General features: G+C 30.0%; 116 protein-coding genes, 3 tRNA genes and 1 riboswitch (1 of these 120 running past the window's edge). Of the genes, 60 read left to right on the forward strand and 59 right to left on the reverse strand.

All coding sequences use genetic code 11. The annotated features are described in order from the left end of the window. From UXY25_RS01940 to UXY25_RS02000, 13 genes are all read right to left on the reverse strand, one after another. A partial coding sequence (locus UXY25_RS01940; protein ID WP_320814316.1) for a hypothetical protein occupies positions 1-297 on the reverse strand: 297 nt, incomplete at its 3' end. Between the two features lie 98 nt (positions 298-395). Further along, the gene (locus UXY25_RS01945; RefSeq protein ID WP_320814317.1) at positions 396-1,058 is read right to left on the reverse strand and encodes a response regulator transcription factor; all 663 of its coding nucleotides are present in this window, start codon (positions 1,056-1,058) and stop codon (positions 396-398) included. Then, positions 1,051-1,839 carry a sensor histidine kinase gene (locus UXY25_RS01950; RefSeq protein ID WP_320814318.1) on the reverse strand — a complete coding sequence of 263 codons (789 nt, stop codon included), beginning with the start codon at positions 1,837-1,839 and terminating at the stop codon, positions 1,051-1,053. The genes UXY25_RS01945 and UXY25_RS01950 overlap by 8 nt, the downstream gene beginning before the upstream one ends. Further along, positions 1,832-2,197 carry a hypothetical protein gene (locus tag UXY25_RS01955; RefSeq protein WP_320814319.1) on the reverse strand — a complete coding sequence of 122 codons (366 nt, stop codon included), beginning with the start codon at positions 2,195-2,197 and terminating at the stop codon, positions 1,832-1,834. The genes UXY25_RS01950 and UXY25_RS01955 overlap by 8 nt, the downstream gene beginning before the upstream one ends. Before the next feature lie 946 nt (positions 2,198-3,143). Further along, a complete protein-coding gene (locus tag UXY25_RS01960) occupies positions 3,144-6,179 on the reverse strand; it encodes a LamG-like jellyroll fold domain-containing protein (RefSeq protein ID WP_320814320.1) in 3,036 nt (1,011 codons plus the stop codon). A 96-nt stretch (positions 6,180-6,275) separates the two neighbouring features. Next, positions 6,276-6,929, reverse strand: a complete 654-nt coding sequence (locus UXY25_RS01965) for a response regulator transcription factor (protein ID WP_320814321.1) — start codon at positions 6,927-6,929, stop codon at positions 6,276-6,278. A gap of 10 nt (positions 6,930-6,939) precedes the next feature. Next, the gene (locus UXY25_RS01970) at positions 6,940-8,631 is read right to left on the reverse strand and encodes a sensor histidine kinase (protein ID WP_320814322.1); all 1,692 of its coding nucleotides are present in this window, start codon (positions 8,629-8,631) and stop codon (positions 6,940-6,942) included. A 128-nt stretch (positions 8,632-8,759) separates the two neighbouring features. After that, entirely contained in the window at positions 8,760-9,671 is a 912-nt protein-coding gene (locus UXY25_RS01975) for a glutaminase (RefSeq protein ID WP_320814323.1), read from the reverse strand. An 11-nt stretch (positions 9,672-9,682) separates the two neighbouring features. After that, positions 9,683-10,954, reverse strand: coding sequence for an asparagine synthetase B (locus tag UXY25_RS01980; protein ID WP_320814324.1), 1,272 nt, complete (start codon positions 10,952-10,954; stop codon positions 9,683-9,685). A 282-nt stretch (positions 10,955-11,236) separates the two neighbouring features. Continuing rightward, positions 11,237-11,914, reverse strand: coding sequence for a response regulator transcription factor (locus UXY25_RS01985; protein WP_320814325.1), 678 nt, complete (start codon positions 11,912-11,914; stop codon positions 11,237-11,239). Positions 11,915-11,916: 2 nt separating this feature from the next. Beyond that, entirely contained in the window at positions 11,917-12,708 is a 792-nt protein-coding gene (locus UXY25_RS01990; RefSeq protein ID WP_320814326.1) for a sensor histidine kinase, read from the reverse strand. Beyond that, positions 12,695-13,213 (reverse strand): hypothetical protein, encoded by a 519-nt coding sequence (locus UXY25_RS01995; protein ID WP_320814327.1) that lies wholly within the window; start codon positions 13,211-13,213, stop codon positions 12,695-12,697. The genes UXY25_RS01990 and UXY25_RS01995 overlap by 14 nt, the downstream gene beginning before the upstream one ends. 120 nt (positions 13,214-13,333) lie before the next feature. Next, positions 13,334-13,648, reverse strand: coding sequence for a hypothetical protein (locus tag UXY25_RS02000; protein ID WP_320814328.1), 315 nt, complete (start codon positions 13,646-13,648; stop codon positions 13,334-13,336). 205 nt (positions 13,649-13,853) lie between these two features. Here UXY25_RS02000 and UXY25_RS02005 point away from each other — a divergent pair, with 205 nt between their 5' ends. The 3 genes from UXY25_RS02005 to UXY25_RS02015 all read left to right on the forward strand — a co-directional run bounded on the left by UXY25_RS02005 (position 13,854) and on the right by UXY25_RS02015 (position 16,776). Beyond that, a complete protein-coding gene (locus tag UXY25_RS02005; protein WP_320814329.1) occupies positions 13,854-15,254 on the forward strand; it encodes a hypothetical protein in 1,401 nt (466 codons plus the stop codon). Positions 15,255-15,289: 35 nt separating this feature from the next. Beyond that, the gene (locus tag UXY25_RS02010) at positions 15,290-15,838 is read left to right on the forward strand and encodes a phage tail protein (RefSeq protein ID WP_320814330.1); all 549 of its coding nucleotides are present in this window, start codon (positions 15,290-15,292) and stop codon (positions 15,836-15,838) included. Between the two features lie 104 nt (positions 15,839-15,942). Continuing rightward, the gene (locus UXY25_RS02015) at positions 15,943-16,776 is read left to right on the forward strand and encodes a T9SS type A sorting domain-containing protein (protein ID WP_320814331.1); all 834 of its coding nucleotides are present in this window, start codon (positions 15,943-15,945) and stop codon (positions 16,774-16,776) included. Between the two features lie 67 nt (positions 16,777-16,843). On the opposite strand, the gene dnaB is transcribed toward UXY25_RS02015, so the two are convergent. From dnaB to tgt, 5 genes are all read right to left on the reverse strand, one after another. Then, complete coding sequence (dnaB, locus tag UXY25_RS02020; protein ID WP_320814332.1) at positions 16,844-18,391, reverse strand: replicative DNA helicase; 1,548 nt, start codon at positions 18,389-18,391, stop codon at positions 16,844-16,846. A 151-nt stretch (positions 18,392-18,542) separates the two neighbouring features. Next, complete coding sequence (locus UXY25_RS02025; RefSeq protein ID WP_320814333.1) at positions 18,543-19,496, reverse strand: acetyl-CoA carboxylase carboxyltransferase subunit alpha; 954 nt, start codon at positions 19,494-19,496, stop codon at positions 18,543-18,545. Positions 19,497-19,563: 67 nt separating this feature from the next. After that, positions 19,564-20,457, reverse strand: coding sequence for a DMT family transporter (locus tag UXY25_RS02030; protein WP_320814334.1), 894 nt, complete (start codon positions 20,455-20,457; stop codon positions 19,564-19,566). Next, positions 20,444-21,520, reverse strand: coding sequence for an LptF/LptG family permease (locus UXY25_RS02035; protein WP_320814335.1), 1,077 nt, complete (start codon positions 21,518-21,520; stop codon positions 20,444-20,446). The genes UXY25_RS02030 and UXY25_RS02035 overlap by 14 nt, the downstream gene beginning before the upstream one ends. Positions 21,521-21,535: 15 nt before the next feature. Then, positions 21,536-22,666 (reverse strand): tRNA guanosine(34) transglycosylase Tgt, encoded by a 1,131-nt coding sequence (gene tgt / locus UXY25_RS02040; protein WP_320814336.1) that lies wholly within the window; start codon positions 22,664-22,666, stop codon positions 21,536-21,538. A 187-nt stretch (positions 22,667-22,853) separates the two neighbouring features. Here tgt and UXY25_RS02045 point away from each other — a divergent pair, with 187 nt between their 5' ends. Continuing rightward, positions 22,854-23,702, forward strand: a complete 849-nt coding sequence (locus UXY25_RS02045; RefSeq protein WP_320814337.1) for a transketolase — start codon at positions 22,854-22,856, stop codon at positions 23,700-23,702. A 20-nt stretch (positions 23,703-23,722) separates the two neighbouring features. Further along, entirely contained in the window at positions 23,723-24,676 is a 954-nt protein-coding gene (locus UXY25_RS02050) for a transketolase family protein (protein WP_320814338.1), read from the forward strand. Positions 24,677-24,751: 75 nt separating this feature from the next. Here UXY25_RS02050 and UXY25_RS02055 read toward each other — a convergent pair whose 3' ends face one another. Next, a complete protein-coding gene (locus tag UXY25_RS02055; RefSeq protein ID WP_320814339.1) occupies positions 24,752-25,714 on the reverse strand; it encodes an FKBP-type peptidylprolyl isomerase in 963 nt (320 codons plus the stop codon). Between the two features lie 77 nt (positions 25,715-25,791). On the opposite strand from UXY25_RS02055, the gene UXY25_RS02060 reads away from it, so the two are divergent. From UXY25_RS02060 to UXY25_RS02070, 3 genes are read left to right on the forward strand one after another with little or no spacing between them, the layout of a single operon-like run. Next, positions 25,792-26,181, forward strand: coding sequence for an RNA-binding S4 domain-containing protein (locus UXY25_RS02060; protein ID WP_320814340.1), 390 nt, complete (start codon positions 25,792-25,794; stop codon positions 26,179-26,181). Further along, positions 26,168-26,746 (forward strand): methyltransferase domain-containing protein, encoded by a 579-nt coding sequence (locus UXY25_RS02065; protein WP_320814341.1) that lies wholly within the window; start codon positions 26,168-26,170, stop codon positions 26,744-26,746. The genes UXY25_RS02060 and UXY25_RS02065 overlap by 14 nt, the downstream gene beginning before the upstream one ends. Before the next feature lie 17 nt (positions 26,747-26,763). Beyond that, the gene (locus tag UXY25_RS02070; RefSeq protein ID WP_320814342.1) at positions 26,764-27,258 is read left to right on the forward strand and encodes a phosphoribosyltransferase family protein; all 495 of its coding nucleotides are present in this window, start codon (positions 26,764-26,766) and stop codon (positions 27,256-27,258) included. On the opposite strand, the gene UXY25_RS02075 is transcribed toward UXY25_RS02070, so the two are convergent. Beyond that, complete coding sequence (locus UXY25_RS02075; protein ID WP_320814343.1) at positions 27,250-27,765, reverse strand: shikimate kinase; 516 nt, start codon at positions 27,763-27,765, stop codon at positions 27,250-27,252. The two genes, UXY25_RS02070 and UXY25_RS02075, sit on opposite strands and share 9 nt — an antisense overlap. A gap of 130 nt (positions 27,766-27,895) precedes the next feature. On the opposite strand from UXY25_RS02075, the gene UXY25_RS02080 reads away from it, so the two are divergent. Both UXY25_RS02080 and UXY25_RS02085 read left to right on the forward strand, forming a co-directional pair. Continuing rightward, positions 27,896-27,968, forward strand: a tRNA-Lys gene (locus UXY25_RS02080). Between the two features lie 47 nt (positions 27,969-28,015). Continuing rightward, a tRNA-Leu gene (locus tag UXY25_RS02085) sits at positions 28,016-28,098 on the forward strand. Here the strand turns inward: UXY25_RS02085 and UXY25_RS02090 are convergent. Continuing rightward, on the reverse strand, positions 28,099-29,241 hold the full coding sequence (locus UXY25_RS02090; protein WP_320814344.1) for a lycopene cyclase family protein: 1,143 nt from the start codon (positions 29,239-29,241) through the stop codon (positions 28,099-28,101). Between the two features lie 120 nt (positions 29,242-29,361). On the opposite strand from UXY25_RS02090, the gene UXY25_RS02095 reads away from it, so the two are divergent. Genes UXY25_RS02095 through UXY25_RS02110 form a run of 4 tightly spaced genes read left to right on the forward strand, consistent with a single transcriptional unit; the run spans position 29,362 to position 33,012 of the window. Then, entirely contained in the window at positions 29,362-30,264 is a 903-nt protein-coding gene (locus tag UXY25_RS02095) for a MerR family transcriptional regulator (RefSeq protein ID WP_320814345.1), read from the forward strand. Then, complete coding sequence (locus tag UXY25_RS02100) at positions 30,264-31,724, forward strand: phytoene desaturase family protein (protein WP_320814346.1); 1,461 nt, start codon at positions 30,264-30,266, stop codon at positions 31,722-31,724. The genes UXY25_RS02095 and UXY25_RS02100 overlap by 1 nt, the downstream gene beginning before the upstream one ends. Before the next feature lie 2 nt (positions 31,725-31,726). Beyond that, positions 31,727-32,566 carry a phytoene/squalene synthase family protein gene (locus UXY25_RS02105; protein WP_320814347.1) on the forward strand — a complete coding sequence of 280 codons (840 nt, stop codon included), beginning with the start codon at positions 31,727-31,729 and terminating at the stop codon, positions 32,564-32,566. 2 nt (positions 32,567-32,568) lie between these two features. After that, positions 32,569-33,012, forward strand: a complete 444-nt coding sequence (locus UXY25_RS02110) for a sterol desaturase family protein (RefSeq protein WP_320814348.1) — start codon at positions 32,569-32,571, stop codon at positions 33,010-33,012. 47 nt (positions 33,013-33,059) lie between these two features. Here the strand turns inward: UXY25_RS02110 and UXY25_RS02115 are convergent, their stop codons facing one another. The 5 genes from UXY25_RS02115 to UXY25_RS02135 all read right to left on the reverse strand — a co-directional run bounded on the left by UXY25_RS02115 (position 33,060) and on the right by UXY25_RS02135 (position 37,122). After that, on the reverse strand, positions 33,060-33,590 hold the full coding sequence (locus UXY25_RS02115) for a DUF4252 domain-containing protein (protein ID WP_320814349.1): 531 nt from the start codon (positions 33,588-33,590) through the stop codon (positions 33,060-33,062). Further along, the gene (locus tag UXY25_RS02120; protein ID WP_320814350.1) at positions 33,591-34,118 is read right to left on the reverse strand and encodes a DUF4252 domain-containing protein; all 528 of its coding nucleotides are present in this window, start codon (positions 34,116-34,118) and stop codon (positions 33,591-33,593) included. 6 nt (positions 34,119-34,124) lie between these two features. Further along, positions 34,125-34,565 (reverse strand): hypothetical protein, encoded by a 441-nt coding sequence (locus UXY25_RS02125; RefSeq protein ID WP_320814351.1) that lies wholly within the window; start codon positions 34,563-34,565, stop codon positions 34,125-34,127. Further along, positions 34,531-35,061 carry a sigma-70 family RNA polymerase sigma factor gene (locus UXY25_RS02130; protein ID WP_320814352.1) on the reverse strand — a complete coding sequence of 177 codons (531 nt, stop codon included), beginning with the start codon at positions 35,059-35,061 and terminating at the stop codon, positions 34,531-34,533. The genes UXY25_RS02125 and UXY25_RS02130 overlap by 35 nt, the downstream gene beginning before the upstream one ends. Before the next feature lie 117 nt (positions 35,062-35,178). Then, positions 35,179-37,122 carry a TonB-dependent receptor plug domain-containing protein gene (locus UXY25_RS02135; RefSeq protein WP_320814353.1) on the reverse strand — a complete coding sequence of 648 codons (1,944 nt, stop codon included), beginning with the start codon at positions 37,120-37,122 and terminating at the stop codon, positions 35,179-35,181. A 79-nt stretch (positions 37,123-37,201) separates the two neighbouring features. Further along, positions 37,202-37,404: riboswitch (cobalamin riboswitch) on the reverse strand. A gap of 240 nt (positions 37,405-37,644) precedes the next feature. On the opposite strand from UXY25_RS02135, the gene UXY25_RS02140 reads away from it, so the two are divergent. The 4 genes from UXY25_RS02140 to UXY25_RS02155 all read left to right on the forward strand — a co-directional run bounded on the left by UXY25_RS02140 (position 37,645) and on the right by UXY25_RS02155 (position 41,446). Next, entirely contained in the window at positions 37,645-38,784 is a 1,140-nt protein-coding gene (locus UXY25_RS02140; protein ID WP_320814354.1) for an ABC transporter substrate-binding protein, read from the forward strand. A gap of 24 nt (positions 38,785-38,808) precedes the next feature. Continuing rightward, positions 38,809-39,837: an iron ABC transporter permease gene (locus UXY25_RS02145; RefSeq protein WP_320814355.1), complete on the forward strand. Its 1,029-nt coding sequence runs from the start codon at positions 38,809-38,811 to the stop codon at positions 39,835-39,837. A gap of 5 nt (positions 39,838-39,842) precedes the next feature. Beyond that, entirely contained in the window at positions 39,843-40,622 is a 780-nt protein-coding gene (locus UXY25_RS02150) for an ABC transporter ATP-binding protein (RefSeq protein WP_320814356.1), read from the forward strand. A gap of 62 nt (positions 40,623-40,684) precedes the next feature. Beyond that, a complete protein-coding gene (locus UXY25_RS02155) occupies positions 40,685-41,446 on the forward strand; it encodes a dienelactone hydrolase family protein (protein WP_320814357.1) in 762 nt (253 codons plus the stop codon). A 30-nt stretch (positions 41,447-41,476) separates the two neighbouring features. On the opposite strand, the gene UXY25_RS02160 is transcribed toward UXY25_RS02155, so the two are convergent. Together UXY25_RS02160 and UXY25_RS02165 are read right to left on the reverse strand one after the other, a co-directional pair. Then, positions 41,477-41,932: a tRNA (cytidine(34)-2'-O)-methyltransferase gene (locus UXY25_RS02160; RefSeq protein WP_320814358.1), complete on the reverse strand. Its 456-nt coding sequence runs from the start codon at positions 41,930-41,932 to the stop codon at positions 41,477-41,479. Positions 41,933-41,941: 9 nt separating this feature from the next. Further along, a complete protein-coding gene (locus tag UXY25_RS02165) occupies positions 41,942-42,523 on the reverse strand; it encodes a pseudouridine synthase (RefSeq protein WP_320814359.1) in 582 nt (193 codons plus the stop codon). A 99-nt stretch (positions 42,524-42,622) separates the two neighbouring features. On the opposite strand from UXY25_RS02165, the gene rmuC reads away from it, so the two are divergent. Genes rmuC through UXY25_RS02180 form a run of 3 tightly spaced genes read left to right on the forward strand, consistent with a single transcriptional unit; the run spans position 42,623 to position 44,953 of the window. Then, positions 42,623-43,990 (forward strand): DNA recombination protein RmuC, encoded by a 1,368-nt coding sequence (rmuC, locus tag UXY25_RS02170; protein WP_320814360.1) that lies wholly within the window; start codon positions 42,623-42,625, stop codon positions 43,988-43,990. A gap of 37 nt (positions 43,991-44,027) precedes the next feature. After that, complete coding sequence (locus UXY25_RS02175) at positions 44,028-44,402, forward strand: 6-phosphogluconate dehydrogenase (protein ID WP_414601360.1); 375 nt, start codon at positions 44,028-44,030, stop codon at positions 44,400-44,402. Beyond that, a complete protein-coding gene (locus UXY25_RS02180) occupies positions 44,402-44,953 on the forward strand; it encodes an acyl-CoA thioesterase (protein WP_320814362.1) in 552 nt (183 codons plus the stop codon). The genes UXY25_RS02175 and UXY25_RS02180 overlap by 1 nt, the downstream gene beginning before the upstream one ends. A 151-nt stretch (positions 44,954-45,104) precedes the next feature. Here the strand turns inward: UXY25_RS02180 and UXY25_RS02185 are convergent, their stop codons facing one another. Further along, positions 45,105-45,620 (reverse strand): hypothetical protein, encoded by a 516-nt coding sequence (locus UXY25_RS02185; RefSeq protein ID WP_320814363.1) that lies wholly within the window; start codon positions 45,618-45,620, stop codon positions 45,105-45,107. A 195-nt stretch (positions 45,621-45,815) separates the two neighbouring features. Beyond that, positions 45,816-46,772, reverse strand: a complete 957-nt coding sequence (locus tag UXY25_RS02190; RefSeq protein ID WP_320814364.1) for an ion channel — start codon at positions 46,770-46,772, stop codon at positions 45,816-45,818. Positions 46,773-46,997: 225 nt separating this feature from the next. On the opposite strand from UXY25_RS02190, the gene UXY25_RS02195 reads away from it, so the two are divergent. The 4 genes from UXY25_RS02195 (at position 46,998) to UXY25_RS02210 (ending at position 52,914) form a co-directional block, all read left to right on the forward strand. Next, a complete protein-coding gene (locus UXY25_RS02195) occupies positions 46,998-48,560 on the forward strand; it encodes a GMC oxidoreductase (RefSeq protein ID WP_320814365.1) in 1,563 nt (520 codons plus the stop codon). A gap of 99 nt (positions 48,561-48,659) precedes the next feature. Then, positions 48,660-50,036 (forward strand): aldehyde dehydrogenase, encoded by a 1,377-nt coding sequence (locus UXY25_RS02200; RefSeq protein ID WP_320814366.1) that lies wholly within the window; start codon positions 48,660-48,662, stop codon positions 50,034-50,036. A gap of 61 nt (positions 50,037-50,097) precedes the next feature. Then, positions 50,098-50,931: an alpha/beta hydrolase gene (locus tag UXY25_RS02205; RefSeq protein WP_320814367.1), complete on the forward strand. Its 834-nt coding sequence runs from the start codon at positions 50,098-50,100 to the stop codon at positions 50,929-50,931. A 138-nt stretch (positions 50,932-51,069) separates the two neighbouring features. Further along, positions 51,070-52,914, forward strand: a complete 1,845-nt coding sequence (locus UXY25_RS02210; RefSeq protein ID WP_320814368.1) for a cystathionine beta-synthase — start codon at positions 51,070-51,072, stop codon at positions 52,912-52,914. Between the two features lie 94 nt (positions 52,915-53,008). Here the strand turns inward: UXY25_RS02210 and UXY25_RS02215 are convergent, their stop codons facing one another. Then, positions 53,009-55,723, reverse strand: a complete 2,715-nt coding sequence (locus UXY25_RS02215) for a carboxypeptidase-like regulatory domain-containing protein (RefSeq protein ID WP_320814369.1) — start codon at positions 55,721-55,723, stop codon at positions 53,009-53,011. A gap of 47 nt (positions 55,724-55,770) precedes the next feature. Further along, on the reverse strand, positions 55,771-56,589 hold the full coding sequence (locus UXY25_RS02220) for a GLPGLI family protein (protein WP_320814370.1): 819 nt from the start codon (positions 56,587-56,589) through the stop codon (positions 55,771-55,773). 590 nt (positions 56,590-57,179) lie between these two features. Between UXY25_RS02220 and UXY25_RS02225 the strand changes: the two genes are divergently transcribed. After that, on the forward strand, positions 57,180-57,794 hold the full coding sequence (locus tag UXY25_RS02225; protein ID WP_320814371.1) for a heme-binding protein: 615 nt from the start codon (positions 57,180-57,182) through the stop codon (positions 57,792-57,794). Between the two features lie 196 nt (positions 57,795-57,990). On the opposite strand, the gene UXY25_RS02230 is transcribed toward UXY25_RS02225, so the two are convergent. Then, positions 57,991-58,377 carry a cupin domain-containing protein gene (locus UXY25_RS02230; protein WP_320814372.1) on the reverse strand — a complete coding sequence of 129 codons (387 nt, stop codon included), beginning with the start codon at positions 58,375-58,377 and terminating at the stop codon, positions 57,991-57,993. A gap of 353 nt (positions 58,378-58,730) precedes the next feature. On the opposite strand from UXY25_RS02230, the gene UXY25_RS02235 reads away from it, so the two are divergent. The 7 genes from UXY25_RS02235 (at position 58,731) to UXY25_RS02265 (ending at position 66,845) form a co-directional block, all read left to right on the forward strand. After that, positions 58,731-60,173, forward strand: a complete 1,443-nt coding sequence (locus UXY25_RS02235; RefSeq protein WP_320814373.1) for an SDR family oxidoreductase — start codon at positions 58,731-58,733, stop codon at positions 60,171-60,173. Further along, a complete protein-coding gene (locus UXY25_RS02240) occupies positions 60,166-60,960 on the forward strand; it encodes a cation transporter (RefSeq protein WP_320814374.1) in 795 nt (264 codons plus the stop codon). Before UXY25_RS02235 ends, UXY25_RS02240 begins: the two co-directional genes overlap by 8 nt. Positions 60,961-61,173: 213 nt before the next feature. Further along, the gene (locus UXY25_RS02245) at positions 61,174-62,364 is read left to right on the forward strand and encodes an ATP-binding protein (protein ID WP_320814375.1); all 1,191 of its coding nucleotides are present in this window, start codon (positions 61,174-61,176) and stop codon (positions 62,362-62,364) included. A gap of 13 nt (positions 62,365-62,377) precedes the next feature. Further along, positions 62,378-62,893: a GNAT family N-acetyltransferase gene (locus tag UXY25_RS02250; protein ID WP_320814376.1), complete on the forward strand. Its 516-nt coding sequence runs from the start codon at positions 62,378-62,380 to the stop codon at positions 62,891-62,893. Between the two features lie 39 nt (positions 62,894-62,932). Continuing rightward, a complete protein-coding gene (locus UXY25_RS02255; RefSeq protein WP_320814377.1) occupies positions 62,933-63,661 on the forward strand; it encodes an FISUMP domain-containing protein in 729 nt (242 codons plus the stop codon). Between the two features lie 115 nt (positions 63,662-63,776). Continuing rightward, a complete protein-coding gene (locus UXY25_RS02260; RefSeq protein ID WP_320814378.1) occupies positions 63,777-65,552 on the forward strand; it encodes an ATP-binding protein in 1,776 nt (591 codons plus the stop codon). A gap of 186 nt (positions 65,553-65,738) precedes the next feature. After that, on the forward strand, positions 65,739-66,845 hold the full coding sequence (locus UXY25_RS02265) for a two-component regulator propeller domain-containing protein (RefSeq protein ID WP_320814379.1): 1,107 nt from the start codon (positions 65,739-65,741) through the stop codon (positions 66,843-66,845). A gap of 68 nt (positions 66,846-66,913) precedes the next feature. Here the strand turns inward: UXY25_RS02265 and carB are convergent, their stop codons facing one another. Together carB and rpmH are read right to left on the reverse strand one after the other, a co-directional pair. Further along, on the reverse strand, positions 66,914-69,769 hold the full coding sequence (gene carB, locus UXY25_RS02270; protein WP_320814380.1) for a carbamoyl-phosphate synthase large subunit: 2,856 nt from the start codon (positions 69,767-69,769) through the stop codon (positions 66,914-66,916). Positions 69,770-69,992: 223 nt separating this feature from the next. Continuing rightward, entirely contained in the window at positions 69,993-70,154 is a 162-nt protein-coding gene (rpmH, locus tag UXY25_RS02275; protein ID WP_091315350.1) for a 50S ribosomal protein L34, read from the reverse strand. Positions 70,155-70,320: 166 nt separating this feature from the next. On the opposite strand from rpmH, the gene UXY25_RS02280 reads away from it, so the two are divergent. Beyond that, positions 70,321-70,836, forward strand: a complete 516-nt coding sequence (locus UXY25_RS02280) for a DUF2892 domain-containing protein (RefSeq protein WP_320814381.1) — start codon at positions 70,321-70,323, stop codon at positions 70,834-70,836. Between the two features lie 59 nt (positions 70,837-70,895). On the opposite strand, the gene UXY25_RS02285 is transcribed toward UXY25_RS02280, so the two are convergent. The 3 genes from UXY25_RS02285 to UXY25_RS02295 are packed head-to-tail and all read right to left on the reverse strand — an operon-like array spanning position 70,896 to position 72,832. Next, positions 70,896-71,264, reverse strand: coding sequence for a sulfite exporter TauE/SafE family protein (locus UXY25_RS02285; protein WP_320814382.1), 369 nt, complete (start codon positions 71,262-71,264; stop codon positions 70,896-70,898). Between the two features lie 13 nt (positions 71,265-71,277). Further along, positions 71,278-72,162 (reverse strand): lytic transglycosylase domain-containing protein, encoded by an 885-nt coding sequence (locus tag UXY25_RS02290; protein WP_320814657.1) that lies wholly within the window; start codon positions 72,160-72,162, stop codon positions 71,278-71,280. A 7-nt stretch (positions 72,163-72,169) separates the two neighbouring features. Then, on the reverse strand, positions 72,170-72,832 hold the full coding sequence (locus UXY25_RS02295) for an alpha/beta hydrolase (protein ID WP_320814383.1): 663 nt from the start codon (positions 72,830-72,832) through the stop codon (positions 72,170-72,172). A gap of 267 nt (positions 72,833-73,099) precedes the next feature. Between UXY25_RS02295 and UXY25_RS02300 the strand changes: the two genes are divergently transcribed. The 3 genes from UXY25_RS02300 (at position 73,100) to UXY25_RS02310 (ending at position 74,645) form a co-directional block, all read left to right on the forward strand. Further along, a complete protein-coding gene (locus UXY25_RS02300) occupies positions 73,100-73,396 on the forward strand; it encodes an N-acetyltransferase (RefSeq protein WP_320814384.1) in 297 nt (98 codons plus the stop codon). Between the two features lie 108 nt (positions 73,397-73,504). Further along, positions 73,505-73,981: a sigma-70 family RNA polymerase sigma factor gene (locus tag UXY25_RS02305; RefSeq protein WP_320814385.1), complete on the forward strand. Its 477-nt coding sequence runs from the start codon at positions 73,505-73,507 to the stop codon at positions 73,979-73,981. Positions 73,982-73,988: 7 nt separating this feature from the next. After that, positions 73,989-74,645 carry a hypothetical protein gene (locus UXY25_RS02310; protein WP_320814386.1) on the forward strand — a complete coding sequence of 219 codons (657 nt, stop codon included), beginning with the start codon at positions 73,989-73,991 and terminating at the stop codon, positions 74,643-74,645. A 75-nt stretch (positions 74,646-74,720) separates the two neighbouring features. On the opposite strand, the gene mtaB is transcribed toward UXY25_RS02310, so the two are convergent. Further along, a complete protein-coding gene (mtaB, locus tag UXY25_RS02315) occupies positions 74,721-76,043 on the reverse strand; it encodes a tRNA (N(6)-L-threonylcarbamoyladenosine(37)-C(2))-methylthiotransferase MtaB (RefSeq protein ID WP_320814387.1) in 1,323 nt (440 codons plus the stop codon). 160 nt (positions 76,044-76,203) lie between these two features. Here mtaB and UXY25_RS02320 point away from each other — a divergent pair, with 160 nt between their 5' ends. Next, positions 76,204-76,512, forward strand: coding sequence for a hypothetical protein (locus tag UXY25_RS02320; protein ID WP_320814388.1), 309 nt, complete (start codon positions 76,204-76,206; stop codon positions 76,510-76,512). 10 nt (positions 76,513-76,522) lie between these two features. Here UXY25_RS02320 and UXY25_RS02325 read toward each other — a convergent pair whose 3' ends face one another. Together UXY25_RS02325 and UXY25_RS02330 are read right to left on the reverse strand one after the other, a co-directional pair. Continuing rightward, on the reverse strand, positions 76,523-77,698 hold the full coding sequence (locus UXY25_RS02325; protein WP_320814389.1) for a GlmU family protein: 1,176 nt from the start codon (positions 77,696-77,698) through the stop codon (positions 76,523-76,525). A gap of 114 nt (positions 77,699-77,812) precedes the next feature. Then, entirely contained in the window at positions 77,813-78,067 is a 255-nt protein-coding gene (locus tag UXY25_RS02330; protein WP_320814390.1) for a type B 50S ribosomal protein L31, read from the reverse strand. Between the two features lie 233 nt (positions 78,068-78,300). Between UXY25_RS02330 and UXY25_RS02335 the strand changes: the two genes are divergently transcribed. Genes UXY25_RS02335 through UXY25_RS02355 form a run of 5 tightly spaced genes read left to right on the forward strand, consistent with a single transcriptional unit; the run spans position 78,301 to position 84,078 of the window. Continuing rightward, positions 78,301-78,831 carry a DUF4199 domain-containing protein gene (locus tag UXY25_RS02335; protein WP_320814391.1) on the forward strand — a complete coding sequence of 177 codons (531 nt, stop codon included), beginning with the start codon at positions 78,301-78,303 and terminating at the stop codon, positions 78,829-78,831. Next, a complete protein-coding gene (locus tag UXY25_RS02340; protein WP_320814392.1) occupies positions 78,832-79,782 on the forward strand; it encodes a glycosyltransferase family 2 protein in 951 nt (316 codons plus the stop codon). Positions 79,783-79,802: 20 nt separating this feature from the next. After that, positions 79,803-81,530, forward strand: a complete 1,728-nt coding sequence (locus tag UXY25_RS02345; protein ID WP_320814393.1) for a phospho-sugar mutase — start codon at positions 79,803-79,805, stop codon at positions 81,528-81,530. After that, complete coding sequence (locus tag UXY25_RS02350) at positions 81,530-83,359, forward strand: ABC transporter ATP-binding protein (RefSeq protein ID WP_320814394.1); 1,830 nt, start codon at positions 81,530-81,532, stop codon at positions 83,357-83,359. The genes UXY25_RS02345 and UXY25_RS02350 overlap by 1 nt, the downstream gene beginning before the upstream one ends. 20 nt (positions 83,360-83,379) lie before the next feature. Then, positions 83,380-84,078 (forward strand): hypothetical protein, encoded by a 699-nt coding sequence (locus UXY25_RS02355; RefSeq protein WP_320814395.1) that lies wholly within the window; start codon positions 83,380-83,382, stop codon positions 84,076-84,078. A gap of 3 nt (positions 84,079-84,081) precedes the next feature. Here the strand turns inward: UXY25_RS02355 and UXY25_RS02360 are convergent, their stop codons facing one another. The 4 genes from UXY25_RS02360 to UXY25_RS02375 are packed head-to-tail and all read right to left on the reverse strand — an operon-like array spanning position 84,082 to position 89,915. Next, positions 84,082-84,936 carry a hypothetical protein gene (locus UXY25_RS02360; protein WP_320814396.1) on the reverse strand — a complete coding sequence of 285 codons (855 nt, stop codon included), beginning with the start codon at positions 84,934-84,936 and terminating at the stop codon, positions 84,082-84,084. Positions 84,937-84,990: 54 nt separating this feature from the next. After that, positions 84,991-85,710 (reverse strand): hypothetical protein, encoded by a 720-nt coding sequence (locus UXY25_RS02365; protein ID WP_320814397.1) that lies wholly within the window; start codon positions 85,708-85,710, stop codon positions 84,991-84,993. Between the two features lie 49 nt (positions 85,711-85,759). After that, a complete protein-coding gene (locus UXY25_RS02370) occupies positions 85,760-88,219 on the reverse strand; it encodes a TonB-dependent receptor (protein WP_320814398.1) in 2,460 nt (819 codons plus the stop codon). Positions 88,220-88,229: 10 nt separating this feature from the next. Next, the gene (locus UXY25_RS02375) at positions 88,230-89,915 is read right to left on the reverse strand and encodes a M23 family metallopeptidase (protein ID WP_320814399.1); all 1,686 of its coding nucleotides are present in this window, start codon (positions 89,913-89,915) and stop codon (positions 88,230-88,232) included. A 191-nt stretch (positions 89,916-90,106) separates the two neighbouring features. Here UXY25_RS02375 and UXY25_RS02380 point away from each other — a divergent pair, with 191 nt between their 5' ends. From UXY25_RS02380 to rny, 3 genes are all read left to right on the forward strand, one after another. Next, positions 90,107-90,397 carry a hypothetical protein gene (locus UXY25_RS02380; RefSeq protein ID WP_320814400.1) on the forward strand — a complete coding sequence of 97 codons (291 nt, stop codon included), beginning with the start codon at positions 90,107-90,109 and terminating at the stop codon, positions 90,395-90,397. A 5-nt stretch (positions 90,398-90,402) separates the two neighbouring features. Beyond that, positions 90,403-90,696: a cell division protein ZapA gene (locus UXY25_RS02385; protein ID WP_320814401.1), complete on the forward strand. Its 294-nt coding sequence runs from the start codon at positions 90,403-90,405 to the stop codon at positions 90,694-90,696. A 209-nt stretch (positions 90,697-90,905) separates the two neighbouring features. Then, the gene (gene rny, locus UXY25_RS02390) at positions 90,906-92,468 is read left to right on the forward strand and encodes a ribonuclease Y (RefSeq protein ID WP_320814402.1); all 1,563 of its coding nucleotides are present in this window, start codon (positions 90,906-90,908) and stop codon (positions 92,466-92,468) included. Between the two features lie 102 nt (positions 92,469-92,570). On the opposite strand, the gene xerD is transcribed toward rny, so the two are convergent. The 4 genes from xerD to UXY25_RS02410 form a co-directional block, all read right to left on the reverse strand. Next, a complete protein-coding gene (xerD, locus tag UXY25_RS02395) occupies positions 92,571-93,470 on the reverse strand; it encodes a site-specific tyrosine recombinase XerD (RefSeq protein ID WP_320814403.1) in 900 nt (299 codons plus the stop codon). Between the two features lie 75 nt (positions 93,471-93,545). Further along, complete coding sequence (locus UXY25_RS02400; protein WP_320814404.1) at positions 93,546-94,166, reverse strand: porin family protein; 621 nt, start codon at positions 94,164-94,166, stop codon at positions 93,546-93,548. 160 nt (positions 94,167-94,326) lie between these two features. Next, positions 94,327-94,893, reverse strand: coding sequence for a porin family protein (locus tag UXY25_RS02405; RefSeq protein ID WP_320814405.1), 567 nt, complete (start codon positions 94,891-94,893; stop codon positions 94,327-94,329). 115 nt (positions 94,894-95,008) lie between these two features. Beyond that, positions 95,009-95,605 (reverse strand): outer membrane beta-barrel protein, encoded by a 597-nt coding sequence (locus UXY25_RS02410; RefSeq protein WP_320814406.1) that lies wholly within the window; start codon positions 95,603-95,605, stop codon positions 95,009-95,011. Between the two features lie 309 nt (positions 95,606-95,914). On the opposite strand from UXY25_RS02410, the gene UXY25_RS02415 reads away from it, so the two are divergent. The 4 genes from UXY25_RS02415 (at position 95,915) to UXY25_RS02430 (ending at position 99,948) form a co-directional block, all read left to right on the forward strand. Further along, positions 95,915-96,457, forward strand: a complete 543-nt coding sequence (locus tag UXY25_RS02415; RefSeq protein ID WP_320814407.1) for a porin family protein — start codon at positions 95,915-95,917, stop codon at positions 96,455-96,457. A 72-nt stretch (positions 96,458-96,529) separates the two neighbouring features. Beyond that, the gene (gene aroQ, locus UXY25_RS02420; protein ID WP_320814408.1) at positions 96,530-96,943 is read left to right on the forward strand and encodes a type II 3-dehydroquinate dehydratase; all 414 of its coding nucleotides are present in this window, start codon (positions 96,530-96,532) and stop codon (positions 96,941-96,943) included. A gap of 53 nt (positions 96,944-96,996) precedes the next feature. Next, positions 96,997-99,462: a DUF5686 and carboxypeptidase regulatory-like domain-containing protein gene (locus UXY25_RS02425; RefSeq protein ID WP_320814409.1), complete on the forward strand. Its 2,466-nt coding sequence runs from the start codon at positions 96,997-96,999 to the stop codon at positions 99,460-99,462. Between the two features lie 57 nt (positions 99,463-99,519). Next, on the forward strand, positions 99,520-99,948 hold the full coding sequence (locus tag UXY25_RS02430) for a hypothetical protein (protein WP_320814410.1): 429 nt from the start codon (positions 99,520-99,522) through the stop codon (positions 99,946-99,948). 42 nt (positions 99,949-99,990) lie between these two features. Here UXY25_RS02430 and UXY25_RS02435 read toward each other — a convergent pair whose 3' ends face one another. The 4 genes from UXY25_RS02435 to UXY25_RS02450 all read right to left on the reverse strand — a co-directional run bounded on the left by UXY25_RS02435 (position 99,991) and on the right by UXY25_RS02450 (position 103,199). After that, positions 99,991-100,758: a sulfite exporter TauE/SafE family protein gene (locus tag UXY25_RS02435; RefSeq protein ID WP_320814658.1), complete on the reverse strand. Its 768-nt coding sequence runs from the start codon at positions 100,756-100,758 to the stop codon at positions 99,991-99,993. A gap of 145 nt (positions 100,759-100,903) precedes the next feature. Further along, on the reverse strand, positions 100,904-102,214 hold the full coding sequence (gene murA, locus UXY25_RS02440; protein WP_320814411.1) for a UDP-N-acetylglucosamine 1-carboxyvinyltransferase: 1,311 nt from the start codon (positions 102,212-102,214) through the stop codon (positions 100,904-100,906). 9 nt (positions 102,215-102,223) lie between these two features. Next, positions 102,224-102,910 carry a DUF4290 domain-containing protein gene (locus UXY25_RS02445; protein ID WP_320814412.1) on the reverse strand — a complete coding sequence of 229 codons (687 nt, stop codon included), beginning with the start codon at positions 102,908-102,910 and terminating at the stop codon, positions 102,224-102,226. A gap of 4 nt (positions 102,911-102,914) precedes the next feature. Next, positions 102,915-103,199 carry a DUF493 family protein gene (locus UXY25_RS02450; RefSeq protein ID WP_320814413.1) on the reverse strand — a complete coding sequence of 95 codons (285 nt, stop codon included), beginning with the start codon at positions 103,197-103,199 and terminating at the stop codon, positions 102,915-102,917. Positions 103,200-103,328: 129 nt separating this feature from the next. Between UXY25_RS02450 and UXY25_RS02455 the strand changes: the two genes are divergently transcribed. The 5 genes from UXY25_RS02455 (at position 103,329) to UXY25_RS02475 (ending at position 107,841) form a co-directional block, all read left to right on the forward strand. Then, the gene (locus UXY25_RS02455; RefSeq protein WP_320814414.1) at positions 103,329-103,862 is read left to right on the forward strand and encodes an ATP-binding protein; all 534 of its coding nucleotides are present in this window, start codon (positions 103,329-103,331) and stop codon (positions 103,860-103,862) included. 14 nt (positions 103,863-103,876) lie between these two features. Next, entirely contained in the window at positions 103,877-105,763 is a 1,887-nt protein-coding gene (locus tag UXY25_RS02460; protein ID WP_320814415.1) for an ATP-dependent DNA helicase RecQ, read from the forward strand. Continuing rightward, positions 105,763-106,710 carry a methionyl-tRNA formyltransferase gene (fmt, locus tag UXY25_RS02465; protein WP_320814416.1) on the forward strand — a complete coding sequence of 316 codons (948 nt, stop codon included), beginning with the start codon at positions 105,763-105,765 and terminating at the stop codon, positions 106,708-106,710. The genes UXY25_RS02460 and fmt overlap by 1 nt, the downstream gene beginning before the upstream one ends. Positions 106,711-106,885: 175 nt before the next feature. Next, the gene (locus UXY25_RS02470; protein WP_320814417.1) at positions 106,886-107,164 is read left to right on the forward strand and encodes an HU family DNA-binding protein; all 279 of its coding nucleotides are present in this window, start codon (positions 106,886-106,888) and stop codon (positions 107,162-107,164) included. 116 nt (positions 107,165-107,280) lie between these two features. Next, positions 107,281-107,841 (forward strand): YqgE/AlgH family protein, encoded by a 561-nt coding sequence (locus tag UXY25_RS02475; RefSeq protein ID WP_320814418.1) that lies wholly within the window; start codon positions 107,281-107,283, stop codon positions 107,839-107,841. On the opposite strand, the gene UXY25_RS02480 is transcribed toward UXY25_RS02475, so the two are convergent. Together UXY25_RS02480 and UXY25_RS02485 are read right to left on the reverse strand one after the other, a co-directional pair. Beyond that, positions 107,834-108,676 (reverse strand): aminotransferase class IV, encoded by an 843-nt coding sequence (locus UXY25_RS02480; protein WP_320814419.1) that lies wholly within the window; start codon positions 108,674-108,676, stop codon positions 107,834-107,836. The genes UXY25_RS02475 and UXY25_RS02480 overlap by 8 nt on opposite strands. 53 nt (positions 108,677-108,729) lie before the next feature. Then, positions 108,730-109,122: an START-like domain-containing protein gene (locus tag UXY25_RS02485; RefSeq protein WP_320814420.1), complete on the reverse strand. Its 393-nt coding sequence runs from the start codon at positions 109,120-109,122 to the stop codon at positions 108,730-108,732. Positions 109,123-109,271: 149 nt separating this feature from the next. Here UXY25_RS02485 and UXY25_RS02490 point away from each other — a divergent pair. Both UXY25_RS02490 and UXY25_RS02495 read left to right on the forward strand, forming a co-directional pair. Beyond that, positions 109,272-109,345: transfer RNA gene (locus tag UXY25_RS02490), tRNA-Met, on the forward strand. A 309-nt stretch (positions 109,346-109,654) separates the two neighbouring features. Next, entirely contained in the window at positions 109,655-110,452 is a 798-nt protein-coding gene (locus tag UXY25_RS02495) for a DUF1853 family protein (RefSeq protein ID WP_320814421.1), read from the forward strand. Positions 110,453-110,495: 43 nt separating this feature from the next. Here UXY25_RS02495 and UXY25_RS02500 read toward each other — a convergent pair whose 3' ends face one another. The 3 genes from UXY25_RS02500 to UXY25_RS02510 are packed head-to-tail and all read right to left on the reverse strand — an operon-like array spanning position 110,496 to position 111,520. Then, positions 110,496-110,876, reverse strand: a complete 381-nt coding sequence (locus UXY25_RS02500) for a hypothetical protein (protein WP_320814422.1) — start codon at positions 110,874-110,876, stop codon at positions 110,496-110,498. Next, a complete protein-coding gene (locus tag UXY25_RS02505) occupies positions 110,842-111,231 on the reverse strand; it encodes a hypothetical protein (RefSeq protein ID WP_320814423.1) in 390 nt (129 codons plus the stop codon). The genes UXY25_RS02500 and UXY25_RS02505 overlap by 35 nt, the downstream gene beginning before the upstream one ends. Before the next feature lie 34 nt (positions 111,232-111,265). After that, positions 111,266-111,520, reverse strand: a complete 255-nt coding sequence (locus tag UXY25_RS02510) for a YtxH domain-containing protein (protein WP_320814424.1) — start codon at positions 111,518-111,520, stop codon at positions 111,266-111,268. Between the two features lie 203 nt (positions 111,521-111,723). Here UXY25_RS02510 and UXY25_RS02515 point away from each other — a divergent pair, with 203 nt between their 5' ends. Together UXY25_RS02515 and UXY25_RS02520 are read left to right on the forward strand one after the other, a co-directional pair. Then, a complete protein-coding gene (locus tag UXY25_RS02515; protein WP_320814425.1) occupies positions 111,724-112,095 on the forward strand; it encodes an arsenate reductase family protein in 372 nt (123 codons plus the stop codon). A 174-nt stretch (positions 112,096-112,269) separates the two neighbouring features. Further along, positions 112,270-112,767, forward strand: coding sequence for a PEGA domain-containing protein (locus tag UXY25_RS02520; protein ID WP_320814426.1), 498 nt, complete (start codon positions 112,270-112,272; stop codon positions 112,765-112,767). Between the two features lie 309 nt (positions 112,768-113,076). On the opposite strand, the gene UXY25_RS02525 is transcribed toward UXY25_RS02520, so the two are convergent. Next, positions 113,077-114,420, reverse strand: coding sequence for a DEAD/DEAH box helicase (locus UXY25_RS02525; protein ID WP_320814427.1), 1,344 nt, complete (start codon positions 114,418-114,420; stop codon positions 113,077-113,079). 335 nt (positions 114,421-114,755) lie between these two features. Here UXY25_RS02525 and UXY25_RS02530 point away from each other — a divergent pair, with 335 nt between their 5' ends. Further along, a protein-coding gene (locus UXY25_RS02530) for an ABC transporter permease (protein ID WP_320814659.1) crosses the window boundary here: on the forward strand, positions 114,756-115,343 show its 5' portion. Its footprint extends 186 nt past the window's final position; the window shows 588 of its 774 coding nt (coding positions 1-588); it begins with the start codon at positions 114,756-114,758; the stop codon falls past the right edge of the window.

Raw genomic sequence — 115,343 nt, forward strand, 5'->3', positions numbered from 1 at the left:
AACTGATGTTACTGGCATATATGCAGAAATATCAAATGTTTGACTTCCTACACCAGATCCAATTAATACATTATTTACATAATAATCAAAGTTCCCATTTGACCATGTTCCAGAAAAACCCTGTGCATTAAATGTTGCAGATACTGATGATTGACATGTTGAAAAATTTGTTAATGTTGCTGACAAACCAGAACCAGCTGTCATTGATGCACTTGTACTATAAGGTAAAGTTTCTGTTTGAGCATTTATTGAAATACTCAAAAGAAAAATAAATAGTAAGTAAAGTTTTTGTTTCATAATTAATTTGATTTAAAATTATAAAACAAAAATAGTCATAGAGTTTATTCTCAATACACGCAAATCTACCTGAATTTAACATTTAATTAAATTTTTTTTTAAGATTCAATGTCTGGAATAAATAAACTATTGTGAATAGCAAAAATGACTAGGCCAACAATATTTTTTGATTCTGTTTTAAAGAGTAAATTATTTCTATGTCCATCAACGGTTCTTGGACTAATAAAGAGTACTTCGCCTATTTCTGTGGAACTTTTTTGTTTGCAAATTAATTGCAGTACTTCGCTTTCTCTTTCGGTTAAAAAAGCTGAATCGAAAAAAGATTTATTTTTTGGTGTATTATTAAGTACATAATCCATAATAGAATCATTATAATAAAAACCATTTTCATATACTAAATTAATGTTTTTAACGATTTCGTCTGGAGAAGCACTTTTGGAAATATAACAAACTGCTCCAACTTCTAACATATTGGAAACAAAAACTTCAGAATTGTAATTTGAAAGTGCAATAATTTTTAAATCTGGAAACTGTGCTGTTAAAAATTTTGTTGCTTCTACTCCATTCAATGAAGGCATTTTAACATCCATTAAAACTATATCTGGTAATTCTTTTATTGATTCAATATAATCTACAAATACAGATCCGTTTTCAAATTCTTCTACTATTTCAAAATTATCTTCTTGTTCAAGAATTGCTTTTACTCCCTTTCGAATTAATGCTTCATCATCAACTAAAACGATTTTTATTTGTTTATTCATCTTTAAAAGTGAATTTAATTTGAAATCCTTTCCCTATTTCAGAATTAATAGAGTAATCTCCTTTTATATTTTGTATTCTATTCTCAACATTAGAAAAACCTAAACCTTTAGTTTTATTTAGTTCTTTACAATTAAATCCAACTCCGTTATCGCTATAAATACAAGTATTAATAGTGTTATTCGTTTTAAAATTTAATTCAATTTTAGAAGCTTTACCGTGCTTAATAGAGTTGTTAATTAATTCTTGAATAATTCTAAATATTTGCAGCTGCAGATTTGTGCCAAAATCCTTAAAAAGAACTTCAGTGTAAATAGTTATATGAACTTCTTTTGTTTTGTTATAATCGTTAATCAATTCATCTAAAGCAGCTTTCAATCCGAATTTTTCTAAAACAGGAGGAAACAAATTATGAGCAATTTTACGTGAAGTATCAATTGTTTTTTTGTTAATTTCAGAAATAGAATTAATAATTTCTATTTTATCCTCTTCTTTTGTTTTATCCGATTTTAATAAATGTAAGTTTAAAGAAATAGCAATCAATTTTGAACTGATATCATCGTGTAAATCTTGTGCTATTCTCTTTCTTTCTTCCTCTTGAACTAGTATTGCTCTTTCTAAAATTTCATTTTGAAATTGAATTTGTAAATCTTTTTTTTCAATTTCTTTGTTAAAAATTTTCTTTCTTGATTGAATCACAAATACTACAATACTTACACATACTAATACTAAAAAAATAATAGTAGTTGTAATTGCGAATAAAAACTCATTGTGGTTAGTCATTTTTCTTAAGTAAATTTAAATATCGCCATTCTTTAAAAATTAGAAATTGATATACTATGAAAAATATAGAATTAAAAACCCAAATATCAATATAAGGCTCTTTCATAAAAACAAGTTCTACGTTTCCTAAAAGAAATATAATACTTGTTGAAAGCATGTACATAGAAACTCCTATTGTGAAGTAAAAATAGTTTTTTTCTTCTCCTAAGTTATTGTATAAATGTATTAAAGTATAAACCAAGGTTACAAAAGAGATAGTGACAATTTCAAATAAGTTAAACTTCCAGTACAGTCCTGGATCATCAAAATATAAATATAAGTTTATTGAAATGAAAATAATAAAAATGGCAACAACCATTTTTTTTAAAATTGATTCTTTAAAAAGTAAATAGAAGAATACGCTTAACAATAGAAACTGAACATTAAAAGCGTAATGAGAAACAAAAATATTTGAATTAGGTTTTAAAAACCCAATAATATTACAGAACAATTCAATTAAAAAATAAAACAATAGATATAAAAATAAAACATTGTAAATTTTATTACCGGTAAATTTATTTTTTGTGAACACATAACATATCACATTAAGTAATAATAGAAAAAGTCCAAATGCACTGATCAAAAAGCCTAAAAAAAATGGATCTTTCATATAAAACTGTGTTATTTTAATAATATAAAAAAAGTGGATTAATATTTTCTAAAAATAGAACTTTATAATTTAAAAAAAAATAGACATCACGTTTTTGCGAAATGGTTTATTGCTTTGACACTCTTAGACGAAAACCAACAGAGAAACTGGACAAAAAAAGTAAAGATTAATCTTTTAAGAGTGACTGTTTTTGGATGAAATATCTTTTATTAAAAGCTGACAACCATATAAACTGTTTTTTACAATTATAACATCTAAAAAAATTAAACTTTGGAAAACTATTTTTTTTTTTACTTCTTGAACTACACTTTGGACAACTCATGTCTAAACTAAAGGGGTTAAAAATATAAACATATTACTTTTTAAATAAAAACACAAAATTCAGAATCACAACTATTATTGTTGCTAAAATTATAAATATTTTATATCTATCTAAAGTTTGCATTTTTAAATATATTTTAGACTAAATTAAAGAATTGTAAAGCAGGTTTATAAAAAATGGTGTGAAACGCTAAAGTTTGTATGTAAAACAAAAAAAGCCAGCAAATTGCTGGCTTTTTTTGTTAGCAGAAATAAATAAGTATTCCTACTAAAAATAAGAGGATATAAATTAAAAGCAATAAAATCTCTAATTTTTTATCTTCTGAAAACTTCATTATTGTTTTACAATTTTATAAGTATTTAAACTCCCTTTTTGGTTTGTTACTGTTAACAAATAAATACCGTTAGCATAATTAGATAAATCTAGATTCGACATACCAATTGATACGTTTTTAGAAAGTACTTTTTTACCAATCATATCATAAACCTCAACAGCACTATCTTCTTCTGAAACAATAGTAAAAATTCCGTTTGAAGGATTTGGATAAATTGTCACTTTATTTTCTGTAATAAAATCATCTGTGCCCAATACTGAAGGACAAGTAATCTGTACAAGAACATTTCTATTTGTTGTATCTCCTAATCCTAATTGACCTGCCCAATTATTTCCAGTTGCCCAAATTTCTCCAGCAATATTAAGTGCTGATAAAAAAGCATCTCCTCCAGTAATTGCGTACCAGTTAGTTAAAACTCCTACTTGAGTTGGTATTAATCTATTAGTTGAATCTCCAAAACCAAGTTGTCCAGAATTATTTCTTCCCCAAGTCCATAAGGTTCCATTATCTTTAATAACCATACTATGAGAATTTGCTGTTGCAATTTTGTCCCAATCTGAAGCCGTTCCTACTTGAGTAAATATATTTAATGAACTTGTACTATTTTGGCCTAATTGACCATATGTACCATTTCCAGTAGACCAAAGCGTACCATTTGTTTTAATAGCTAAAGTAAATGCACCTAATCCACCATAAATTTTTTCCCAATTTGTATCTGTTCCAATTTGAACAAAACTCTGTCTGAGAGTATTATCTCCTATTCCTAATTGTCCATCAATATTAGCTCCAGTCCCCCATAATGTACCATTGGTTTTTATAGCAAATGCCCCCTGACCTGTTCCTACAACATAATTCCAATTAGTATCTGTACCAACTTGAGTTGGAACCAATCTTTGAGTAGTGTCCCCTAAACCTAATTGTCCTTCATTATTATAACCCCAAGTCCATAATGTACCGTTTGTTTTAATAGCTAAAGAATTATTTGTACCACAATGTATTTTATTCCAATCTGTACTTGTACCTATTTGAACAGGAGTGTTTCTTGCTGATGTATCCCCTAAACCTAAGTGTCCATTACTATTTCTACCCCATGCCCAAAGGGTACCGTCTTCTTTTAAAGCAATTACATGTCTATCACCACTTGAAAGGTCTTTCCAATTATTTGCTGTACCAACTTGTGTTGGAGTATTTCTATTGGTAGCATCCCCTAAACCCAATTGAGATTCAGCGTTAAAACCCCAAGACCATAACGTACCATTATTAGCAATAGCATACATTTGATTTCCACCTCTAAAAATATTTTTCCAACATCCAGTTATAGTTGCATTTACTGTTACTACAATTGCAACTCTTGCACTTTCACAACCATTTGCGTTTGTACTAGAAACCCAATAAGAAGTGTTTCCAGGGCTTACTGTAGTTGGTGTAGGAGCGGTTGTAGCACCTGTCCCACCAGTAGCAGAAGTATACCACAATAAACCTGAACCATTAGTACCTGTTATAGCTGTTAAAGCAGAAGCCGTGTCTCCTTGATTATATACAACAGGTGTAGTAACTACAGCAGGACTTGGCACAATAGAACCTGTTGCTACAGGAGAACCTGCTAGCCAGTTAGATGTTGTTCCATTTAATGCAAAATTAGTTAAAGTTCCATTATTTGCATTAATAGAAGAATCTGTTAAAGCAGTAAGACCTGAATTATTTTCGGCATCATTACCTTGATTGAATTTATAGTAAGTAACCAAGCCTGGTTCACTTCCCTGTAACTCACAATTTGCTCTATTTTGAATTTCTGATTGTGTTAAAGCAACATTCCATACTCTTAACTCATCTATACTACCATTAAAAAATTGGTCTGTTGTAGCATTTGTATAAGCGCCAATATTTAATGTTTGAGTTGACACTACATGATTTACAGTACCTGTACTAGCAATTGTACCATCTATATATAATGTAACATTATTTGATCCATTTCCATTTCTAACAACGGCAACATGATGCCAATTGTTATCATTTATTGAAATGATTGATTCTACTTTTAAAAACGAACCAAGTGATTGATTCCATTCTCCATAAGTAAGTTTGTTTTGGTCTAATTTAAATTCTGCTGTAAAAGCATTAGTTGGATGAGCCCATCCGATTATTTGCTCTTGTCCAAATGATGAAGTTTTCACCATAGCTTCTATTGACATGGTTTCTGGTCTTTCATAATGTGTTAATGCTACATAATCATCTGAACCATCAAAATTTAAGTGAGTTGCAGGACTTGAAACCGGAGAGCTACCTAACCAGTTTGAAGCACTACCTGTTAATGCAAAGTTGATAAGTGTTCCGTTATTTGCATTTGATGAAGAATCCGTTAACGAAGTTACACCAGCATTATTACCAGCAGCAATTCCATGGTTAAATTTATAATAACGTAACAACCCTGTTTGTGGAAGAATTAACTCTAAAGATTTATTATTATTAATTTCAGTTTGTGTTCTAACAGTACTCCATATACGCACTTCATCTATACTACCTCTAAAAGCTTCATCAGGAGCACCTGCTAAAGAAAAACCTAACACAAAAGAGTTTGTTAAAGTTGCGAAGCTACTTCCTGTAACACCAGTGGTTGTAGCTTGAAGAATTCCATTTATATAAATTTTAATAGTACTTCCATCCCAAACTCCTGCAACGTGTGTCCATGTATTTAAAACAACTGAACTAGCTGCTGAAACTTCTTTATTCCCAATACCATCATTCATAATGAATTTATAAGAAGTTCCATCTCTTCTTAATAAAAACTGTAACTGACCATTATCAGTTGGGTATGCATAGTTACCGACAATACAACCATTATAAGCTGTTAATTGAGTAGGATACACCCAAGCTTCAACCGTTATTGTATTTAAAGGGTCAATTTCAGCACTTAATGAATTTCCAAGATTCACTTGGTCATTAGTACCATCGAAGTTCAACACTTTTCCTACCTGTCCGTAAGATAAAAATTGGCATAAAAACACCATTGTAAATAAGTAAAATTTTAGTTTCATAAAAATATTTTATAGTTTATGAATCAAAAGTATTATTTACATTAATGACCTTTAAAAAAATGGTGTGGAATGCAAAAGTATGTATGTGAAAGAGCTTTATAATTGAAAATCATAATTCCTTGAAGAAGGAATTTCATAATTTTCAATGAATAATAAAGTACTTGTTTTTTTAGTAACTTTTGTTTTGTTGAGAACAAAAGAGCGGTGTACACGAACAAAATTAGAATTGTTTAGTTCTTTTAAAAAACCGTCTAATGAGTTACGAATTGAATATTTACTTGTTGTAGTTTGGATATCAATATAGTTATTATCGCTTTTTATAAATAAAATATCTTCCAAATTAAGTCGAACTAAGTCAAAACTATCTTTTATAGTTATAGTGTTAGTTTTAAGTTTTGCAGCTAATAATTGTATTGATACTACTAAATCCAGTTCTTTAATAGGTTTTGTGAGGTAACTATGTGGATTACCTTGTAAGGCTTTATTAATTGTAACTTGGTCGTTTTGCGCAGTTAAAAATATTATTTGTTGTTCTTTAAATTCATTTTGAGACAAAGTTATTCCTTCATTTTGTCCTGCTAAGTTAATATCCATTAGCACAATATCTGGCTGAAATGCATATAGCTTTTTAATTGCTTCTTCTGGAGAATTAGCTTGTTGAATATTTGTAAAATTCGCTTCCTCTAAAATTTCTTGAATATAATCTGCAATAAAAATTTCGTCTTCTACAATTAGTAATTTTATAGGCATATTTAATTATTTATATGTTTTTTACAAACGAAAAATGAAAACCATTATTCGCTTCAATAGTATATTCTACTTTTAATTGACGACATAGTTTATCAATTAACTTTAATTTAATATCATTTTTAAAACCAATACCATTATCAGAATAATTAAAATATAATTGATTGTTTTCAACACTTACTTGAATACTTGTTTCTTTATACTCTTGGTTTTTAAAAGCATACTTTAATGAATTTATACTTAATTCGGTAAATAACAAACCTAAATACATTGCCATATCTACAGAGACATATGTTTTTTGAATATTAAATTTATTTATAATATTATTATCTGTAAAGGTTTCATAAAAATTAACTTGTAAATCCTTTAGATAAGTATCTAATTCAATCATTCTCTTATCTGTACTATTATATAAGTGCCTATGCAATGAAGCAATAGAATCAACCTTTGTTAATATTTTTTTAATTTGAACATTATTCTCGGAAGTTGCTTTTTTTAATTCCTCATTAATTAAAATAATAATTAATTGTAAATTATTATTAATACGATGATGTGCCTCACTTAATAAGAACTCATTTTCGTCTGATAATAAACTAAGTTGTTTATTTGATTTTTTTTCTCTTCTAAAAAAATAAGTTAATGTAATTATTCCTATAATTGTTAAAAGAAAAATAATCAAAATCAACCAGAATTTTTTAGAACTATTTTCAATTTCTAAGTTTTGAATTTTTATTTTATTTTCATTTTCTTGAATTTGTTTTTCTTTCTTTTCTAATTCGAACTTTCTTTCTAATGCGGTGAGCTTAAAATATGATTGCTGATCATTTAGTTCTTGTGAATATTGATACGCTTTATCAAAAGCTAAATAGGCTTCTTCTAGTCTATTAGTAAATCTATAATAATCTTTTATTTTTAAAAAAAGATAGAATTTCTGTCTAATATTTGATCCCTCTTCAACTTTAGGTACTAATTTTTCTAATATTTGTAAAGCTGTTTTATTGTCCTTTTTAAATCGGGAATATAGTGTTGCCAAATTGAATGAAATATCGATTTGAGGATTTAGCAATTGATGCTGTTCAGCATATTTTAGAGCGGTTTCATATTTAGCAAATGCTTTGTTTTTATCACCTCTGTAATCTTCAATTTGTGCAATTTCATTTAAAGTATAGGCAATAACTTCTTTATTTTTAATTTGTTTTTCAAGATCTAAAATTTGTATCCCAATATTATCAATTAATTTAATTGTGTCTTTATTATTATAATGATATTGATTAAATATTGCCAACTTTCTGTTTAAAGCATAAGCAACTATATCCTTATTGTAAATTTGATTGAATTGAAACTGATTTATTTTTTTGATATTAAAATCAGCGTCCACTTTTTTATTATTAAATCTATAAAACTCAACTTTTGAAGCTATCGTTAATAATAGACTATCGGAAATTTTTCTTTTTATATAATCACGTTCAACAACATTATAATAGTATAAACTAGAATCTGCTATATCTTTATTTTTTAAAATAGAAGCGTATAAAAGATAATACTTTGACTTGTTTGTTTTTGTTTTTTTTATAGCTTTTTGAATTTGTAAAGTAGCTTCTTCTAATTGATTATCTTTTAGATATTTTTTTGCAGTATCATATTCTGCTTCTTGAGAAAGAGCAGAAAAAGAGATTAAGAAAAAAAGAAAGATTATTTTTTTCATTTAAAACAAACTGAAAATATAACTTTATAAAACTATTTTAATTTTTGTAAGTAACAAAAATAAGTTTTAAATATGTATCAAATGAAAAATTGGTGCGAAACACAAAATTTTGTATGTAAACCTGTTTTTTAAAAGATTGACATTCCTGTTTTTGTTGTAAATAATTCTAAAGCATGCATGCCTAACTCAGAATTTCCTTTTTCATTTAATCTAGGATTCCAAGTTGCGATTGTGAATTTTTTTGGAAACAAAGCTACTATTCCTCCTCCTATTCCACTTTTGCCTGGCAAACCTACTTTATAGGTAAACTCTCCTGATTCGTCATAAAAACCACAGGTTTGCATAATAGCATTTAATCTTTTGGTTTGGCTTTCCGTTAAAATTTGTGTTCCATCTTTTGTTTTTCCTGCATTAGCAAAAAAGTAAAAAGACTGTGCTAATTCATTACAAGTCATTTCAACAGAACATTGATGAAAATAAAAGTCAAGAACTTGATCTACATCATTGTCAATATTACCAAACGATTTTAAAAAATTAGCTAAAGCTCTATTTCTAAAACCTGTATCTTTTTCCGATTGTGCTACTTTTGGGTTATAATCTAGAGTATCGCTACCAGAAATAGTTCTTAAGAATTGTATAAAATCTTCTTTTGGATTTTTATAATTAGAGACAATCATGTCTGCTATAACAATTGCACCTGCATTTATAAAAGGATTTCTAGGAATTCCTTTTTCGTATTCTAATTGTACCAATGAATTAAATGGATCGCCAGAAGGTTCAACATCTACTCGTTCCCAAACTTTCTCTCCTAACTTTGAAAATGCCATTGCTAAAGTTAATGGCTTGGAAACACTTTGAATAGAGAATCGTTCATTACTATCTCCTACTCCAAAATTTTCACCTTCTAAAGTTGTTAAATGAATACCAAATTTTGAAGGATTAATTTTTGATAATTCTGGTATTGAATTAGAAACTATACCTTCTAAATTCATAGCAAGAACTTCAGTATACACTTCGTTTATAATAGTTTGGAAATTCATTTATAAAATAATTAAGTTTTAAGTTTTTTCTTTCGAGCAGCTGGAAATAGTACATTATTTAAAATTAATCGATAACCTGGCGAGTTAGGATGCAAATCTAAAACGGTAGGCGCATCTCCAACTCTATGTTGGTAATCTTCAGGGTCGTGACCCCCATAAAAAGTAAACATTCCTTTTCCTTTTGTTCCGTGGATATAACGAGCTTCACCGTTTATTTTATTTTCACCTAATAATAAAACACTCGTTTTTATTTTATCTGAAGCAAAAGCAGTTGTTTGTCCCATAAATCCTTTTACTAATTGTGTGTGATTTTGACATAACATTGTAGGAATTGGGTCCCATTTTGCAGAAAAATCCATTAAAGAAAAATAATCTTGTTCCATTTTTATTATTCCCTTTTGCCGATCATTTGTTGTGTCAATATCTGAAAACTCATAAACCATCGGATTCCTTTCCAAATTAAAATCTTTAAAAGCAAATGAATTTCTATAATCAATTAGCGCTTGATAATTAGCATCACTATCATCACCATCAAACATTGGTTCGCAAATATCAAGCCCTTCAGCTGCCAGTGCAATATCAAAACTATCAGTTGCAGAACACATGGCAAACATAAAACCACCACCAATAACGTAATCTCTAATTTTTAAGGCAACCGCTAATTTTTCTTCAGAAACCTTATTATATCCTAATTTTTTAGCTAAAATTTCAGCATCTCTTTTTTGTTCGATGTACCAAGGTGCATTTCTGTATGCTCCAAAAAATTTTCCGTATTGTCCTGTAAAATCTTCATGATGTAAATGCAACCAATCGTATAAAATTAATTGGTCTGAAAGCACTTCTTCGTCATAAATCTCTGTATACGGTATTTCGGCATATGTTAAAACCATTGTTACCGCATCGTCCCAAGGTTGATTACCTTTTGGAGTATATACTGCAATTTTAGGTGCTTTTTCTAAAACTACAACTTCCATATTTTGAGAAGGACTACTTATTTCTTCTAAAATAGTATTCATTTTACTGTCTGAAAACACTTCAAATGTTACACCCCTTATTTGACATTCGTTCCTAACTTCTTGAGTATCTGGCAAAAGAAAAGAACCTCCTCTATAATTCAATAACCAACTTACTTTATATTGTTTTTCTAAAGCCCAATACGTTATTCCGTAAGCTTTTAAATGGTTTTGTTGCCCTTCTGCCTCCATAGGAAGCAAAACAAAAGAAGCAAAACCAAATGTTTGAAAAAATAGAGTTAATACTATTGTATAAATTATCGTTTTCATATTCTAAATTATTAAATCGAAGATAAGTCTTTTAAGAAGAATATTCAAATGAGTTTAACATACCCCGTATAAATACCTGATTATATAATACAGAAGTTGTACTCTAAAAAAACCATAAACATATATATACATTTGGATAACTATAAAAAAGCATAAAATGAATGAAAGTTTCTCTAATACTAAAGAAATGAAAATCTACAAGAAAATAGGTGTTTGTTTGTTAATTATAACTTTAGTTATGTATGTGTATCTTGTTGTTGAATTATTTAAAACTTAATAAATCTACATAGAATCATCTTCTATTGTCATTATTTTATTTTGAATAGCATATACAACTAATCCAGCCACATTTCTTGATTGGGTTTTCAATAGTAAATTATTTCGATGTCCTTCTACAGTTCTTGGGCTAATAAATAATTTTTCAGCAATTTCTGGTGTACTAAATTGTTTGCATATTAATTCTAAAACTTCTTTCTCTCTGGCCGTTAAAAAATCATCATCTAAAATACTTTTTGTGTTTTTAGTTGCCGAAATAATATTTTTATGAATGACTTTCATAACCGTTTCATTATAATAAAAGCCTTTGTTAGCAACTTCCTTTATTGTATTTAGCATTTCTTGAGGAGTAGCATTTTTTACTAAATAAGAAGATGCACCAACATTAATCATATTTGCAATAAATGATTCTGTGTTATAACTTGTTAAAGCAATAATGTTGATATTTGGGTATTCGCTGTGGATTAGCTTAGTCGCTTCTACTCCATTTAAAAAAGGCATTTTTAAATCCATTAGAATAATATCAGGATACACTTCACAGGTTTTAAGGTAATCGACTAATTCTTGTCCGTTTGAAGCTTCATATTGTACTTTAATATTAGCTTCTCTTTGTAATAAAAAAACCAACCCTTTTCTAAAAAGTTCTTCGTCATCAGCTAAAACAATCTTAATTAATTCTGACATGTTTAAAATTTAATTATTATTGTAGTTCCACTATTTATTATAGAAGAAATATTAATAGATGCGTTTAGATAATCAACTCTACTTTCAATATTTTTAATGCCTATTCCCTTTCTTACTCTCTCATCATTTACATCAAAACCAACACCATCATCGGTAAAAGTAAGATTTTTTGTGCAATTTTCGTCTTTTATTTCAATTATAACATTTTTAGCTAACCCATGACGTACTGCATTATTAAGTAGTTCTTGTAATATTCTAAAAATATGCAATTGATTGTCAAATGAAAATTCATCAAAGTTAGATGTATTCTCATAAATTACATGAACTACTTTTGTAGTGTTATATTCAGCCACTAACTCTTCAATTCCAGAATGAAGTCCGAATTTTTCTAATACTGGAGGCAATAAATCATGTGCAATTCTTCTTGAATTTTCTAATGCGTTTTGTGTAAATTCAATAATGTTATCGGTAATCTGCGTTAATTCAACATCAGATAAGTTAGGCGTTTTTAACAAATAACTATTTAATGAAACCACATTAAGTTTTGAACTAATATCGTCGTGTAAATCTTGTGCAATTCTTTTACGCTCTTCTTCTTGAGTAAAAATAACCGTGTGAAGTAAGCTTTTTTGGTAGTTTATTTCTAAATCTTTTTTAGCCAACTCTTGCTGTATAATTTTTTTCCTAGAATAGTAAAAAAACACTATCAAAATTAAAAACATAGAAAGAAAAGCCAATAGTATAAAAAATACGGCTTTAATTAATTCATTATTTTCTATACTAATTGCTCTCATTTTTATTAAAGTAAATTAATTTCCATTGGTAAAAGAAAAACCCAAACTTAATATATTGTAATACTATATTTAATGACAGAAGATTGCTTGTAAATGCACTATATTTTTCAAACATCATAAGCAATTCATAAAGTAAAAAAATAACGGTACTCCCGAATAAATAAAACAACAAACCGATATTAACATAATAAAACTCTGTTTTTTTTCCAAGATGATTGTATAAATGCATGGTTGCATATATTATAATTGGGATAGTTGTTAAATATGTTTCTAATAAACTGTATTCAAAAAACATTTGAGGATTTAAAACATAACGTATCAAAAGAAAAGCTGGAAGAATAATTAATAAAAGATAAACGGTATAGAGTTGTTTTTTTGTATTCAATAAATTCCCATAAAAATAACTTAATAGCACAAACTGCAATAAATCGTAAAAATGAGCTGTGAATATATTATAAACACCAAACCAATCCCATAAATGAGCAGATATAAAATCTATAGCCAAAATTACAGTTAAGTATATCGTAAAAATTCTATAGGCTTTTCCTTGTTTAGAAAAGCCTATAAAATAAAGCAAACATAATATTGCTGAAGTAATATGTAAATAATTTAATGCTGTTTCCAACTATTCGAGAATTAATAAAGGGCCTTGATCTACATCACAAAAAGGCGGACAAGGTGATGATCTGTCTGTAAGAATATGAGTATCATCAATTAAATCTTTCCCATCAGCATCTACACCCACGAAAATTAATTTTTCAGCTCCATTTTCATCTTTTCCTAAATAAGCACGTACCGAAACCACATCGCTAGGAGCCATTACATCTAATAATGCTTCTTTTGCAATTAAATGAGCTTTTGCAGATTCTTGTCTTGCAGTATTTCTCCAAGTTTTAATGTATGCAACTGCTTGTTCTAAAGTAATTCTAAAATCTGACATAAAATTATAAGGTTAAGGTTAATAATTATTTAAAAATAGAATATTAATCTTACATATTAAAATTTTAATATGAAATTAGGTATAAATACGGTGTTTAATTTTATTAAACAAATACCTACAAACTTTAACATTTTTTACAAAATTCCTGTAAATGCAATTTAGTTTATAAATATATTTTTGGAACTAAACTAAAACTAACACATCCATGATTAAAAAAGACAATTTTAAATTAAAAAAATATCTATTTCTTTTTACAATAATTATTTCTATGCAATCTTGTAAAAAAGAAAAAGCTGAATTGATTTCTATTAAACCAATGGAGTTCCCAACAAATATTGATATTAATGATTTTAAATTTCCAGAAGATTCAACCACAATATACAAATGGTTAAGTGAAAAAGATACTGTAAATATTACTAAACATGCCTGGGGAATATGGGCAGGTTTAACAGAACCTACAGGACAAAAATATAATGGTGAGGAATTATTGGTTTATGAAACTTGGTTTGGCGTTAAAGAACTAGCTGAAATGTCTGCTAATGGAGATGTAGATGGTGGTTGTAAAACAGTAAAAAAAGAAAGAACCGAATTAAAAAAACCGAATCAATTTATACATTCTCAATTACATTCAAGTAATAAAGGGGTTATTGATACAACGTTCCAAGTTTTTGAGACAGTTACGTACAATCCAAGTGCAGCTTGCTTTGCAACTAATAACCTTATTTTTAATCAATCAACACTTGATAAATATAAGGTAAAAGACAAAATTGGAGTTATTCCATCGTTTCCTGCTTCAGCAATTACAACAAAACCAACTTATTTTGCAGGAAACCCAAGTAAAGATGGATTAATAAGAGTTCCAACTTGGCCTGGTATTCCAACACCTGCAAAAAATTTCGGAACTAAGTTGTGGAACTTATATGTGTATGCAGATATAAATAACAAACAACCTAAAAACAAAAAAATAATTCCAGTAAGCTCTGAAAATCCATCTGAAAAAGAGATTAATGATGCCACTTGTAATTTAAGTGAGTTTATTAATTATAAAATTGATGCAAAAGGAGCAAAATTCTTAAACGAGCATCAAGATAAAGGAAGCAGTAATTTTAAGGCTGGAGATTTTGTTTTATTGGTTGCAATGCATGTTGGAACTAAAGAAATCAGTAATTGGACATGGCAAACTTTCTTCTGGAGTCATAATCCGGATAGTCCATTTGCTCCAAGTTCGCAATTTGAAGCCAATTTACGTCCAAAAACACTAAAAGGAGCTGCGAAAAATTATGCTGTTTCTACAGCTTATGCAATGGTATGGCCAAATCAACCAATTTCTGGAGGAACTAATACAGGAGCAAGTCCAATTATTGCTTTTAATCCCTATTTGGAGGCAGGATTGGGTAATATCCCATTTAAAAATAATCTAAATGCAGACTATAAATATGGAGTTCAAACAAATTGTATGACATGTCATGCGCTTGCTACTCAAAGTGGTACTGTTGGCTATTCAACAGATCAATACATAAGTATGAAAGACACTACATATTTTAAAAACCAAGTGCAATTAGATTTTGCTTGGTCTATACAAGGAAACATAAATAAAACGAAATAACTTAAATAATTAAAAACTAACACTAAAAAATTATTATGGAAGAATACATGGGAATGATTAAAATATTTGCAGGAACATTTGCCCCTAGAGGATATATGTATTGTGCAGGACAGTTATTATCAATAGCTCAATACTCTGCTTTATATTCTATTATAGGAACTAATTATGGTGGAGACGGAAGATCTACTTTTGCATTACCCGATTTAAGAAGTAGAGTTCCTGTAGGAGGAGGTATGGGTACTGGAACAGGATTACCAAACGTTAAAACTGGCGATATAGGTGGTGAAGTTACACATACATTAACTATAAATGAAATACCAAGTCACAATCACTCATTAGTTGTAAACAATGAAAATGCAACACAAACAGCTGCAACATCAGGAGTATCAATTGCAACACCTGGAGCTTCAACTGGTAGAGATTTCACTGCAACGTTAGGATATAATAGTGCTGCACCAAATATTCCTTTAAGTACATCATCTATAGCTAACAACGGTGGAGGTTTACCTCATAATAATATGCAACCATATCTAGGTATTAGTTATATTATATGCATTGAAGGTCTGTTTCCTCCAAGAAGTTAAATAAATAACGCCTCTTTAGATAAATTTAAAGAGGCGTTTCATGTTAAAAAAACAAATGCTTTTATTGACTTTACGAGTATTATTCATCCATGAAAAAATTAAATATGAAAAAATTCTACTTTATTTTAATTCTAGTTTCACAGTTCATTTTTTGTCAAACCACCGAAACATTTGAAACGGAAACTCCTGGCTCAACTTCTTTTACTGACAATGGACAAGTTTTCAATATAACAACACAAGCAAGAGGGCCGTTTGATATATATTATCATGCCACAGCTTATGGTTGGAACGGAACTGCAAATGACAACTACTATATAGATAATTCATCTTTTTGTAATGGTGCTGGGTTACCAGGTTTTACTATTTCCTCTGCAGGCGCAACCTCATTTAGATTAAAAAGCTTTTATATTTATTTAGCTCTTTGTAACTCTGCTACTCTTACAAATACAGGTACAATGACTGTTACTGGAAAATTAGGTGGAATAGTTAAATACACAGCTACTTTAGCTTCTGGAGTTAGCAACATGAGTTATGTTTTTCAAAACGGTTTTACTCGAATTGATTTATCAACTTTCGGAGGAAACGACAATTCAAATATTAATATTGATGAATTTGTTATTTCAACCACTGGAAATTATGAATATTTAGCATTAGATGCTATGGAATGGGATATTGCTGCGCTTGGAATAGATAGCTTCGAAAACGCATCTGCATTATTAATATACCCAAACCCTACAGATGGTGTATTTAAAATTAATTCTAATTTTGACGGAGATTTCCTTATAGTTAATCAAATTGGTCAAACTGTTAAAACTTTTAAAGTGAGTTCTAATGTTGAAAACGAAATCAATATTGAAGAATTAACTAATGGAATTTATTATATAATTGGTAAAGATGAAACGAAAACTTTATCAAAAAAGTTAATTGTAAGAAAATAAATAATATTAATTCATTAAAAGGTAAAAGCAGTAATCTGTTTTTACCTTTTTTTTGAACTATTATATTTTAAAACGGAACATCAGAGTCATTATCAAAATCATTCATATTACTACCAAAGGCTTCATTTGGCGAAGGTAAATTTGGTGTTATAAATGGATTAGAATCATCTAAATTCATTTTAGAAGGTAAATCATCAAATGTATTTCCAAAAGTATCAAGATTGTCAAACTTACCAAGATTACCAACAAATTTTAATCTTATACTATCTAAGCCACCATTACGATGCTTAGCCACAATAAATTCAGCTTGTCCTTGAGTTGGCGAATGTTCATCATCATCCCATTCATCAATTTTATAATATTCTGGACGATAAATAAATGATACAATATCTGCATCTTGTTCAATTGCACCCGATTCACGAAGGTCAGACAGTAAAGGTCTTTTACTAGAACCACGCGTTTCTACAGCACGAGACAATTGTGAAAGTGCAATTACCGGAATCCCTAATTCTTTTGCTAGTGCTTTTAAATTTCGAGAAATTGTTGAAATTTCTTGCTCTCTATTTCCTCCGCCTTTTCCATTTCCACCTGCAGTCATCAATTGCAAATAATCTACAACAATAAGTTTTATACCGTGTTGTGAAGCTAAACGTCTTGCTTTTGCACGTAAATCAAAAATTGAAAGCGATGGTGAATCATCAATAAAAAGAGGTGCTTTTTCTAAATCTTTTACTTTTATTGAAAGTTGTTCCCATTCATGCTTTTCAAGTTTACCCGTTCTTAATTTTTCTGAAGACAAACCTGTTTCAGAAGAAATTAAACGTGTAATTAACTGTACAGATGACATCTCTAATGAGAAAAAAGCAACTGGTTTACCATAATCTATAGCCATATTACGAGCCATAGAAAGTGTAAATGCCGTTTTACCCATACCAGGACGAGCAGCAATAATAATTAAATCGGAAGGCTGCCAGCCTGAAGTTAGTTTGTCTAAATCATGAAAACCTGTTGGGATTCCACTTAAACCTTCTTTACCCGCAATTTCTTCAATACGCTTTTTGGCTTGTATTACTAAACTTTGCGCCGTTTCAGAGCTACGTTTAATATTACCTTGAGTTACTTCGTATAATTTTGATTCAGCTTTATCTAATAAATCAAATACATCTGTTGATTCATCGTAAGATTCTTCAATAATTTCGTTTGAAATTTTTATTAAACTTCTTTGAATGTATTTTTGAAGAATAATTCTTGAGTGAAACTCAATATGGGCAGAAGATGATATTTTTTGTGTTAACTGTATAAGGTAAAAATCACCTCCAGCTAAATCTAACTTTGCATCTTTTTTTAACTGAGCAGAAACAGTTAATAAGTCAATTGGCTGTGTATCGTTGAAAAGTGTAACAATTGCTTCAAAAATATGCTTATGTGCATCTTTATAAAAAGCATCTGGTTGTAATATATCAATTACTTCATCCACACCTTTTTTATCAATCATCATTGCACCCAAAACTGCCTCCTCAAGATCTATTGCTTGTGGGGGCAACTTCCCTTTTTCAAGATTTATTATAGTTGCTTTATCTGCTTTAAAGGCACTAAAGTTTTTGATGTTTTCCATTGTGCTAAGGTAATTATTTTAAATAAAGAACACACTAAAATTGTAAGCACAGCTATGTTAAAAAACTGTTGATAACTAGAACTTTTGTGTTAATAACCAAAAAAAAATCCGAAACGGTAAGGCTTCGGACTTTACTCTTTATAAAATAGGCTTATTCATTAAACTCACCCATATTGCTATACTTGTCCATTCTTTTAGCAATTAAATCTTTTGTTGATAATTTATTTAATTCATTAAAAGATTTGGTGATATATTCTTCCACAGTTTTAAATGTAGTTTCTCTATCATGATGAGCACCTCCTAATGGCTCAGGAATAATATCATCAATCAAGTTTTGTTTTTTCATGTCAATTGCGGTAAGTTTTAAAGCTTCAGCTGCCTGTTCTTTAAACTCCCAACTACGCCATAAAATTGACGAACAAGATTCTGGTGAAATAACAGAATACCAAGTGTTTTCTAACATGAAAACTTTATCTCCAATTCCTATTCCTAAAGCTCCACCTGAAGCTCCTTCTCCAACTATCACAGAAATAATAGGCACTTGAAGACGAAACATTTCAAAAATATTTCTAGCAATTGCTTCTCCTTGTCCTCTTTCTTCAGCTTCTAAACCTGGATAAGCTCCTGGAGTATCTATTAGAGTAATAACAGGAATTCCGAATTTTTCAGCCATTTTCATTAAACGAAGTGCTTTTCTATATCCTTCAGGATTTGCCATACCAAAATTACGGTACTGTCTCGTTTTAGTATTATATCCTTTTTGTTGACCTATAAGCATAAACGATTGACCGTTTATCTTTCCTAAACCACCAATCATGGCTTTGTCGTCTTTTACACCTCTATCTCCAAAAAGCTCTAAAAAAGTACCTTTACATAATGCCTTAACATAGTCTAAAGTATATGGACGATCTGGATGTCTTGACAATTGTACTCGTTGCCAAGCTGTAAGATTCTTGTATATATTTTTTTTAGTCTCTTTTAATTTTTTCTCAATTTGCTTACATGTTGCAGTAACATCTACGTCAGATTCTTCTCCAATTACTTGACATTTGTCTAATTGATCTTCTAACTCTTTTATAGGAAGTTCAAAATCTAAATATTCCATAGGAAATGTTTGTTTTTAGTTTCGTTTGTAAACACAAAGATAAAATTTTCAACCAATATACCTTGTACTAACTCTGAATTGTTTCTTCTTTTTTATATTTCTTTATTATACCATTTAAAATAACGGTTAATAGTATAATTAAGGCTCCAACATAGAACATTGGATTCATGTGTTCAGAGTCTTTAAAAATTAAAAGCGCAAGAATAATACCGTAAATAGGCTCAAGGTTAATCGTCAACATAACAGTATACGGACTTAAATACTTCATAACTTTTACAGAGGCTATAAATGCATAAGCTGTACATACAGAGGCTAACAAAAGCAACCAACCAAAATCTTCCATTGATAAGTTGAAAAATTCAGCAGTAAATCCACCTGAAAAAAGCAAATAGACACTCAGGAATCCTACTCCGCCAACTAATTCGTAAAATGAAATTACTGAAGGCATGTATACCTTAGTATACTTAGCATTAATTACTGTGAAAAGTGCTGATAAAAAAGCAGAGGTTAAAGCCAGAATTATTCCTAAAATATAATCTACTTCTACATTAAATATAATGTACAACCCACCAATTACAATTAGACCAAAAAGCACTTCATACCAAACCACTTTTTTGCCAAAAAGTAATGGTTCTAAAATAGATGTAAAAAAGGCACCAGTAGACAAACAAGCCAGTGTAACTGAAACATTAGAAACTTTTATGGCTTTAAAAAACGTAAGCCAATGCAACGCAATGACCAAACCTGCAAATAAGAAAGCAAACAAAGTTTTTCTTGGTATTTTAAGGTCTATTTTTTTTAATTTTATATATATCAATATGAATATGACTGCAATAGACATTCGCCACCAAACTAACGGCAGTGCATCTAAAGAAATCAATGCACCTAAAATTGCGGTAAAACCCCAAATAAATACTATAAAATGGAGTAATAAATAACTTTTAAAATTATCGTTTTGCATTTCTAAGGAGGTAAATTGCTAATATTCCAAAAACAAAATTAGGAATCCAAACTGCTATAAACGGGTGAAAAGCTGATTTTTCGGCAAGTGTGCCAAATACTTTATCAAAGAATATAAATGTAAACGCAATACAAATCCCTATTGCTAAATTAACCCCCATTCCACCACGTCTTTTCATTGATGAAACAGCTACCGCTATTAAGGTCAATATAAATGCAGAAATAGGTAAACTGAATTTTTTATAAAAAACGACTAAGTAAGTATTAATGTTTGCGTTTCCTTTTTTTCTTTCTTTATCAATAAAAGAATATAAATCTCCTATAGACATAGTTTCTGCAACATATACCACTGGAGTCAAATCATCTGGCTCAAAATTAAAAACTAAAGTTTTCTTATCACTAGACTCTAGGATATCATTTGTAACACCAATAGTTCTTTTTGTATAATTATGTAGCGTATATTTTTTTGATTTTTCATTATATTTAATTCTATTAGAATTAATTTTATAAACCAACTTATTGTCTTTAAATTTTTCAAAAGTAAAATTAAAACCTGTTTTAGACATATAATTATAATTACTTACATAAATATATTCATCTGTATCAATTTGTCTAAAAATATCAGAAGTTTCTCTTGTTTGACTATTTCCTTTTAAATTTTTATATCTAAAATCGTTAAAACCTTTACTTGCAGATGGAACTAAGAAAAACCCCATCATTAAAGCAAATAACGAAACTAATGTTGCCCCAATAAAGAATGGTCTTAAAAATCTATTAAAGGAAATACCTGAACTTAAAATAGCAATTATTTCAGTATTATTTGCAAGCTTAGAAGTAAACAAAATAACTGATAAAAATAAAAATATAGGAAATAATAAATTGGCAAAATATATTGTAAAATCTACATAGTAAATTAATATTTCAGAAAGAGCAATTTTTTTCTCAATCATTTTATTCACCTTTTCAGACACATCAATTACTATTCCAATTGGAATAAACATTAACAACATCACTGAAAAAGTACCTAAGTATCTTTTAAGAATATATTTATCTATTATTTTCATTTTCAAAATTAAAATTTACAATCTATTGTCCATTTGAATAACCATTTTGTCTTTCCATGCTCTAAAAGTACCTGCTATAATTTGACGTCTAGCTTCGCGAACTAACCACATATAAAAACCTAGATTGTGAATCGTTGCAATTTGTTTTCCAAGATACTCATTCGCAACAAATAAATGACGTAAATAGGCTTTTGAATATTCTAAATCAACCCAAGTATGTCCCATTTCATCAACTGGAGAAAAATCATCTTCCCATTTTTTATTCTTAATATTAATAGAACCATAAGCAGTAAATAACATTCCGTTTCTTGCGTTACGCGTTGGCATTACACAATCAAACATATCAATTCCTAAAGCAATATTTTCTAAAATATTAATTGGCGTACCTACTCCCATTAAATAACGAGGTTTATCTTCTGGTAAAATAGCAGTAACCACTTCTGTCATTGCATACATCTCCTCTGCAGGTTCTCCAACAGAAAGACCTCCAATTGCATTTCCAACAGCTCCTGCATTTGCAATATATTCTGCTGATTGTGCTCTTAAATCTTTATAAGTACTTCCTTGAACAATTGGAAAAAATGATTGCTCATAACCGTATTTAAAAGGTAAATTATCTAAATGACTAATACATCTATCCAACCAACGATGCGTCATGTGCATTGAACGCTTTGCATATCTATAATCACAAGGGTAAGGAGTACATTCATCAAATGCCATGATAATATCGGCACCAATTGTACGTTGAATTTCCATTACATTTTCGGGAGTAAAAACATGATAAGAACCGTCAATATGACTCTTAAACTTCACACCTTCTTCTTTAATCTTTCTATTTGAAGACAAAGAATAGACTTGATAACCACCAGAATCGGTTAAAATATTGCGATCCCAATTCATAAATTTATGCAAACCTCCTGCCTTCTCAAGAATATCTGTTTTAGGTCTTAAATATAAATGATAGGTGTTACCTAAAATAACATCAGGATTAATATCATCTCTTAACTCCCTTTGGTGCACTCCTTTAACTGACGCCACTGTACCAACTGGCATAAATATAGGTGTTTCTATAGTTCCGTGATCTGTAGTTAGAGTAGCTGCTCTCGCTTTACTTTTTGGGTCTTTTTTTATTAAATCGAACTTCATATCTGTTTTTTACAAACGCAAATATAAATCAATTAGACAACTTGCGTATAAGAACATTCGAAATTTTAGAATTGTTTTATGATTTACCATTATCAACAAAATATTAATCAAAAGAGGATAACTTCCTCAGAAAAGGTTTGTTGAAAGAAAAATTTAAAAGTATTTTTGCGTAAACTATTTTATTTCAATGAAACCAAACACACAACATTTACAAGATTTAACAATCCAAGTTAGAAGAGATATTCTTCGAATGGTACACGCAGTAAATTCAGGACACCCAGGAGGTTCTCTGGGATGTACAGAATTTTTAGTTACATTATATCAAAATTTAATGACTAGAAAAGAAGGATTTGATATGGACGGAATAGGCGAAGATTTGTTCTTCCTTTCTAACGGACATATTTCTCCAGTTTTTTATAGCGTACTTGCAAGAAGTGGTTATTTTCCAGTTTCGGAGTTAGCTACATTCCGTTTAATCAATTCAAGATTACAAGGTCACCCTACAACTCACGATAATTTACCAGGAGTTAGGATTGCATCTGGTTCACTTGGACAAGGTTTATCAGTTGGAATTGGAGCAGCACAGGCTAAAAAATTAAACAATGACAATCATTTAATTTACACACTTCACGGTGATGGCGAATTACAAGAAGGGCAAAACTGGGAAGCAATCATGTATGCATCTGCAAAAAAAGTAGATAATCTTATTGCAACTATTGACCTTAATGGCAAACAAATTGATGGAACAACAGATGAAGTTTTAGCAATGGGAAGTCTTCGTGCTAAATTTGAAGCTTTTGACTGGGATGTTCTTGAAATTAAAGAAGGAAATAATATTGAAGCCATTTTGGCTGGTATGAATGACGCAAAAGCAAGAACTGGAAAAGGAAAACCAGTTTGCGTTCTTTTATATACTGAAATGGGTAATGGAGTAGATTTTATGATGCACACACATGCTTGGCATGGAAAAGCACCTAATGATGAGCAATTAGCTAATGCATTAGACCAAAACAAATCTACTTTAAGTGATTATTAATCCTTTTCAACAAAATTAAAATGAAAAAATACACAAATACAGGAAGTAAAGATACTCGTTCGGGCTTTGGTGCCGGAATGACTGAACTTGGACAAAAAAATAAAAATGTAGTAGCACTTTGTGCTGATTTAATTGGTTCGTTAAAATTTGACGATTTCAAAAAAAATCATCCAGAACGTTTCTTTCAAATTGGTATTGCAGAAGCAAACATGATTGGAATTGCTGCCGGATTAACTATTGGTGGAAAAATTCCTTTTACAGGAACTTTTGCCAACTTTTCAACAGGTAGAGTTTACGATCAAATTCGTCAATCGGTTGCCTATTCTGAAAAAAATGTAAAAATTTGTGCTTCACATGCAGGTTTAACTCTTGGAGAAGATGGAGCAACGCATCAAATATTAGAAGATATTGGATTGATGAAAATGTTGCCTGGAATGACCGTAATCAACACTTGTGATTATAACCAAACAAAAGCAGCAACATTAGCATTAGCAGATCATCATGGACCAGCATATTTACGTTTTGGACGTCCTGTTGTACCTAACTTTATGCCAGCTGACGAAAAATTCGTAATTGGAAAAGCAATTCTTTTATCTGAAGGTACTGATGTAACTATTGTAGCAACCGGACATTTAGTATGGGAAGCTCTAATTGCTGCTGAAGCTTTAGAAGCAAAAGGAATCTCTGCTGAAGTTATCAACATTCATACTATCAAACCATTAGACGATGAAGCAATATTAAAATCAGTAGCTAAAACTGGTTGTGTAGTTACTGCAGAAGAACATAATTTCTTAGGTGGACTTGGAGAAAGCGTTTCAAGAGTATTAGCTTTAAACAATCCTACACCGCAAGAATTTGTTGCTGTTAACGATAGTTTTGGTGAATCTGGAACTCCTGGTCAATTAATGGATAAATACAAATTAAACAATCAAGCTATTGTTGAAGCAGTAGAAAAAGTATTGAAAAGAAAGTAATTCTTTACAGTTTATTATAAATAAAAAATCCCGATTTCATAGAAATCGGGATTTTTTATTATGCTCACTATTTAATTATTGACAACTAGCGTCTAAATGTTTTCTTAATCGGGTTGATGTTGTGAAATCACCTGAACAACTTGGTATTCCTTTAGTTTCATCTACATAAGGAGTCATTGCATCATCAGTAGCTAATCCGTAGTATGGATAATATCTTTTTACACTTAATGGATCTGAAGGATGTATATATTCAATTTCCGTTTTAGTTAAAACACCATCATTATCGTCATCTACATCTAAATAATCTGGCAAACCATCACCATCAGTATCAACAGGTTCTACACTAAAATCAATTCCACCGTATTCATTTTTTGATAAAATTTTATCCCTATCATGATCTCTAAATCTTTTATCATATAGTTTGAAATTAAAAATTAAAGGAGAATATGAAGGAATATTTCCAACAGATTGATTGAAATACCCTAAGCCAGAAGGAATAAACATAACTCCTGCACCATAATCATTAAAAGTTATAGTTCCATCAGGGTTATCTGTGTAAGTACCTGTTTTAAATTCAGGAATAATTTCTCCCCATCCTCTAATTACATCTTCCAACTGAAACCAAACAGGGTCTGTTTTTTGATCAAAAACATTAGTAATATCAGAAGGTACAATTCCCTTATATGCTATAAATGCTGAATCAACTCTTGTAGGAGCTTCTCCTAAACCTTCTCTTAGTTTCAAATAATAAACAGTATATGTAATATCATGTTTTACAACAGGTTTCGATTGTAGTTCTGTCATACTTGAAATAGGCATTTGAGAACCACCATCTGGAATTAACTCAAAAGTGGTATTATAATTAGCATCTACAGTTACAAAATGAGTATCTAAGAAATCTTCTATTTCAGCAATATCTTCCAAATAAACCTCTTCATAATCTCTTGGAGGAGGAATAGTAGCATCATCTGTATTAGGACAAGCTACTAAGAACGTAGCAAGAACTACAAAGCAAAGGGCTTTATAAATATTTTTCATTTTCAAAGTAATTTTGGCGCAAGATACAATTTTCGTTTATTTTTGTATAAATATTAACATTGATTTTTGAAAATTGTATGAGAGTTGATAAATTTTTATGGTGCACACGTTATTACAAAACAAGAAGCATCGCAACCGAAGCTATTAAAAAAGGGCACGTTACCATTAATGGACAACAAGCAAAGCCTTCTAGAGAGGTATTTGCTACCGATAAAATTACATTGCGCAAAGACCAAATCAATTATAAAATAACGGTCTTAGATGTACCTCTAAATAGAGTTGGCGCTAAATTAGTTGATATGTATAGAAAAGATGAAACTCCTAAAGAAGAGTTTGAAAGATTTGAATTACTAAAATTAGCCAAAGAACACTATAGGTCTAAAGGAGACGGACGACCTACTAAAAAAGAACGAAGAGACATAGATGAATACAAAAATGATAACTTGACGGAAGATGAAGTTGAATAGTAATTATTGGGAAAATAGATACCAAAACAACGAAATTGGTTGGGATACAGGAGAAATAACAACTCCTTTAAAAGAATATATTGATCAATTGAACAATAAAAAAATTAAGATATTAATTCCCGGTGCTGGAAATGGATATGAATTTGATTACTTAATCCACAATGGCTTCAAGAATGTTTTTGTTGTTGATTTAGCTCCTACTCCACTAAAAAACATAGAACAAAGAAATCCTGATTTTAAGGATAATCTAATTCAATCTGATTTTTTTGAATTGGATCAAAAGTTTGATTTAATTCTCGAACAAACATTTTTTTGTGCTTTGGATCCTGCTTTAAGATTAAATTACGCAATTAAAACAAATGAATTACTGAATTCAAATGGTAAAATAGCAGGTCTACTGTTTGATTTCCCATTAACTGAAGACGGACCTCCTTTTGGTGGCTCAATTGAAGAATATAAAACTTTATTTTCAAAAGCATTTAAATTAAAAACGTTAGAAAAAGCACATAATTCAATAAAACCACGCGCAAATAAAGAACTCTTTTTTATATTTGAGAAAAAATAACACAACACATCCTTTAAATGAAAAACATAATCTTAACAAACGAAGAAATAATTCATAAAACAAAGAGAATTAGTTATCAAATTCTAGAAACTTTTGTTGATGAAAAAGAAGTCGTTATTGCAGGAATTGCAAATAGTGGTTATGTGTTTGCTCAAAAAATATCGGAAGAACTTTCTAAAATATCAGATTTAAAAGTTATTTTATGTGAAGTTAAAGTCAATAAACAAAATCCTAAAGATGCAATCACTACTTCTTTACATCCTTCAGAGTATGAAAACAAAGCTTTAATTTTGGTAGACGATGTTTTAAACTCTGGCTCAACACTTATTTACGGTGTAAAACACTTTTTAGAAGTGCCTTTAAAAAAGTTTAAAACTGTTGTTTTAATTGACCGTAACCACAAAAAGTACCCTGTTAAGGCTGACTTTAAAGGAATTTCACTTTCTACATCTTTACAAGAACATATTCAAGTAGTTTTTGAAAAAGATAATAGCTATGCTTACTTAAGTTAATAAATCTTGTAATTCTAAAACAATGGTCTCTTTATTTTTTAAAGAGCAATCAATTATATGTTTTGATTGAAAATAGTAATAGTTTCTATCAAACAAGTGTTTATTTATATATTCTTTTAATTGCTCTTCATTAAAGTCAGCAATTAAAGGCCTTGCTTCTTTTTCATTTTTTAATCTTTTATATAAAACATCTACTGAAGTTTTTAAATAAAATGAATGAACGTCATCTCTTTTTAAAACTTCATGATTATTTGCATAACATGGAGTTCCTCCACCTAATGCCAAAACAAAATGTTCATTTTCAACTGTAAATGCGTTTAAAAGCAAATGCTCCAACTTTCTAAAGTATACTTCACCTTTTTCTTCAAAGATTTTTTTGATAGACATATTTTCATGTTTCTCAATAATTTCATCTAAATCAAAAAAGGGAATTCCTACATTTTTAGACAACATTTTTCCAATTGTTGATTTACCCGATCCCATATATCCTACTAAAAAAATTTTCATACTTAAAATAATTCCCTTAAAACAAGGTAGTTAAAGATTAATTTAAAAAAAAATACAAATTTATAAGAAAATCCCATTGAAAAATAAATTATACTACTTATATTTGCACCCGCATTCAAGGAAAAGGAATGACTTGGTAGCTCAGCTGGTAGAGCACATCACTTTTAATGATGGGGTCCTGGGTTCGAACCCCAGCCAGGTCACTTTTAAATAAAAAAGTTAAGCAATATGCTTAGCTTTTTTTGTTTAAGGCCATGTGGAGAAACGGTAGACTCGCCATCTTGAGGGGGTGGTGCTCGTAAGGGCGTGAGGGTTCAAATCCCTCCATGGTCACTATTGTACTATCTTTTTAAATAAAGCCTTTAAAAAAGGTAATTTTGGACATGCCAAAATTATTTGTAAATCTTCAAACAAACTTGTTTCCTCATCTAAAAACTTCAAAATTAAGTGAGGTTTTACTTTGGTAAACATATTAGAAAAAATTTCTTTTCCTAAATGGTTACTAGAATACAAGACATCTACGAACAAAGTATCATAAAAATGATACTTGTTCCATTTATGAAATTTTCTAAAATCTACATTCCCCTTTTTAAGAAACAAAACAACTTCTGTAGCTTTTCGGACTGAATTTTTAAAAGTATAACCCGTACTTGCTTTTGTCCATCCGCCAGCTGTTCCAATAAACAATACCCGTTTTTCATTGTTATTCCAAAACGGAAAAACCGTCATGGGAATATTTCCTTTTTCTTTTTTCGAAATAGAATATACATTCAATCCCATTTTTTTCAAATACAATTCAATTTCTTGTTCGTATTCTTGTTCTGATAAAAGATCTTTAGAAAATAAAGTATATTCGACAAGCGCTTTATTTTTAGAAAAAGGCAAAACATACATAAAACGTGTATTTTTATTTTGTTCAACACTAAAATCCATAAAAGTTGCTTTCTCAGAATCAAAAAATGGTTTTTCGGTTTCTATAAACCAGCCTATAAAATGTTGATTTAATAGCGGGTATTTCAAACTCGATTGGTAATCATTATCTTTCAAAACACTTGAAAAGAAGTATTCTGATTTATACAAACCTTTATCTGTAACTACTTCAACTTTAGAATTTTTACTTTCAAATGAAATAAATTTTTCTTTTACTAAAGTAATATCTGCTTTCAATTTAAGTTTTTTAAACAAACTCTCAATAAATAATTTTGATGAAATTTGCTTATAAACTAATTGACCATTCAAACAATCAATAGAAGTGTTTTCATTCTTGAATAACGCACTACTCCATTTAGTATTTGAATAAATATCCCATTTTCCAATTTCTTGTTCCCAATAACACCATGTCTTTTCATGATGACCAATCTCATTTGGTTCAATTATCAATATACATTTACCCTCTATTAAATTATTTTCAAACATCTCGTTTAAAACTAATATAGTAGACAAACCTAATCCTGAGAAAGTATAATTATAATCCATAACTAAGCAAAAATAGAGTTAAAAAAGATCAACATCATTTTAAATTTCTAAAATAATTTTAAAATACAATTCATATTAAAATAATAATACATATTTTTGTTTAACAAATTTAAGTAAAAGATGAACAATGTAAAAAATATATTCAGTATTAAAGATTTAGAGAATCTTTCTGGTATTAAAGCCCATACAATTCGTATTTGGGAAAAAAGGTACAATGCATTAGAACCAATGCGTACTGATTCTAATATTAGATATTACGATATAACTAATCTTCAAAAACTACTAAACATTGTGCTTCTTCATGATTATGGTTATAAGATATCTAAAATATCTAAATTATCAGAAACAGAAATCCCAGCATTAGTTAAACAAATTACAACTGATAAGACTGCAAAAAATCATGCTATAAATTCATTTAAGATGGCAATGATGAATTTTGATCAATCTTTGTTTTTTAAAACGTATGATAGTTTATTATCTGAAAAAAGTTTTAGAGAAGTTTTCTATGAGGTTTTTATTCCTTTGATGAATGAAATTGGCCTTTTATGGCAAACTAATACAATATCTCCATCACATGAACACTTCTTAACCAATTTATTCAAACAAAAAATTCAAGTAAATACAGAAAAAGTTCAAATACTAGAACCTACAAGAGACGATAAAGTATTTGTTTTATTTTTACCAATGAATGAAATACACGAAATTGGCTTAATGTATTTAAACTATGAGGTTTTACTTCAAGGCTATAGGTGTATTTATCTAGGAGAAAATATACCTGTTGATAGTCTAAAAGATATTTCAAGTTTTTTTAACAATATAATTTACGTAAGCTATTTAACCGTTGAACCCCTTCAAGAAAATATAGATCAATATATTTTAGATTTTGAAAAAGAAATTTTAACTGATAATAAAGATGAACTATATTTGATAGGTAGAATGACACAGTTTATAAATAGAGATAAACTCCCTGAAAAAGTTAGCATTTATCAATCAATAGAAGAGTTGACCAAAAAAATACAATAGTGAATAAGAACATCTCAATAATAGGTTCAGGATTTTCTGCACTTTCTGCCGCATGTTATCTTGCAAAAGATGGCAATAATGTTACTGTATACGAAAAAAATAGTACAATTGGTGGAAGAGCTCGTCAACTGATAAAATCCGGCTTTACATTCGACATGGGTCCGTCATGGTATTGGATGCCCGATATATTTGAACGATTTTTTGCTGATTTTAATAAAAAACCATCCGATTATTACCATTTAACAAAATTATCACCTGCCTATAAAGTTTTTTTTGGGGTGGATAATTTTATTGCTATAGCCGATAATCTAGAAGAAATTTGTGCCACTTTTGAAGAAATAGAAACTGGTAGTGGCAAAAAATTAGAAGCCTTTATGAAAGAGGCTCAAGATAATTACAATATTGCTATTAAAAATTTAGTTTATCGTCCAGGTGAAAGCCCTATGGAACTAGTTACAATAGAAACCGCAAAACGAGTAAACCAATTTTTCAGTACGATTTCTAGAGATGTAAGAAAAAAATTTAAAGACGAAAAATTAAGACAAATATTAGAATTCCCTGTGTTATTTTTAGGCGCAAAGCCTTCTAAAACACCTTCGTTTTATAGTTTTATGAATTTTGCCGATTTTGGTCTTGGAACATGGCAACCTACAAATGGATTTTCTGATGTAGTAGTAGGAATGTCAAATTTGGCTAAAGAACTAGGTGTGGTTTTTAAAACAAATGCTAATATTGAGAAAATAATCGTAGAAAATAATACCACAAAAGGCATTATATGCAATGGTAATATTGAAAATGCAGATGTTGTTTTATCAGGAGCAGATTATCATCATACAGAAACACTTTTAGATAATGAATATCGTCAATATTCTGAAAAGTACTGGTCGAAGAAAGTATTTGCTCCCTCTTCTTTGCTATTCTATGTTGGCTTTGATAAAAAAATAGAAAACGTAGAACATCACAATTTATTTTTTGATGTAGATTTCAATAAACATGCGGAAGAGATTTATGACAAACCTAGTTGGCCTTCGGAGCCGCTTTTTTATGCTAATTTTACTTCAAAAACGAATGCGAAAACTGCACCAGAAGGTTGTGAAAATGGATTCTTTTTAATTCCTATTGCTCCCGGGATTGAAGACACTAATGAATTAAGAGAGTTGTATTTTAATAAAATTATTGAGCGCTTTGAACGTATAACAAACCAAAATATTAGAAAAAACATTATCTTTAAAGAATCTTTTTGTGTAAACGATTTTATTAAAGATTATAATTCTTATAAAGGAAATGCCTATGGTATGGCAAATACTTTATTACAAACAGCCTTTTTAAGACCTAATTTGAAAAGTAAAAAGGTAAATAAATTATATTTTACAGGTCAATTAACTGTTCCCGGTCCCGGAGTACCACCTGCATTAATTTCTGGAAAGTTAGTAGCTGAATTAATAAAAAAATACGAATAAATATGAAACTATTATTTGACCAAGTTTCGAATGAATGTAGCATTAAAGTTACTGAAAAATACAGCACTTCTTTTTCATCTGCAGTAAAGATGCTGTCTCCAAGTATTCGTCAAGACATCTATAATATTTATGGGTTTGTTCGTTTTGCCGATGAAATTGTAGATAGTTTCCATGAGTATGATAAAGCATTTTTATTTGATAGATTTCAAAAAGATTTAAATTTTGCTTTAGATCAAAAAATCAGTTTAAATCCGATTTTAAATTCATTTCAACACACTGTTAATAAATACAATATTCCGAAAAAGTTGATAACTGCTTTTATGAAAAGTATGAGAATGGACTTATTTAAAAGTGAATATAAAACGGCTGATGAATACAATGAATATATTTATGGCTCAGCTGATGTTGTAGGATTAATGTGCTTACAAGTTTTTGTTAAAGGCGATACTGAAAAATATAATGAACTTAAAGATAGCGCAATGCGTTTGGGGTCTGCTTTTCAGAAAGTAAATTTCTTAAGAGATTTAAAAGCTGATTTTGAGCAATTGAACCGAACTTATTTCCCTAATACCGATTTATCTCAATTAGATGAAAAATCTAAACAAGAAATTATTGAAGATATCGAAAATGATTTTGAAGCCGCTTACATTGGAATAAAAAACTTACCAATAGAAGCTCGTTTTGGAGTTTACACTGCTTATAAGTATTATAAAAAGTTGCTTATTAAATTAAAAAACACACCTTCAAAAGAAATTAAGAACACTCGAATTAGGGTTTCAGATTATCAAAAAGCAAGATTATTTGCTCAATGTTATTTTAGTTATAAATTAAACTTACTGTAATTATGTGGTTATATATTTTAATCTTTTTTCTTACTTTTTTTATAATGGAATTTATGGCTTGGTTTACTCATAAATATGTTATGCATGGATTTTTATGGAAATTACACGCAGATCATCATAAAAAAGATCATGATTCATGGTTTGAACGAAATGATTTCTTTTTTATTTTTTATGCAGTAGTTAGTATTGGCTTTTTCTTATTATGGCAAAACAGTATTTTAGAAATGGGACTTGCTATAGGACTTGGAATTTTTGCTTACGGTTTAGCTTACTTCTTAGTGCATGACATTTTTATACATCAACGTTTTAAGCTATTTAGAAATGCAAACAATAGATATGCAAAAGCTGTAAGAAGAGCTCACAAAATGCATCACAAACATTTAGGAAAAGGAGATGGTGAATGCTTTGGAATGCTCTTATTTCCAATAAAATACTTGAAAAAATAAAAAAAAAGCTCAAATATAATTTGAGCTTTTTTTTATTAATAACTAACTTATTTTAAAATTCCTTCTAAAGGCTTTAATTGATCTATATCAATTTTTGATTTCCTCATAAGTTCAAACAAAATCATAACATCATTAGGATTCATATTGTCTCCTAAAATTCTAACTAGAGCAAAACCTGATGTTGCATTATTTGCATAAACTACAAATTCATCAATATTATCATCTTCACCTACAAAATAAATTGCAGCTCCTTGTTTAGATGAGCCAAACTTCATTAACTGTTGGTATTCTTCATCTTTTAAAATAGACTTTACTTTAATAACCTCATCTTTAAATTTTTTATCATTTAAAGAATCCTTTTTAAAAGCAATAATGTTCATTTTATCAAATGTTTCTAATGCTTTTTCTTCAGATTCACTTAGAGAAGCTTTTTCAAGATTTAAAACACTTGGAGAAACATCTATTGCTATAAAATCTTTATCTTCTGTATTCTCAACAAAGTACTTTTGCAAAGTAGGTTTGTTAGAACAACTTAATGCTAAAAAAGACAATATTGTAATTACAAATACTTTCATCATTTATTTTTTTGAAGCTTTCTTAAGCTCATTACCACCAGGTAAGTTCATTTTCTCAGTTAAAGCTGAAATCTCATCTAAATTAAAATTTCCAGTTAATGAAAGAACAATTGCTTGTTTATCTTTAGACGTTGGATCTTCAATAAACATCAATAATTCTTTTACAATGTTTTCTGATGAACCAGATTTTACATAGATATTTACTTTTCTACCTTCATCACTTACACGCATTAATTCTTCTAATGGATTTGATTTTAAATAACTTGCAACTGTAGACTTCATATCGGCAGAAACTTTTGCGCTTGATGACATGAATACTTTTAAATTATCTAATTTTTTAAGTAAATCCATGTATTGTTGAGCCTCTTTATCTTTAGTATCAACTTTTACTTTACTCATTAATTCAAACATCTTCTTATTTACGATAACAGATGCTACCCCATCTTTGTCTTCAAATTTATCGAAGGCATTTTGTGCAAATCCCATGCTTGTAAATGCAACTAATACTATACTTAATAATAACTTTTTCATTTTTTCTTATTTAAAAATTGTTTTTTTTGATTGATCATATTCATTTAATAATGCAACACTTTCTACTCCATAATTCACATTTACCGAAAGCATTTCGAGTGCTTTTTGTGTTTCAATAAAGGCAACTTCTGGGTCATCATATGTCCCTAAATCTTCTTTAGTTCCATTTGAATTGATATAAAAAAGCGATGTTCCAAAAAGAACTACAAAACTTGCAGCAACTCCTATCCATTTTACGACGTTTCGTTTTCTAGGTTGTAATGGAAGTGTTTTTGTAAACTGTACTTCTTCTTGATTTTTAAAATAACCAAACATTGATTTATAAGGTTGCAAATGTGATGCCACATTATTTGAAGTAAAATAGTCCTTTAATTCTCTTTCTTCAACAATGCTTGTTTTTCCTTCTAAATACTTATTTAGTAATTGTTCTATTTGTGTTGATTCCATAATTGTGTTTTTCAACTAATTTTTCTTTTATCATTTTTCTAGCTCTTGACAAAGCAACTCTAACTGCTGTTTCATTCATTTCTAATGCTTGAGCTATTTCGCTAAAATCATATTCTTCTACATCGCGCATTTGAACTATTAATCGTTGTTGTTCTGGTAAATCATTCATTATTCGTTCTACCCAACTCCAACTGTCTTTATCTTCTACTTGCTTATCAATTCCGGGTTGTCTATCAGAATAATTACTGTGAACCAATTTCAAATTACTTGCTCGCTTCGATTTTAATTGATCCAAACAATAATTTTTAGTCATTGTTACAGCAAGTGCTTCAACACTATTGTATTTATCTAAACCTTCTTTTTTATTCCATAAACGAATAAAAACTTCTTGTGTAGCATCTTCTGCTTCTTCTGAACTCACTAATAATCTTTTAGCAATTCTAAAAATTTTATCTTTAAATGGAGATATAATATTTAAGAACTCCTGTTGATTCATTTTAGTTATTAGTTGGTTTATAATGTAGACGAATGTAATTTAATTTTGTTACAAACAAAAAAAGAGGTTCTAGTAAATATACTAAAACCTCTTTTAAATTATTGATTCTTTTTTTTCTTAAAACTGAAAATTCAACCCTAATTTATAATTTCTTCCTTTTGTAGCATAACCAATGTTCTCTTGAAACTCTTCATTTAAAATATTGTTTACTGCTCCAAATAAGGACAGTCTATTTTTAATTACATTCAATCTGAAATTTGCATGAACTAATTGATAAGCTGCTAAAGAAATATTCTCGTTTGCAAAAATTAAACTGTTATAAAAAGCATCCTCTCTTTTATCCACAAATTGATATTGTAATCCAAATGAAGCTTTTTCGCTTAGCATATAATCAACCGCAGCATTTACTTTATGCTTTGCAATTAATCTATTTAAAGGTTTTTCAACTTCAGTAAAAGTATAATTAGCATTTGCAGTTAATTTATCATTGAAATTATACATAATAGACGTTTCAACACCTTTCGCATTATAAGTTCCATCTATATTGATATAATTAGAAACCCAAGTAATTGGGTTGGTGTAAAAACCAAAAGCATTTGTCTCGTCTCTATGAAAACCAACAACATTTATCATAAGATTTTTATTTATTAAGCTTTTTTCAAAACCAAATTCGGCTGTAATATTTTCTTCTGGTTTTAAATCTAAATTTCCATAAGCAGAAAATAGTTGGTACAAACTAGGCGTAATATAAGCAGTACTATATGAAGTAAATACTTTTAGGCCTAAATTTTCAAAATAAAAACTCGGATTATAATTATAAACTATTTTATCTCCATATTCACTATGTGTATTAAACCTAGCTCCAATATTTAGATTAAAACCTACACCTGAATTATATACTAAAGTTACATAAGGATCTAAAAGATTAAATTTTGCAGTCTCTTTTTCAATATTGGTATAAGCATCTACTTGAGTCATATCGAAATATTGAGCTTGTACACCAACGATTGCATAAATCTGACTTGAAAAAGTGTATTTATTAAACAAATCGGCATTTACACTTCTTGATGAATAGCTATAATTATCAACTGAATTTGACCATGAACTAAATATATTAATTTCTCTATCTAAAGTAGAAGCTGAAGTATTTAAAACAAGTTCACCTTTATTGTATTTGTATTTAGGAGAAAACCCAACTCTAAATTGTTCGCTACTTCCGTTATTATAAATATCATCGTTACTTAATGTAGGTCCGGCATAAGGAGAATCAAAAGTATTTTTAATTTTGTCGTAATTACCAAAAAAGTCAAGTGACAATTTATCGCTTACTTTAACACCTACTTTTTGTAAAACATTTACTCGTGAAAAAGTATCTTCTTCATAATCTGCACCAAATGCTTCCGAAAAACCCTTTGTTTCAGTACTACTCAAAGAAGTTAAGTAATTTATTTTACCCAATGTTCCATTTACCAAAAACCCTTGATTAAAATCTTGAACTGTTGTTTTGCTTTCTTCTGAAGTATTCTGTGTTCCAAGTGAAAAAAATGCATTTCCTGAAAGTGCTGATTTGTTTGATTTCTTCAAAGTAATGTTAATTACTCCTGTTGCAGCTCCTGAACCATATAAAGTACTTGAAGCACCTTTTAAAATTTCAATACTTTCAACCATATCTACGTTTAACAAACGTAAATCGTATTCTGAATTAATGCTTGAAGGATCATTTACAGGAACACCGTCAATATAAATGGCAACTTGTCGGTTTCTTCCTCCTCTAATGTAAATTCCTTGATTTTTACTGTTGGCCGATTGATTTCCGTTAATTTCAACTCCAGCAACCTGACTTAAAACTGTTGCAACCGATTGTCCTGGTTTTTTAGCTAAATCTTCAGCAGTAATTTTCTCAATAATTTTTCCCGATTTCTCTTTGCTTTGTGCAAATTTAGTATCAGAAACAACAACTTCGTTTAACTGATTAATTTTTAAAGAATCTTGTTCTTGTGCATATGCAATTGAGCTTAAAAGCACAGCACACATACTCATTTTAATAAACTTAGTGTTCATTTTGTTCGTAAATAATTTTAATAAAATTTGGAAGAAAAGCACAGAAGTTTCCCATACTCAAACCTTTTTTCCCGAAAGTTTGTTACTCAGTGAATGTGGCAGGTCTCCTGGCTTGCGTCTTGTTGTTTACCTTCTCATTTGCCTAAACAAACAATGGTTTTTGTAGATAACAACAAGCTCTGTAGCTTACAGTTGCGGGTACAGCTTTGGTATTACACCAAATTCCCTTTTAATGTTGTTTTGAAAAAATCAGAAACAACAACCAAAAATTCGAATGCAAAAATAGTTATTTTTTCACAGCTAAAAGAAAAATTATTTCTTTTTATTTAGTCTGTAAATCAACCAACCAAATCCAATGATAAAATGCAGTAAAACTATCGCTGCAACTACATAGATGAATGTGTTAGAATTTCCGTTCATTTTTTTATTTCAAATTTAAAAAAAGTGGAGAAATTATTCTGCATCATTTGTCACAAAACAATGAAATATTAAAACAAAAGGATACTTTTGTAAAAAAAAACCATGCATTTTATTACTCGAGTTTTATTTTTTGTCTTTACAATTAGTCTTTTCATTCAATGTAAAGAAGCTTCAAAAACTACTGAAAAAATTTCGGCAGAAATTAATTTGATCAAACATTCTGAAGGTTTTTCATTAATAGAATATGATAATTTTTCTATTCTTAAAGTAAAAAACGCTTATCCAGAAGCAAAAGAAGTGTACACTTATGTTTTACATAAAAAAAATGCTCAACTTCCAGATAGTTTAAGTTCGTTTACTAAAATTCAAGTTCCTGTTCAAAAAACAATAGTAACCTCAACCACTCATATTCCTTCAATAGAAATGCTTGAAATGGAAAATACAATTGTTGGTTTCCCTTCTACTCACTACATTTCTTCAGAAAAAACAAGAGCTTTAATTGATAATGGAACTATTCGTGAAATTGGTAGTAATAGAAGTTTAAATACCGAATTAATTTTTGACCTTAATCCAGATATTATTGTTGGATTTAGTGTAGATGGTGATTTAAAAACCTATAAAAATTTAGAAAAAAACGGACAGAAAATTATTTTTAATGCTGATTGGACTGAAAAAACGCCACTTGGAAAAGCAGAATGGATTAAGTTTTTTGGTGCTTTGTATGATAAAAATAAAGAAGCAAATACTATTTTTTCTAAAATTGAAAAAGAGTATAACGATGCTGTTTTACTAGTTAAAAACATCAAAACTCAACCAACAATTTTAGCAGGATCTATTTATGAAGACCAATGGTATTTACCACAAGGCGATAGTTGGGCAGCATTGTTTTTAAAAGAAGCAAACGGAAACTATTTGTGGAAATATACAAAAGGAACTGGGAGTTTAGCGCTTTCTTTTGAAACGGTTTTGGATACTGGAAAAGATGCCGATTTTTGGATTGGCCCTGGGCAGTTTACTAGTATTGATCAAATTCTTAAAACGAATTCAAATTACAAGTATTTTAAAGCTGTGAAGAATAAAAACATTTACACATCTAGCTCTAAAAAAGGAAAAACAGGAGGCGTTATTTTTTATGAATTAGCACCTAATAGACCCGATTTAGTTTTAAAAGACATTATAAAGATTTTACATCCGGAAGTATTACCTGATTATAAATTGTATTTTTTCGAACAATTAAAATAAACTACTTTTGAAGAATACTTAAGAATGCAACAAACAAAAAAACATACTTTTCTATTTATTCTTCTAATCGTTGTATTAGTAGTATTGTTTTTTACGAATATTAGTTTAGGTTCGGTATCCATTCCTTTAAAAGAAATTGTAAGCGGATTTTTAGGAAATGTAATGGAAAAAGAAAGTTGGAAAATTATTCTTTGGAATTTTAGGTTGCCAAAAGCTTTTACTGCTATTCTTGTTGGTATGGCATTGTCTATAAGTGGTTTGTTAATGCAAACTTTATTTAGAAATCCTCTTGCTGGTCCTTATGTTTTAGGATTAAGTTCTGGTGCAAGTTTAGGTGTTGCTTTTGTTATTTTAGGAGCTGGCTTTCTACCTTCTTTTCTTTCAACTATATTTTTATCTAGCTATGGAATTGTTCTAGCTTCAGCTTTAGGAAGTGCATTTGTATTAATTGCTGTTTTAGCAGTTTCTCAAAGGCTAAAAGACACAATGGCTATACTTATTGTAGGATTAATGTTTGGAAGCTTAACAGGTGCAGTAGTTTCTGTTTTGTCCTATTTTTCGACTGCCGAACAATTACAAAAATTCACCTTTTGGTCGTTAGGAAGTTTAGCCAATTTAAGCTGGAATGAAGTTTCTTTACTTTTCATCATTACATCGATTGGAATAATCTTAAGTTTTTTAGTAATCAAACCTTTAGATGCGCTTTTATTAGGTGAAAAATATGCAAAAAGTTTGGGTGTTAATTTTAAGAAAACAAGATATATTATCATTTTTGCAACCAGTATTTTAGCAGGAAGCATTACTGCTTTTGTTGGACCAATCGCATTTATTGGATTAGCTGTTCCGCATATTGCAAAACTTCTATTCCAAACCAGCAACCACTTTATATTGTTTTGGAGTACGTTATTAATTGGTGCAATTATTTTACTATTCTGTGATATTATTGCACAATGTCCTGGTGAAGATATTACATTACCTATAAACGCTGTGACTTCTATTATTGGTGCTCCAATTGTCATTTGGTTGTTGGTTCGAAAAAGAAATTTCAGTTAAAAAGCATGAATCAAAACGTTTTACATACCGAAAATCTTTCTATTGGATACAAAACCAAATCCGAGACCAATACTATTATCCAAAATTGTAATATTCAATTACAAAAAGGAAAATTAGTAGCTCTAGTTGGTGCAAACGGAATTGGAAAATCAACCCTTTTAAAAACCATAACGGGAATTATCCCAACTATTGAAGGAACAGTTTTTCTAAATAATAAAAAAATACAATCTTTTATTCCTAACGATTTAGCACAAGAATTAAGCATTGTACTAACCGAATCTTTACCACCAAGTAATTTAACAGTTTATGAAATTGTTGCTTTAGGAAGACAACCTTATACAAATTGGCTAGGAACGCTTTCTGAAGAAGATAAAAACAAAATTGAAGAAGCTATTTCTTTAACCGGAATTGAAGATTGGCAACACAAAAAACATTACGAAATTAGTGATGGTCAATTACAAAAAACATTGATTGCTCGTGCGCTGGCTCAAGATACTTCATTAATTATTTTAGACGAACCTACAACACACTTGGATTTAGTTCATAAAGTATCCTTAATAAAGTTATTACAAAAACTAACTCACGAAACGGGTAAAACCATTCTGTATTCTACACATGATATTGATTTAGCCATTCAACTTTGTGATGAAATGATTGTTTTAACTAAAAATAAATTGATACAAGACCAACCTTGTAATCTAATTTCAAATGATGTTTTTACTGAATTATTCCAAAATGAAAGTATCGTTTTTGACAAGACAATAGGAAGGTTTAAAGTAATATAACTTTAAGATTTGTTTTATTAAATTTCTATTTTTTATATCTAACTTTACTTAAAATTATTCTTATGAAATTCAATATATTAATTCTACTATTTTCAACTATGTTAAGTTATTCCCAGATTAAAAGTATTCCTTATTTAGATGGGAAAGACAAATTAGAAGGCTTTTTTGTAAAAGCTGAGAAAGGAAACCCTAAGAATATTGGCATTGTAGTTTTACCTGCTTGGATGGGAATTGATGATCACGCAAAAGAATCTGCTGAAGAATTAGCTAAACTTGGTTATCATGCATTTGTAGCAGATATTTATGGTTCTGTAAACAATCCGAAAAACACAGAAGAAGCAGGCAAACTTGCTGGCTACTTTAAAAATAATCCTGTAGAATACCAAAAAAGAATTCAATTAGCCATAGATCAATTGGTAAAACAAGGGGCTAATGTGAATGAAATTGCAGTAATTGGTTATTGCTTTGGAGGAACAGGAGCCATTGAAGCAGCTAGAGGAAATTTAAAAGTAAAAGGTATTGTATCATTTCACGGTGGATTAGGAAAAGATAAAATGAGAATTACAAATCCTATTACTGCCAAAGTTTTGGTTTTACATGGAGCGGATGATCCTTATGTACCACAAAAAGACATTGAGGCTTTTCAAGATGAAATGAGAACAGCAAAAGCAGATTGGCAAATGATTTATTATGCAAATGCCGTTCATGCATTTACACACAAAGATTTAAGTACTGATAATAGTAAAGGTGCAGCTTACAATGAAAAAGCAGATAAAAGAAGTTGGGAAGCAATGAAAAGTTTCTTTTTAGAACTATTCAAATAATACATAAAATAAAGTCCTGCATTGCGGGACTTATTTTTTTAGACCAATTTGTCTTTTCGCTTCTCCAATTACAAAAGCAACAGAATTTGCCAAATTATAGCTTCTTACATGTTGGGAAATAGGAATCGTTAAGTGATTTGAAAATTGAGCTAAAACTTCTTTGCTTAAACCTTTACTTTCTTTACCAAAAACCAACCAATCGCCATCTTGAAATTCTTGCTCTAAATAATTTTTATCTGCATGTGAACTCATCAAAAATACACGAGATACATCTGGAATTTGAGACTTCCATTCTGCTACGTTTTGATATTCTTTCCAATCCAAATGCACCCAATAATCTAAACCAGAACGTTTTAAATTCTTATCAGTAATTTCAAACCCAAATGGATGAATTAAATGCAATTTACTTTCTGTTCCTACACACAAACGACCAATATTACCAGTATTATTAGGTATTTCCGGTTCTATTAAAACTATATTCAGCATTTTATTTTATTATTTGTTATCAGAATTAACATCAAACTCATTAACCTCCATAACATCACCAGCACTTAAACCTTCTAAAGTAACATTTCCAACACGTATACGTATTAATCGTAAAGTAGGAAAACCAACTGCTGCTGTCATTTTTCGTACTTGACGAAATTTCCCTTCGGTCAACGTTATAGAAACCCAACTTGTTGGCCCATGTCTTTCATCTCTAATTCTTCTGCCAGCGCCAATATAACTAGGTAATTCTGGAATTAATTTAGAAGTACAGTTTTTAGTTAAATACTTAGTTCCGTTTATTCCTATTTCTACACCATTTTGTAATTGAGCAACTGCTACTTGAGTAATAATTCCATCTACTTGAGCGTAATATTCTTTTTCAACGGTCTTTCTTCTTACTTGTTCGCTTACTTTACCATCGGTTGTTAGTAAGAGTAAACCTTCCGAATCTTCATCTAAACGACCTATTGCCATTGTTCCTTCCGGAAACGGATACAATTCACCCAACAATCGTTTCTTTCGTTTTTGTTCGCGAACAAACTGACTCAAGTAACTATGCGGTTTATGTAATAAAAAATGACGGTGCATGAAGCTTTAAATTTTTACAAAAATACATTTTTCATTTTATGCAGATAACAATTCTTAAATTGATTTTATTATGTAATTTTACAACTATAAAACTTTTATATGTCGCAAACACTTTTAATAATCGCCATCTTTATTTTAGCATTAGCCATAGGGTTCTTTATTGGTAAAATGCTTTCAAAAGCAGAATCACAATCACAGAAATCAGGATTAGAAGAACGTGTAAATGGTTTATTAGGTCAAATAGAACTGTTAAAAATCCAATTTCAATCGGAGAAAAATCAGTTTGAAAAAACTTATTCTCAGTTGCATTTAGATAAAGAAAACGTCCAAAAAGAAAGAGAAGCATTTGCTATTCATTTAGCGAAAAAAGAAAATGACTTTGATAATTTATTAGAACGTAATAAAGAACAAAAACAAGAAGTAGAACAATTACAAGAAAAGTTTACCAAAGAATTTGAAAATTTAGCGAATAAAATTCTGGAAGAAAAAACGAATAAGTTTACGGAACAGAACAAAGAGAACATGAAGAATATCTTGAATCCGCTTCAAGAGAAAATTCAGTTATTTGAAAAAAAAGTAGACGACACACATAAAGAAAGCATCGATTATCATGCTGCATTACGCCAACAAATACTTGGTCTTCGTGATATGAATGAAAAAATGAGTAAGGAAACAGTGAACTTGACCAAAGCTTTAAAAGGTGACAGTAAAATGCAAGGAAACTGGGGCGAACTTGTTTTAGAGCGTGTTTTAGAAAAATCAGGTTTAGAGAAAGGACGTGAATATGAAGTGCAGCAAAGTTTTACTAACGAAGAAGGCTCTAGAGTTCTTCCCGATGTAATTATTAATCTTCCGGATGGAAAGAAAATGGTTGTCGATTCGAAAGTATCACTAACAGCTTACGAACGCTTTGTAAATGAGGAAGACGATGATGCAAAAGCAACTTTCTTAAAAGAACATGTAAATTCGGTAAAAAGACACGTAGACCAATTGAGTGATAAAAATTACCAAGACATTTACGAAATGGAAAGTCCAGATTTTGTTTTACTTTTCATTCCTATTGAACCTGCATTTGCATTGGCTTTAAACGAGGATAATTCTTTATACAACAAAGCATTTGAAAAAAACATTGTAATTGTAACACCTACTACCCTTTTGGCAACTTTACGCACTATTGATAGTATGTGGACCAACCAAAAGCAACAAGAAAACGCTATTGAAATTGCACGCCAAGCTGGAGCTTTATATGATAAGTTTGAAGGTTTTGTAGGTGATTTGGTAAAAATTGGTAAAAAAATGGACGAGGCTAAAGTAGAGTACGGCAGCGCCATGAACAAACTAGTAGAAGGAAAAGGAAACCTTGTACGAAGTGCAGAAAAATTAAAGAAAATGGGTGCAAAAGCCAAAAAAGCTTTACCTGAAAACATAATTAAAAGAGCTATAGAAAATGAATCCGACAGCAACTAAAATAAACGACTTGAAAGAGCAAAAAACAAAAAAGAGAATGCATCCTGTAAAGAAGTTTTTCTTATATGTTATTTTATTAGCAACATTGGTTACAACTTTATATTTCACATTTGTATACTATGTTCCTTATAGCGAAGGCGTACGAAGTGGTGAATTAATTAAAATAAGTAAAAAAGGTTATGTAATTAAAACTTGGGAAGGTGAAATTAGCCAAGGAATTTCAGGAGCACAAGTTTTTCAGTTTTCAATAATGGACAATCACCCAACGGTTATTGATAGTCTAAAAAAGCTTCAGGGTAATTTTGTTAAAGTAGAATATTTAGAACGTTACCGAACTTTTTTTTGGTGGGGCGATACTAGATATTTTGTTACTAAAGTAGAAAAAGAAAGCTCACCTTATTTCAGAGAATAATGAATTTAAAAAAACATAATACTGTAAATGCATCAAAAGTCACTTTAACTGAATTGATGTTGCCCTCGCACTCTAATTTCAGTGGAAAAATACATGGTGGTTATTTGTTACAACTAATGGATCAAATTGCTTTTGCATCCGCATCTAAATATTCGGGTTCTTATTGTGTAACTGCTTCCGTAGATACGGTAGATTTTCTAAATCCGGTTGAAATTGGCGAACTGGTAACTTTAAAAGCTTCGGTAAACTATGTGGGAAACAGTTCTATGGTTGTAGGAATTAGAGTAATTTCAGAAAACATTCAAACTGGGAAAATAAAACATTGCAATTCGAGTTATTTTACAATGGTAGCCAAAGACCAAAACGGTTCTAAAGTAAATGTTCCAAAATTAGAATTGACTTCTCTCGAAGAAATTCGTCGTTTTTATGATTGTATTCGAAAAATAAATCACAAAAAACGATATAAAGAACTGGAAAACAACTTCGACCATCAATCTAAAGAAGCACTTAAACAATTGGAAAACTATAATGTCATTCTAAATTTAAAATAGATTATAGCTTTACTTTTTCAAAAGTATTTAATTTAGTAGGAAGAAAATTGTTATGATTATTTGTTGTTAACATAGGATTAATTGTATACTTAAAAATAAAAAAACCTCACTTAATCAGTGAGGTTTTTTTATTTTAAAAATTTATTAATTATTAATTGTCGTTGTCGTCGTCATTATCGTCGTCATTATCGTCGTCATTGTCATCGTCGTCGTCGTCATCCATATCACCACAATTTTCAATCGCGTCCTCAAATTGTTCGTTATTATTTATGGTAATAGTTTCCCCTTCAATAGTAGTTATTGTTACGGGGTAATTAATGGTCAATGTTCCATTATCTTCAAAATCTGTTAAAAAAGCATATAAATCAGCGTCATTGTTTAAGGTAACTGAAGTTGTGTTTCCATCAACATCATTAACGGTAAAACTTAACGGATAAACTATATTAACACAATCGATATCCTCATTTTCATCATCGTTGTCATCATCATTGTCGATGTTACCGTCTCTAACCACAACCATACCGTCATGAGAAACCCTCATTAGTAAATTAATTAATGGAGAATTCTTACTTAATTTTTGACTTGGTGTACTGTCGTCTGTTTGACATGAGTTTAATGTCAAGCCCGTTGTAATAATTAGGGCCAATAATAAAATGATTTTTTTCATAGCTTAATAAGTTAATAAGTTTTAAATGTAAATTAAAAAAACGATTATTATATTATTTTTTTAATTTTTTTTTAAGAAAAATGCAAATAACTCATTAATTTTTAAATGGTTGACATTTTAAAAGTGACTGAAAAAACAAGTAAACAAACTGTTAAAAATATAAATACATAATGCTCTTTTACTTTGAAATAAGCATTATAGTTTTACTTTTTCAAAAGCATTTAATTTATCCAAATGAAGAATTGTTTTATCATTTTGATTGTTTCGTGTAAACATGGGTAAAAATTTAGCACCATAAACTACTTCTTTAAAAGTGTAAGAAGTTCGTTTTACTACGGTTGAACTATACATGTCTTCAAATGTTTTAAAGAAAACTAAAAACTCTCCTTGAATATTTTCATAATCTGACTCTTTAAAAGCGAATAATGGACTTTCTTCATTAATTGGATGGACTATTGTCCAACTTAATGTTAATGCGTTTATACGCTCCATTTCAAGCGGTAACGTGTAAAATTTGTTTACAATAGTGTCGTTTTCTTCCACACTTATACCTACTGTCAATCGTGCTTCCGCATCAACTAGATTAGTGTTCTTAAAGGGAGCCAAGCGAAACATTAAGGCTTTTCCATTTTGATAAGGTGCAATGACGGCATTTTCTGAAAAACGTACAAATGCACTTGGCCTACTAAAACGACCAAAAAACAAACCAGTTGCAATGGCAAAAGTTAGTAATCCAATTAAAGCTTCAATAGAAGAAACTAAACTTGCCAAAAAGCCTGTTGGGTTAATGTGACCATAACCAACAGTTGTATAAGTCTGAATACTGAAAAAATACGCTTGACCGAATTTTTCCCAATTTGAATTTGCAGTAATTCCGTTTAAATGTTCAACGCCAATTAAGTAATATAGAATTGCAAAAAACAAATTTACCACAATGTAAAAAAGTAAAATAATAAACAAAAATTTCCAACGCGGGATATTGAGCATGGTATGATACCAACTAATACTTTCAAAAAAACCAATACCATCTTTACGAACGTTTGCATTTCCGTTTTTGGTTAAAAAACGCCCACCATAATTAGAAGAATTACTCCCAAAACCAGTATTGTTATCTGTTTTTGCTTTTGTATTAATACGTTTTAAAAAATCCATCGGTATTATTTTAAGTAAAATTAGCTAAATAATTTTGGAAAACCATTACAATAGATATTATCCAATTTTTAAAAAGTAAATACTATTTAGAAATTAGCTTGTAATCACCTCTAAAAACAGCTCAAATTTTATAAAGTTTCTCTATATTTGTAATAAGCGTTTTTGGCAAATTACTTCTACTTAAAGTTGAAAACATTATGATTAATAATGCATTGAACACAAAAAATGGAGTACGATTATATTATAGTTGGTAGTGGTTTTGGAGGTTCGGTAAGTGCCTTAAGATTATCAAAAAAAGGATACAAAGTTTTAGTAGTTGAAAAAGGTAAATGGTTTGAGGCTAAAGATTTTCCTAAGACCAATTGGAATTTTAGAAAATGGCTTTGGATGCCAAGTCTACGCTTTTTTGGTATTATGAAATTAACCATTTTCAAACATGTTGCAGTTCTCTCAGGTACAGGCGTGGGTGGTGGATCATTAGTTTATGCCAATACATTACCTATTCCAAAATCAACGTTTTTTAAAACAGGTTCATGGAGTAAATTAAATGACTGGGAAAACGATCTTGCCCCCTATTATCAAGAAGCCTTGAGAATGCTCGGCGCTGTCAAAAACCCTAAATTATTTGACGGAGATATTGGGCTAAAAAAAGTAGCACAAAAACTCCATATGGAAGATAAATTTGACGCTACTAATGTTGCTGTTTATTTTGGTGAAGAAAATGTGACCAAAAAAGATCCTTATTTTAATGGTGAGGGTCCAGAAAGAACAGGTTGTAATTATTGTGGTGCTTGCATGACTGGATGTCGAAATAATTCTAAAAATACATTAGATAAGAATTATTTGTACTTGGCTCAAAAATATGGTGCAGAAATACTTGCTGAACATGAAGTTTACGATGTGAAACCCCAAAAAACAGAAGATGGAGAAAATGGGTATGAAGTTGCCTTAAAAACGAGTACCCTTTTTTTTACCAAAAGAAATACCCTTAAAAGTAAAAGTGTTATTTTTTCTGGTGGTGTTTTAGGAACTATAAAACTACTGCTGAAATTAAAAACTACTTCATTACCTAATCTTTCAGATCGATTAGGCCAAGACATACGAACTAATAATGAAACACTAGTGAGTGTATCAACTCTTGAAAAAGACAAAAACTTTTCGAAAGGTGTTGCAATTGGAAGTATTTTAGATACAGATGAAAATAGTCATTTAGAAATATGCAGGTATGCTGAAGGCTCAAACGCATGGAAACTTTTACACTTTCCTTATGTAACGGGTAGTAATGTCTTCTTTCGTTTAGCAAAGGTATTCGTCGCTTTAGTAAAATCACCAATCAAATATTTCAAAATTTATTTTGTGAACAGTTGGGCAAAAAAAACAGTCGTACTTCTTTTTATGCAATCCCTAGATAGCACGCTAAGGTTTAAAAGAAATCGTTTTGGCTTTATGGGTTCAACTGTTAGCACTGGTAAAAAACCAACTCCTTTTATTCCCGAATCGGTTAAATTAATTAAGGAATATAGTAAGGTAGTAAATGGTGTAAGTACTTCATTTGCTTTAGAAACACTTGCAGGAATTCCATCGACTGCGCATATTTTGGGAGGCGCTGTTATGGGAGAAAACTCTTCAGAAGGTGTTATCGACAAAGACAATAAAGTTTTTGGCTATAAAAACCTCTACATTATTGATGGTTCAATGATTTCAGCAAACCCTGGAGTTAATCCATCTTTATCAATTACGGCTATTGCAGAACGCGCAATGGATCAAATAGCAGCTAAAAATGTATGAGCTCCATACATCGTAACATATTAAAACGTACTAAATAATTTATAAAACAATAGATCATTTTAAAGGGTGCAACAATAATTGGTTCAAAAAAATATAAAAATGGAAGAAACTGCTGAAAGTGTAATCGTCAATCATATTGTTAATCAAAGAGAGTTTTTCTCAACTCAGAAAACAAAAGATATTGGGTTTCGGTTAACTCAACTTCATAAGCTAAAAAAAGCCATTATCAAGAATCAAGGGAAAATTGAGCAAGCACTTTGGAAAGACTTACACAAATCTCCTGAAGAATCATATTTAACTGAAATTAGCATTGTAGTAGGAGAAATCGACAACCACATTTTACACCTAAAAGAATGGGCGAAACCTAAAAAAGTATATACTCCCATTCATTTATTTCCTTCATCAAGTAAAGTAATTTATGAACCCTTAGGTGTTGCCTTGATCGTTGCTCCTTGGAATTATCCATTTCAACTACTCATTAATTCATTGGTTGGAGCAATTTCTTCTGGCTGTTGTTGTATTTTAAAACCTTCACCAGACACTCCTAATGTTGCCAAAATAATGGAGCATCTGATTACAGGAAATTTCAATTCAAATTACATTAGCATTGTACAAGGAGGTAGAGAAACAAATACAATATTATTCTCACAGCGTTTTGATATTATTTTCTTCACGGGAAGTACAAAAGTTGGTAAAGTAGTAATGAAAGCTGCTGCCGAGCATCTAACTCCTGTGATTTTAGAATTGGGCGGAAAAAGTCCATGTATCGTTGATGCAGATGCAAATATAGATATTGCTGCTAAACGCATAGCCTGGGGTAAATTAATCAATGCCGGACAGACTTGTATTGCACCCGATTACCTTTTTGCACATCATTCGATTAAGGACGAGTTATTGAATTCTATTACTAAGCATATTAAATTAATGTATGGAGAGAATATCAAGCAAAGTCGGTTTTATCCACGCATTGTAAACGAACAAGCAGTAGAGCGCTTGTCAGGGTTATTAAAGCAAGGTAAAATGCACTCAGGTGGCGAAATAGATTTAAAAGAAAGGTTCATTTCACCAACCATAATCGACGAAGTACTTCCGGATTTCTTAATTATGCAAGAGGAAATATTTGGACCTATTTTACCCGTAATAACCTTTGATAATATCAATGAACCTATCGATTATATCAATGAAAATGAAAAACCGTTAGCATTCTACTATTTTGGGAGAAATAAGAAAGCTAAAGAAGTCCTAGCAAGAACAACATCTGGAGGAGCTTGTATAAACGATACACTGATGCATATTACAAACCACAACTTGCCTTTTGGAGGAGTTGGAAATAGCGGAATGGGAAAATATCATGGACAGGATAGTTTTTTAGCGTTTAGCAATAAAAGGTCAATTATAACTTCTCCAACTTGGATTGATTTACCACTGAAATATGTTCCCTTTAAATATTTTAAAATACTAAAGAGATTTGTCTAATTCATGATAAAAAGTAGGTAATTGAAATAAAATTAACGCATTAAATAAACAAAATAAAACTATGATTAAACTATTAAGAATTCTAACATCACTATTTTGTGTGTTTTTATTAACCAGTTGCGCTTCAAAAAAAATAAAAGACATATCATATCTAAAAAGCTCTACAACTAAAGTAGAGTCTTTTCCTGAACTAGATGTTTTTCAACCTCGAAAATCAGAAAAAAAGCCTGTAGTTATTTTTATTCACGGTGGATATTGGAATGAAGGAAGTAAAGACATTTATGGTTTTTTGGGTCGTAATTTTGCCAAAAAAGGAATTCTAACAGTTATCCCAAATTACACTTTAAGCCCTGAAGGAAATTATGACACTATGGCAAAAGAAATTGCTGGAGCTATTCAATGGACCTATGAAAACATTGCACAATACAATGGAGACCCTAATCAAATATTTCTTATGGGACATTCTGCCGGTGGTCATTTAATTGCCTTAGTGGGAACAAATCCAAAATATTTGGAGAACACAAAAATAATCAAGGGAATTATACTTAATGATGCAGCAGGATTAGATATGTATTCCTATCTAAAAGAAAATCCTCCAACAAAAAACCATAATTATAATGTTACTTGGACAGAAGATCAGGACAATTGGAAAGATGCTTCACCTATTTATTTTTTATCTGAAAAAGCACCTCCATTTTTAATCTATGTTGGTGCCAAAACCTATACCTCAATTATTTCTTCAAATAAAGATTTTGTCGAAAAGTTGAAAGTATACCAACCAATTGCAGAGATAAATTTTCTAAACAAGAAACATATACCAATGATGAGTCAATTCTTATTTCCTTGGAATAAACATTACAAAGAAATAAATGAGTTCATAAGCTTTCATAAATAGAATCTTAGTTTGTTTCAAACTCAAGAGCTAATATTACTCATTACTCTATCCATTGGTTAGACTCGTGACAAAACACGTAATAACTCTTTTAAAATAAATCTAATTAACGTAAATTGCGGTCTATCTAAAGACAAAATCATGACTGAAAATAAAATACTACATTATATAAAAAATGTATTAACAAATATGCCAACTGGTTGGCTGGATACAACAACCCATCGACTAGATATTTATGATGAAAAATTAGCTAAAACGCAGTTCTTAGATCAGTTTGAAACCTTATTTAATGACGATAATTCTGAATCACCTGTACTAAATGACTTACCAACTGCATACGACTATATTCGATTAGGTCATCCATTATCCTGTATACTAGAATGGGGAATTGCTAACATAAATAATCAGAAATCAGAAAATGTAATTAGCTTTTCATCTAAAACAATGCCTGTTTTAGCAATTCTTAGAAAAAACTTATTAGACAATAAAAACACGCAAATTCTTTATACAGGTGAGTTACCTGATTTTTTTGATGCTGAAGTAGTGAAAAATATTTATAGCTATCGTTTTGATTTGAAGAAAATTGAAAAATCAGAAGCTATTCCTGCATTTAATGGTAGTACTGTTTTAATTTCAAATGAAGAAAAAATTGGCACAACTGCTATTCCTAGTGGAGTTGACTTTTTTATCAGCCTTTATGAACAATTAGGAAGTATTTTACTTGTAAACGGAGAACAAAACGAAAGTTACACCTCAGAAATTCAGCATGTAAGAAGAAGAGAAACCATTTCAATGACACCGGCAGATTCCCTTACAGCTTTAAAATCGTTAGTAGCTCAGTCTCCTGTTAAAGCTATAAAAAGTAATATTGAAGCAGATAAAAAATCGGTTTTAGATTCAATTAAAAAGATTACGAATACAAGTACAAAACCACTAGTTGCGTCTAGCGGATTGTCTATTCAGTATGCTATTTTAATGGGATTAATTCATGATGCGGTTGAAAACCACAAAGGAAAAGCAATTAAAATTGTTGTTCCTCCAAATTGTTACGGTGGAACAAATGATCAAGCACGTCGTGTTGCAGCATGTATTGATAATGTTGAAATAGTAGATTTACTAGTGGATGGCGATAACGATATGAATCAAAGTATTGATGCCGTTTTAACCCAAATTGCTAATGAAGATGCAATTCCGTACATCATTGCTGAAATTCCAACAAACCCTAGAGTTGAAGTTCCAAATCTTATACAATTAAAAGCTGTTCTAACTAAGGAACGTAAAACTGCAACAGGTACAATTGCTATTGACCCAGTTTTTATTTTAGACCAAACATTTTGTCCTAACGTACACTTTTTAGGAGAAGAAGACATACTCGCATCGATTAGAACCATTTCATTTGCTAGTGGATCAAAATTCCCAAGTGGTGGAAAATGTACTTCTGGTTATTGTGTAGGGAATAAAAAAACAGATTCTTTGATGGAAAAAATAGCCTTGCATCTAGATCTTTGCGATAATGAAGCTACTAATCTTCAATATGAGATATTAGCAAAACAACTACCATCAATGAACCAAAGAATTGCGGATGCGTATAAAAACACTCGTGAATTTGTGAATTATATTCACGAAGTTTTACCTAATGCAAAAATCAATTTTGTTTCAGAAGAATTAGCAAAACAAGGGTTTACGCCTTCTGTGTTTTCATTAGACCTTCCTACTAAAGGAAATAATGCTGCAGAAAAAGAAGCTTATAAAAGAAACTTAAATTTGAAGTTAATTAATTTAATGATTACCAAAATTCCTAATGAAAGTAAGTATTGCGTAAGTTACGGACAGTTAAAAGGTTGTTATTGGACAATTCCTGCAACTTCTACACAAGGAACAACTAAAGAAGGCGACAAAGATTATATTGCCCGTGTAGCGCTTTCTGGAAATATGAATCTTGAATTGCATAAAAAAGTCTTTTTAGATTTTGTTAAAAATATTTAAACAAGTTGGGGGTAATTACCCCCAACTTGTTTAAATTATTAATAGGTTACTTTCTAATAATAGTAAGAAGAAGCTTTCTTATACAAATAGATTCCTATAAAGTATAAGTAAATCTTAAAGTTATAAAACGAGGCTGAATAAAAGTCTCAGAAGAAAAAACAGAAACACTATTCGCGCTATTTCTAACCTGAGAATCAATATTCAAAATATTACTAGCCCTTAGTTCATATTCACATTTTGCATCTCTGTCTTTTCTATACGAAATCGTTGCATCCCAATTTTGAAAAGATTGTTGTTCTCCACTCCCATCACTTTGACTTGTGTAACTATAATTGCTTTTAGCCGTAATTTTTTTCCAAACGTACGCATCAAATGAAACAGTAGGTGCATTGGTTATGAAAGTTGTTTTCCTGCTACCTTGATTATTGTCAGTTACACTATATCGATAACTAAGACTTATATTGGGTGCAATTTTATAATTAGTTCGAATACCAGGCGTGTAAGTTTGCGTGTATCCTTCATTAATAGATTGTTGTCCCTGTATAAACTGGTTAATTTTACTATAATTAAAACTTCCGTTCAAACTAGCTCTAACTTTTCCAAAAGTTCTTTGAATTCTTCCCGTAACATTAACGTTCTCATCAGCAAAATTAGAATTAAAAAAAGTACTTGTTCTAATAACGTTTTCGAAATTAGTTAGTCCACGTATTTGATCAATATTATTAGAATAAGCAGCACGTGCAAATACATTTGTATAATTAAACAAATTAAAACTACTGTACAACAAACTTACATTATGTGATAATGCATTTTGAAGGTCAGGTTCGCCAAACTGAATATTATTAAAATTATTAAGTACTAAACCTTCTGCTAAACGAGTAACGTCAGTAAACTGATTTCGCATATCGTAACGTAAAGTTAAAGTCTCACTCTTTTTGAACTGAATGCGTGTTTCAAAATCTGGTAAAAATCGTAGAAAGTTGTTTTGGAATGTTTCGCCAAATTGACTGTTCTTGTTAGCGTAAGAATGGATTGAAAAACCAGGAGTAATAGTAAATTTTCCAGTTTTAAAACGATAATGGAATCCTAAATATACATCACTAAAAACATATTCCGTATCGTTTGTAGATCTTCCTTCATTAAATGTTGGTGTTGGATCAAAACGAGTGCCATCATCTAAAAATTGGAAAATATTCGAATTAAAATCTTGACGACTCAAAATGGTCCCAGCAGTTAAATTAAGATTGCTTTTTTGATTGATAATATGGTAATAATCTAATTTTGAATCTAATTGATTTGATTTGATTCTTCGATTCTGATTCAAATCGTAATTATTTAATGAAGTATCTAAACCCAACGCTTCTGCAGTAGAATCAAAAGCATCATATCCAGTAGGATTATTAACTAACAAAGCATTGTAAAAAGGATTTTCATTTTTAAACAAATGTTGCGCCTCAAAAGCAAAAATATTATTTTCATCAAGAGTATAATAATAATTTACGTTTTGATTAATACTGTAAGGGGTAACTTCATCCAGTTGCTTAGTATTTCCAATTACCGATGAAAAAACATTTTGATTTTGTATGTCATTAGAAACACGTCCTAATACATCATATTCCATTTGGTTGTTAGCGTCGGGTTTATATGCTGCACTTAGCTTAATTAAAACTTGATTGGAACGTTCATTGCTTGTTTTTTCGGTAGCTTCATCAGGAATACCTAATTCTGGATTGGTATACTGAACAAAGCTAGTTTCTTTCGAAAGAATACGACTACTGTTGTAAATAACAAAACCACTTAAATCTAAAGCCTTCGAAGGAGCATAACTAAAATTTCCAGTAGCTAACTTATTTTCAATTTCTAGCGCATTTGCTTGATTTGTTAGAAAGTCAAGACTGTTATCACCAAGATTAATACTTGTTCCACTATTATTGCTTGGAGCTCTAAAACCACCTCCAAAACCTCGAATATCACGACGCGTTAAAGCCAAGTCTCCTGTGTTATTAAGATCTCCAATAAAGTTTATACTGTAGGATGGGCTGTAGTAAAATAATTTAGGTTGTACCACATAAAGGTTTTTATCTGGAGAAACTCCTCCTCCAGTTGTAATATCACCAAACCAAAAATTTTCTTTTCCTTCTTTTAGCTTAATGTTTATTGCTACGTTGTCTTGGTTATTTCGCACGCTGCTTAGCTGCCCTACTTCAGCATAATTACGTAAAACTTGTATTTTATCTACTGCATTTGAAGGAATATTTTTTGAAGCCAATTTGGTATCTCCATCAAAAAAATCTTTGCCATTTACCATTAGTTTATTTACGACCTTTCCTTCAACTTCTATTTGTCCGTTTTCATTAATTTCGACACCTGGTAAATTTTGTAAGATATCACCAAGCTTACGTTCAGTTCCAGTATTAAATGAATCCGCATTGTATGTAAGCGTGTCACCCCGGATTGAGACGGGCATTTCATAAATCACTTCAACTTCATCGAGCTCATTTTCGGAAACTAATGTATAGTCCTTCTTGATGTTAGTCTCTTTTGTAGAAAGTATTTCTTCAAAAGTTTTCATACCAATATAACTTACTTGAATAGAGTATGTACCATTTTTTCCTAATTCAAGTTTAAAGTTTCCGTCTTTATCAGTAATAGCATATGATTCTAAATTATTTGTTTGCTGATCTAAAACAACCACATTTGCTAACTCTAAAGGATTCTTAAGGCTATCCTTGACAACGCCTTCTAATCTAATTTGTCCATTTAAAATACTCGCCACAAATAGTAGCATTAAACAAATATTTTTTTTCATGTTCTTATATTTCAATGTGTTTTAATGCCTAAATCAAAAAATAAGAATTAATTTCTTCTACCTCGATTATTTCTCATCTCAAGCATTTTTTCTTGAACAGTTGCTTGATAATCACTTTTAGTAATTTCTTTTCCTTTATCGGGTGCAACAATCGTAAGTTTTTCTTTTGGATTTAGAATAATTTTAGAACATAAAATAGTTGTATTACCTGAACTTACTTCTAAAATTAGCCCTGGAAGGCCCCAGTATTCAGCAGGACCATTACTAACAGGTATTTGCAACGTATACCAAGCTTCTACTGAAGTCATTTTAACTTCAGGCACTTCTGTAGAGTCCTTTTTTTGTTCAGTTTGTGCTATATCACTCCATGAAAAATCATACCATGCAAGCTCGTTGGTAGGAACAGATGCAGTTGCCTTAAAACATAAATACTGACCTATTTTTTTTGTTTCCTTACCCATATTCCAACTAATAGAATGCAATTTATCTTTGACTAAAAATCGTTTACCGTAAAATTCTTGACTTTGAACTAAAGCGTTGTTTTTTACATTTTTATATTGTTCTCCACGTGTGAAATTACTACCCCAAGAATCTGTTGCTCCTGAAATAGCATCTACTTTTTCTTCCTCTTTAAAAACAGACTCCTCTTTATTAAAACTCAAAATATAAGTTTTTTCTAGCCTGTTTTTTAAACGCGCTTGAGCCTCTTTTTTCTGTGCTTCACTCATGCGGGCACCCCAAGTACCTAAGTCCATTGTAGATTTTGAAAAATAATAAGCCTGACCTTGAAAATCCTGAGTAGTCTGCTTAAACGACATAAAGAAGACAAAGGAAATGGAAATACATTTAAGTAAAAAAGATTTCATAAAAAAATGAATTAATTATTTTGTTTAACAAATGTACTAAAAGTTTAAACAAATAACGTTATTTGTTTAAAATTATTATTATTATTATAAATTACTCTCTAAAAAAAAACAAAACAGAAAAGGTATTTTAAGGTTCATTTAATAAATTAATCAGAAAAAAATAAAAAAATAACGTCTAATAAATAAGGCCTCATTTTGGAATTTATATCTTAAAAAGCTCTATTAATACCATATTTTAAATACAATCATTTAGGTTAGTAATAAATAAAACCCACGATACACTATAGTTACTATGGCATTTTTTCTCAAGTATATTAATTGTCATTGGCAGCCTTCAACTTATACTTGAATTTAGAAGTTTTACATTTATTCTATTTTCATTATTAATGACTGTTATCCATTATAAAATACAAGACTAACTCTTCTCAATTTTTAACTTTTTTATCAATTGTTGAATTAGTCATTGGAGGCATACTTAAGAAAACCCTCAGTACTATATTTGGTTTTTATTTACTAAATTAGTTGTCTATTCAAACACAAAACTTTACAGTTATTACAAATAAAAGAAGCTATATACTTAAATTCAAACAATGAAAATATTATTAATATCACTGGGAGTAATCTTTTTAGCCTTTATCATTTCACAACTTTTTGTTATAAGGGAGCAAAGAAATATTGAAACTTATCCATATGTAGTGAATAAAAAATACGACACCTTTGAAATCCGCAGTTACGAGGCAACTTTATTCACTTCTGTAAAACTCTCTACTAAAGAGTTTAAAGTCTCTTCTAGCAAAGGTTTCTCCATTTTAGCCGGATATATTTTTGGCGGAAATGAAAGAAACGAAAAAATATCTATGACCTCACCTGTAGCAATGACCTTGGAAGACTCTATGACAGTTATGTTTATGGTTCCAAAAAAAATAAAAAAAGAAACACTACCTCTACCTAACCAATCACAAATCGAATTTCGGGAAGAACCTGCAAAAACTGTTGCTGCAATTACATTTGGTGGATGGGTTAATAATGAAAAAATAGAGAAGTATAAAGAAAAATTAAAGACATCTTTAGATGCCAAGGGAATAACTTACACAAACCGATTTTACTTTTTAGGATACAATCCACCTTTTGAAGTTTTTAATCGCAAAAATGAAGTTATTGTTGAATTACAGAACGAGTCTTTTGATTTAATTAAAAAAAAATAAATTATCAATAGGCTTAAAACTACCTTAGTTTGGGAAGAAAAATTAAACTGCAACAGTTATGACTATACGTTGTTGCTTATCCTAGTAGAATTTCCTCTTGCTCGTTGTTTGTTATTAATTTAGCTCCAAGTAAACACAAATAACCATAAACAAACACGTTATGAGTAAGTTTAATCTTCGTCTTCAAATGTAGAATTTATCCTTTAGTTTTTTCAATCATATGATTGATTACATGAGTATGTTCAAGTTGAGAGCTAAACATAATAATCTCAGCATCTGCATTAACCTTTACATTATGCCCTGCTGGCCAATAAAAAAGATCCTCTGCTTTTACAGTCTCTTCAAAACCACTAGCATCAGTTGTTGTAACTTGACCGCTCAAGATATATCCCCAATGAGGGCACTGACATAAATTCCCTTCGAGCCCCATAAACAATGGAGTAGTATCAACCCCTTCAGAGAGACTAAAATATTCTCCGCTAATCTTTCCTAATCCAGAAGCATCCCCAAACTCCGTTTTTTGACGAATAACAGCTCCAGGAATTTCCATTTTTACTTCAATGTCATCTTTTGAAATTTTCATTATTTTATTTTTTTAAATTTATATTAATATATCACGACTGAAAGTTTTTTTGTTATTTACCACTAGTAGAAAAAAAGAATATTACTACTAAAAAAAAGAACAAACTCTTAAATTCATCCATAAAAGATAAACAAATAAATCTGATTATCAACACCTTATGAAGAATATTTAAAATATATAAATTTAAAATCTATGTATATAACTAGATCATCATAACTTTTTTTTTGCAATCGTTAAACTTATTCATTATTTAGGAAAATTCACCGGGTTTTCTAAAGTTTGTTTATATTTGTTATAACTTGGCATTGACTTATCTCTCTACTTATAGCTACAAATCATAATGGATATTAAAAATGAAAATACTACTAACAGGCTCAACAGGATATATTGGTAAACGACTGCTACCCGTTCTAATTGAATTAGGACATGAAGTAGTTTGCTGCGTTAGAGATGTTAAAAGGTTCAATCCTCCTGAATCTTTGAAAGAAAGTATTACAGTACTTAAATTAGACTTGTTAGATGAAAAGTCTTTAGAAAGTATTCCTGAAGATATTGATGGCGCTTTTTATTTAGTTCACTCCATGTCATCTTCTGGTGACTATGAATCCTTAGAGGAAACTTCTGCAATAAACTTTAGAAATGCACTTAAAAGAACCAAAGTAAATCATGTTGTTTATTTAAGTGGTATTGTTAATGAAACTGAACTCTCTAAGCATTTGACCTCAAGAAAAAATGTAGAATTAGAACTTAGTAAAGGGGAATATAATTTCACCACATTAAGAGCAGGAATAATTATTGGATCTGGAAGTGCTTCTTTTGAAATCATTAGAGATTTAGTTGAAAAACTGCCTGTTATGGTTACACCAAAATGGTTGCACACTAAATGTCAACCCATTGGAATTTCAGATGTTATTGCATTTCTTTCTAAATCATTATTCAATCCAAAAACGTTTAATCAAAATTTTGACATAGGCGGTCCAGATATATTGTCTTACAAAAATATGCTCTTGGATTTTGCAAAAGTGCGGAATTTAAAACGTAAAATTTTCGTTGTTCCAATAATGACTCCTAAGCTTTCTTCCTATTGGCTGTATTTCGTTACATCTACTTCATATAAACTCGCTACATCTCTAGTTCACAGCATGAAAATAGAAGTAGTTTGTAGAGATAATCGTCTGAATACAATTCTTGAAGTAGAACCATTAAACTATAAAGAATCTTTAAAAAGGGCTTTTAGTAAAATTGAAAACAACGAAATTCTTTCAAGCTGGAAAGACGCATATTCGAGTAGCGGTTTAAATTTCAATATATCTGAATTTATAAAAGTACCTTCTTTTGGATGTTTCAAAGATACTAGAACTAGACCTATTGAAGACCTTAACATTTGTATAAATAAAATCTGGAGTATCGGCGGTAAAACCGGATGGTATTATGGAAACTTATTATGGAAAGCTAGAGGTTTTATAGATAAATTATTTGGAGGAGTTGGACTTAGAAGAGGTAGAACTCATCCTTCAGCTATAAATGTTGGTGATGCAATAGACTTTTGGCGGGTATTATATGCTAATAAAAAAGAAGGGCGCTTACTCTTATTTGCTGAAATGAAACTACCTGGAGAAGCTTGGTTAGAATTTAAAGTTGTTAACGATAAGCTAATTCAAACTGCAACTTTCAGACCTTTAGGCTTAGCTGGCAGATTATATTGGTATGCTGTATTTCCTTTTCATGGGTTTATCTTTAATGGGATGATAAAACAAATCACAACAGAACCTAAAATTAAGAAAGCAAATGGATAAAACAATATTTGAAATTTCTAAAATGGATTGCTCGTCTGAGGAAAACCTTATCCGAATAAAACTGAGTGAAATTTCAAGTATTGCAAATTTGGATTTTGATATTCCAAACAGAAAATTGACCGTTTTTCACAGCGGAGAAATAGATAAAATCGAAAACTCGATTATCGAACTGAATCTAGGTGGAAAAAAAACATCTACAGAATATACCGAACAAACTGACTTTAAAGAAAATACAAATCAAAGAAAACTACTCTGGTCTGTACTTATAATCAATTTTGTTTTTTTTATTGTCGAAATGTCAACAGGACTTATTGCAAAATCAATGGGACTTATTGCAGATAGTTTAGATATGCTTGCAGATAGTTTTGTTTACGGAATTAGTTTGTTTGCAGTGGGTGGAACGCTTATTAAAAAAAAGAGGATTGCAAAGATTGCTGGATATTTCCAAATCACACTTGCAATTATTGGATTTATGGAAGTTCTAAGAAGATTTTTCGGATCGGAAAAAATTCCTGACTTTTCTACAATGATAATCATCTCTATTTTTGCTCTTATTGCAAACGGAATTTGTCTTTATATTTTGCAAAAATCAAAGAGTATGGAAGAAGCACATATAAAAGCAAGTATGATTTTCACTTCAAATGATGTGATTATAAATCTGGGCGTAATAATTGCTGGAATCTTGGTAAATTTATTGAGTTCAAACAAACCTGATTTGATTATTGGAACAATTGTTTTCGTTTTGGTAATTCAAGGTGCATTTAGAATTTTAAAATTGAGTAAATAAAAAACCATCAACTAAAATGTTATTCATAATCAATTCATTAACCTATTTTAAGTGCGAAAAAACTTTAAATTTCAGAAAAATTTCTTATATTTGGTAAGACCTGGTTATCAATTTACGCGACTAAAACTGAGCCTAAAAACGTTATAATCAATTTTAAAAATCAAATATTTTACATTTAAAAGCAATGATTTTGGTTTAAAAAAGAACTTACGTATGGCAAAAGACGAATTGAAATACCAAGAATTAGAAAATCAAATTGTTGAACTCAAAAAACAAAATGAAATTTTAAGATTACAAACTTCAATTAAAAGTGAAGAAGAAAAATATTACAATACTATCATTAATAACATTGGGGATCCAGTATTTGTAAAAGACAAGCATAGCAGATTACTTATTGTAAATGATGCCTTCTTAAAAATGCTTGGCCGTTCTAGACCTGACGCAATAGGAAAAACGCTTGCTGAAGTTGTTCCAGTTGATGAGCGAGAAAGTTTTTTAAAAATTGATAAGGAAGTAATAGCAAATGGTGAGGAAAACATTAATGAAGAAACATTTACACCAGAGGGTATGGAAACCCGTATAATTACCACAAGAAAAAAAAGATTTATTGATTCTGATGGGGAAAAATTTCTTGTAGGGGTAATTCATGATATTACTAAGCTGAAGAAAGCTGAAGCTGCGCTTAAGAAAAGTGAAAAAAAATTAAAAGAGCTTAATGCAACAAAAGACAAGTTTTTTTCAATAATAGCTCACGATTTAAGAACGCCGTTTAACAACATTTTAGGGTTTTCAGAACTGTTAATTGAAACAACAAAAGATTCTGAAATTGCTGAATCTAAAATGTATTCAGAAATTATTAATTCATCAGCCAAAAACACACTAGTTTTACTTGATAACTTATTAAATTGGGCAAAATCGCAAACAGGGCAAATTAAATTTAACCCAAAAAAATTAAATTTATCTTCTACTATTCAAGAAATATTAGAGGTCTTTATGTCAACTGCAAAAATTAAAAATATATCTTTAAAATATATTCAATCAAATGATATTGAAGTTTATATTGACCAAAACATGCTAAAAACAGTTTTACGAAATCTTATTTCTAATTCTATAAAATTCACTAATTTAAACGGAAAAATAACTGTTCACGCAGTACAAAATCAAAATGATGTAGAAATTACTGTTTCTGATGATGGAATTGGTATGACTAAAGAAACTAAAAATAAATTATTTAAAATAGGCACTAACATTACAACTCCTGGAACAGCATCTGAAACAGGTTCGGGTTTAGGCTTAATACTCTGTAAAGAATTTATAGAAAAACAAGGAGGTAAAATTTGGGTAGAAAGTGAATTAGGTAAAGGCAGTAATTTTAAATTTACTTTTCCTTTAAAATCCTTGTGAAGAATAATAAAATATGATTAAACAATTTAGAAAAGCTGAAATCTCAGAAATTAATCAAATATGGCAAATTATTAAAGATGCCGTTCAACGAAGAAAAGAAGACGGAAGCAATCAATGGCAGGATGGCTACCCAAATCCTGAAGTTTTACAAAACGACATTGAAAAAGAAACAGGGTTTGTTTTAACTGAAAATGATGTTATAATTGGTTATTGCGCCATTCTTATCAATGACGAACCCGAATATATAAACATTAAAGGAAAATGGCTTACAACTAATGATTTTATCGTTTTTCACAGAGTTGCTATTGCAAAAGAATATTTAGGAAAAGGTTTTGCCAAAATAATTTTCAACCATATTGAAGACTTTGCACGTTCAAAAAATATTTACAGCGTAAAAGCAGATACCAATTTTGATAATTTTGCTATGATAGCTCTTTTTGAAAAAATGACTTATGTTTATTGTGGCGAAGTATCTTTTAGAGGAAGCCCAAGAAAAGCGTATGAAAAAAATTTAATTCCTAACAATTAATACACAACGTTCAGTAAAAAATGAATCTATTAACAAAACATGAATAAACTTATAAAATTTTTTAGCCTTTTCTTTATCTTAATTCTTTTTTCTGAATGCTCTGATTATGATGATAATATTAAGGAAGATCAAATTGAAACAGTTACAGATGCAGATGGTAATGTTTACAACACTATAAAAATTGGCAATCAAACTTGGATGTTAGAAAACCTTAAGACATCAAAATTTAATGATGGTGTAGCTATAACAGAATATACATTTGCTACACATGGTAGCAATTGGCATAATGCAGGTAGTGAAGAAGCACTATATCAATGGGCACTAACAGACGATCTAAATAATGTATATACAGAAACACTTCCTTTTGATTATTACGGAGCCATGTACAACCATTATGCTATAGAATCTGGAAAATTAGCTCCAACAGGTTGGAGAATTCCAACTGAACAAGACTTTATAGAATTAGAAAGCTTTTTAAGTAACAATGGAGCGTCTGGAACAGAAGCAACTGCCTTAAAAACTAGTTTTGGCTGGTTGAGTTCAAGTGGAAATGGTACAAATGCTTTTGGGTTTAATGGCTTACCAAATGGTTATGTAAATGCTTTTGGAGGTGCTACTGCTTCAGAAATCATTTGTGCCTGGGCAACTTCAAACTATAATTCAACAAATGGCACTAGAACATCTGTTAATTTATTTGATGAAAGTACAATTTTCTATGGAGAAGATGCTATTCAAATAGGACATGGGATTAGATGTATTAAAGAATAATTTACTTAAAAACTTATCGTACAATTTAATATCTTTACAAGTTATATGCAACCCTATTAGATAGTGTTAACTTCACTTTATAACAATGCATCAACATAATAAATACTAATATAAAATGAAAAACATAAAACCCAGATTCATTATTTCATTTTTCATATTAATTATTTTAATTTTAATATCCGCACTCTCTCTAAAAAGCATTAATACCTTAAATAATAATTCTAAATGGGTTATTCATTCATACAAAGTAAAGTTAGGCTTGTCTAACAATATTTCTTTGTTAAAAGATGTTGAAACGGGCGAAAGGGGCTTTGTCTTAACAGGAAATAAAGATTTTAAAAAATTCTCCGATTTAGCAATACCAGAAATTCAAAGAAATATTTTGAATTTAGAGTATTTGATTACTGATGAAAAACAACTATTAAACCTGGATTCCCTTAAACATCTTATTGACAAGAAAATTGCCATAAGTTATGAAAATATTAATGTAAGGGAGCAGCATGGATTAAACGCAGCAGTCGAAAAAATTAGTTCCCAAAAGGGCAAACTAATAATGGACGACATTAGGCTACTCACTAATAACATGGAGGACTTGGCAGATAAATTATTAGTTGGTAGAACTGAAGTTAGTCATGACAGTTTCTTATTTGCTCAAATTTTCGTTCTTGTAGGAGGTATTATCTCCATATTGATTGCTATCTTTTTAATGATTATTAATAACCAATCATTAACGTTGAAAAACAAACTAATAGAATCGGAAGAAGTGTTAACCGTAGCATTGTCTTCAAAGCAGCAGTTTTTAGCGAACATGAGTCATGAAATTCGTACACCTATGAATGCAATTATTGGATTCACAAAGGTATTATTGAAGACCGATTTAGTACCAAAACAAAAAGAATATTTGGATGCTATAAAAACCAGTAGTGATGGATTAATTGTCCTAATAAATGACATACTGGATTTAGCAAAAACAGATGCGGGAAAAATGACTTTTGAACAAACACCGTTCAAAATGGAATTCTCAATTTCAACAATGCTTCAAGTGTTTGATTTAAAAATTAAGGAGAAGAATTTAGAGTTAGTTAACGAATATGACAACAAAATTCCAAAGGTGTTAATAGGCGATGCTCCGCGTTTACATCAAATTCTTTTAAATCTTTTAAGTAATGCTTTAAAGTTTACCCCAAAAGGGAAAATAACTATTTCTGTTCGTTTATTGAATGAAGATAAAGAAAAAGCAACCCTTGAGTTTGTAATTTCCGACACAGGAACAGGAATAGCAGAAGATAAATTAGAATACATTTTTGAAAATTTTCAGCAGGCAACAAGCTCCACTTCAAGAATATTTGGAGGAACAGGATTAGGACTTGCCATCTGTAAACAATTAGTGGAAAGACAGGGAGGAACTATTTCAGTGAAAAGTAAAATTGATGAAGGTTCAACATTTAGTTTCACTTTAACCTTTCAAAAAACCAATGGAGAATGTGAAAAAGAAAATGAAGAGGTAGAATTGGACAAAGAAATTAAGGACATAAAAGTATTAGTTGTTGAAGACGTTAGACTAAATCAATTATTAATGCAAACAATTTTAGAAGACTTTAAATTCAAATACGATATTGCAGACAACGGAAAGATAGCAATTGACAAAATGCAAACAGAAACTTACGACATTATTTTAATGGACTTGCAGATGCCCGAAATGAATGGGTTTGAAGCAACAGAATACATTCGCAATACGATGAATTCCAAAATTCCAATCATCGCTTTAACAGCCGATGTCACGACAGTTGATGCAGAAAAATGCAAAGCCGTTGGTATGAATGACTACATTTCAAAACCTCTTGACGAACAAATATTATACATTAAAATTATTAAATCATTAAAACGTTAAACACATGATAAATGTTTGAAAAGACAGAAGAGTAACTCCAAAACGTTAATAAATAAAATGCTTCTCCAGTCTATTTCATTTTTGGTTCTAAAGCTTCATTTACACTTATTTATTTGCTAAATTAGACTCTTAAACTTACAACAAATCATATTCCAACACGTTAACAACAATTTTAAAATCCATATTATGATAAATTTAAGTGTTAAAAAAACAATCAATTCAAGAAATTTAATTTTGTTACTTTTAACACTTCTAATATCATCTTGTAACGGGCAAGTGAAAGAAAAACCTGCAAATGAAAGTGTTGAAAAAGTAGTAAATAATCCACCGTTAATATTAAATCAAAGCACAACATTTCCACAAATTCACACCAATTTAAATGGAATGGTAAGTCAGTTTGTAAGAACTATGTATCAAGACACAAAAGGCAATTACTGGTTTGGAACAAATGGAGATGGAATTATACGATACGATGGTCTTGCACTTGAAAAAATGACAATTGAACAAAAGCAAAACGCTGTCTCTATTAGAGAAATTGTTGAAGATAAAATGGGTAATATTTGGTTTGCAACTTCTTCGGGGTTAGTAAAATATGATGGTGAAAATTTTACTACATACTCTACAGAAGTCGGTTTACAAAATGATGACATTTGGGGATTAACTATTGACAAAAAGGGGTTAATTTGGGTTGGAACTATTGGAGGAATTAGTCATTTTGACGGAAAAAAATTCAGTCCTTTTTCATTACCCAATAAAAAAGTGGAAAACCAACATTATATGCTTTCTGATAAATTAATTTTCAAATTTTTAGAAGACAAAAATGGAACGATGTGGCTTATTACCGATGGAAATGGAATTTTCAAATATAAAAACGGTGAGTTTACTCATTTAACTAATAAAAATGGGCTTACCGACAATAACACCGCAGATATTTTAGAAGATAAACAAGGTAATATTTGGATTGGAACCTTTAATGGAGGTGTAAGTAATTTTAATGGTAAAACATTCAACAACTTTACTAAAGACGGAATAATTGAAGGAATAGAAACCTATAATTTTTATGAAGACAAAAAAGGAAATGTTTGGTTTTCAGCTGAAGGTTTTGGTGTATATCGATATGATGGGACTAATTTTACCCAATTCACAACTGAAAACGGATTAACCTCTAATGTGGTTCAAAGTATTCTTGAAGATAACAAAGGACAGGTTTGGTTCGGAACTTGGCAAGGAATAAGTCTTTATGACGGCCAAAAATTCATGAATGCTAAAGACAAAGAACCTTGGACAAATTAAATAACTGCCACAAGTTTCAAACCGATAAAACAAAAAAATCCCAACCTTTCGATTGGGATTTTTTATTATTACTTACTTAAGTACATTTTTCTTCGTGAATACAATTCGTAAAATTGATCGTCTTTTAAATCGTCTATAAACAAAATACTTTCTCCAGTCGATTTCATTTCTGGTCCTAAAGCTTTGTTTACATTCTTAAACTTACTAAAAGAGAAAACCGGTTGCTTAATTGCATATCCTTTTAATTGTGGGTTAAAAGTAAAGTCCGTTACTTTATTGTGTCCTAACATTACTTTTGTTGCATAGTTTACATAAGGTTCGCCATATGCTTTTGCAATAAATGGAACCGTACGAGAAGCTCTTGGGTTTGCTTCAATAATATACACTGTATCGTCTTTAATTGCAAACTGAATATTAATTAATCCAACCGTTTTTAAAGCTCTTGCAATGTTATGTGTGTGTTCTTTTATTTGATGCATTACAAATTCACCTAAGTTAAAAGGAGGCAATGTGGCATTACTATCGCCAGAGTGAACTCCACATGGCTCAATGTGTTCCATGATACCTATTATGTAAACATTTCCGTCTGCATCACAAATTGCATCTGCTTCAGCTTCAATAGCACCATCTAAATAATGGTCTAATAATAATTTATTTCCAGGAATCGATTTTAATAAATCAATTACATGTTCTTCTAGTTCTTGTTTGTTGATTACAATTTTCATTCCTTGTCCACCTAATACATAAGAAGGTCTTACTAATAATGGGAAGTCTAAAGTATCTGCTAAAACAGAAGCTTCTTCTGCGCTTTCCGCTATTCCAAATTGTGGGAAAGGAATTTTTAATTCGGTTAACAAGTCTGAGAATCTACCTCTATCTTCCGCTAAGTCTAAAGCGTCGAAAGAAGTTCCCATTATTTTGATTCCGTATTTAGATAATTTTTCTGCTAACTTCAAAGCTGTTTGTCCACCTAACTGTACAATTACACCTTCTGGTTTTTCATGACGAATAATGTCATAAATATGCTCCCAGAAAACAGGCTCGAAATATAATTTATCTGCTGTATCAAAATCGGTAGAAACCGTTTCAGGATTACAGTTAATCATGATGGTTTCGTAACCACATTCTTGTGCAGCTAAAACTCCATGTACACATGAATAATCAAATTCAATTCCTTGTCCAATTCTATTTGGTCCAGAACCTAAAACAATTACTTTCTTTTTATCGGTTACAATACTTTCGTTATGCACGTATCTTGTTCCGTCTGCTTTTTCAATTTCTGCTTCAAAAGTTGAGTAATAATAAGGTGTTAATGCTTTAAATTCTGCCGCACAGGTATCTACCAGTTTATAAACTCTATTTATTCTTTGCTCTTCTCTTAATTTGTATACTTGACTTTCTAAACAACCCATCATGTGCGCTATTTGTCTGTCTCCATAACCTTTTTGCTTTGCTTCTAACAATAATTCTCTTGGAAGTGTATCTACTTTAAAGTTAGAAATTTCTCTTTCTAAAGCATATAATTCTTCATATTGCTTTAAGAACCACATGTCAATTTTAGTAATTTCATGTATTCTACTCAATGGAATTCCCATTGCTATAGCATCATAAATTACGAAAACTCTATCCCAACTTGCGAAAGTTAGTTTTTCGATAATTTGGTCGTAATTTTTATATCCTTTTCCATCTGCACCTAAACCGTTACGTTTAATTTCTAAGGATTGTGTAGCTTTATGCAGTGCTTCTTGGAACGAACGCCCAATTCCCATAACTTCTCCTACCGATTTCATTTGAAGTCCTAAGGTTCTATCAGCTCCTTCAAATTTATCGAAGTTCCAACGTGGTATTTTTACAATTACATAATCTAAAGTTGGTTCGAAAAGAGCCGAAGTAGATTTTGTAATTTGATTTTGTAATTCGTCTAAGTTATATCCTAAAGCTAATTTAGATGCAATTTTTGCAATTGGATAACCCGTTGCTTTTGAAGCTAAAGCAGATGAACGCGACACACGAGGATTAATTTCAATGGCTACGATATCTTCTTGATCATCAGGAGAAACCGCAAACTGTACGTTACAACCACCTGCAAAATTTCCAATCGCACGCATCATTAAGATGGCCATATCACGCATTTTTTGATACGTTTTATCAGATAAAGTCATTGCTGGTGCAACCGTAATACTATCGCCAGTATGAATTCCCATTGGATCCATATTTTCGATTGTACAAATAATTACTACGTTATCGTTTTTATCTCTAAGCAATTCTAATTCATATTCTTTCCAACCTATAAGTGCTTTATCAATAAGAACTTCGTGAATAGGCGACATTTCTAAACCATAAGATAGTTTTTCGTCAAAATCTTCTGCTGTGTGTACAAAAGCTGCTCCAGTTCCCCCAAGTGTAAACGAAGGGCGAATTACTAATGGAAAGCCAAATTCTTGTGCAATTTCTTTTCCCTTAAGAAAAGAGTTTGCAATTTTTGCAGGTGCAGCACCTACTCCTAATTTTGCTAAAAGTTCTTTAAACTGATCTCTATTTTCTGTAATATTAATCGCATTAACATCTACACCAATCATTTTTACATTAAAATCATCCCAAATACCTTTTTCATCTGCTTCCAAACAAAGGTTTAAAGCTGTTTGCCCACCCATAGTTGGCAAAACCGCATCAATTTGGGGATGCTCTTTTAAAATTTGAATTAGTGATTTTGTAGTTAAAGGCAATAAATAAACATGATCGGCCATTGTAGGGTCGGTCATAATCGTTGCCGGATTAGAATTAATCAAAATAACTTCGATTCCTTCTTCTCTAATAGAACGAGCAGATTGAGAACCTGCATAATCAAATTCACAAGCTTGTCCAATTACGATTGGACCAGAACCTATAATTAAAACCGATTTTATTGAATTGTCTTTTGGCATTGTAGTTATTGTTTGTGTTGTTGTATTATAATTGTATGTTGTTGTTTGTGCATATTACTAGCCCTGATGGTAGTGAAAATACTTTTTATTTTTCTTTAAAAATAAAAAGATTGTAACAAACAGCAGGAAGTAGCTTCTAAAAACTTATTAAAATTTATAAACAAGTTTAAAAAAAAGCCGCTACTAATAAAAGTAACGGCTTATTTTGATTAGATACTAATCATTATTTTTTATGTCTTGGTTCACAAGAAACAGTCAATTTATGTCTTCCTTTAGCTCTTCTTCTAGCTAAAACTTTTCTTCCATTTGGAGAAGACATTCTATCCATAAATCCGTGCTTATTTCTTCTTTTTCTTTTCGATGGTTGAAATGTTCTTTTGCTCATCAGTCGTATTTTTAAAAATCTTTATTTAAATAGCTTATAACTCTTTAGTTTTCTTCCCTTGAAAACCGAGTGCAAATATACAAAGTCTTTTTTCATTCGCAAGTACTTTTTTAAAAATATTTTTAATTGATTTTATTACCTTTGCAGCACATTAAAAAAACACATTATGTTTCACAAAAATATTAAATTAATTATTGCTGGTTTATTAATAGCCTTAGGAATTTATCAAATAATTGACCGAAGTGTAGGAAACGGAATCTTTCTTATATTATTCTCTTCGATATTCATTTTATTATATTTCAAAAACGAAATGATTTTACTTGCTTTTCTTAAGCTAAGAAAACAAGATATGGATGGAGCGAAAAAATGGTTGGATAAAATTTCTAACCCTGAAACGGCTTTAATTAGAAAACAACAAGGATATTATAATTACTTAAATGGAATTATGATTTCGCAAACCAATTTAACACAAGCTGAGAAGTTTTTCAAAAAAGCAATTGAATTAGGTTTATCTATGGACCAAGATTTAGCATTAGCAAAATTACAGTTGGCTGGTATTGCAATGTCTAAAAGAAGAAAAATTGAGGCTACTAAGTTGTTAGCTGAAGCAAAAAAATTAGACAAACACGGTATGTTAAAAGACCAAATGAAGATGTTGAAAGACCAAATGAAGAAAATTTAATTTTTTATTTTAAGACAAAAAAAACACCTAATGGTGTTTTTTTTGTCTTAAATAATATTTTATTTATTAAATAACATTTTCCCACCAAGAAGCAGCAATATAACTGCAAATATTTTTTTTAGCATTTTTTGATCTAGACTAATTGCTATTTTACTTCCAAAATAACCGCCAACTACAAAACAAACTGCAATTATAGCTGCATGTTTCCAGTTTATATAGCCTTCTTTGTAATAATTAAAAACCGCAATTGCAGTAACTGGAACTACTAATACAGCTAAACTTGTTCCTTGCGCTTGATGCTGACTAAAACCCAACATCACAATTAATAATGGAACCATTACAACTCCTCCACCTATACCAACCAATCCACTTAACACACCTGCAATAACACCAATTAGCATTAAAGATAAAACAATTTGTAAAGTCATTTTTATTTGTTTTTTATTTTCCATAACCTGAAATTGGTATTTCGATTATGTATTTTTTCTTATTTGGATTATCTAATTTTTTATCTCGCAACCAAGGATTGTGGATTTTTAAAATTTTATAATTTATTCCTTGAGATTTAGCAAATGAAGCAAAATCAGCAATAGAAGAATCTACTTCAATCTTTTTTACTTGTACCTTTTTATACAAACCTTCTTTTGGCAACTTAAATCCATATTCTGCAGAATTAGACATAATTTCTTTTAATGCTAATATTCTAAACACATATCGAGAGGTTTCTTCATTTAACAATACATCATAATAAGAAGTTACACCTTGCAATTCTAACTGACGTTGCACTCCGTTCATCCCGCCATTATAAGAAGCTGCTGCCAATGTCCAACTTCCAAATTTCTCTTTAGCATCTTTTAAATACAAACAAGCTGCTTCAGTAGATTTTTCTAAATGGTAACGTTCATCAACCTCATCAGTAACTTCTAAACCTTTTTCTTTTGCAGTTGAAGGCATAAATTGCCAAACACCTCTTGCTCCTGCTGGAGAAACAACATTTATCAGACTACTTTCAATCACGGCTAAATATTTAAAGTCATCAGGAATACCATGATTTTTTAAAATAGGCTCAATAATTGGAAATGCTTTATTGGCTCTCTTTAAAACCAAAATAGTATTAGAATGGTAATTTGTATTAGTTACCAGTTCTCTATCTAAACGCTCGTATACATCGTCCATAAAAGTTGGCACTTCCTCGCCTGCAAAATCAATTTTCATTGGAAAGCTCTTTATAAGCTCAGTATTAGAATCTACTGTAACTGCGTAGATAAAAAATAAACTTCCAATAGCAATTAAAACCGTTAATGCAATTTTCTTTAATAATGTCATCTTCATTTTATTCATTCATTTTTATTATTGACGGCAAATTTTCATTTAACCATTTGTATTTATTAATAATCATAATGTGTGTTCCTCCTTTTACAGGAATGCAATTAGATATATATTTGATAGGGAAAATTTCATCTTCCAATCCATGTATATGAACAACATTCTCATCTGCTTTATCATTTTTCCATAAGATAATGCTTTCTATAGCCCAATCCAAATACTTTTTATCTCGCATATATAAATACTTTTCGTAAAGTTCTAATCTTTTCGTTACAGTATTTCCAAAAGCATATTTAGCTAAGGCTTCTACATTTGATAATAATTGAGTAGGAATCAATTTATATGCCATAGTTGATTTAGCAATCTTCATTCTTCGAGGAAACTCTTTATTAGACTTTACACTCGAAATAATAATTGTCTTACGAACATTAATATGTTTAGCCATTTCTTGAACTAAAATTCCGCCAAAGGAAACTCCAATTAAAACAGGATTCTCATGTTTTATATTTTTGGTCATTCGTAAAGCATAATCTTCTAAAGATTCCTTATTAAAAGGGACAAACCATTCTAAAAAAATGATTTCGAATTCATCTTCAGGAAGTTTTATATTTTCGAATATAGTAGGACTTGCTGCCAAACCAGGCATGAAATAAACAGGAATCTTTGACATTTAATTGAATAATTGCATTAAAAATAGAAGTTCATAAATTTATTAAAATATTTTCAAGTATGATTTTATTAAATAATAAATTTATCTTAATTTTTATTTCAACAAATCAACTGACAATTTAACACTTTCCTATTTTTTTAAAAGAAAAAAAACAAGAAACACAATATATAGTTAAAAATCGTTTGATATTGACATTCAATTTAATAACTTTGTAGTTGGCTTTTTTAAAAAGTCAAGGAAAATATTCTCACCCTAATGAATCCAACTATGACGACACTGAATATGGAAATTAAAGACAACGAACTTTTAAGACAATTTGAAATTACAACCGATTCTGGATTAGTTGCTATAGAATATTCTTTACAAGACCGAAAAATATTTTTAACAAAGTTTGTTGAAAATGACAATGAAGATGAAGAATTACACCAAGAGTTTATTACGAATGTTTTAGAAATTGCTATTGAACGAAAATTAAAAGTTGTTCCTACGCACATTAAAATGATTAAGTTTTTTAGAAAAAACAGAAAATACCAAGAATTACTTCCTCCTGGATTAAAAATATAAATACTCTTAAAGCTCCGTAATTACGGAGCTTTTTTATTTTTAAAGATAAAAAGTTTACATAAAGTGTAATGTTTTTAAAGTTTGACCACTAAATAAGAAAATATTAGCATGAGTAGCGATTTTTATACCGTATCCATTTTACCCTTTTCAGGCATCATCATTAAAATATGTAGAGCATATTCTAATTCTCAAGAAGATTTTGAGGATTACTACCAAGAAGTGTGCTTGCAAATTTGGAAAAGCAGAGATAACTTTAAAGGACAATCGGAATGGTCTACATGGATTTACAGAATTTCATTAAACGTTTGTTTGACTTTACTTAAAAAGAACAAAAAAACACAATTCACTTCTTCAGATTACTTACCAGACGTGGTTATAGAAGACAGTCGTGTTTTTACGGATGAATCCTTAAATCATTTGTACAGTGCAATAAAACAACTATCTGAACTTGACAGAGGAGTTATTATGTTGTACTTAGAAGAAAAATCCTATCAAGAGATTGCTGATATTATTGGCACCAATGCAAATAACATTGGTGTACGTATTACTCGTATTAAAGATAAATTGAAAAAAATATTAAACTAAAAACATCATGGAAAAATCTATAGAAACAATTTGGAAAGAAGGATTTCTAGAAAACGACGCTTTAATAGCGCCAAAAATCAATAATTTATACACTCAAAAATCTATTGACATTGTTGAGAAATTTAGAAAAATGTATAAAATAAACAGAATTGGGATTATACTATTTGCCATCATAATCCTTCCTATATCTTTTATCAGCAAAATCCCTTATATGGGAATATCAATGGCTTTTTTATTTTTAATAATTTCTATTATTGCAAATAAATTTAGTAAACAATTAGATACGATAAGCAAAAACGTAAGCAGTTATGAATACTTAACTTCTTTTGACAAATGGACAAAAAACTTAACTGAAACCAATACTAAATTATCACGATTCTTATATCCTTATGTTTTCATAACAATGATATTTAGCTTTTGGTTCGGAGAAATAGGTGGAGATGTTCCTGGCGATAAATTTGTAAAAGCATTTATTAATAAGTTTCCTGACACCTATTTGATTTTGGATTTTCCATTAATCTTTATTCTTTTTTTTATCGGAATGATTGGTTTTCTAGCTTACTTTGGAGGAAAAATTGGCGAATTTGATTTAAAACTAGGCTATGGAAGAATCCTAAAAAAGTTAGAAGTATTATTAGCCGATATGGAAGATTTGAGAAAATAACTTAAGTTAATTATACAAAAAAAGATAGTACATAATTTGTACTATCCTTTTTTTTTTTATGTTTACTTTTTACTCTTAATTATTCAAAAAATCAAAACGTACTGCACCGTCTTCATCAATTTTAGTAAGCTGTACATTATGCAATGTATTTACCAATTCCGGATTCCATGGTGATTTTACTTTTACATAATTCTCTGTAAAACCGTGAATATAACCTTCTTTATTTTCATTTTCAAACAAAACAGATCTGTTTGTTCCAATTTGACTTTCGTAAAAAGCCCTACGTTTTTTAACAGAAAGTCCACGTAACATTTTACTACGTTTACTTCTTACATTTTTAGCAACTTCGCCTTCCATTACAGCAGCTTCCGTATTATCTCTTTCAGAATAGGTAAAAACATGTAAATAAGAAATGTCTAAATCATTTAAAAAATGATACGTTTCCAAGAAATGCTCATCGGTTTCACCAGGAAAACCAACAATTACATCAACCCCAACACAGGCATGAGGCATTACTTCACGAATTTTATTCACTCGGTCAACATACAATTCTTTCAAATAACGACGTTTCATTTTCTTTAAAATATCGTTACTTCCTGATTGTAATGGAATATGAAAATGAGGAACAAATGCTCTCGATTTAGAAACCAATTCAATTGTTTCATTTTTCAATAAATTAGGCTCAATAGACGAAATACGTAAACGCTCAATTCCTTCTACTTTATCTAATTCAGTTACTAAATCTAAAAAAGTATGTTCGTGTTTTTTGTTTCCAAATTCTCCTTTTCCATAATCTCCAATATTGACACCTGTAAGAACAATTTCTTTAATTCCTTTGGCAGCAATTTCAGATGCATTCTTTAAAACACCGTCCATAGTATCGCTGCGAGAAATTCCTCTTGCTAACGGAATAGTACAGTAAGTACATTTATAGTCGCAACCGTCTTGTACTTTTAAAAATGCACGCGTTCTATCGCCAAATGAATAACTACCAACATAAAAATCAGCATCTTCAATTTCACATGAATGTACTTCTCCCATGTCGTTTTTAGACAAGTCATTTATATAATCTATAATTTTAAATTTTTCGGTTGCACCTAAAACCAAATCAACACCATCAACCGCAGCTAATTCTTCTGGCTTTAATTGTGCGTAACAACCTACTGCTGCAACAAATGCTTTTTCGTTAAGTTTAAGGGCTTTTTTAACAACTTGTTTAAATTGTTTGTCGGCATTTTCAGTAACCGAACATGTGTTAATCACATACATATCGGCAACTTCTTCAAAATTGACACGTTCAAAACCTTCTTCTTGAAAATTACGTGCAATAGTTGATGTTTCTGAAAAGTTCAGTTTACATCCTAAAGTGTAGAAAGCTACTTTTTTCTTGTTTTCCATAAATAAGCTCCATTAATGAAATCGTTGTCAAAAAATAGAGAGTGCAAAATTACGCAGATTATTTTGGAAAATAAAACGATTGTGTATTTTATAATTTTTGGACCAAAATGTAACATTTTACAAAAAAGTTACGTAAAATCACAAACTAAACTGAATAATTATGATGGGAGGCGGTGGTTCAATGATGGGCGCTATAATAAGCTTGAAAAACAACAAAGCTTTACGCAATATAGGTAAAAGATCTAATTGGAAAAATTACATTGGCACTAAAGATGTTCCAACTGAAGACCCTATTAAAGCGAGCCCCGAATTATTAGCAGAAATTAGAACTCGTTTACAAACTGAAAAGAAAAAAAGAAAGAAACAACAAATTCTCTTTGTGTTCCTTTCTTTACTATTTACTATATTAATAATTTACGGAATTAGTAAGTTGGAATGGGTAGGAATTCAACTAAAACCAAACAACTAACTACACTTAATTACTCTTTACGCCATTTTTTAGACTCTTCGAAAACGTGTTCTAAAATTTTAGCGTCTTGTTCTGTAAACTCAACATGACGGCGACTCATAACCACTTTCGCTACTTCAAAAGCTTTTTTAGTTAGATATGTTGTAAATCCAGAAGCGCCTCCCCAAGAAAAACTTGGCACAAAATTTCTAGGAAATCCTGAACCAAAAATATTAGCGCTCACACCAATAACGGTTCCTGTATTAAACATGGTATTGATTCCGCATTTCGAGTGATCACCCATCATTAGTCCGCAAAACTGTAAACCTGTACGGGCAAAACCTTCAGTTTCATAACTCCATAAACGAACTTCTTCGTAATTATTTTTAAGGTTAGAATTATTAGAGTCGGCTCCAATGTTACACCATTCACCTAAAACAGCATTTCCTAAGAAACCATCGTGACCTTTGTTTGAATAACCGAATAAAACTGAATTATTCACTTCTCCTCCTACTCTACAATGTGGACCAATGGTAGTAGCTCCGTATATTTTAGTTGCTAATTTCACTTGTGCTTCCTCACATAATGCAAAAGGCCCGCGAATAACAGAACCCTCCATTATTTCAGCGTTTTTACCAATATAAATAGGTCCGGTTGAAGCATTTAAAGTAACAAATTCAAGTTTTGCACCTTCTTCAATAAAAATATTTTCGGGTGCAATTACATTTACCGATTTTGGAATTGGCTCAGATCTTCTATCTTCTGTAAGGAATTCATAATCTTCTCGTATTGCAGCATCGTTTTTTGAAAAAATATCCCAAGTATTTTCAATTCGCAGAATTTCTCCCTCGTATTCAATTAATTCATAAACATCAAAGTCTATTTCTTCTTGTGTATCATTCGTATAAAAAGCAATAATTTCTTCGCCACTTAATATGGCTTGATTTTTTTCTAAATTGAAAATCATTTCAACCAACACATTATTTGGAAAAAATGAAGCATTAATCATAATATTTTCTTCCAATTCCACCATTGGATATTTTTCCATCAAATACTCTTCTGTAAGTGTAGAAGTAGTATAGCCCAAATACTGTTCCCACTTTTCTCTTATGGTCAAAATTCCAACACGAATATCAGCAACTGGCCTAGTAAAAGTAAAAGGCAATAATGCATTACGAACAGTTCCATCAAAAAGTATATAATTCATAGTTTTTTAGTTTGAAAGTATCAAAGTTACAAAGTTTGGAAGTAAAAACAGAAAAGTTTAGCCATAAAAAAAGCCTTCCAAATTGGAAGGCTTTCTGTATTTATAAAAATTCGATTATTTTTTATCGAATTTAGCATATTTAGTTTTGAATTTATCAATACGTCCTGCAGTATCGATAAGTTTAGATTTACCAGTGTAAAAAGGGTGAGAAGTTCTAGAGATCTCCATTTTGTATATTGGATATTCAATACCTTCAATTTCGATAGTTTCTTTTGTTTCAACAGTAGATTTAGTAATAAACACATCTTCATTAGACATATCTTTGAATGCAACTAATCTGTAATTTTCTGGGTGAATTCCTTTTTTCATCTTGTATTTCTTTTTTATTGATGGCTATAAACCGTTCTGATGCTTTCTCATTTTATTGAAAAAGGTATAAACGTCTATAACTTTTTTAGTTTATAATCTTTTATTTTGAGAATGCAAATTTACATTTAATTTTTAAATTACAACTTGTTGTGTAACTTTTTTTTGTTTTTTTTTACTAATACGATAAACATTATTATTTCTATATTTGTAAATCTATTAAACTAAACAAAATTATGAACGAAATTATCAAGAAAAACGGAATAACATTTGGAATTATAACAGGTGTTATATCAATCTTAATTACAGCAAGTGTATATATTATCGATTTAAAATTGTTTACTGCTTGGTGGCTAGGGCTTTTAAGTATTGCTATTTTCTTAGGAATAGGAATTTATTTACTTTCAAAAACTAAAAAAGAATTAGGGGGTATTTTCCCTTTTAAAGATGCATTTACAACTTATTTCATTTCAGCAGTTATAGGAATAGTAATTTCGGTTGCTTTTAATATATTTTTATTTAATGTAATTGATACTGAAGCTAAAGATACTGTTCAAGATAACTTAATAGAATTTCAAGTAAACATGTTGAAAAAGTTCAACACACCAACTGAAGTAATTAAAGAAACTGTTGAAAAAATGTCGGAAGAGAATCAATTTGACACAGTAGCTCAATTAAAAGGGTCTATTTTTAGCATTTTATTTTCTGCAATATTTGGTTTAATCTTAGCAGCTATATTTAAAAGCAAACCCACACATCAAGAATAAATGAATTTATCCATAGTTATTCCCTTATTAAACGAGCAAGAATCGTTACCCGAATTACACAATTGGATTGTAAAAGTTATGAATACTCATAACTTTTCTTATGAAATATTGTTTATAGACGATGGAAGTACAGATGCTTCTTGGTCTATAATTGACACTCTTTCTAAAGAAAATCCAAATGTAAAAGGAATTCGTTTTTTACGTAATTATGGGAAAAGTCAGGCTTTACACGCTGGTTTTGCTAAAGTAAAAGGCGATGTTGTAATTACTATGGATGCTGATTTACAAGACAGTCCGGAAGAAATTCCAGCTTTATACAATAAAATTATTACTGAAAAATTCGATTTAGTTTCGGGTTGGAAAAAGAAAAGATACGATTCAGTAATAGGCAAAAATATGCCTTCAAAATTATTCAATTGGGCTGCTCGAAAAACTTCTGGTGTCCAATTGAATGATTTTAATTGTGGACTAAAAGCCTACAGAAATGAAGTCGTAAAAAATATTGAAGTTTCGGGTGAAATGCACCGATACATTCCTGTTTTAGCAAAAAATGCAGGTTATAGTAAAATTGGAGAACAAGTTGTTCAGCATCAAGCAAGAAAATACGGTTCTACAAAATTTGGAATGGAACGGTTTATTAACGGTTTTTTAGACTTAATTACCATTTGGTTTATTTCTAAATTTGGAAAAAGACCCATGCATTTATTTGGTGCATTAGGTGTTTTGATGTTTATAATTGGCTTTTTATCGGCTGGAATAATTGGTGGTATGAAATTATGGAAACTTTATCTTCATGAACCGACTATTTTAATTGCTAATAATCCTTGGTTTTACATTGCTTTGACCACTATGATTATTGGAACACAATTTTTCTTAGCAGGATTTTTAGGAGAAATCATTTTACGCACCAAAAACAATGAAGAACGATACAAGATTTCTGAGGAAATCTAAAACATATTTAAGAATACAAAATGCACATAGAACAAGACATATTAAATAAAGTAAACGAATGGTTAACGCCAACTTTTGATAAACAAACTCAAGTAGAAATTGAAAAAATGATGACTTCGGCTCCAAAAGAGTTAGAAGATAGTTTTTACAAAAATTTGGAGTTTGGAACTGGAGGAATGCGAGGAATCATGGGCGTTGGAACTAATCGTATTAACAAATACACATTAGGGAAAAACACCCAAGGCTTGTCTGATTATTTAAAGAAATCCTTTCCAAACGAAGAACTTAAAGTTGCCATTGCTTTTGATTGTCGTCACAATAGTGATACACTTGCAAAAGTAGTTGCCGATGTTTTTTCGGCTAACGGAATTAAAGTTTATTTATTTTCAGAATTAAGACCAACACCTGAACTTTCATTTGCGGTTCGTTATTTAAAATGTCATGCAGGAATTGTTTTAACAGCTTCACACAATCCTCCAGAATATAATGGATACAAAGTATATTGGCAAGATGGCGGACAATTAGTACCACCACAAGATGGAGAAATCATACAATTAATTGATAGTTTACAATACAGCGATATAAAATATGAAGCTAACGAAAATTTAATTGAATACATTGACACAAAAATTGACGAAGTATTTACTACTTCAACTATTGAAAATGCTAGCTTTAAAACACCAAAGACAGCTAAAGACGATTTAAAAATTGTTTTTACTTCGCTTCATGGAACTTCTATAAAATTAATTCCGGAAGTTTTAGCAAAAGCAGGATACGACAACGTTAATATTGTTGCAGAACAAGCAGAACCAAATGGAGATTTTCCAACCGTAAAATCGCCAAACCCTGAAGAACCAGAAGCACTTGCTATGGCTTTAGCTTTGGCTGAAAAAACCAATGCTGATATAGTTGTAGGAACTGATCCTGATAGCGACAGACTTGGTGTTGCCGTAAGAGATTTAGATGGAAAAATGAAATTATTAAACGGTAACCAAACTATGGTTATTATGACTGCCTTTTTATTAGAACAATGGAAACGCGCAGGTAAATTAAATGGCAATCAATTTGTAGGTTCTACAATTGTAAGCACACCTATGATGCTTGAATTAGCTTCAACTTATGGAGTAGAATGTAAAGTTGGTTTAACCGGGTTTAAATGGATTGCAAAATTCATTAAAGATTTCCCTAACCAAGAATTTATTGGTGGTGGCGAAGAGAGTTTCGGTTTCATGGTGGGAGACAAAGTGAGAGATAAAGATGCAGTTGGTGCTACTTTATTGGTTTGCGAAATTGCCGCACAAGCAAAAGCAAGCGGAAGTTCTTTATACCAAGAATTATTAAATTTATATTCTGACTTAGGTCTTTATAAAGAACATTTAATTTCAATTACCAAAAAAGGAATTGAAGGTGCAAACGAAATCAAGCAAATGATGGTTGATTTACGTGAAAACCCATTGAAAGAAATTAACAATCAGCGCGTTATTTGTATTGAAGACTACCAAAGTTCGAAAGGCTTTGACTTTATGAACGAGGAAGAATTTGACATCAATATTCCAAAATCAAACGTATTAATTTACTACCTTGAAGACGGAAGTAAAATTTGTGCGCGACCAAGTGGTACTGAACCTAAAATTAAATTCTATTTTAGTGTTAACACACAACTAAATACTATTGCAAACGCAATAACAACAGAAGAAAATTTAGATTTAAGAATCAAAAATATTATTGCGTCAATGCAATTGAACTAATGGACGAAAATTTTAAAAAAATAATTCCGTTTGCACTTAAATTTAAAGGACATATTGTTTGGAATATAACCTTCAATGTTCTTTATGCGCTTTTTAGTACGTTATCATTTGTAGCGTTATTTCCTTTAATGGAAGTGTTATTTAAAATGAATGAAGCTGTTACGACATTGCCAAAATATGAAGGCATAATGGAAATAGGTTCCTATGGTAAACAATATTTACAATATTACATTACAAAATTATCAGAAGAAAACGGACCACAATATGCATTATTACTAACTGTAGCATTAGTTATTTCTACTTTCTTATTTAAAAATATTTTTAATTATTTTGCCTCTCAGCATTTAATGAAGATAAAAAATGGCGTTTTAAAAGATTTAAGAGAAAAAATGTTTTCTAAAATCATTGAATTACCTATTTCATATTATTCAGAAAAAAGAAAAGGTGATGTAATGGCAAGAATGCTAGGCGATGTAAATGAAGTGAAAAACTCTTTCTTTTTAATTTTAGAATTAATTATAAAAGAACCTTTAACAATACTTTTTGCAATAATTGCGATGATGAAAATTAGTTTTGAACTTACTCTTTTTGTTTTTGTTTTCATTCCTATATCTGGATTTATTATTTCTAAAATCGGGAAAAGTTTAAAAGGAAAATCAGTTAGAGCGCAACAAGAAAATGGTTTTTTAATTTCAATAGTTGAAGAAAGTTTATCGGGTTTAAAAGTGGTAAAAAGTTATAATGCCGAAAATTATTTTAAAACTATTTTTAATGATTCAATAGGAAGATTATTGCGTTTAGATAATAGTATTGGTAAGAAAAATAACTTAGCTTCTCCAATGAGTGAATTTATGGGAATTGTAACTATTTCAGCTTTACTTTGGTACGGAGGAAATTTAGTATTGGTAGACAAAACATTAAATGGCGCTTTATTTATCGTTTATTTGGGTCTTGCTTATAACATACTTACTCCTGCAAAAGCAATTTCAAAAGCTTCTTATTCTGTAAAAAATGGATTAGCTGCTGCTGAACGTGTTTTTGAAGTTCTGGAAACTGAAAACACTATAAATACAAAAGAAAATGCGGTTATAGCAACTGGATTTACTGATAAAATAACCATTGAAAACATCAATTTCAAATACGAAGACGAATACGTTTTAAAGAATTTTTCACTTACTGTTCCCAAGGGTAAAACAGTTGCTTTAGTTGGACAATCTGGAAGTGGAAAAAGTACAATTGCTAACTTATTGACTCGTTTTTACGATGTAAACGAAGGTGTAATAAAAATTGATGGAATTGATATTAAAGACTTAGACATTAATTCATTAAGAGGCTTATTAGGCTTAGTTACTCAAGATTCTATCTTATTCAATGACACTATTAAAAACAACATTACGCTTGGTAAAGAAAATGTTACTGACGCAGATATAATTGCAGCTTTAAAGATTGCAAATGCCTATGAGTTTGTAAAAGATTTACCAAATGGAATTGAAACCAACATAGGTGATGCTGGAGGAAAATTATCAGGCGGACAAAAACAACGTTTATCTATTGCCCGTGCTGTATTAAAAAATCCTCCAATTATGATATTGGACGAAGCAACTTCTGCATTGGATACTGAAAGTGAAAAATTTGTACAAATTGCTCTTGAAAACATGATGCAAAACAGAACTTCAATTGTAATTGCACATAGATTATCTACAATTCAAAAAGCAGATAGCATTGTAGTAATGCAAAAAGGGCAAATTGTAGAGCAAGGTACACATACTGAGTTATTAGCCAAAGACGGAACGTATGCAAAATTAGTAATGATGCAAAGTTTTGAGTAAAACTTCAACATAAATAAAAAATGTACACAGATAACGAAAACATAAATTTACCAAGCGACGACACAATCGTTTGGAAATATTTAGATTTATCTAAGTTCTTAGACATGCTTTTGTCAAAGAAACTTTTCATGTCGCGTTCTGATAAGTTTGAAGATCAATATGAAGGTACGTTTTCTGAACCTACTTATGAAGAGATTAAGAAAATAGCAGCAAATAATCCTAAGTTTTTAGATTATTACAAATCACACAGAGAAAAAGTAGTTATAAGCAGTTGGCACATAAACGAATACGAATCGTATGCTATGTGGCAAATTTTTACCAAAAACAACGAAGGTTTAGCTATACAATCTACAATAGGACGATTAAAAGAAGCTTTAGTTAGAGAAAAGAAGTTCCAACAAAATATTGGCGCAGTAAACTACATTGACTACAAGAAAGAATATATTCCTTTTGAAGATACTTTTTTCCCTTTCTTATTTAAGCGAAAAAGTTTTCAGTATGAAAGAGAAGTACGCATTATTTCGGATACCAGCGGAAACCGCGTTTCTATAAATGACGGTTTAAAAGTAGATGTAGATATTGATCAACTTATTGAAAAAATATACATTCACCCAAAAAGTGAAAACTGGTATAAAAATTTGGTAATTGAGTTGATGCAAAAATTAGATTTTAATATTGCAATTGAAAAATCTGATTTGGAAAGCGATATTTTGATTTAATAATTATTTCAAGAGAATTTTATATCCTTTACTTTTTTTAATGCTTGTAATATAATTTTTCTCTTCCTTAAAATTCCAAAGGATTATTTTGTAATCAAAAAAGGAAATATGAGCAAATTCAAGCTTCATTCCTGCAACATCAACAAGACCTTTTTCAACAAACTTAAAACTTGATCTTAATTCATTTCGAATCTCTTTATTAGTGTGTTTTAAAAGCAAATTAATTTTTAATTGATTTAGTAAACCTTCATTTTTAGTTAAAAATAAAATTAAAAGACCTGACTTATTAGATTCTTCAAAATTTTCCAATTTATTCAATATATCAAACCTTCTATTTTCGTATTGCAATACATCACTTTCTAAAGCATTACCACATGGATAAAATGGTTTCTTCTTATTTTTAACTTCTATATATTCATCCAAATTGATTAATGCATCTGAATAATTACCTAAAAAATAATTTGAATCCGATAATAATCTATATGCATTTCTCTTTAACCAATAACTCGATAATCCACTGAAAACATTTTCAACTTCATAATCATCAATATATACACTTTTATCACATTCAAAGTAATCTATTAAATCTTCATTTTGTGTTTCCAAAAGTTCAGTTAAAATAATTTGTGACTTCAAGTATTCTTTCTGAAAAAATAATCCTCTAGCAATATTAAAATCAATTATTTCAATTAAATGCTTGTCAGCTTTAAACTCTTGCTTCAGCTTAGTTAAATTAGAAACAAAATCATTGTAGTTATTGTTATAAAATTGATTACTTAATTCAACACTTTTATCACATAAATTAATTTGTGAAAAAGAAATTATTGGAAAAAATAGTAACAAAAAAATTTTATACATAATATATTCTTGTGAGATTCTTCCATCATCAGAATGGCAAAAAAAGTGTAGCTTCTAAATCGGCATATACTCTTCCACTTTCCACTCTTCGGCTAGAAGATTTACAAAATGGTAATGCACTTTATCTTTTTTATCGAATGCACCGTTTTTATTAATGTCTTCAATACATCTAAAATATAAACGATTTTGCGCTTCAATAATATTCCAATCGATTAATTCTTGAAGATCTAATGATAACTTAGTAAAACCTGTTCCATTAATGTTACTTATATATAAAGACTTTATGTCGTTTTGATCAATTTTTCCATCTTTATTCGTATCTGAATCGACAAGCGTATATACTAATATTTTCGCCTTTGATTTTTCTGCAATCGTATTTAAAAAAGTAGCTGTTTGAATTTGCACTTTCATATCGGTTAAGGCAACTACATTAGTAGAATCTAAATGTTGGAATTTTAAATTATCAAAATATCCTGTAATTTCAAAACGGTTGTAATTTGAAATAGCGTAACTACCTTGACTTGTTTTGCTAGAACCGTATACTTTTGAAAAATTGTCATACACTCTAATATCTCCAACAGGGTGAATCAAATATTTTGTTCCTTCCATAAGTATTGGTAAATCGGCAATTTTAATAGAACTCGTATCTATTTTAGTTGCATTTGAACTTGATGACTTTGATTCATCATAAATTACCTTTGGAGTTGCTGCTTTTTTACAAGAAACTAAAGAAACTACAAAAGCTAAAAGTATATATTTTGGTAGGGAATTCATATGCATTAATTTTATATTCAAATATAAGAATTTATAAGGTAAAGTGTAATTATAATTTTGCAATTAACTTAACATTAAAAACACGAGTTGTCATATAATTAGGAATACCGTATTGTGTTTTAGTATAAACATCTCTAACCCAAGTATTCGTAATTGAATTTTGGTTATTGAATAGGTTAAATATTTCTAATCCTATAGAAAACTCATTGAAAGGATTTAACCATCTTTTAGACGACATTAAACTTTGATCTTTAAACACATATGAAAATCCTGCGTCTGCTCTTCTGTAGTCATTTAAACGCAATTGATACGCATAAGGATCAGCATAAGAAGGCGAACCACCAGGTAAACCCGTATTATAGACTAAGTTTAAATATAATTTTACATTAGGAATATTAGGCATATAATCTTGGAAAAGTAATCCAAATTTTAATCTTTGATCTGTTGGTCTTGCGATATACCCCTTACCATCTTGATTTTCTTCCGTTTTTAGAAAACCAACACTAAACCAAGATTCTGTTCCGGGAACAAATTCACCATTTAAACGAGCATCAAAACCATAAGCATAAGCAACTGCATCATTATTTGCTCTGTAACGAATACGAACATTGTCGATTGTATAAGTATTTGCATCGGTAATGTTTTTATAATACGCTTCAGATATTAATTTAAAAGGTCTACCCCACATTTTAAAACTATAATCGTTACTCAAAACGATGTGAATAGATTTTTGAGCATCAACATTAGTTTGCACTACTCCATCATAATCTCTTAACTCTCTGTAAAAAGGAGGCTGGGCATACATACCTCCAGAAAGCCTGAACAACATGTCTTTTTCCCACTTGGGCTTGAAAGCAAATTGAAACCTTGGCGAAAACACAAATTTATTTTTTCCCGTTTCATCTTGACTTGAAACTTGCCATGAATGGCCTCTTACACCCGCATTTACCCAATATTCATGAGCTCCAATTTTACCTCTATAATTCCATTGGGCAAAACCCGAAAAACGATTGATTGTTGTGAAATTTGTAGCTCTTACATTTTGATAAGGAGCTAAAGGTCCGTAATAAGGATTATACGGTTGGTTATTAATATAACCTAACAAAGGATTGGGTAGTGAAAAACCAGCAGAATCGATAACTTCCCATTCTACCACTCTATCTTTTATATCCTCACGAGTATATTTAAAGCCCCATTCTATTTGGTTTTTTTTGTCCAATTCATGGAAGCCTTTAGTTTCTGCATTAAAAATCAAAGCATCTAAGTTATTTCGACCATGGTTTAATTGTGAACCAATTCCTCTTGTAAACACAACATCTCCAAAGGTTTCAGAACCAATATTTGAATCTACTTCACCTAATCTATATTGTGCTAAAATATCGTAATATTCTTGCTCTTGGGTATGGTAAGCAGAAGCAATAAACTTAATTTTATTTTTATCGTTATATTGATAAACCGACTTAAACGCTCCAAAATAAGTAGTGTATTCGTCTTTTTCTTGACCTTCATAAAAGACCAACAAAGCGATTGGTTCGTCAATTGTGCCAAAATTCGTCTGTCTTGTAAATGGTTGATAATTGTATTTATTTTGAGAAATATTACCTAAAAAACTGAACTGCCACTTTGTAGAAGCAGTATAATTGAACATTGTTTGAATATCTGCAAACGAAGGTTTGTAGTTGGTTTCCGTTTCTTGACTGTTTACCAAAAGAGCATTGTTTCGGTAACGAATACCTGTTAAATTACTCCATTTTTGGTTTTTACTTACCCCTTCAACCGAAACACTTCCTCCCAATAAACTTGCTTCTATACCGGCAGCAAATTTTTTAGGATTACGATAGGTAATATCTAATACAGAAGACATTTTATCTCCATATTTAGATTGAAAACCACCAGCAGAAAAATCAACATTTTCAACCATATCGGTATTTGTAAAACTCAATCCTTCTTGTTGACCAGAACGAATTAAAAACGGGCGATATACTTCAATTTCATTTACATAAACTAAATTCTCATCATAGTTTCCACCACGTACAGCATAAGAGGTACTTAGTTCATTATTTGAATATACTCCAGGTAATGTTTTAATGATATTTTCAATTCCGGCATTTGCTCCAGGTATTTTTCTAATGATAACTGGGTCAATTGTAGTAACGCCTTCTACTCTTTTTTTACTTGTCCCGCTTACTGTAACTTCACCTATTTCTTGAACATTTGCATTCATTACAGGATTAAATTCAAAGTCCTCGTTAGGTTTTAACTCTAAAGTAACTACTGAATTTTTAAATGAAATATGAGAAAAAACAATTGTAATCTTTTTATTTGAAGGAACGTCTAACAAATAAAAACCATTGCTATTAGTAACTGTACCCTTTTCTCCTACTTTTACTGAAACATTTTCAACAGGAACATTAAATTCATCTAAAATAACTCCTTTTACTCTTGCGGTTTGAGCAAATGATGAAAGTGAAATAATCGAAATAAAAAGGACTAGATATATGTTTTTCAAGAGCACTATTTTAATTATTCATAAAAAAGAAAGATTCAAAGGTAGTAGAATTTTGCATATCATCTGTTACAATAATTTTCAAATCGTTTCTACCTTCTTTATATTTCTTTTCATCTAAACGATGAATTAGTTTTTTTGTTTTATAATCATATTCCATTAAAATCCATTCACCATTTAAATAGGCGTTATAAGTATCGATACCTGATAAATTATCGGCAATATAAACACTGATAGTTGATTGATTTTTTAAATTTTTTCCTTCCACAAAATTTACGTTATAAATTCGGGGAGCATCATAATCTTGAGACAATTTATAAGTTCCAAGAGCACGTGTGTATAGTTTAAAAGTGTTTCCTTTTCTATACGTTTTATTATAATCTAATTTATAACCATCAACGCCCGCAATGAATGTTTTGCTCAATTGCTCTTCAGTTAAACCTTGAACATCAGAAAAAGTAATGGTCATGTTTTTATATCCTGGAATTGATTCATCATGCAAATTTAACACACCTTCCTTTACATCAAAATCCATATAAAAATCTTCATAAAATGTATTTTCAGGAATAGATACTGAAACATTCTCTTTCGTATAATTATATTCATTTTTAGATTTTAAGAAATACTTCGTTTTCTTTTCAGATTTCTTAAAAACTATTTCTTGATTTCCATATTCAACAGGAATCGTTAACTGCACTTTATTTCCATGAAAATCATATAATTCGATTCTATAAGTATAAGTAACATTTGGCTGAACATTTATAATTCCGTTTGTTTTATTTGCCTTAACTATTGAAAGTGGAAATGGAATTTCTTGAAATAACTTTTGCACTCTTTGACGAAGTTTTCCATATCGTTGGTAGTCAATTAAACTATTTACAAAGCGAGATTCGTCAAATGCAAATTTTTCCAATTCATATTCATAATAAGAAACGCCATTTAAGTAGGCTTTTACTTTAAATAATCCGTTTTTATTATACTGATTTGTACAATAATCAAATGCGTTAATACCAAATCCTATTTTACCATTAGTAATAACTTTAGTGGCCAAATAATTTCCATCAGCTGTTTTATTAAAAGAAACAGCAATAGGATTTTGAGATTTATTAACCAAAGTACTATCAATTGGATACACCATAACACCTTGAATTTCTGGTTTTCTAGTATCGTTAGCCAACTTGTTGAATCCGAAATAAAGTGGATTAATAATTTTCTCAGATTTTGTGTCTCTAAACTCAAAATGTAAATGCGGCGCTCCACTACCACCAGAATTACCTGAAAAAGCAATAACATCTCCTTTTTTCACAGGAAGCTCACTTGGCATAGGAAACATTTCTACTTCAAATGATTTTTGAGCATATTGTTTTTGTTTAATATAAGAATTAATTGCACCATTTGCATTTTGCAAATGACCATAAACAGTCGTATATCCATTCGGATGAGTAATGTAAATTGCTTTTCCATAACCGAAAGAAGATATTTTAATTCTAGAAACATAACCATCAGCAACAGCATAAACATCTAATCCCTCTTTGCCATTCGTCTTTAAATCTAAACCCGAATGAAAATGATTACTTCTCAATTCCCCAAAAGAACCCGAAACATCAAGCGCTATAGGCAAAGGAGAAATAAAATCAGTTGGATAATCAACTTGACTATACACTGAAAAAGACAATAATAAAAGAGGTAAAAGTTTCATAATTTTAAATAAAAGATAAAAATAATAAAAATAATAGTACAAATATACATCAATCAAAAACCTTTCCATAACTAGTTATAAACCAAATTATTATAAAAAAAACACTTTTTTACATAAATTTTATTAAAAAGTATTGTAATTATTCAATACTAATGCTAAATTTGTAGAAATAGAAATGAATTTTATCATTCATGAAAGGATTATCAGAATTAATTGATTCTCTTGAAGTTAAATTTTTCAAGCTCAACAAAAAGTTAGTTGTGTTAGAGATAGAAAACCAAGAGTTGAAGCAAAAAATAGTAGTTTTTGAGAAAAATCAAGAACAACAATCAGAAGAATTAGTTGCTTTAAAAAGTCAAATTGAGAATCTTAGGATGGCAAACTCATTATTAGGCAGTGAAGAAAACAAAAGAGAAACAAAACTCAAAATAAATTCATTAATTCGCGAAATCGATTATTGTATAGCACAACTTTCAGATTAAAAAGGATGAAAGAAAAGTTAAAAATTAAATTATCAATTGCAGATCGAGTATATCCATTAACAATAGATAGCTCACAAGAAGAAGGACTAAGAAGTGCTTCTAAAAAAATTGATGAAATGATTAAACAATTTGAACAAAGCTATGCTGTAAGAGATAAGCAAGACGTATTAGCCATGTGCGCTTTACAATTTGCTTCGCAGGTTGAACAAAAACAAATTGAAGTGACAGAAGTGGAATCTTCATCAATTGTTCGATTAGAAAATTTAGATAAAAAACTGAGCGAGTTACTCTCAAAATAAATACGTTCTTACATATACATTAAGATACTGCCTACATTAGTATAATTTGATAAACTCAACACTAACAAATTAAAATGAGCGAATCTTCGTAACTATAGCAAGCCTTTAAGTAGGAAGCCTGAACTACGAGTTAGCTCAAAACTTGTCCTTTACGAGTTTATACAACACTCTAATGTAGGCTTTTTTTATATAAATTATTTAACTAAATTATGACACTAATATACATTATAATTGGAATTATAGCAGGACTTGCTGGAGGATTTGGAGTTGCTAAGGCATTAGAAAAAAGCAATGTTTCAAACCTTATTAAAAACGCTAAAAAAGAAGCCGGTTCCATTTTAAAAGACGCAAAAATAGATGCTGAAGGCCTTAAAAAAGACAAAATACTTCAAGCCAAAGAAAAATTCTTAGAATTAAAAACAGAACACGAACAAGTTATTTTATCTCGCGATAAAAAAATGGCTGAAGCTGAAAAAAGAACGCGCGATAAAGAATCTCAAATTTCTAGTGAACTTGCAAAAGCAAAAAAAGCAAGCGATGATTTTGACGAAAAAGTAACTGAATACAACTCTAAAATTGAAATTTTAGACAAAAAACAAACTGATTTAGATAGATTGCATAAAGGGCAGATTGAACAACTAGAAGTAATTTCTGGTCTTTCTGCTGAAGATGCTAAAAATCAATTGATGGAAAGTTTAAAAGCAGAAGCTAAAACCAAAGCAATGTCTTTCATACAAGACACAATGGAAGAAGCTAAAATGACTGCGCAGCAAGAAGCTAAAAAAATCATTATCAGTACAATTCAACGAGTAGGAACTGAAGAAGCTGTTGAAAACTGTGTATCTGTTTTCAATATTGAATCTGACGATGTTAAAGGTAGAATTATTGGTAGAGAAGGAAGAAACATTAGAGCTATTGAAGCTGCTACAGGTGTAGAAATTATTGTTGATGATACTCCAGAAGCAATTATATTATCTTGTTTCGACCCAGTAAGAAGAGAAATTGCTCGTTTAGCTTTACATAAATTAGTTACTGATGGACGTATACATCCAGCACGTATTGAAGAAATTGTAGCTAAAACACAAAAACAAATAGAAGAAGAAATTATTGAAACGGGTAAAAGAACTGTTATTGACTTAGGTATTCATGGTTTACACCCAGAATTAATTAAAATTGTAGGTAGAATGAAGTATCGTTCTTCTTACGGACAAAATTTACTACAACACTCAAGAGAAGTTTCAAACCTTTGTGGAATTATGGCTGCTGAACTTGGCTTAAATGTTAAGTTAGCTAAAAGAGCTGGATTATTACATGATATTGGTAAAGTGCCAGATACAGAAAGTGAATTACCTCACGCATTATTAGGTATGCAATGGGCTGAAAAATATGGTGAAAAAGAAGAAGTTTGCAACGCTATTGGTGCTCACCATGATGAAATAGAAATGAAATATTTAATTTCTCCTATTATTCAAGTTTGTGATGCTATTTCTGGAGCAAGACCTGGAGCAAGAAGACAAGTATTAGATTCTTATATTCAACGTTTAAAAGATCTAGAATCTGTTGCTTTTGGATTCCAAGGAGTTAAAAACGCATACGCAATTCAAGCAGGTAGAGAGTTAAGAGTAATTGTAGAAAGTGAAAAAGTAAGCGACGAAATGGCTGCTACTTTATCTTTCGACATTTCTCATAAAATTCAAACAGAAATGACTTATCCTGGTCAAGTTAAAATTACTGTAATTAGAGAAACTAGAGCAGTTAATATTGCGAAGTAAAACTAATAACTATAAATACAAAAACGCATTAATTTATTTTAATGCGTTTTTTTTTATGTAAAAATTCTACTTTAAGAAATCTAACTTCTCATAACTGAAATCCTATTTTCTAGGGTGAAAATTATTGATAACTTCGGTAAGAAATTTTCTGTCTAAATGCATGTAAATTTCTGTAGTAGTAATAGATTCGTGTCCAAGCATTAATTGTATAGACCTTAAATCGGCACCATTTTCAAGTAAATGCGTTGCAAAGGAATGCCTAAAAGTATGCGGACTTATGGTTTTGTTTAAACTAATCTTTATAGCTAAATCTTTAATGATTGTAAAAATCATAGCTCTTGTTAACTGTTTCCCTCTTCTGTTTAAAAACAAAGTATCTTCATGTCCTTTTTGAATTTGAAGATGAGATCGCACATGCTCTTTATATAAAAGAATGTATTTTTCAGTACTATCGCCTATTGGAACAAAACGTTGCTTATTACCTTTTCCGGTAACTTTAATAAAACCCTCTTCAAAAAATAAATCAGATATTTTAAGACATACCAATTCTGAAACTCGCAAACCACAACTGTAAAGCGTTTCTAACATTGCTCTATTTCGTTCGCCTTCTGGCTTAGACAAATCAATAGTAGCTATTAAAGAGTCTATTTCGGCAGTTGAGAGCGTATCTGGAAGCTTTCTTCCTGTTTTTGGTACTTCTATAAGTTCCATTGGAGTATCTACTCTATAATCTTCAAAAATTAAGTAATTGAAAAAACTCTTTAAACCCGAAATAATCCTAGATTGGCTTCTTGCATTTACTTTGGAAGACAATTCATATATAAATTGCTGAACAATTTCTTCTGAAATATTCACAGGTGTAACCTCAATATTATTTGAAACTAAAAAAGCAATGAGTTTCTCAATATCAAAAGAATAATTTTCAACAGTATTAGCCGCTAAGCCTCTTTCTAACTTTAGATAATTTTTATATTCTTTTAAATACGATTGCCAATTACTCATAATCCAAAAGTACAAATTATTCTAAACAAAAAAATCCCGCCGAGGCGAGATTTTAAAACCTATATCTTTTTAACCTTAAAATCTAATTCCTAAGCCTATTTGTAAATTAGAGTTTTTAATATTATTGTCTGAATCAGTATTACCTATTTCAACTAAACCACCAGAATATCTAATGTTTGTAAAAATTGAATCGGTAAAGTCATAATTCATTCCCAAAGCAAAACCTAAATCAGTTGATTTAATTAAATCTTTAATGTCTTCAGTTTCTGAACCTAAAGAAGAATTTTTTAATTTTAATTTTGCAGAAGTTAAAAACCCAATGTATGGACCAGCTTCTAATGAAAATTTATCAGCCGCTTTGTATTTAAACATTACTGGAACGTTGATGTAATTTAACTTCATTGTTACGTCAAAATTATAACCGCCATAAAATAAATGACTCTTAGAACCCTGAGCAGAATATAAAATTTCTGGTTGAATAGAAAATGTTTCCGTTAAAGCAATTTCAGTAAAAAAACCAACTGAATATCCAACTAACGTATTTGCATCGCCAGCATCATCGCCCAAAATGTTAGCCAAGTTTAAACTAGCCTTAGCACCAAATTTTGGCTTAGCAGTCATTTTAGCATCAACATCCTGTGCATTAACAGAAATAACGCTAAAAACAAACAGAATAATTAAAGAAAAGTACTTCATTTTTTTAATTTTTTAAAACTTTGGCAAATATAAATAAAAGATCAATAGAGCGCTTAAGAAAAAACTCATAAATCATAAAATATAAAATATAATTAGTACAAATTATTCTAAACAAAAAAATCCTGCCGAAGCAGGATTTTTAATTTTATGTGTGTACAAATTAGAATTTGTAACCAACTGCTAAACCAATGTTAGAAGTTTTTGCATCAGCATCACCAAAAGTATCAGAATCTAATACATTAGACATACCTAATGAATATCTTAAAGACACATTAATTGCTTCAGTTACATCATAACCAGCTCCTAAGTTAAAAGCTAAATCAGTAGATGAAAAACCATCTTTAACATCTACTCCATCATATTTAGCTGACATTAAAAAACCAATTTGTGGTCCTGCCTCTAAACTTAATTGCTCAGTAACAAAATACTTAGCCATAACTGGAATTAAAAGATAATTCATATCCCAATTAGCATTATCATCTTTTGCACCTAGCATAGAGTATAATAATTCTGGTTGAACTGCAAATTTGTCAGAAAGTTTAATTTCAGCAAATCCACCAACAAAAAATCCAACTTTTGAATCTGTTGTTGCATCACCAGTAAGGTTTGACATATTCAAACCAGCTTTAGCTCCAAATTTAGTTCCTCCTGTTGAAGTTGTTCCTTCTTGAGCATTAGCAAATGTAAATCCTAAAACTGCAATAGCAGTAAATAATACTTTTTTCATGTTTTGTTTAGTTTAATTTATAAACAAATATAATAAAATTTAAATTTCTTGCAAAAATATATAAAAACAAAAAAATCCCGCCGAAGCGGGATTTTTAATTTTATGTGTGTACAAATTAGAATTTGTAGTTCACTCCAAAGCTAATAGCTCTTAAGTCAGCACCTAATCCAAAAGTATTAGTTGAATCAACTCCTGAACCACCACCATTATCATTAGAAGTGTACCCTAATCCAGCCCATGTAGCTTCGATAGAGAAGTTAGAAGATACGAAATAGCTTAAACCTAATCCTAATCCTAATCCCATTTCGTTTTCTTGATAATCTGCTAATTTGTTATCCCATGTAGTGTAATCAAAACCTAATTCACCAAATAAAGAGAACTGAGAAGCTGGAGTCATGTAGTAACGTCCAAAAGCACCAACAGTTAATCCTGACATATCAGCAGTATCAAAACTACCATTTTCTGCTTTATAAGAAGTATAACCTAATTTACCTCCAATTGCAATGTTTTCTGTTACGAAGTAACCAAATTTTGGCTCAATTTCGAATCCAGATGATTTAACATCTCCTTCTTTTTCAGAACCAATAGATACAGCTCCTGACATAAACATATCTCCTTGTGCAAAACCTCCTGTTGAAGTTGTTGCTTCTTCTTGTGCGTTAGCAAATCCAAATGCGAATAATGCTGCTGCTGTAAATAATACTTTTTTCATGTTTAGTTTAATTTTAAAGTTATGGGACAAATTTATATTATTTTTTTTAACCAATTAACAAAAAAAAGCATTTTATCAACATACTTATTAACAAAATAGCTCTTATTTACTGGTGTTTAGAGAGTTACAACAACACGCTCACCCTTATTTCACTATACAAAACAACGTTTTTTAAAACCATAGTTATTAACAATTGTTAACAACTATTTGATTACTAGCATTTTCCGAAAATCGGTAAAAATTGCACTTCGTCGATTTTTATACTAAAAACAACTTAAATGCGTTTACAACTCAAAACAATACATATATATGAAAAAGGTTATTTTTACGTTTATGCTACTTGGTATAGGAATACTGGGTACAAATGCACAAACTGTTAAATTTGGTGTGAAAGCAGGTTTAAATTATGCCAACTTTACTGGATCTGATGTTCAAACAGATGCTATTACAAGTTATCATGCAGGAATAGTCTCAGAAATTAACCTTGCAAAATCTTTTTCCATTCAACCAGAGTTATTGTATTCTACACAAGGTGCATCTTATGAAAATGCAATTGACGAATATAAAAATGAGTTAGGCTACATTTCTTTACCAGTAATGTTAAAAGTGTATTTATCAGATTCCTTTTCATTAGAACTTGGTCCGCAAGCATCTTTCTTGTTAAATAAAAAGGACGAATTTAATTTAAATGATTACAATACATTCGATTTTAGCGCTAATGCTGGCATAGGTTTAAAAATAACTGACACATTATTTGCGCAAGCACGTTACTCGCTTGGATTAACCGAAATCTCTAAAAATGCCGATGCTAAAAACAGCGTTGTTCAAGTCTCACTTGGTATAATGTTTTAATTTTTCTTAAACTTTTACAAAAACCATTCTTAAACGAATGGTTTTTTTTATTTTTACACAAAAGCAATTCAAATGAAAATAATAATCATTAATGGTCCTAATTTAAACTTATTAGGCAAACGAGAACCTGAAGTATATGGTTCCACTTCGTTTGATGACTATATAAAAGTATTGACTCAAAAATACGCTAATGTTAATCTAAGTTATTACCAAAGCAATATAGAAGGTGAATTGATTACTAAAATCCAGGAAGTAGGATTTGAATATGAGGGTATAATTTTAAATGCTGGAGCATATACACATACATCAATTGGAATTGGAGATGCAATAAAAGCAATTACAACTCCAGTTATTGAAGTACATATTTCTAATACCTTTTCAAGAGAAACTTTCAGACATCAATCTTATATTTCTCCAAATGCAAAAGGAGTTATTATAGGTTTTGGATTAAAAAGCTATGATTTAGCAATAGAAGCTTTCTTATAATACAACCATTTTAATCTAAACCTCGTCTTTAAAACAAACAACAGCATTATAATATGAAATATTTTTACACTTTGTTATTTAGTATCGTTTCTATTACTCTTTTTGGTCAAATAAAAGGAACCGTTACCGATATAGAAGGAAATCCATTGCCATTTGTAAATATATATGTAGAGAATACATATACAGGTACTACTACAAATGAATTGGGTAAATATGAATTAAGCTACACTACGAGTAATAAAGTTAATGTATTGTTCCAATATCTTGGGTATAAAACCCAAAAACAACATCTCGAAATTAATTCATTTCCATACATATTAGATGTTCAGCTAGTAGAAGAAAATTTTTCATTAAATGAAGTTGTAGTTACTAATGGAATAAACCCAGCTGACGAAGTAATTAAAAAAGCTATTAAAAATAAAAAAACAAACAGTGCTAAAACGGATAAGTTTGAAGCTGACTTTTACTCTAGAGGAATATTCAAAGCAAAAGATATTCCCAAAAAATTTATGGGTGTAGAAATTGGAGATCTTGAAGGAAGTTTAGATTCTACCAGAAGTGGTGTTATCTATTTATCGGAAACCGTTTCTAAAATAAAATTTGAAAAACCCGATAACTTAAAAGAAGAAATCATAGCTTCAAAAGTTGCGGGAGATGATAATGGATTTAGTTACAACACTGCTTTAAATACTAATTATGATTTTTACGATAACTATGTAGATTTTGGCATTAAAATGATTTCGCCTATTGCGGATAATGCGTTTAATTATTACAAATACAAACTAGACGGAACTTTTTATGACGACAAAAATCAGTTGATTAATAAAATTGCTGTTTCGGTAAAAAGAGATAAAGAACCTGTTTTTGAAGGATACATATACATAGTAGAAGATACTTGGGCTATTTACGGAGTAGATTTAGACCTTAAAGGTTATAGAATGCAACAGCCTATTTTAGAAACAATGAAGTTGATTCAAAATTTTAGTTTCAATAAAAACAATAATTTATGGGTTAAAAACATACAATCGTTAGATTTTGATGCTGGAATTTTTGGAATGAAGTTTACCGGTAAATTTACTTATGTTTTTAGTAATTATAAATTCAAAGATGCTTTTGAGAAGAAAACATTTGGTAACGAAATTGTTTCTTTTGCTGAGAATGCTAATAAAAAAGAAGATGCATATTGGGCCAACTTTAGACCAGTTCCTTTAACTGAAGAAGAGACTAGTAGTTATTTTAAAAAAGATAGTATTCAAATAGTTAGAAAATCGCAAACCTATTTAGATTCTATAGATGCAAAAGGAAATAAATTTAAACTTCCGAAAATAATTACAGGCTACACCTATAAAAATACATTTAAAAATTGGAGGTTTAATTATCAAGGTCTTTTAAATTTTTCATCATTAAGTTTCAATACTGTTCAAGGTTGGAATTTAGACAGTGGCTTTTCATTTAGAAAATGGAACGAAGAAACTGGTAAGTTTACAAGTATATCATCAACATTTAATTATGGTTTTGCAGAAGATAGACTGAGAGTTAAAGCTCGTTTTTATCATCGATTTAATAATAAAAACTATGCAAACATTTCTCTTACTGGCGGAAGCGGCATTGAGCAAATTAACAACAACGAACCTATTTCTTCATTAATAAATTCTTTGAGTACGTTGATGTTTAAAAACAATTTCATGAAATTGTATAATAAAGAATTTGTGAAGGCAAATTTTGGCATGGAAGTTACCAATGGTATTTTCATGAACAGTAGTTTAGAATATGAAAAGCGTCATGCTTTACTTAACAATACCGATTATACATTTATAAAGTCCGATGATGTTTACAGTTCAAATAATCCGTTAGACCCTACAAATGAGTTTAGCATTCCCTTTGCACCTCATCACATTATGAAGTTTAATGTTGGGACTCGAATTTTATTCGATCAAAAATACATTTCTCGCCCAGATGGAAAATTAAACGTACCAAATGAAAATTACCCTGTTTTGAGTTTTAATTACGAGAAAGCGTTTTCGGCAACAAATTCAAATTATACTTATGATTTTGTTTCAGGAAGAGTAGACTATGATAAATCTATAGGGAATAAAGGTAAATTTGCCTTACGAGTAAACGCAGGTAAATTCTTTAACGCTGATAATATTTCATTTATAGATTATAAACATTTTAATGGAAATCAAACTCACGTTAACTTTAGAGGTAATTACTTAAATGCTTTTAATTTACTTCCCTATTATTCAAATTCAACTAACGATTCTTACATAGAAACACATGTAGAACATAATTTTAAAGGATATATTATGAATAAAATTCCTTTATTGAATAAACTACAATGGAACTTAATAGGAAGTTTCAATCAAATAAATGTTCCAAACACAAAACCGTATCAAGAATTCAGTGTTGGTTTTGACAATATTGGTTTTGGAAAATTTAGATTTTTAAGAATCGATTATGTAAGAGCTTATCAAAACGGATACTTAGGAGATGGCGTAATGTTTGGTATTCAATTTTAAACGTTAAATTATTATTTTTTTGTATTTTAGTTCCTAACTATTCGAAAAACAAACATTATGTCGACTACAAAACCAAGTACATTTTTTTGGATTATAAGTGTTATTGCACTTATATGGAATCTTATGGGAGTAAACCAATACATTCAACAAGCTTATATGACCGATAGCTTTAAAGCCATGTATACCGAAGAGCAATTAGCAATGATAACTTCATCTCCGTCATGGGTAATTGCCGTTTTTGCAATTGCAGTATTTGGAGGTTTTTTGGGAGCATTGGCTTTACTTTTAAGAAAAAAAGTAGCAACTATTTTATTTACAATCTCTTTAATTGGAATTATTGCACAAATGTACCACAACCTTTTTGTTATTGATTCCGTAGCAATTTACGGACCAGGAGCAGCAATAATGCCCGCAATGATATTGGCATTTGCACTATTCTTACTGTGGTATTCTAAATTTGCTGATAAAAAAAATTGGCTATCGTAGTTTAAACAAATTTAAACAGACCCATTAAAAACTTAATGGGTTTTATTTTATAAAAACATCATAACCAAATCGCAGTAAAGTAACGGCTACAATTACCAAAAAGAAAACACGTATAAATCCGTTTCCTTTTGAAATAGCAAGTCTTGCGCCTATAAAAGCACCTGTTGCATTACAAACTGCCATAGGAATTGCAATTGCCCAAACAATTTTTCCTTTTATAACAAATAAAGTAATGGAACCAATATTGGTTGCCAAATTAACCAATTTAGCATTTGTAGAAGCTTGTAAAAAATCAAAACCTAAGATACCTACAAAAGCCATGATTAATAAACTTCCGGTTCCAGGACCAATAAAACCATCGTAAAAACCTATTAAAATGCAAATAATAACGGCATAAGTATATTTTCGTTTAGTTGATAAAGAACTAATTTCAAATTGTCCAAAATCTTTTTTTACGTAAGTATAAACAAGAAGTAAAACCAATATAACAAATAGAACAGGCTTCATAAAATCGTTTTGCATTACATTTAATAAACTAGAGCCTATAAACGCAAATACAAATGAAACCAAAGCCATTACCCCAAATAGTTTCCAGTCGACCTTTACTTTTTTAAGGTATTGAATAGATGCAATACTTGTTCCACTAAAACCAGGAATTTTAAGTGTTCCAATAATCGAAGCTACACTTAAATTAGGCAATGCAATTAATGCCACTGGAGTTTGTATTAACCCTCCACCGCCAACTATAGCATCCACAAAGCCAGCTACAAAAGAAGCAACGCAAAGTAAAACTAAAATATACGTTTCTATTTCCATTTAATCATAGTTTCTATTATTTTGAGAAAACAAAAAATATCATTATGAGATGCTTCCTTCGTCAGTAGGACAAAACTAAGCAATAAAAAAAGCTAAATCCATTACTGAATTTAGCTTTATATATAAAAATTATATTTGATTAAACACGAACAATACTTGCCCCTAAAGCAGTTAAACGCTCTCCTATTCTTTCGTATCCTCTATCAATTTGTTCAATATTTTGAATAGTACTTGTTCCTTTAGCAGAAAGTGCAGCAATTAGCAATGAAATACCAGCTCTAATATCTGGTGAAGACATTGTTGTTGCTTTTAATTGCGATTGGAAATTATGACCAATAACAATTGCTCTATGTGGATCACAAAGAATAATTTTTGCTCCCATATCAATTAACTTATCTACGAAGAACAAACGGCTTTCAAACATTTTTTGGTGAATTAAAACTTCACCTTGTGCTTGTGTAGCAACAACTAAGACAATACTCAATAAATCAGGTGTAAAACCTGGCCATGGAGCATCTGAAACAGTTAAAATAGAACCGTCAATATCTGTTTTTATTTGGTATCCATCAGTATGAGCAGGGATAAAAATATCATCTCCTCTTTTTTCTAAAGTAATACCTAGTTTTCTAAATACATTAGGTATTTGTCCTAAGTTATTCCAGCTTACATTTTTAATTGTAATTTCACTTCTTGTCATAGCCGCAAGACCAATCCAAGAGCCTATTTCAATCATATCAGGTAAAATTCTGTGTTCGCAACCACCTAACTCTTCAACACCTTCAATAATTAATTTATTAGATCCTACTCCCGATATTTTTGCTCCCATAGAGTTTAACATACCACAAAGTTGTTGTAAATAAGGCTCACAAGCTGCATTATAGATAGTAGTTAAACCTTCTGCTAAAACTGCTGCCATAACGATATTAGCTGTTCCTGTAACAGAAGCTTCATCTAATAACATATAAGCTCCTTTAAGCCTTCCTGTGTTTTCTACACCGTAAAAATGGTCTTCTCTATTGTATCTAAATTTTGCACCTAAATTGATGAACCCCTCAAAATGAGTATCTAATCTTCTACGTCCAATTTTATCTCCTCCTGGTTTTGGAATATACCCTTTACCAAAACGAGCTAATAAAGGTCCAACTATCATGATAGAACCTCTTAAAGAACCACCTTCTTTTTTAAATGCTTCTGTTTCAAGATAATTTATATTAACATCATCAGCTTGAAAAGTATAAGAGCCTTGCCCATTTTTTTGAATCTTAACCCCTAAATTACCTAATAAAGTAATCAGTTTATTTACATCAATAATGTCTGGAATATTATTTATTGTAACTTTTTCTGAAGTTAACAAAACGGTACACAAAACCTGTAAAGCTTCATTTTTAGCACCTTGAGGTGTAATTTCCCCTTTTAATTGTTTTCCTCCTTCTATTTGAAATGTTCCCATGAACTAGTATTATTTACGTTTAATATTTTTTGGATTTACCACTTTCTTTTTATGGATAGTTTTAGTTGAAGATCCATAATTTGACTTGTTTGACATTTTTTTATTCACTTTCATCAAATTATGCGTTTGTGAAAGTTCTTCATTAGACTTCGCTAAATTTATCTTACCGCCTGAAAGCTCTAATAAGTGTTTAAAAATAGCCTCATCTTCAACAGTATCTTTGTTCCAACTTAAATAGCTTTTTTTCATATGATTAGCGATAACTAATACTAATGCATTTTTAAGTTCTCCTTCTTCCCATTTATTAGCGACATCAATCATGTACTTGATATTGTTTCCATAATAACGGTACTTCGGAAAGTTTTGAGGATAAGCCAATTTATCTGGTCTTTTGGTCAACAATTCTCTTGAAGGAATAGGATATGGAGAATCAACATCTAAATTAAAATCGGCCATAATAAATAACTGATCCCATAATTTATGTTGAAAGTCAGCAACATCTCTAAGGTGAGGATTTAATGTGCCCATTACCGAAATAATGTAATTAGCTGCTTTATTCCTTCTATCTCTATCTTCAATAACAACCATTTGGTCAACTAATTTTTGCAAATGTCTTCCATACTCTGGTATTATTAAATCAGATCTTAAAGAATTATATTCTAAATTACTAACTGCCTGTTCTGCTTTAAAATTCATATTTTTATAATGAAATTATTCCTTCAATTGTAGATAATTCTTGATATTTCTCGATAACATGTTCAGGGTTTTTCATTTGAACACTAATAGAAATACTTGCGTATTTTCCTGTTTTAGATTTTTTACTTTTTATTACCGCTCCCATGTTGTTAAAAGCTTCTTCAATTGTTTCTACTTTTTGTTTATCTGAAGGTACGATAAATTTGTATAAATATTCTGAAGGCCAAATAGAAGTATTCGTTAACTCGTCTTTTAACCTTACATAAAACTCTTCTGTTTTCTTATCCATCTTCCTGTCTTTAAAGTAGCAAATATACTTTTTTATGTTAATAAATACTATTTTGAAAATGCTTAATATAGATAAAATACGGCTCATTTTTAAAAAAAACTTACTTTTGCGTTTTATATTTAGTTTAGAATGAAAAATGAAATTATAGTTTTAATAGGCGGGCCAAGTTCTGGAAAATCAACTTTAATAAATGAGTTGACAAAAAACGGACATACTTGTTTCCCTGAAATATCAAGAGAAATCATAAAAAAGGCACAAGAAGATGGCATAGACCAATTGTTTCTTGAGAACCCAATGCTTTTTAGTGAATTACTTTTAGAAGGAAGAAAAAAACAATATATTGATGCTCAAAATCATCCATCAAATATCATTTTTATTGATAGAGGTTTGCCAGATGTAGTTGCTTACATGGACTTTATTGGCGATTCTTATCCTGCGGTTTTTACAGAAACATGTGCTAATCATAAATACACAAATGTTTTTATGCTTCCGCCATGGAAAGAAATTTACACTAGTGACGAAGAGCGATATGAATCATTTGAACAAGCCCTAGAAATTCACAATCATTTGGTGAAAACTTATGAGAATTTCGGCTATCAAATTACAGAAGTTCCAAAAGACACTGTTGAAAAAAGAGCCGCTTATATTCTTGAACGAATTTAATTACCGCTACGTTAATGTCAAATGAAGCCTTATTAATACTCCAAAAACATTGGAAACACGAAAAGTTTAGACAACCTCAAGAACAGATTATTCAAAATGTTTTAGAAGGTAAAGATACGCTTGCACTTTTACCAACCGGAGGTGGAAAATCAATTTGTTTTCAAGTTCCCGGAATGATGCTTAATGGTATTTGTTTGGTAATTTCACCTCTAATTGCATTAATCAAAGATCAAGTTGAAAATTTAGAAAAAAAGAACATTAAATCCATTGCATTATTAGGCGGAATTTCACAGAGCGAAACAAGTGACTTACTTGACAATTGCGAATTTGGAAACTATAAATTCTTGTATTTATCTCCTGAAAGAATTCAGCAAGATTGGATCTTAGAAAGAATAAAAAGGTTGCCAATAAATTTAATAGCTATTGACGAAGCACATTGTGTAAGTCAATGGGGACATGATTTTAGACCAGCTTATCTTAAGATAAATGTCTTAAAAGAGCATTTTAGTAAAACACCATTTATAGCGCTAACAGCTTCTGCTACCTCAAGAGTTCAAAAAGATATTATTGAGAATTTAAAACTAGATAACACTACTATTTTTACAAGTTCTTTTAAAAGAGATAACCTTGCTTATCATGTCGTTTTAACAGAAGACAAACTTCATAAAATTGAACAAATACTAAACAAGAATAAACAATCTTCTATTATTTATGTTCGAAATAGAAGATCTTGTATTGAAACATCAGAAAACTTAAACAAACTTGGTTATTCAAGTACGTTTTATCATGGAGGATTGTCTGTAAAAGATAAAAACTCAAACATGAAAAAATGGATGAATAATGAATGCCAAATTATGGTTGCTACCAATGCTTTTGGAATGGGGATTGACAAACCCGATGTCAAAACCGTTATTCACATTCAATTACCTGAGAATATTGAAAATTATTACCAAGAAGCAGGAAGAGCAGGAAGAAATGAAGAAAAGGCATTTGCAATATTGATTACAAGTCCTGGCGATATTGAAACTGCAAAAAATCAATTCATAGAGGTTTTACCAAATAAGAATTATTTAAAAGACGTTTACCATAAATTAAATAGTTATTTTCAAATAGCCTATGGAGAAGGTTTTAATTCAAAATTTTCATTTAATTTGAATCAGTTTTGCAATCAATACAAGTTACCAGTAATGAAAACTTATAATTCTTTACAGTTTTTAGATCGACAAAGCATTATTACACTTAATTCCGAATTTACAGAAAAAACAAGCATTCAATTTATACTAGAAAGTAAAGAAGTAATTAGATACATGAGCCTTCACAGAAATGAAGAAGAAATAATTACTAATATACTTCGAACATACACTGGTATTTTTGATATTGAAACAACTATTAATACTGTTTTAATTGCCAAAAAATCAAGTGTTACTGAAAAAGAAGTGCTAAAAACTTTAGAAAACTTAGAGCAAAATGGCTGTATTATTATTTCTAAATTAAATAATGACAGTAGTATTACATTTAATGAAATAAGAGAAGACGATTTAACTATTAATAGAGTTTCTAAATATCTAGAAAATCAAAATAACCTAAAAATAAATCAATTTAAGGAAGTTATTCACTATATTAATAATGAGCAATGCAAAACCAATTTCATCTTAAATTATTTTGATGAAAAGACTAATGAAAATTGTGCAATGTGCTCTTATTGTATGTCTTTAAAAAAAAGTGACATAAATTTAATTCAGCAACAAATTATAGAGCTCATTCAAAAAACTCCTATTTCTTCTCGTGAAATTGAAAACCAATTATCATTTTCAACAAAGGAAATCTTAAATGCCATTCAGGTTTTATTAGAATCAGAAAAAATTAAAATCAACAAAATAAATCAATACACGCTTATATAATGGAAAAGTTAAAAATTGTATTCATGGGAACTCCAGAGTTTGCAGTAGGAATTTTAAATACTATTTGTCAAAATAAATTTGAAGTTGTTGGTGTAATAACCGCTGCCGACAAACCTGCTGGGAGAGGACAAAAAGTAAGTACAAGCGCTGTGAAAGATTATGCTGTAGCAAACAACCTTAGGCTTCTACAACCTGTAAACCTTAAAGATGAAGCTTTCATTGAAGAACTTCAATCGCTTAATGCAAATTTATTTGTAGTTGTGGCATTTAGAATGCTACCTGAAATAGTTTGGAAAATGCCAAAACTAGGGACATTTAACCTTCATGCATCATTACTTCCTCAATACAGAGGAGCAGCACCAATTAACTGGGCAATTATAAATGGAGAAGAAAAAACAGGAGTAACTACATTTTTCATTGATGACAAAATTGATACTGGCGCAATGATTCTTCAAGCAGAAACCCCAATTTCTCAAAATGAAACTGCAGGTGAACTACATGATAGACTTATGGAACTAGGATGCGTTACTGTTTTAGAAAGTTTAAACATAATTGAAAACGGAAATGCTAAACCTAAGCAACAAGATGATAGCTTAATTACAAAAACAGCATATAAATTAAATAAAGACAATTGTAAAATTGACTGGGATAAGCCTGGCAAAGAAATTCACAACCACATTAGAGGCTTATCGCCTTATCCGGCTTCATGGACTATTTTAAAAGACGATGATAACGAATGGAACATCAAAATATATGAATCATCCTTCTCAGAAGAAGAGCATGAACATAAAATAGGAACTGTTATAACCACTAAAAAAGAGCTAACAATTGCTGTTAAAAATGGAATGCTTTCAATAAAAGTATTGCAACTTCCTGGAAAGAAAAAAATGAAAACTCATGAATTATTAAACGGTGTTCAATTGTCTCAAAATGCAATAGTAATCTAACCCTTGAAAACACTAGTACTCACGGAAAATATTAAAAAACAATAAATGTTATTAACATTTACCCTGTTTTATTAACATTTCAACCTAAAAACACACTAAACACTTGCGTAATTCAGTTATACTACTAAATTTGTAAAGAATTAAATAAGTTTAACCAAATATAAATAACTTTATTATGAACAAATCAGAATTAATCGATGCAATGGCAGCTTCTGCTGGAATTACAAAAGCAGCTGCTAAATTAGCTTTAGAGTCTTTTTTAGAGAACGTAGGTGGAACACTTAAACAAGGTGGAAGAGTATCATTAGTAGGTTTTGGATCTTGGTCAGTTTCTAACAGAGCTGCAAGAGATGGTAGAAACCCACAAACTGGTAAAACTATCAAAATCGCTGCTAAAAATGTAGTAAAATTTAAAGCTGGTGCTGATTTAGACGGAGCTGTAAATAACAAATAATTAACTATTATTTTTATAGAAAAAAGTCCTGCAAAATGCAGGACTTTTTTATTTGAACCTTTTTTTCTTGATTTTGTAAACAATTTTCGATAATTTTAATAAAAAATACTGCGACTATGATTTCAGTTTTACCAAAAAAAGGACATTTACTTATAGCTGAACCTACAAATATTGGTGATAATTCATTTAATCGCTCAGTAATTTTATTGACTGAACACAACAAAGATGGCTCTGTAGGTTTCATTTTGAACAAGCCTTTAAGATTTAAGGTCAGCGATTTAATTCCTGAGATTAAAATTCCTTTTAAAATATACAATGGAGGCCCTGTTGAACAAGATAACGTATATTTTATTCATAATGTACCTGAACTAATCTCTGGAAGCATAGAAATTGCTGATGGAATTTTTTGGGGGGGAGATTTTGAAACTGCAAAAAACTTAATTAATCAAGAAAAAATTTCTAAAAAGAACATTAGGTTCTTTTTAGGATATAGTGGCTGGGATAAAAGACAATTAGACCGAGAACTTAAAGAAAATTCATGGATAATTATACAGAATGATCTTAAAAGTAAGGTAATTGCAAAATCAACTCAAGATTTTTGGAAAGAAAAAATAAAAGAACAAGGCGGTGATTATATCTTATATTCAAATGCTCCTGAAGACCCAAACCTTAATTAAGCCTTATTTTAGCATTTAACCTTGTTATTAACTTAGCGGCTGTTAATGATGTAAACTCTTTTTTACGGTACTTAGAAATCGATTGAACACCCATAATAACATTCGTTATAAACAATTCGTCAGCTTTTTGTAAATCAAAAGGAGAAATTGACTTTTCAACAAGCTTTACATCTTCCATTTTTGAAGCAATTTCAATAATTTGCTTTCTCATAATACCATTCAAACAACCATCAGATAATGGTGGCGTTATCAATTCACCATTTAAAAGCATGAAAATATTACCTTGTAAAGCTTCAATAACATTTTTATCGTCATTTAAAAGCAAACAATTATCGTATCCGTTCTCATTAGCAAAAATACTCCCTGTTATTTGAACCATTTTATTATTGGACTTCAAAGTAGACATCAATTGTTTAGTTACATAAGAATCCTTAAACAATTCCACTTCATAAGCAGAATTATTGGTTGAATACATTGCATTTTCTAATTTTGAAATAGTAATGACAAACTCCGTTTCATTTGTTTTTGGCAAATAAAAACCATCTCCCGATCTAAATACCGAAAACCTTACTCTACAGTCATTATCAATATTAGTTGATGAATTCAGAAGATTTAACACTTGATTTTCAAAATATTCCATTGTAAAATCCATAGGAATTTCCATTCTACAAATACGCATAGAAGCCATTAATCTAAAATAATGATCTTCTAAAAATAACACTTTGTTATTGACCACTTTCATAGTCTCAAAAACACTGTCTCCAAACAAGAAACCCCTATTGTTTTCAATCAATAAATTACTTGAATCTTGTATTGTACCGTTAAAATTTACCATAAAAAAAGTCCCGCTTTTAATGCGGGACAAATATAAGTTATTAATTGGTTTTATTAAACTGAACCTAATACTTGTTTTAAGTCAGATATTTGATTTTCCCATAATAATTTAGATTCTTCAACTTCATCTTCTTCAGCAAAATCAATTATAACAATAGAAACATCTTTAGTGATTTCATCTTCTTCAATTTTAATCTCAAAAAAATACTCACTATCACTTCCATCTTCATCAAGCCATCTGAATTTAATTCTCTCACCTGTACGCTTAGAAATCAACTTAGCCTTTTCTTCAGAATCATTCCAAATAAATGTAAAAAACTCTCCACGAGAATTTACGTTATCTGCAAACCACTCTGATAAACCAGACGGAGTTGATATGTAATTATAAAGCATTGAGGTTGAGGCGTGTATTGGGAATTCTAATTCGTATCTTATTTTATCACTCATTGTATATTCATTTATTTTGGAAATATAGAAATTAAATTGAAAATACAAAAACAAAAAAGACTATTTTTTTTTAAAAAGAATGTTTGTTTAAAATAGAAATAGTTTTATATTTGCACCCGCATTGAGAGAGATACTTAGTGCAACATAATGGCGAGATAGCTCAGTTGGTTAGAGCGCAGGATTCATAACCCTGAGGTCCCGAGTTCAAATCTCGGTTTCGCTACAAGGCAAATCTTTTGCAAATCAACGGTTTAGTGTACTCTAAACCGTTTTTTTATGTCTAAATATTTTTTAGTTTTACAAACAGTACACGATTTAGGTAATAATTCATTCAAAAAAAGAATGATCAAAAGTAAATTTTCTGTGACTAAAATCTTAACAGAGAATGATTAAAAATGATTTAAAAAAAATATGGGTTTGTGGTTTTAGCTCTAAGTAACTTCTTTTAACTTCAAAACGTGAATATTGTTAACTTGCCGCAAAAAAAAGAGTTAAGAATTTCGAGAGATACTTATATGGAAAAATATTAAAAATGAAAACTAAGTTAAGGATAGCATCAATATTAGAAGCAAATAGTCTAGACTTTCCAATTACTGGTTTTCAAACTTTTGATTTATCAGCATTAAACCTTGCAACTGATCTCGATTTTCAACTACCAACTAATGTAAGATTGGGCCATTTGGCTGAAAAAGTTGTTTCTGAATTAATTAAATCATCTACCAACTTTAAAGTGTTATATGAAAATGTTCAGATAATTGAAGACAAAAAAACTATAGGCGAAATTGATTTTATTATTGAAAATAAAATCACAAAGCAAATAACCCATATCGAGTTAGCCTACAAGTTTTATTTATTTGACCCAAACATTTCTTCGGAACCTTTAAATAATTGGATTGGACCAAATAGGAATGATTCTTTAAAAGAGAAATTAGAAAAATTAAAAACAAAACAATTTCCTTTACTATACCATAACTGTGCTAAACCACAATTTGATACTATAGAAATTGACGGAGTTTCTCAAGCGTTATGTTTATTAGTTTCATTGTTTATTCCTTATGAACACAAAGCAAGTTTTAATCCTATCTATGAAAAAGCCATAAAAGGCTACTATTTAAATATTGAAACATTTATTAGCCATGATAATCCAGGGAAAACCTACTATATACCTTCAAAAAAGGAATGGGGAATGGAACCATCCGAAAATAAAATTTGGACAGACTTTAATGGAATAGAAAAACACATTAGCACAAGTATCAAAGAAAAACAAGCCATATTATGTTGGCAAAAATATAAAAATTCATATTTTTCTTTTTTTATTGTTTGGTGGTAGATTTAGGGAAAGATTTGATTACAGAAAAAAACAGATGTAGTCACTACAAGTCTTCTTCTTCAACATCTGAGTTATTGAATTTATTCACTACTAGTGGAACAGCGAACTGTAAAAGGTCTCCGATTAGTTTTTTTCTAGGATTTTTAGACTTTCCTATGATAATTTTTTTAGAAAAGTAACCAACTACAAAACTGGTTATAGTGCTTATAATTGCTTTTTTATTTAAAGTGGTATTATGGTAAACCTCAAAAAAACTTTGTTTTAATAGATTAGAAGGTCTTGCACTATCTATAAGACATGCATATTGCTCTTGTAATGCTACTAATTCTAGTTTTCTTTTTCCTTCTAGTATTGCTATTTTTTCATAAAGCAATACTGATTGGTTTTTTTTACTCATATCCATTCGTATTAATATCGGTGTCATTTTCACTTGTTTTTGACTCCAATAGCTTCTTAATTACTAAATTATTTACGGGCGTTTTGATAAAGTAATCTTTGTTTAAATAAACAATGATTCCAACGATGAGATAAAATCCAGAAATCACAAAAAAGCCCATTGCCATGTTGTTAAAAACATCGCCTAACCAAAGGGCAATTCCTATGTTTATAAACATAGTAAATATTGCAGCAATTATTATCATTATCAATGATACTGCAAGTGAAGATATAATATCCGTAGTTTTATCAATGGTTTTTAATTTGACTAATTCTAAAGTTGTTTTAGAATACTGTTCTGCCTTTTGATAAAGTTTATCAATGTTTGTTGCAATATTTTCCATTATGTCAGAGGTAGTAAAATTAATTTAAATGATTCTATTTACTTTTCTCAAGCTTTTCTTTAGAATTCAAAGAACTTGTCTCTGTGTTTGAAGTTAAACTTTTATATTTATCTTCAATGCTTGACACTAATTCATTTAAACTATCTTGAACATTCTCTTTTAGCTCATCTGTTTTTTTTGAGATTTTTTTTCTTGTGTTTACTCCTTTATCAGGCGCAAACAAAATTCCCAATACGGCTCCTGCCGCTAGTCCTCCTAAGACTCCTAAAATTACATTTTTTGATTTCATAATACTATTGTTTTAAATTAATATTGGTTAATAAAATGGGGAAAACTTGTTTTTATTCCCTTCTCTGAAGTTACAAAAAAAATACCATAAATCATAGTTTTTAATGAGTAAACATAAATAGGGATCTAAACGAGATGTAAAACTAATTCTGATTATTTTTTTTAAATGATTTATTATTCTTATCTTCATAAGAAATAAATGTTATGACATTTGCTAACACTGATAAAGAAATAACGCTGATTTATAATTCCGAAGAACACATTGGTCGGCAGATTTTAGCTTATGCTCAAATCGAAAACATACCTATTCACGACATAGATTTAGCACATATGAAATTAACCACTACGCATTGGGCTGAATTAGCGTTTAGAATGGGGATTAATATACGCGATTTAGTGAATACTGAGGGAGCTAACTTTTTGCAAAAATTTGGACGTATGGATCAACTATCAGACGATGATTGGTTAAAATTATTAGTACATAATCCTAGCATATTAAAAGCACCTATTGTTATGAAGGGTCAAAAAATAATCATGATGAGTAACCCACAAGAAATGCTTTATTTTGTTAAGTAAAGCATATAAAAAAAGCTGTAAACACAAGTAATTAAAGCTTGTGTTTTTTTATTGCATTTATGCTAACCAATCTAAAATTTAATAAAAAAATTGCGAAAATGTGGTTTACCACAAACAACCGAATTAAATAAAATGTAATTTTGCAGATTAATACTACAAAAAACATTTATTATTATGGTGAAAAAAATCACAAGTTTAGGTTTAGCAATTAGCTTTCTTTTATTATCAAGTTGCGCAAGTATTGTCAGTAAGAGCAACTACCCTATCTCTATCAACAGCTCTCCTTCAGAAGCAAAAATCTTAATTACTAACAAAAAAGGAGTAGAAGTTTATTCTGGAAATACACCAGCAACTTTAGAATTAAAATCAGGATCTGGCTTTTTTGGTAAAGCTCAGTATCAAGTAAAATTCACTAAAGATGGTTATGAATCGAAAACTGTTCCTGTATATTTTAAATTAGATGGTTGGTATTTTGGAAACATACTTCTTGGTGGACTTATAGGAATGCTAATTATTGACCCTGCAACTGGAGCAATGTATAAATTAGATACTGAATTTTTAAACGAAACATTAAGCAGGTCAACTGTAAATATTGAAAAAGACGGATTTAAAGTGTATTCAATTAATGAAATTCCAACTGAATGGAACAAACATTTAGTTACAATTGAATAATTGATTATAATTTATAATTTAGGCAATACTAGAATCACTAACTTTGATGCATTACCAATAAATGTATTGTATAAATAAAATTCTTCCAAATTGGAGTTTTGAAGAATAAAAACAATTTGTCAAATTTGATATTCCTTAATTGTCATTTATTTTAATATAGTTGAATGGTTGTTAAAAACCTCTTTTTACTAATTTTATACGGGAAGTATCATTTTTTTACTGTTTTACTTATTTTAAGCAATTATATAACATAAAAAGGAACGCAATATCGCGTTCCTTTTTAATACTAACTTTAAAGTATTACCTATATTATTTATTCTTTTTCTTTTTAACAATAGGCTTGGCTTTTAAAACAAGTTCCTTTTTGTTATTTATGTAACTAGCTAACATCTTTTCAATCAATTCGTCTTTCGTTAAATGATGAAAAATAGTCTTTATTTTCTCTTTTAAAACTAGAGAAACTTCATTATTTGGTTTCGTTTTAAAAATTTGCTTCGCCCATAAAAGCGAATTATTATCTTCAATACTTACTGTATCTGGTTTTTTAAATTCGGTAAATTTTATACCCAATTCATTCTCAAACTCTACTAATTCGAACTTTTCTTCTTTTTGTAAAACTGTCAATGAAAGCCCGTTTGCTCCTGCTCTAGCAGTTCTTCCACTTCTATGCACATACGCTTCATAAACATCTGGCAAATGGTAATTAACCACATACGAAATCTCTTTCACATCAATTCCTCTTGCAGCTAAATCTGTAGCTACTAAAATATTAATATGTCCTTCACGAAACTGCTCCATTATACGATCACGAATAGGTTGTGTTAAACTTCCATGCAAAGCTCCTGAAGAGAAACGATTTATAGCCAAATTCTTAGCTAGTTTATTAACGGCTGCTTTTGTTTTACAAAAAATAATTCCGCGTTCCCCTTCTTTTGATGTTAGAAAATGCATTAAAACATCTAATTTCTCAATTGGGTCTACCACTACATATTGATGGTCGATACTATTATTACCAACAACCTCCATACTAGCACTTACTTGTGTAACGTGCTTAGACATGTAGTTTTGGATTAGTTGCTTAATCGTTCCAGGCATTGTTGCAGAAAACAATAAAGTCCTTCTGCTTTTTGGCAATTCTGTTATAATTTCTTCTAAACTCTCTTTAAGAGCTGTAACCATTTCATCTGCTTCATCTAATACTAAATACTTTGCCTCTTTAATATTAATTGCATTTCGCTTAATTAAATCAATTAAACGACCTGGAGTAGCAATTACAATGTGCGTAGGTTTTGACAAACGCTCCATTTGTGGTTTAATAGGAATTCCTCCACAACTTGCTGCAATAGAAACTTCAGGCAAATATTTAGCAAATGCTTCCATATTACTAAAAATTTGATGTCCTAATTCCCTTGTTGGAACTAAGATTACAGCTTGTATATTTTTGTTTTCAGTATCAATTAATTGTAATAAAGGCAATCCAAAAGCTGCAGTTTTTCCGGTTCCGGTTTTTGCTAAACCCACAAAATCATCCGTTTTAGTTAATAAAACAGGTATTGCTTTTTCTTGAATCTCTGTTGGAACAGAGATTTCTAAATCTGTTAAGCTTTTTAGTATTGGTGCAGCAATTCCTAATTTGGAAAATTGATTTGACATCTTTTTATGGATTTATTATTTTTGATAGTGAATAATAAGTTAAATGGAACAATTCCTTTAATCTTTTACAATTCTCAAATTTTTACAAAAATAGCTTAAATTAATAATATTTCCTATTTTTAAAGAAGTACACCTCCTTTATACACAAGGCTTAACAAGTTATAAAACATAGCAATAGCTTTTATTAATACTTTTATTAGTCTTTATTTTTAAAAGTCAAGTTTAAAAAAACATTAATCTAAAATTACAAAATATTCACTCATAATTCCTTAACTTTATAAGATTATCATTACCAAATCTTTTTACAATAACATTAGTCTCTTATTTTATTTATGATGCAAGTCTTTAAAACAAACCTTAAAATAAAAAACTTCTTTGTAGAAATTGGGGAGCTTACTTATTTTTCTAATAGGTTTTTTAAAGAACTTTTTAGTAAACCATTTGAATTTAAAGAGTTGTTAAGACAATGTTATAATATGGGTAACAAATCTTTAGTACTAGTTATTATAACAGGCTTCATCATTGGATTAGTGCTTACCTTACAAACACGACCTACATTAGAGCAATTTGGAGCAGAGTCGTGGATGCCTTCAATGGTAAGCATTTCTATCATTAGAGAAATTGGCCCTATTATTACAGCCCTAATTTGTGCAGGTAGAATTGGTTCTGGAATTGGTGCTGAACTAGGTTCTATGAGAGTTACAGAACAAATTGATGCAATGGAAGTTTCAGGTACAAATCCTTTTAAGTATTTAGTTGTTACTAGAATTTTAGCTACGACACTTATGCTTCCGGTTTTGGTCTTTTTTGGAGATGCATTTGCATTGTATGGCTCTTATCTTATTGAAAATTTAAAAGGAGATGTTTCTTTTTTACTTTATTTCAATAAAGTTTTTAATGCACTAGAATTTAGTGATTTAATT

The sequence above is a fragment of the Flavobacterium sp. genome (assembly GCF_034111225.1).
In the GTDB taxonomy this organism is placed as follows: domain Bacteria; phylum Bacteroidota; class Bacteroidia; order Flavobacteriales; family Flavobacteriaceae; genus Flavobacterium.

Excerpts from the sequence above, each read along its gene's own strand:
- xerD (WP_320814403.1), bottom strand. The coding sequence starts at position 93,470 with ATGAGTAATTGGCAATCGTATTTAAAAGAATATAAAAATTATCTAAAG.
- tgt (WP_320814336.1), bottom strand. The coding sequence starts at position 22,666 with ATGAAGTTCGATTTAATAAAAAAAGACCCAAAAAGTAAAGCGAGAGCA.
- UXY25_RS02415 (WP_320814407.1), top strand. The coding sequence starts at position 95,915 with ATGAAAAAGGTTATTTTTACGTTTATGCTACTTGGTATAGGAATACTG.
- UXY25_RS02205 (WP_320814367.1), top strand. The coding sequence starts at position 50,098 with ATGATTAAACTATTAAGAATTCTAACATCACTATTTTGTGTGTTTTTA.
- UXY25_RS02455 (WP_320814414.1), top strand. The coding sequence starts at position 103,329 with ATGAAAAATGAAATTATAGTTTTAATAGGCGGGCCAAGTTCTGGAAAA.
- UXY25_RS02350 (WP_320814394.1), top strand. The coding sequence starts at position 81,530 with ATGGACGAAAATTTTAAAAAAATAATTCCGTTTGCACTTAAATTTAAA.
- UXY25_RS02260 (WP_320814378.1), top strand. The coding sequence starts at position 63,777 with ATGAAAAACATAAAACCCAGATTCATTATTTCATTTTTCATATTAATT.
- UXY25_RS02015 (WP_320814331.1), top strand. The coding sequence starts at position 15,943 with ATGAAAAAATTCTACTTTATTTTAATTCTAGTTTCACAGTTCATTTTT.
- UXY25_RS02190 (WP_320814364.1), bottom strand. The coding sequence starts at position 46,772 with ATGGATTTTTTAAAACGTATTAATACAAAAGCAAAAACAGATAACAAT.
- UXY25_RS02330 (WP_320814390.1), bottom strand. The coding sequence starts at position 78,067 with ATGAAAAAAGGAATTCACCCAGAAAATTACAGATTAGTTGCATTCAAA.
- UXY25_RS02240 (WP_320814374.1), top strand. The coding sequence starts at position 60,166 with ATGGATAAAACAATATTTGAAATTTCTAAAATGGATTGCTCGTCTGAG.
- UXY25_RS02175 (WP_414601360.1), top strand. The coding sequence starts at position 44,028 with ATGCATCCTGTAAAGAAGTTTTTCTTATATGTTATTTTATTAGCAACA.
- UXY25_RS02060 (WP_320814340.1), top strand. The coding sequence starts at position 25,792 with ATGAGAGTTGATAAATTTTTATGGTGCACACGTTATTACAAAACAAGA.
- UXY25_RS02255 (WP_320814377.1), top strand. The coding sequence starts at position 62,933 with ATGAATAAACTTATAAAATTTTTTAGCCTTTTCTTTATCTTAATTCTT.
- UXY25_RS02340 (WP_320814392.1), top strand. The coding sequence starts at position 78,832 with ATGAATTTATCCATAGTTATTCCCTTATTAAACGAGCAAGAATCGTTA.
- UXY25_RS02225 (WP_320814371.1), top strand. The coding sequence starts at position 57,180 with ATGAAAATATTATTAATATCACTGGGAGTAATCTTTTTAGCCTTTATC.
- UXY25_RS02075 (WP_320814343.1), bottom strand. The coding sequence starts at position 27,765 with ATGAAAATTTTTTTAGTAGGATATATGGGATCGGGTAAATCAACAATT.
- UXY25_RS02380 (WP_320814400.1), top strand. The coding sequence starts at position 90,107 with ATGAAAGGATTATCAGAATTAATTGATTCTCTTGAAGTTAAATTTTTC.
- UXY25_RS02035 (WP_320814335.1), bottom strand. The coding sequence starts at position 21,520 with ATGAAAATAATAGATAAATATATTCTTAAAAGATACTTAGGTACTTTT.
- UXY25_RS02210 (WP_320814368.1), top strand. The coding sequence starts at position 51,070 with ATGACTGAAAATAAAATACTACATTATATAAAAAATGTATTAACAAAT.
- UXY25_RS01955 (WP_320814319.1), bottom strand. The coding sequence starts at position 2,197 with ATGGTTGTTGCCATTTTTATTATTTTCATTTCAATAAACTTATATTTA.
- UXY25_RS02090 (WP_320814344.1), bottom strand. The coding sequence starts at position 29,241 with ATGGATTATAATTATACTTTCTCAGGATTAGGTTTGTCTACTATATTA.
- fmt (WP_320814416.1), top strand. The coding sequence starts at position 105,763 with ATGGAAAAGTTAAAAATTGTATTCATGGGAACTCCAGAGTTTGCAGTA.
- UXY25_RS02130 (WP_320814352.1), bottom strand. The coding sequence starts at position 35,061 with ATGAATCAACAGGAGTTCTTAAATATTATATCTCCATTTAAAGATAAA.
- UXY25_RS01950 (WP_320814318.1), bottom strand. The coding sequence starts at position 1,839 with ATGACTAACCACAATGAGTTTTTATTCGCAATTACAACTACTATTATT.
- UXY25_RS02295 (WP_320814383.1), bottom strand. The coding sequence starts at position 72,832 with ATGTCAAAGATTCCTGTTTATTTCATGCCTGGTTTGGCAGCAAGTCCT.
- UXY25_RS02230 (WP_320814372.1), bottom strand. The coding sequence starts at position 58,377 with ATGAAAATTTCAAAAGATGACATTGAAGTAAAAATGGAAATTCCTGGA.
- UXY25_RS02005 (WP_320814329.1), top strand. The coding sequence starts at position 13,854 with ATGATTAAAAAAGACAATTTTAAATTAAAAAAATATCTATTTCTTTTT.
- UXY25_RS02375 (WP_320814399.1), bottom strand. The coding sequence starts at position 89,915 with ATGAAACTTTTACCTCTTTTATTATTGTCTTTTTCAGTGTATAGTCAA.
- UXY25_RS01960 (WP_320814320.1), bottom strand. The coding sequence starts at position 6,179 with ATGAAACTAAAATTTTACTTATTTACAATGGTGTTTTTATGCCAATTT.
- UXY25_RS02150 (WP_320814356.1), top strand. The coding sequence starts at position 39,843 with ATGAATCAAAACGTTTTACATACCGAAAATCTTTCTATTGGATACAAA.
- rpmH (WP_091315350.1), bottom strand. The coding sequence starts at position 70,154 with ATGAGCAAAAGAACATTTCAACCATCGAAAAGAAAAAGAAGAAATAAG.
- UXY25_RS01975 (WP_320814323.1), bottom strand. The coding sequence starts at position 9,671 with ATGAATTTCCAAACTATTATAAACGAAGTGTATACTGAAGTTCTTGCT.
- rmuC (WP_320814360.1), top strand. The coding sequence starts at position 42,623 with ATGTCGCAAACACTTTTAATAATCGCCATCTTTATTTTAGCATTAGCC.
- UXY25_RS02400 (WP_320814404.1), bottom strand. The coding sequence starts at position 94,166 with ATGAAGTACTTTTCTTTAATTATTCTGTTTGTTTTTAGCGTTATTTCT.
- dnaB (WP_320814332.1), bottom strand. The coding sequence starts at position 18,391 with ATGGAAAACATCAAAAACTTTAGTGCCTTTAAAGCAGATAAAGCAACT.
- UXY25_RS01965 (WP_320814321.1), bottom strand. The coding sequence starts at position 6,929 with ATGCCTATAAAATTACTAATTGTAGAAGACGAAATTTTTATTGCAGAT.
- UXY25_RS02485 (WP_320814420.1), bottom strand. The coding sequence starts at position 109,122 with ATGAGTGATAAAATAAGATACGAATTAGAATTCCCAATACACGCCTCA.
- UXY25_RS02335 (WP_320814391.1), top strand. The coding sequence starts at position 78,301 with ATGAACGAAATTATCAAGAAAAACGGAATAACATTTGGAATTATAACA.
- UXY25_RS02325 (WP_320814389.1), bottom strand. The coding sequence starts at position 77,698 with ATGAATTATATACTTTTTGATGGAACTGTTCGTAATGCATTATTGCCT.
- UXY25_RS02355 (WP_320814395.1), top strand. The coding sequence starts at position 83,380 with ATGTACACAGATAACGAAAACATAAATTTACCAAGCGACGACACAATC.
- UXY25_RS02235 (WP_320814373.1), top strand. The coding sequence starts at position 58,731 with ATGAAAATACTACTAACAGGCTCAACAGGATATATTGGTAAACGACTG.
- UXY25_RS02050 (WP_320814338.1), top strand. The coding sequence starts at position 23,723 with ATGAAAAAATACACAAATACAGGAAGTAAAGATACTCGTTCGGGCTTT.
- UXY25_RS02055 (WP_320814339.1), bottom strand. The coding sequence starts at position 25,714 with ATGAAAAATATTTATAAAGCCCTTTGCTTTGTAGTTCTTGCTACGTTC.
- UXY25_RS02360 (WP_320814396.1), bottom strand. The coding sequence starts at position 84,936 with ATGTATAAAATTTTTTTGTTACTATTTTTTCCAATAATTTCTTTTTCA.
- UXY25_RS02215 (WP_320814369.1), bottom strand. The coding sequence starts at position 55,723 with ATGAAAAAAAATATTTGTTTAATGCTACTATTTGTGGCGAGTATTTTA.
- UXY25_RS02310 (WP_320814386.1), top strand. The coding sequence starts at position 73,989 with ATGGAAAAATCTATAGAAACAATTTGGAAAGAAGGATTTCTAGAAAAC.
- UXY25_RS02475 (WP_320814418.1), top strand. The coding sequence starts at position 107,281 with ATGATTTCAGTTTTACCAAAAAAAGGACATTTACTTATAGCTGAACCT.
- UXY25_RS01945 (WP_320814317.1), bottom strand. The coding sequence starts at position 1,058 with ATGAATAAACAAATAAAAATCGTTTTAGTTGATGATGAAGCATTAATT.
- UXY25_RS02345 (WP_320814393.1), top strand. The coding sequence starts at position 79,803 with ATGCACATAGAACAAGACATATTAAATAAAGTAAACGAATGGTTAACG.
- UXY25_RS02510 (WP_320814424.1), bottom strand. The coding sequence starts at position 111,520 with ATGAAATCAAAAAATGTAATTTTAGGAGTCTTAGGAGGACTAGCGGCA.
- UXY25_RS02135 (WP_320814353.1), bottom strand. The coding sequence starts at position 37,122 with ATGAACACTAAGTTTATTAAAATGAGTATGTGTGCTGTGCTTTTAAGC.
- UXY25_RS02200 (WP_320814366.1), top strand. The coding sequence starts at position 48,660 with ATGGAAGAAACTGCTGAAAGTGTAATCGTCAATCATATTGTTAATCAA.
- UXY25_RS02460 (WP_320814415.1), top strand. The coding sequence starts at position 103,877 with ATGTCAAATGAAGCCTTATTAATACTCCAAAAACATTGGAAACACGAA.
- UXY25_RS02125 (WP_320814351.1), bottom strand. The coding sequence starts at position 34,565 with ATGGAATCAACACAAATAGAACAATTACTAAATAAGTATTTAGAAGGA.
- UXY25_RS02290 (WP_320814657.1), bottom strand. The coding sequence starts at position 72,162 with ATGACATTATTAAAGAAAATTGCATTAACGGTTTTAATTGCTATTGGA.
- UXY25_RS02110 (WP_320814348.1), top strand. The coding sequence starts at position 32,569 with ATGTGGTTATATATTTTAATCTTTTTTCTTACTTTTTTTATAATGGAA.
- UXY25_RS02445 (WP_320814412.1), bottom strand. The coding sequence starts at position 102,910 with ATGAATTTTAAAGCAGAACAGGCAGTTAGTAATTTAGAATATAATTCT.
- UXY25_RS02515 (WP_320814425.1), top strand. The coding sequence starts at position 111,724 with ATGACATTTGCTAACACTGATAAAGAAATAACGCTGATTTATAATTCC.
- UXY25_RS02000 (WP_320814328.1), bottom strand. The coding sequence starts at position 13,648 with ATGTCAGATTTTAGAATTACTTTAGAACAAGCAGTTGCATACATTAAA.
- UXY25_RS02410 (WP_320814406.1), bottom strand. The coding sequence starts at position 95,605 with ATGAAAAAAGTATTATTTACAGCAGCAGCATTATTCGCATTTGGATTT.
- UXY25_RS02065 (WP_320814341.1), top strand. The coding sequence starts at position 26,168 with ATGAAGTTGAATAGTAATTATTGGGAAAATAGATACCAAAACAACGAA.
- UXY25_RS02285 (WP_320814382.1), bottom strand. The coding sequence starts at position 71,264 with ATGACTTTACAAATTGTTTTATCTTTAATGCTAATTGGTGTTATTGCA.
- UXY25_RS02045 (WP_320814337.1), top strand. The coding sequence starts at position 22,854 with ATGAAACCAAACACACAACATTTACAAGATTTAACAATCCAAGTTAGA.
- UXY25_RS02185 (WP_320814363.1), bottom strand. The coding sequence starts at position 45,620 with ATGAAAAAAATCATTTTATTATTGGCCCTAATTATTACAACGGGCTTG.
- UXY25_RS01980 (WP_320814324.1), bottom strand. The coding sequence starts at position 10,954 with ATGAAAACGATAATTTATACAATAGTATTAACTCTATTTTTTCAAACA.
- rny (WP_320814402.1), top strand. The coding sequence starts at position 90,906 with ATGACACTAATATACATTATAATTGGAATTATAGCAGGACTTGCTGGA.
- UXY25_RS02030 (WP_320814334.1), bottom strand. The coding sequence starts at position 20,457 with ATGCAAAACGATAATTTTAAAAGTTATTTATTACTCCATTTTATAGTA.
- UXY25_RS01985 (WP_320814325.1), bottom strand. The coding sequence starts at position 11,914 with ATGTCAGAATTAATTAAGATTGTTTTAGCTGATGACGAAGAACTTTTT.
- UXY25_RS01990 (WP_320814326.1), bottom strand. The coding sequence starts at position 12,708 with ATGAGAGCAATTAGTATAGAAAATAATGAATTAATTAAAGCCGTATTT.
- UXY25_RS02165 (WP_320814359.1), bottom strand. The coding sequence starts at position 42,523 with ATGCACCGTCATTTTTTATTACATAAACCGCATAGTTACTTGAGTCAG.
- UXY25_RS02525 (WP_320814427.1), bottom strand. The coding sequence starts at position 114,420 with ATGTCAAATCAATTTTCCAAATTAGGAATTGCTGCACCAATACTAAAA.
- UXY25_RS02250 (WP_320814376.1), top strand. The coding sequence starts at position 62,378 with ATGATTAAACAATTTAGAAAAGCTGAAATCTCAGAAATTAATCAAATA.
- mtaB (WP_320814387.1), bottom strand. The coding sequence starts at position 76,043 with ATGGAAAACAAGAAAAAAGTAGCTTTCTACACTTTAGGATGTAAACTG.
- UXY25_RS02025 (WP_320814333.1), bottom strand. The coding sequence starts at position 19,496 with ATGGAATATTTAGATTTTGAACTTCCTATAAAAGAGTTAGAAGATCAA.
- UXY25_RS02430 (WP_320814410.1), top strand. The coding sequence starts at position 99,520 with ATGTCGACTACAAAACCAAGTACATTTTTTTGGATTATAAGTGTTATT.
- UXY25_RS02385 (WP_320814401.1), top strand. The coding sequence starts at position 90,403 with ATGAAAGAAAAGTTAAAAATTAAATTATCAATTGCAGATCGAGTATAT.
- UXY25_RS02010 (WP_320814330.1), top strand. The coding sequence starts at position 15,290 with ATGGAAGAATACATGGGAATGATTAAAATATTTGCAGGAACATTTGCC.
- UXY25_RS02140 (WP_320814354.1), top strand. The coding sequence starts at position 37,645 with ATGCATTTTATTACTCGAGTTTTATTTTTTGTCTTTACAATTAGTCTT.
- UXY25_RS02365 (WP_320814397.1), bottom strand. The coding sequence starts at position 85,710 with ATGAATTCCCTACCAAAATATATACTTTTAGCTTTTGTAGTTTCTTTA.
- UXY25_RS02070 (WP_320814342.1), top strand. The coding sequence starts at position 26,764 with ATGAAAAACATAATCTTAACAAACGAAGAAATAATTCATAAAACAAAG.
- UXY25_RS02245 (WP_320814375.1), top strand. The coding sequence starts at position 61,174 with ATGGCAAAAGACGAATTGAAATACCAAGAATTAGAAAATCAAATTGTT.
- UXY25_RS02095 (WP_320814345.1), top strand. The coding sequence starts at position 29,362 with ATGAACAATGTAAAAAATATATTCAGTATTAAAGATTTAGAGAATCTT.
- UXY25_RS02280 (WP_320814381.1), top strand. The coding sequence starts at position 70,321 with ATGTTTCACAAAAATATTAAATTAATTATTGCTGGTTTATTAATAGCC.
- UXY25_RS02145 (WP_320814355.1), top strand. The coding sequence starts at position 38,809 with ATGCAACAAACAAAAAAACATACTTTTCTATTTATTCTTCTAATCGTT.
- UXY25_RS02180 (WP_320814362.1), top strand. The coding sequence starts at position 44,402 with ATGAATTTAAAAAAACATAATACTGTAAATGCATCAAAAGTCACTTTA.
- UXY25_RS02450 (WP_320814413.1), bottom strand. The coding sequence starts at position 103,199 with ATGGATAAGAAAACAGAAGAGTTTTATGTAAGGTTAAAAGACGAGTTA.
- UXY25_RS02495 (WP_320814421.1), top strand. The coding sequence starts at position 109,655 with ATGAAAACTAAGTTAAGGATAGCATCAATATTAGAAGCAAATAGTCTA.
- UXY25_RS01970 (WP_320814322.1), bottom strand. The coding sequence starts at position 8,631 with ATGAAAAAAATAATCTTTCTTTTTTTCTTAATCTCTTTTTCTGCTCTT.
- UXY25_RS02120 (WP_320814350.1), bottom strand. The coding sequence starts at position 34,118 with ATGAAAAAGTTATTATTAAGTATAGTATTAGTTGCATTTACAAGCATG.
- UXY25_RS02505 (WP_320814423.1), bottom strand. The coding sequence starts at position 111,231 with ATGGAAAATATTGCAACAAACATTGATAAACTTTATCAAAAGGCAGAA.
- UXY25_RS02320 (WP_320814388.1), top strand. The coding sequence starts at position 76,204 with ATGATGGGAGGCGGTGGTTCAATGATGGGCGCTATAATAAGCTTGAAA.
- UXY25_RS02115 (WP_320814349.1), bottom strand. The coding sequence starts at position 33,590 with ATGATGAAAGTATTTGTAATTACAATATTGTCTTTTTTAGCATTAAGT.
- UXY25_RS02305 (WP_320814385.1), top strand. The coding sequence starts at position 73,505 with ATGAGTAGCGATTTTTATACCGTATCCATTTTACCCTTTTCAGGCATC.
- murA (WP_320814411.1), bottom strand. The coding sequence starts at position 102,214 with ATGGGAACATTTCAAATAGAAGGAGGAAAACAATTAAAAGGGGAAATT.
- UXY25_RS02520 (WP_320814426.1), top strand. The coding sequence starts at position 112,270 with ATGGTGAAAAAAATCACAAGTTTAGGTTTAGCAATTAGCTTTCTTTTA.
- UXY25_RS02195 (WP_320814365.1), top strand. The coding sequence starts at position 46,998 with ATGGAGTACGATTATATTATAGTTGGTAGTGGTTTTGGAGGTTCGGTA.
- UXY25_RS02155 (WP_320814357.1), top strand. The coding sequence starts at position 40,685 with ATGAAATTCAATATATTAATTCTACTATTTTCAACTATGTTAAGTTAT.
- UXY25_RS02500 (WP_320814422.1), bottom strand. The coding sequence starts at position 110,876 with ATGACACCGATATTAATACGAATGGATATGAGTAAAAAAAACCAATCA.
- aroQ (WP_320814408.1), top strand. The coding sequence starts at position 96,530 with ATGAAAATAATAATCATTAATGGTCCTAATTTAAACTTATTAGGCAAA.
- UXY25_RS02470 (WP_320814417.1), top strand. The coding sequence starts at position 106,886 with ATGAACAAATCAGAATTAATCGATGCAATGGCAGCTTCTGCTGGAATT.
- UXY25_RS02265 (WP_320814379.1), top strand. The coding sequence starts at position 65,739 with ATGATAAATTTAAGTGTTAAAAAAACAATCAATTCAAGAAATTTAATT.
- UXY25_RS02105 (WP_320814347.1), top strand. The coding sequence starts at position 31,727 with ATGAAACTATTATTTGACCAAGTTTCGAATGAATGTAGCATTAAAGTT.
- carB (WP_320814380.1), bottom strand. The coding sequence starts at position 69,769 with ATGCCAAAAGACAATTCAATAAAATCGGTTTTAATTATAGGTTCTGGT.
- UXY25_RS02160 (WP_320814358.1), bottom strand. The coding sequence starts at position 41,932 with ATGCTGAATATAGTTTTAATAGAACCGGAAATACCTAATAATACTGGT.
- UXY25_RS02480 (WP_320814419.1), bottom strand. The coding sequence starts at position 108,676 with ATGGTAAATTTTAACGGTACAATACAAGATTCAAGTAATTTATTGATT.
- UXY25_RS02220 (WP_320814370.1), bottom strand. The coding sequence starts at position 56,589 with ATGAAATCTTTTTTACTTAAATGTATTTCCATTTCCTTTGTCTTCTTT.
- UXY25_RS02405 (WP_320814405.1), bottom strand. The coding sequence starts at position 94,893 with ATGAAAAAAGTATTATTTACTGCTATTGCAGTTTTAGGATTTACATTT.
- UXY25_RS02300 (WP_320814384.1), top strand. The coding sequence starts at position 73,100 with ATGACGACACTGAATATGGAAATTAAAGACAACGAACTTTTAAGACAA.
- UXY25_RS02425 (WP_320814409.1), top strand. The coding sequence starts at position 96,997 with ATGAAATATTTTTACACTTTGTTATTTAGTATCGTTTCTATTACTCTT.